At 60.4% G+C, this 115,343-nt stretch carries 98 protein-coding genes, 2 tRNA genes and 1 riboswitch (2 of these 101 only partly in view); of the genes, 32 read left to right on the top strand and 68 right to left on the bottom strand.

Going from position 1 to position 115,343, the window contains the following annotated elements; genetic code table 11:
- A protein-coding gene (locus FFH90_RS03895; protein WP_111455290.1) for a LysR substrate-binding domain-containing protein crosses the window boundary here: on the top strand, positions 1-410 show its final stretch. The gene continues 520 nt to the left of window position 1, outside the view; only the last 410 of its 930 coding nucleotides appear in the window; the start codon falls outside the window, past its left edge; it ends in the stop codon at positions 408-410.
- A 40-nt stretch (positions 411-450) separates the two neighbouring features.
- Here the strand turns inward: FFH90_RS03895 and FFH90_RS03890 are convergent, their stop codons facing one another.
- Positions 451-2,526, bottom strand: coding sequence for an AsmA family protein (locus FFH90_RS03890; RefSeq protein WP_111455291.1), 2,076 nt, complete (start codon positions 2,524-2,526; stop codon positions 451-453).
- 379 nt (positions 2,527-2,905) lie between these two features.
- Between FFH90_RS03890 and FFH90_RS03885 the strand changes: the two genes are divergently transcribed.
- The 7 genes from FFH90_RS03885 (at position 2,906) to FFH90_RS03855 (ending at position 8,055) form a co-directional block, all read left to right on the top strand.
- The gene (locus FFH90_RS03885; RefSeq protein ID WP_111455292.1) at positions 2,906-3,382 is read left to right on the top strand and encodes a hypothetical protein; all 477 of its coding nucleotides are present in this window, start codon (positions 2,906-2,908) and stop codon (positions 3,380-3,382) included.
- A gap of 160 nt (positions 3,383-3,542) precedes the next feature.
- Positions 3,543-4,175 carry a TetR family transcriptional regulator gene (locus tag FFH90_RS03880; protein ID WP_018928469.1) on the top strand — a complete coding sequence of 211 codons (633 nt, stop codon included), beginning with the start codon at positions 3,543-3,545 and terminating at the stop codon, positions 4,173-4,175.
- 216 nt (positions 4,176-4,391) lie between these two features.
- Entirely contained in the window at positions 4,392-4,892 is a 501-nt protein-coding gene (ureE, locus tag FFH90_RS03875) for an urease accessory protein UreE (RefSeq protein ID WP_018928470.1), read from the top strand.
- Complete coding sequence (locus FFH90_RS03870) at positions 4,889-5,563, top strand: urease accessory protein UreF (protein WP_018928471.1); 675 nt, start codon at positions 4,889-4,891, stop codon at positions 5,561-5,563. The genes ureE and FFH90_RS03870 overlap by 4 nt, the downstream gene beginning before the upstream one ends.
- A gap of 23 nt (positions 5,564-5,586) precedes the next feature.
- The gene (ureG, locus tag FFH90_RS03865) at positions 5,587-6,201 is read left to right on the top strand and encodes an urease accessory protein UreG (protein WP_018928472.1); all 615 of its coding nucleotides are present in this window, start codon (positions 5,587-5,589) and stop codon (positions 6,199-6,201) included.
- Positions 6,202-6,229: 28 nt separating this feature from the next.
- On the top strand, positions 6,230-6,802 hold the full coding sequence (locus FFH90_RS03860; RefSeq protein WP_111455415.1) for a HupE/UreJ family protein: 573 nt from the start codon (positions 6,230-6,232) through the stop codon (positions 6,800-6,802).
- Positions 6,803-6,927: 125 nt separating this feature from the next.
- Complete coding sequence (locus FFH90_RS03855; protein WP_111455416.1) at positions 6,928-8,055, top strand: AGE family epimerase/isomerase; 1,128 nt, start codon at positions 6,928-6,930, stop codon at positions 8,053-8,055.
- A gap of 39 nt (positions 8,056-8,094) precedes the next feature.
- Here FFH90_RS03855 and FFH90_RS03850 read toward each other — a convergent pair whose 3' ends face one another.
- The 8 genes from FFH90_RS03850 to FFH90_RS03810 form a co-directional block, all read right to left on the bottom strand.
- Complete coding sequence (locus tag FFH90_RS03850) at positions 8,095-8,865, bottom strand: SDR family oxidoreductase (RefSeq protein ID WP_086944072.1); 771 nt, start codon at positions 8,863-8,865, stop codon at positions 8,095-8,097.
- A 745-nt stretch (positions 8,866-9,610) separates the two neighbouring features.
- Complete coding sequence (locus FFH90_RS03840) at positions 9,611-10,327, bottom strand: ABC transporter ATP-binding protein (RefSeq protein WP_086944073.1); 717 nt, start codon at positions 10,325-10,327, stop codon at positions 9,611-9,613.
- On the bottom strand, positions 10,324-11,196 hold the full coding sequence (locus tag FFH90_RS03835; protein WP_018928477.1) for an ABC transporter ATP-binding protein: 873 nt from the start codon (positions 11,194-11,196) through the stop codon (positions 10,324-10,326). Before FFH90_RS03835 ends, FFH90_RS03840 begins: the two co-directional genes overlap by 4 nt.
- Complete coding sequence (gene livM / locus FFH90_RS03830; protein ID WP_019582221.1) at positions 11,193-12,473, bottom strand: high-affinity branched-chain amino acid ABC transporter permease LivM; 1,281 nt, start codon at positions 12,471-12,473, stop codon at positions 11,193-11,195. Before livM ends, FFH90_RS03835 begins: the two co-directional genes overlap by 4 nt.
- 3 nt (positions 12,474-12,476) lie before the next feature.
- The gene (locus FFH90_RS03825; RefSeq protein ID WP_007939055.1) at positions 12,477-13,391 is read right to left on the bottom strand and encodes a branched-chain amino acid ABC transporter permease; all 915 of its coding nucleotides are present in this window, start codon (positions 13,389-13,391) and stop codon (positions 12,477-12,479) included.
- A gap of 171 nt (positions 13,392-13,562) precedes the next feature.
- Positions 13,563-14,696, bottom strand: coding sequence for a branched-chain amino acid ABC transporter substrate-binding protein (locus tag FFH90_RS03820; protein WP_018928479.1), 1,134 nt, complete (start codon positions 14,694-14,696; stop codon positions 13,563-13,565).
- Between the two features lie 363 nt (positions 14,697-15,059).
- Positions 15,060-16,343, bottom strand: coding sequence for an FAD-binding oxidoreductase (locus tag FFH90_RS03815; protein WP_111455417.1), 1,284 nt, complete (start codon positions 16,341-16,343; stop codon positions 15,060-15,062).
- Between the two features lie 94 nt (positions 16,344-16,437).
- Positions 16,438-17,928 carry an aldehyde dehydrogenase family protein gene (locus tag FFH90_RS03810; RefSeq protein WP_018928481.1) on the bottom strand — a complete coding sequence of 497 codons (1,491 nt, stop codon included), beginning with the start codon at positions 17,926-17,928 and terminating at the stop codon, positions 16,438-16,440.
- Positions 17,929-18,115: 187 nt separating this feature from the next.
- Here FFH90_RS03810 and FFH90_RS03805 point away from each other — a divergent pair, with 187 nt between their 5' ends.
- From FFH90_RS03805 to nadE, 3 genes are all read left to right on the top strand, one after another.
- Positions 18,116-19,027 (top strand): LysR family transcriptional regulator, encoded by a 912-nt coding sequence (locus FFH90_RS03805; RefSeq protein ID WP_111455418.1) that lies wholly within the window; start codon positions 18,116-18,118, stop codon positions 19,025-19,027.
- A gap of 287 nt (positions 19,028-19,314) precedes the next feature.
- On the top strand, positions 19,315-20,541 hold the full coding sequence (gene pncB, locus FFH90_RS03800) for a nicotinate phosphoribosyltransferase (protein WP_019650677.1): 1,227 nt from the start codon (positions 19,315-19,317) through the stop codon (positions 20,539-20,541).
- A gap of 4 nt (positions 20,542-20,545) precedes the next feature.
- Positions 20,546-21,373, top strand: a complete 828-nt coding sequence (gene nadE / locus FFH90_RS03795) for an ammonia-dependent NAD(+) synthetase (RefSeq protein WP_018928484.1) — start codon at positions 20,546-20,548, stop codon at positions 21,371-21,373.
- A 71-nt stretch (positions 21,374-21,444) separates the two neighbouring features.
- Here the strand turns inward: nadE and azu are convergent, their stop codons facing one another.
- Complete coding sequence (gene azu / locus FFH90_RS03790; RefSeq protein ID WP_064616027.1) at positions 21,445-21,891, bottom strand: azurin; 447 nt, start codon at positions 21,889-21,891, stop codon at positions 21,445-21,447.
- 345 nt (positions 21,892-22,236) lie between these two features.
- On the opposite strand from azu, the gene FFH90_RS03785 reads away from it, so the two are divergent.
- Positions 22,237-22,824 carry a TIGR00730 family Rossman fold protein gene (locus tag FFH90_RS03785; protein WP_018928486.1) on the top strand — a complete coding sequence of 196 codons (588 nt, stop codon included), beginning with the start codon at positions 22,237-22,239 and terminating at the stop codon, positions 22,822-22,824.
- 68 nt (positions 22,825-22,892) lie between these two features.
- On the top strand, positions 22,893-23,084 hold the full coding sequence (locus tag FFH90_RS03780) for a hypothetical protein (protein WP_018928487.1): 192 nt from the start codon (positions 22,893-22,895) through the stop codon (positions 23,082-23,084).
- 129 nt (positions 23,085-23,213) lie between these two features.
- Here the strand turns inward: FFH90_RS03780 and FFH90_RS03775 are convergent, their stop codons facing one another.
- The 11 genes from FFH90_RS03775 to rnr form a co-directional block, all read right to left on the bottom strand.
- Positions 23,214-24,104 carry a transglutaminase family protein gene (locus FFH90_RS03775; RefSeq protein WP_019582213.1) on the bottom strand — a complete coding sequence of 297 codons (891 nt, stop codon included), beginning with the start codon at positions 24,102-24,104 and terminating at the stop codon, positions 23,214-23,216.
- Positions 24,104-26,590: a circularly permuted type 2 ATP-grasp protein gene (locus FFH90_RS03770; protein WP_138866701.1), complete on the bottom strand. Its 2,487-nt coding sequence runs from the start codon at positions 26,588-26,590 to the stop codon at positions 24,104-24,106. Before FFH90_RS03770 ends, FFH90_RS03775 begins: the two co-directional genes overlap by 1 nt.
- Positions 26,591-26,678: 88 nt before the next feature.
- Entirely contained in the window at positions 26,679-29,954 is a 3,276-nt protein-coding gene (locus tag FFH90_RS03765) for a DUF2126 domain-containing protein (protein ID WP_138866700.1), read from the bottom strand.
- A 344-nt stretch (positions 29,955-30,298) separates the two neighbouring features.
- A complete protein-coding gene (locus tag FFH90_RS03760) occupies positions 30,299-32,602 on the bottom strand; it encodes a YgiQ family radical SAM protein (protein ID WP_026286605.1) in 2,304 nt (767 codons plus the stop codon).
- A 271-nt stretch (positions 32,603-32,873) separates the two neighbouring features.
- Positions 32,874-34,271: a replicative DNA helicase gene (gene dnaB, locus FFH90_RS03755; RefSeq protein ID WP_019650685.1), complete on the bottom strand. Its 1,398-nt coding sequence runs from the start codon at positions 34,269-34,271 to the stop codon at positions 32,874-32,876.
- A 136-nt stretch (positions 34,272-34,407) separates the two neighbouring features.
- Positions 34,408-34,854 (bottom strand): 50S ribosomal protein L9, encoded by a 447-nt coding sequence (rplI, locus tag FFH90_RS03750; protein WP_007939577.1) that lies wholly within the window; start codon positions 34,852-34,854, stop codon positions 34,408-34,410.
- Positions 34,855-34,873: 19 nt separating this feature from the next.
- Complete coding sequence (locus tag FFH90_RS03745) at positions 34,874-35,767, bottom strand: hypothetical protein (protein WP_111455423.1); 894 nt, start codon at positions 35,765-35,767, stop codon at positions 34,874-34,876.
- Positions 35,768-35,803: 36 nt separating this feature from the next.
- Positions 35,804-36,034 (bottom strand): 30S ribosomal protein S18, encoded by a 231-nt coding sequence (rpsR, locus tag FFH90_RS03740; protein WP_002551829.1) that lies wholly within the window; start codon positions 36,032-36,034, stop codon positions 35,804-35,806.
- A 28-nt stretch (positions 36,035-36,062) separates the two neighbouring features.
- A complete protein-coding gene (rpsF, locus tag FFH90_RS03735) occupies positions 36,063-36,485 on the bottom strand; it encodes a 30S ribosomal protein S6 (RefSeq protein WP_007939579.1) in 423 nt (140 codons plus the stop codon).
- A gap of 234 nt (positions 36,486-36,719) precedes the next feature.
- On the bottom strand, positions 36,720-37,487 hold the full coding sequence (gene rlmB, locus FFH90_RS03730) for a 23S rRNA (guanosine(2251)-2'-O)-methyltransferase RlmB (protein WP_018928494.1): 768 nt from the start codon (positions 37,485-37,487) through the stop codon (positions 36,720-36,722).
- On the bottom strand, positions 37,484-40,114 hold the full coding sequence (gene rnr, locus FFH90_RS03725; protein ID WP_018928495.1) for a ribonuclease R: 2,631 nt from the start codon (positions 40,112-40,114) through the stop codon (positions 37,484-37,486). The genes rlmB and rnr overlap by 4 nt, the downstream gene beginning before the upstream one ends.
- Before the next feature lie 226 nt (positions 40,115-40,340).
- On the opposite strand from rnr, the gene FFH90_RS03720 reads away from it, so the two are divergent.
- The 4 genes from FFH90_RS03720 to FFH90_RS03705 all read left to right on the top strand — a co-directional run bounded on the left by FFH90_RS03720 (position 40,341) and on the right by FFH90_RS03705 (position 43,583).
- Positions 40,341-40,427: transfer RNA gene (locus tag FFH90_RS03720), tRNA-Leu, on the top strand.
- 165 nt (positions 40,428-40,592) lie between these two features.
- Positions 40,593-40,679 (top strand) — tRNA-Leu (locus FFH90_RS03715).
- Between the two features lie 328 nt (positions 40,680-41,007).
- On the top strand, positions 41,008-42,018 hold the full coding sequence (locus FFH90_RS03710) for an extracellular solute-binding protein (protein ID WP_018928496.1): 1,011 nt from the start codon (positions 41,008-41,010) through the stop codon (positions 42,016-42,018).
- Complete coding sequence (locus FFH90_RS03705; protein WP_138866699.1) at positions 42,018-43,583, top strand: iron ABC transporter permease; 1,566 nt, start codon at positions 42,018-42,020, stop codon at positions 43,581-43,583. Before FFH90_RS03710 ends, FFH90_RS03705 begins: the two co-directional genes overlap by 1 nt.
- A gap of 96 nt (positions 43,584-43,679) precedes the next feature.
- Here the strand turns inward: FFH90_RS03705 and FFH90_RS03700 are convergent, their stop codons facing one another.
- The 12 genes from FFH90_RS03700 to FFH90_RS03645 form a co-directional block, all read right to left on the bottom strand.
- Positions 43,680-45,614, bottom strand: coding sequence for a methyl-accepting chemotaxis protein (locus FFH90_RS03700; protein ID WP_138866698.1), 1,935 nt, complete (start codon positions 45,612-45,614; stop codon positions 43,680-43,682).
- Between the two features lie 138 nt (positions 45,615-45,752).
- Positions 45,753-47,045, bottom strand: coding sequence for an adenylosuccinate synthase (locus FFH90_RS03695; RefSeq protein ID WP_018928499.1), 1,293 nt, complete (start codon positions 47,043-47,045; stop codon positions 45,753-45,755).
- Positions 47,046-47,099: 54 nt separating this feature from the next.
- A complete protein-coding gene (locus FFH90_RS03690) occupies positions 47,100-48,287 on the bottom strand; it encodes an ATP phosphoribosyltransferase regulatory subunit (protein WP_007939588.1) in 1,188 nt (395 codons plus the stop codon).
- A 318-nt stretch (positions 48,288-48,605) separates the two neighbouring features.
- A complete protein-coding gene (hflC, locus tag FFH90_RS03685) occupies positions 48,606-49,475 on the bottom strand; it encodes a protease modulator HflC (RefSeq protein WP_086944078.1) in 870 nt (289 codons plus the stop codon).
- Positions 49,475-50,647: an FtsH protease activity modulator HflK gene (hflK, locus tag FFH90_RS03680; protein ID WP_018928501.1), complete on the bottom strand. Its 1,173-nt coding sequence runs from the start codon at positions 50,645-50,647 to the stop codon at positions 49,475-49,477. Before hflK ends, hflC begins: the two co-directional genes overlap by 1 nt.
- A 96-nt stretch (positions 50,648-50,743) precedes the next feature.
- Entirely contained in the window at positions 50,744-52,045 is a 1,302-nt protein-coding gene (gene hflX, locus FFH90_RS03675) for a ribosome rescue GTPase HflX (protein WP_007939591.1), read from the bottom strand.
- Positions 52,046-52,057: 12 nt separating this feature from the next.
- On the bottom strand, positions 52,058-52,318 hold the full coding sequence (gene hfq, locus FFH90_RS03670; protein WP_007902656.1) for an RNA chaperone Hfq: 261 nt from the start codon (positions 52,316-52,318) through the stop codon (positions 52,058-52,060).
- A 94-nt stretch (positions 52,319-52,412) separates the two neighbouring features.
- Complete coding sequence (gene miaA / locus FFH90_RS03665) at positions 52,413-53,384, bottom strand: tRNA (adenosine(37)-N6)-dimethylallyltransferase MiaA (RefSeq protein ID WP_086944079.1); 972 nt, start codon at positions 53,382-53,384, stop codon at positions 52,413-52,415.
- Positions 53,384-55,294: a DNA mismatch repair endonuclease MutL gene (gene mutL, locus FFH90_RS03660; protein ID WP_138866697.1), complete on the bottom strand. Its 1,911-nt coding sequence runs from the start codon at positions 55,292-55,294 to the stop codon at positions 53,384-53,386. The genes miaA and mutL overlap by 1 nt, the downstream gene beginning before the upstream one ends.
- On the bottom strand, positions 55,291-56,721 hold the full coding sequence (locus FFH90_RS03655) for an N-acetylmuramoyl-L-alanine amidase (protein ID WP_019582199.1): 1,431 nt from the start codon (positions 56,719-56,721) through the stop codon (positions 55,291-55,293). Before FFH90_RS03655 ends, mutL begins: the two co-directional genes overlap by 4 nt.
- Positions 56,722-57,198, bottom strand: coding sequence for a tRNA (adenosine(37)-N6)-threonylcarbamoyltransferase complex ATPase subunit type 1 TsaE (gene tsaE, locus FFH90_RS03650; protein ID WP_138866696.1), 477 nt, complete (start codon positions 57,196-57,198; stop codon positions 56,722-56,724). It abuts the gene before it with no gap.
- Entirely contained in the window at positions 57,186-58,685 is a 1,500-nt protein-coding gene (locus tag FFH90_RS03645) for a bifunctional ADP-dependent NAD(P)H-hydrate dehydratase/NAD(P)H-hydrate epimerase (RefSeq protein WP_064616018.1), read from the bottom strand. The genes tsaE and FFH90_RS03645 overlap by 13 nt, the downstream gene beginning before the upstream one ends.
- Before the next feature lie 63 nt (positions 58,686-58,748).
- Here FFH90_RS03645 and queG point away from each other — a divergent pair, with 63 nt between their 5' ends.
- A complete protein-coding gene (gene queG / locus FFH90_RS03640) occupies positions 58,749-59,813 on the top strand; it encodes a tRNA epoxyqueuosine(34) reductase QueG (protein WP_064616017.1) in 1,065 nt (354 codons plus the stop codon).
- 93 nt (positions 59,814-59,906) lie between these two features.
- Here the strand turns inward: queG and FFH90_RS03635 are convergent, their stop codons facing one another.
- Both FFH90_RS03635 and orn read right to left on the bottom strand, forming a co-directional pair.
- A complete protein-coding gene (locus tag FFH90_RS03635; protein WP_018928508.1) occupies positions 59,907-60,518 on the bottom strand; it encodes a trimeric intracellular cation channel family protein in 612 nt (203 codons plus the stop codon).
- A 242-nt stretch (positions 60,519-60,760) separates the two neighbouring features.
- Positions 60,761-61,303: an oligoribonuclease gene (gene orn / locus FFH90_RS03625; protein ID WP_018928509.1), complete on the bottom strand. Its 543-nt coding sequence runs from the start codon at positions 61,301-61,303 to the stop codon at positions 60,761-60,763.
- Between the two features lie 107 nt (positions 61,304-61,410).
- On the opposite strand from orn, the gene rsgA reads away from it, so the two are divergent.
- The gene (gene rsgA, locus FFH90_RS03620) at positions 61,411-62,442 is read left to right on the top strand and encodes a small ribosomal subunit biogenesis GTPase RsgA (protein WP_018928510.1); all 1,032 of its coding nucleotides are present in this window, start codon (positions 61,411-61,413) and stop codon (positions 62,440-62,442) included.
- 300 nt (positions 62,443-62,742) lie between these two features.
- Positions 62,743-63,228: a toll/interleukin-1 receptor domain-containing protein gene (locus FFH90_RS03615; RefSeq protein WP_138866694.1), complete on the top strand. Its 486-nt coding sequence runs from the start codon at positions 62,743-62,745 to the stop codon at positions 63,226-63,228.
- Between the two features lie 86 nt (positions 63,229-63,314).
- Here the strand turns inward: FFH90_RS03615 and FFH90_RS03610 are convergent, their stop codons facing one another.
- The 4 genes from FFH90_RS03610 to motA form a co-directional block, all read right to left on the bottom strand.
- Entirely contained in the window at positions 63,315-63,770 is a 456-nt protein-coding gene (locus tag FFH90_RS03610; RefSeq protein WP_138866693.1) for a type VI secretion system amidase immunity protein Tai4, read from the bottom strand.
- A 93-nt stretch (positions 63,771-63,863) separates the two neighbouring features.
- The gene (locus FFH90_RS03600) at positions 63,864-65,030 is read right to left on the bottom strand and encodes a sterol desaturase family protein (protein ID WP_064616010.1); all 1,167 of its coding nucleotides are present in this window, start codon (positions 65,028-65,030) and stop codon (positions 63,864-63,866) included.
- Between the two features lie 110 nt (positions 65,031-65,140).
- Positions 65,141-66,187, bottom strand: a complete 1,047-nt coding sequence (gene motB / locus FFH90_RS03595) for a flagellar motor protein MotB (RefSeq protein ID WP_018928514.1) — start codon at positions 66,185-66,187, stop codon at positions 65,141-65,143.
- 3 nt (positions 66,188-66,190) lie between these two features.
- On the bottom strand, positions 66,191-67,042 hold the full coding sequence (gene motA, locus FFH90_RS03590; protein ID WP_018928515.1) for a flagellar motor stator protein MotA: 852 nt from the start codon (positions 67,040-67,042) through the stop codon (positions 66,191-66,193).
- Positions 67,043-67,208: 166 nt separating this feature from the next.
- On the opposite strand from motA, the gene FFH90_RS03585 reads away from it, so the two are divergent.
- The 4 genes from FFH90_RS03585 to FFH90_RS03570 all read left to right on the top strand — a co-directional run bounded on the left by FFH90_RS03585 (position 67,209) and on the right by FFH90_RS03570 (position 72,455).
- Positions 67,209-68,741, top strand: a complete 1,533-nt coding sequence (locus tag FFH90_RS03585) for an HDOD domain-containing protein (protein ID WP_138866692.1) — start codon at positions 67,209-67,211, stop codon at positions 68,739-68,741.
- Between the two features lie 96 nt (positions 68,742-68,837).
- Positions 68,838-69,653: a thiosulfate sulfurtransferase gene (gene rhdA, locus FFH90_RS03580; protein WP_007939613.1), complete on the top strand. Its 816-nt coding sequence runs from the start codon at positions 68,838-68,840 to the stop codon at positions 69,651-69,653.
- Between the two features lie 18 nt (positions 69,654-69,671).
- Positions 69,672-70,532: an archaetidylserine decarboxylase gene (asd, locus tag FFH90_RS03575; RefSeq protein WP_007939614.1), complete on the top strand. Its 861-nt coding sequence runs from the start codon at positions 69,672-69,674 to the stop codon at positions 70,530-70,532.
- Positions 70,533-70,667: 135 nt separating this feature from the next.
- Positions 70,668-72,455: a molecular chaperone gene (locus FFH90_RS03570; RefSeq protein WP_138866691.1), complete on the top strand. Its 1,788-nt coding sequence runs from the start codon at positions 70,668-70,670 to the stop codon at positions 72,453-72,455.
- A 69-nt stretch (positions 72,456-72,524) separates the two neighbouring features.
- Here the strand turns inward: FFH90_RS03570 and serB are convergent, their stop codons facing one another.
- A complete protein-coding gene (serB, locus tag FFH90_RS03565) occupies positions 72,525-73,739 on the bottom strand; it encodes a phosphoserine phosphatase SerB (protein ID WP_007939616.1) in 1,215 nt (404 codons plus the stop codon).
- Positions 73,740-73,873: 134 nt separating this feature from the next.
- Here serB and FFH90_RS03560 point away from each other — a divergent pair, with 134 nt between their 5' ends.
- Positions 73,874-75,403 carry an AhpA/YtjB family protein gene (locus FFH90_RS03560; protein ID WP_138866690.1) on the top strand — a complete coding sequence of 510 codons (1,530 nt, stop codon included), beginning with the start codon at positions 73,874-73,876 and terminating at the stop codon, positions 75,401-75,403.
- 163 nt (positions 75,404-75,566) lie between these two features.
- Here FFH90_RS03560 and FFH90_RS03555 read toward each other — a convergent pair whose 3' ends face one another.
- From FFH90_RS03555 to FFH90_RS03515, 9 genes are all read right to left on the bottom strand, one after another.
- Positions 75,567-76,280, bottom strand: a complete 714-nt coding sequence (locus FFH90_RS03555) for a membrane integrity-associated transporter subunit PqiC (RefSeq protein ID WP_018928520.1) — start codon at positions 76,278-76,280, stop codon at positions 75,567-75,569.
- Positions 76,281-76,456: 176 nt separating this feature from the next.
- Positions 76,457-78,721: a DNA topoisomerase IV subunit A gene (gene parC, locus FFH90_RS03550; protein ID WP_018928521.1), complete on the bottom strand. Its 2,265-nt coding sequence runs from the start codon at positions 78,719-78,721 to the stop codon at positions 76,457-76,459.
- 10 nt (positions 78,722-78,731) lie between these two features.
- The gene (locus FFH90_RS03545) at positions 78,732-79,253 is read right to left on the bottom strand and encodes a TIGR02281 family clan AA aspartic protease (protein WP_018928522.1); all 522 of its coding nucleotides are present in this window, start codon (positions 79,251-79,253) and stop codon (positions 78,732-78,734) included.
- On the bottom strand, positions 79,250-80,239 hold the full coding sequence (locus FFH90_RS03540) for an esterase-like activity of phytase family protein (protein WP_064616003.1): 990 nt from the start codon (positions 80,237-80,239) through the stop codon (positions 79,250-79,252). The genes FFH90_RS03545 and FFH90_RS03540 overlap by 4 nt, the downstream gene beginning before the upstream one ends.
- The gene (parE, locus tag FFH90_RS03535) at positions 80,239-82,146 is read right to left on the bottom strand and encodes a DNA topoisomerase IV subunit B (protein WP_018928524.1); all 1,908 of its coding nucleotides are present in this window, start codon (positions 82,144-82,146) and stop codon (positions 80,239-80,241) included. Before parE ends, FFH90_RS03540 begins: the two co-directional genes overlap by 1 nt.
- 42 nt (positions 82,147-82,188) lie before the next feature.
- Positions 82,189-82,797, bottom strand: coding sequence for a YqiA/YcfP family alpha/beta fold hydrolase (locus FFH90_RS03530; protein ID WP_018928525.1), 609 nt, complete (start codon positions 82,795-82,797; stop codon positions 82,189-82,191).
- Positions 82,798-82,958: 161 nt separating this feature from the next.
- Complete coding sequence (gene cpdA / locus FFH90_RS03525; RefSeq protein WP_026286607.1) at positions 82,959-83,774, bottom strand: 3',5'-cyclic-AMP phosphodiesterase; 816 nt, start codon at positions 83,772-83,774, stop codon at positions 82,959-82,961.
- Positions 83,775-83,885: 111 nt separating this feature from the next.
- Complete coding sequence (locus FFH90_RS03520) at positions 83,886-84,338, bottom strand: DUF1249 domain-containing protein (protein WP_007939629.1); 453 nt, start codon at positions 84,336-84,338, stop codon at positions 83,886-83,888.
- Positions 84,329-84,946, bottom strand: a complete 618-nt coding sequence (locus FFH90_RS03515) for an NUDIX domain-containing protein (protein ID WP_018928528.1) — start codon at positions 84,944-84,946, stop codon at positions 84,329-84,331. Before FFH90_RS03515 ends, FFH90_RS03520 begins: the two co-directional genes overlap by 10 nt.
- 229 nt (positions 84,947-85,175) lie before the next feature.
- Here FFH90_RS03515 and FFH90_RS03510 point away from each other — a divergent pair, with 229 nt between their 5' ends.
- On the top strand, positions 85,176-85,922 hold the full coding sequence (locus FFH90_RS03510; protein ID WP_019582183.1) for an RsiV family protein: 747 nt from the start codon (positions 85,176-85,178) through the stop codon (positions 85,920-85,922).
- On the opposite strand, the gene cytX is transcribed toward FFH90_RS03510, so the two are convergent.
- Both cytX and thiC read right to left on the bottom strand, forming a co-directional pair.
- Entirely contained in the window at positions 85,891-87,183 is a 1,293-nt protein-coding gene (gene cytX / locus FFH90_RS03505) for a putative hydroxymethylpyrimidine transporter CytX (protein ID WP_064616000.1), read from the bottom strand. The genes FFH90_RS03510 and cytX overlap by 32 nt on opposite strands.
- A gap of 213 nt (positions 87,184-87,396) precedes the next feature.
- Complete coding sequence (gene thiC, locus FFH90_RS03495; protein ID WP_064615999.1) at positions 87,397-89,286, bottom strand: phosphomethylpyrimidine synthase ThiC; 1,890 nt, start codon at positions 89,284-89,286, stop codon at positions 87,397-87,399.
- 166 nt (positions 89,287-89,452) lie between these two features.
- Positions 89,453-89,558, bottom strand: a riboswitch (TPP riboswitch).
- Positions 89,559-89,764: 206 nt separating this feature from the next.
- Here thiC and FFH90_RS03490 point away from each other — a divergent pair.
- Positions 89,765-91,198, top strand: a complete 1,434-nt coding sequence (locus tag FFH90_RS03490) for a TolC family outer membrane protein (protein WP_064615998.1) — start codon at positions 89,765-89,767, stop codon at positions 91,196-91,198.
- Positions 91,199-91,264: 66 nt separating this feature from the next.
- Here FFH90_RS03490 and waaA read toward each other — a convergent pair whose 3' ends face one another.
- Both waaA and FFH90_RS03480 read right to left on the bottom strand, forming a co-directional pair.
- On the bottom strand, positions 91,265-92,542 hold the full coding sequence (gene waaA, locus FFH90_RS03485; protein WP_138866689.1) for a lipid IV(A) 3-deoxy-D-manno-octulosonic acid transferase: 1,278 nt from the start codon (positions 92,540-92,542) through the stop codon (positions 91,265-91,267).
- Positions 92,543-92,564: 22 nt separating this feature from the next.
- Positions 92,565-93,455, bottom strand: a complete 891-nt coding sequence (locus FFH90_RS03480) for a LysR family transcriptional regulator (protein ID WP_018928534.1) — start codon at positions 93,453-93,455, stop codon at positions 92,565-92,567.
- Positions 93,456-93,558: 103 nt separating this feature from the next.
- On the opposite strand from FFH90_RS03480, the gene FFH90_RS03475 reads away from it, so the two are divergent.
- The 4 genes from FFH90_RS03475 (at position 93,559) to FFH90_RS03460 (ending at position 97,016) form a co-directional block, all read left to right on the top strand.
- Positions 93,559-93,891 (top strand): multidrug efflux SMR transporter, encoded by a 333-nt coding sequence (locus FFH90_RS03475; RefSeq protein ID WP_007939639.1) that lies wholly within the window; start codon positions 93,559-93,561, stop codon positions 93,889-93,891.
- A gap of 139 nt (positions 93,892-94,030) precedes the next feature.
- The gene (locus tag FFH90_RS03470) at positions 94,031-95,206 is read left to right on the top strand and encodes an FAD-binding oxidoreductase (RefSeq protein WP_138866688.1); all 1,176 of its coding nucleotides are present in this window, start codon (positions 94,031-94,033) and stop codon (positions 95,204-95,206) included.
- On the top strand, positions 95,203-96,015 hold the full coding sequence (locus tag FFH90_RS03465; RefSeq protein WP_086944090.1) for an aldo/keto reductase: 813 nt from the start codon (positions 95,203-95,205) through the stop codon (positions 96,013-96,015). The genes FFH90_RS03470 and FFH90_RS03465 overlap by 4 nt, the downstream gene beginning before the upstream one ends.
- Positions 96,016-96,047: 32 nt before the next feature.
- Positions 96,048-97,016, top strand: a complete 969-nt coding sequence (locus FFH90_RS03460) for a metal ABC transporter ATPase (RefSeq protein WP_086944091.1) — start codon at positions 96,048-96,050, stop codon at positions 97,014-97,016.
- 98 nt (positions 97,017-97,114) lie between these two features.
- On the opposite strand, the gene hldE is transcribed toward FFH90_RS03460, so the two are convergent.
- The 4 genes from hldE to msbA form a co-directional block, all read right to left on the bottom strand.
- The gene (hldE, locus tag FFH90_RS03455) at positions 97,115-98,545 is read right to left on the bottom strand and encodes a bifunctional D-glycero-beta-D-manno-heptose-7-phosphate kinase/D-glycero-beta-D-manno-heptose 1-phosphate adenylyltransferase HldE (RefSeq protein ID WP_086944092.1); all 1,431 of its coding nucleotides are present in this window, start codon (positions 98,543-98,545) and stop codon (positions 97,115-97,117) included.
- A 102-nt stretch (positions 98,546-98,647) separates the two neighbouring features.
- Positions 98,648-99,253 (bottom strand): adenylyl-sulfate kinase, encoded by a 606-nt coding sequence (gene cysC, locus FFH90_RS03445; protein ID WP_138866686.1) that lies wholly within the window; start codon positions 99,251-99,253, stop codon positions 98,648-98,650.
- A complete protein-coding gene (locus tag FFH90_RS03440) occupies positions 99,246-99,950 on the bottom strand; it encodes a sulfotransferase family 2 domain-containing protein (protein WP_138866685.1) in 705 nt (234 codons plus the stop codon). Before FFH90_RS03440 ends, cysC begins: the two co-directional genes overlap by 8 nt.
- 185 nt (positions 99,951-100,135) lie before the next feature.
- Complete coding sequence (msbA, locus tag FFH90_RS03435; protein WP_019020918.1) at positions 100,136-101,938, bottom strand: lipid A export permease/ATP-binding protein MsbA; 1,803 nt, start codon at positions 101,936-101,938, stop codon at positions 100,136-100,138.
- A 156-nt stretch (positions 101,939-102,094) separates the two neighbouring features.
- Here msbA and FFH90_RS03430 point away from each other — a divergent pair, with 156 nt between their 5' ends.
- Complete coding sequence (locus FFH90_RS03430; RefSeq protein ID WP_138866684.1) at positions 102,095-103,960, top strand: O-antigen ligase family protein; 1,866 nt, start codon at positions 102,095-102,097, stop codon at positions 103,958-103,960.
- A 136-nt stretch (positions 103,961-104,096) separates the two neighbouring features.
- Here the strand turns inward: FFH90_RS03430 and FFH90_RS03425 are convergent, their stop codons facing one another.
- From FFH90_RS03425 to FFH90_RS03375, 11 genes are all read right to left on the bottom strand, one after another.
- Positions 104,097-104,981, bottom strand: a complete 885-nt coding sequence (locus tag FFH90_RS03425; protein ID WP_064615991.1) for a glycosyltransferase — start codon at positions 104,979-104,981, stop codon at positions 104,097-104,099.
- Positions 104,978-106,132 (bottom strand): glycosyltransferase family 4 protein, encoded by a 1,155-nt coding sequence (locus tag FFH90_RS03420; RefSeq protein ID WP_064615990.1) that lies wholly within the window; start codon positions 106,130-106,132, stop codon positions 104,978-104,980. Before FFH90_RS03420 ends, FFH90_RS03425 begins: the two co-directional genes overlap by 4 nt.
- Entirely contained in the window at positions 106,129-107,013 is an 885-nt protein-coding gene (locus tag FFH90_RS03415) for a DUF6625 family protein (protein ID WP_064615989.1), read from the bottom strand. The genes FFH90_RS03420 and FFH90_RS03415 overlap by 4 nt, the downstream gene beginning before the upstream one ends.
- Positions 107,014-107,065: 52 nt before the next feature.
- Positions 107,066-108,499, bottom strand: a complete 1,434-nt coding sequence (locus FFH90_RS03410) for a PIG-L deacetylase family protein (RefSeq protein WP_138866683.1) — start codon at positions 108,497-108,499, stop codon at positions 107,066-107,068.
- Positions 108,500-108,507: 8 nt separating this feature from the next.
- On the bottom strand, positions 108,508-109,404 hold the full coding sequence (locus tag FFH90_RS03405) for an antimicrobial resistance protein Mig-14 (RefSeq protein WP_086944096.1): 897 nt from the start codon (positions 109,402-109,404) through the stop codon (positions 108,508-108,510).
- Positions 109,404-110,534: a glycosyltransferase gene (locus tag FFH90_RS03400; RefSeq protein WP_018928551.1), complete on the bottom strand. Its 1,131-nt coding sequence runs from the start codon at positions 110,532-110,534 to the stop codon at positions 109,404-109,406. The genes FFH90_RS03405 and FFH90_RS03400 overlap by 1 nt, the downstream gene beginning before the upstream one ends.
- Complete coding sequence (locus FFH90_RS03395; RefSeq protein WP_018928552.1) at positions 110,518-112,275, bottom strand: carbamoyltransferase; 1,758 nt, start codon at positions 112,273-112,275, stop codon at positions 110,518-110,520. The genes FFH90_RS03400 and FFH90_RS03395 overlap by 17 nt, the downstream gene beginning before the upstream one ends.
- Before the next feature lie 174 nt (positions 112,276-112,449).
- On the bottom strand, positions 112,450-112,785 hold the full coding sequence (locus FFH90_RS03390; protein WP_081626544.1) for a YceK/YidQ family lipoprotein: 336 nt from the start codon (positions 112,783-112,785) through the stop codon (positions 112,450-112,452).
- A 168-nt stretch (positions 112,786-112,953) separates the two neighbouring features.
- The gene (locus FFH90_RS03385) at positions 112,954-114,405 is read right to left on the bottom strand and encodes a lipopolysaccharide kinase InaA family protein (protein ID WP_138866682.1); all 1,452 of its coding nucleotides are present in this window, start codon (positions 114,403-114,405) and stop codon (positions 112,954-112,956) included.
- Positions 114,405-115,157 carry a lipopolysaccharide kinase InaA family protein gene (locus tag FFH90_RS03380; protein ID WP_064615984.1) on the bottom strand — a complete coding sequence of 251 codons (753 nt, stop codon included), beginning with the start codon at positions 115,155-115,157 and terminating at the stop codon, positions 114,405-114,407. The genes FFH90_RS03385 and FFH90_RS03380 overlap by 1 nt, the downstream gene beginning before the upstream one ends.
- Positions 115,154-115,343, bottom strand: partial view of a lipopolysaccharide kinase InaA family protein gene (locus FFH90_RS03375; RefSeq protein ID WP_018928556.1) — the 3' end only. 545 nt of this gene lie beyond the right edge of the window; 190 of the gene's 735 nt are visible here — the last part of the coding sequence; its start codon lies off the right edge, out of view; it ends in the stop codon at positions 115,154-115,156. Before FFH90_RS03375 ends, FFH90_RS03380 begins: the two co-directional genes overlap by 4 nt.

Below are 115,343 nucleotides of genomic sequence, written 5' to 3'. Positions count from 1 at the left end.
TGGCCCTGGCGACCCGTCGGGTACCCACCCTGATCAGCGTGCAGTGGCATAACTCCAAACTGTATGCCCACGGCTGGGAAGCCTGGTGCGCGCAATCCGGCGAAACCTGGCTGGCCGGACAGCCAGCGGTGCGTGAATACGACGAAGAACATTACGCCCTGCAAGCCGCCATCGCCGGGCAAGGTTTGGTGCTGGCGAGCAATATTCTGGTGTCGGAGAGTGTGGCCAGCGGCTTATTGCTGCCTTACCGGGGTGAGATTCAGGTCGACGGGGCCGGATACAGCGCACTGTGCGTTCCAGGGCGCGAACGGCATCCGCCGGTGCGGGCGTTTTTTGCGTGGTTGCAGGAGGAAGCTCGATTGTCTGGTCTATTGCCAAGATCGAAGCCTGCGGCAGCTCCTGCAGGGTAACGCGTTCCAATGTAGCGGCCGCAGGCTGAGATCTTTTGATCTACCGGGTGGGCTTGACCGTCACCGGCGCCTTGCCCGCCTTCATCTGCTCCAGCAACGGCGCACATTGATTCGGCTCGCCAGCACTCGGCGCGATCAGCGCCAGCAAACCCGCCGCCGGCGCGGCAATCACACCCAACGCCACCATCCCGGCCCCGCGCAGCATCAGCGGCACCGCTTTCACCCCCGCATCCGGCTTGATGAACTTACCCCGCACATACAGTGGCGAACGCAACGAAATCAAGCGCCAGCCCTTGGATTCCGGGCTGATGGTCAGGTCCAGTTGCTCGGTCGCCATGTTCGCCGTGCCATCGATGTAGACAATCGCGTTCTCGGTATCGAAGACGAACAACTGCGTGGTCGCCAGACCGCTCTTGATGTCGAAATTGGCCGCCGCGCAGTTGATCTTCACTTCCTTGTCGCCAAAGATTTTCCCGACCACATAGTTGCCGACATTGAGCCCGGCCAGCTCCATCAACTCACGACTGATGGCGCCATCATTGATCAGCATCTTCAAATTGCCGTCGGCGGTGCCCAGCAGCTTGGCCACCGAGTTGCCACGACCGACAAGGTCGGCATCGCCATTGAGCTCACCGAAACTGGTTTTCATCCGTTCAATGGAGGGGAACAGCTGTTTGAGCTTGAACTTGCGCGCGGTCAGTTTGGCCCGGCCTTCCAATGGCTCAGCGCGCCCGTTCAGACGAACCTGCGCATCCAGATTGCCGCCAGCCACGCCGAAACGCAGGGGCTCGAGACTGAGCACACCATCCGTCAGCACCAAATGGGTGTAGAGGTCGTTGAACGGCAGTTTTTCGCTGTGGACGATGCGCTTGCCAGTGAACTCGACGTCAGCGTCCATATCGCGCCAGCGCTCGGTCTTGAATTCCTCGACCGGCAGTATCTTGTCCGCCGGCTGCTTGCTTTCACCGCCGCGGGCCTTTTGCTTGGCATTGGAGTCGGCGCCGATCAGTGGGGCCAGGTCGGCAAACAACAGTTGATTGGACTCCACCGCCCCGCTGAGCTTGGGCCGCGGTTGACTCGCGACATAAGCCAGGTTGCCATGGATGTCGCTCTCGCCAATCTTGCCGTTGAAGTCCTCATAGCGGTACACCGCCCCGCCCGACTCATGCAACTTGGCGGTCAAATGCCCATCCGTGGCGTACGGCGGGGTATCCGGCAGGGTCACGCCGATCAGCGGATAGAGATTGCCCAGGCTGGCACCGGCCAGTTTCAGGCGCAGATCCAGGGCGCCGAGGTTCAATGGATCGGTGAGCGTGCCGGCCAGTTCGACGCTGGTGTCGGCAATCTGCATTTGCGCATGAAGCGGGAACGGCTTGGCGGCATCCTGTAGGGCCAGCAAACCACCGATTTTGCCTTGGCCAGCCAGATTCTGGCCGTGGTATTGGCCTTTGACCTTCAACGCGAACGCGTAATCCTGCGGCGAACCGCCCTTCTCAAGCGCGGTTTTCGCCGCTTTGTCGCCGACGATGTCACTGAACGGAATCGGCTTGCCCAGCGGATCGATCAGCAAGTCGAGGCGGGTTTTCAGGCTCTGGTCGTCGAGCGTGACATGGCCCTTGTCGAAGCCGATGGCACCGATGTCCAGCACCCAGTTAGAAGGCTCGGCATTCGGGTCCTTGGGGTCGAACTTGAATGTCCAGTTGGCGCGGCCGTCGGCCAGACGCTGCAGGTCGGCATTGGGCTCGGTCAGGTCGATGCGCGGGATCGTCACCCGCTGTGTCAGCAAGGCCAGCGGTGAAATACGCAGCTCGACGCGTTTGAGGGTGGCCATCTGCGGTTGCTTCGACCAGTCCGGGTTGCCCAGGCTCAGGTCTTCGGCCACCACATGCGGCCACGGTACCCAGGCCCGCCAGCCGCCTTCGTCGGGCTCGCGCTGCCAGACCACCGCGAGGTTGCCATTGATGGCGAACGGACGATGCAGCTCTTCGGAGACTTTGGCGTTAAGGGGCGGTTTGATCCGGTTCCAATCGAAGAACGCGATGATCAGCACCAGGACGGCCAGCAGCACAACGAGGCTGGCGGAGGTCCAGGCAAGCATTTTACGAGTGCGCGTCATTGCACAGAGCTCCTGAATACGACTGAGCGCCCTGACAGCGACGCACTGATGAAACGTTAGGCCAGAACCGGCCTGCCATGAAATGTACGACTGGAAAACGGCCCGCAGGTTTAACCCGAAGGCCGATTCGAACGCAAATAGCCGTCTCGCCCCTCCCTTTTTAGCGTTACCGACCCCGCACTTTTGCGAGGCGAAAATGAGTCGAAAATACCCACCTCAGTGCAAAAACGTTCGCCGGAAACGCCCGTTCTAGAGCTGCTCGGCCAAACAATCAATTCCGTTGATTATTACCATTGCGTTTATGAACTTTTATATCGACTTATCGAGAGTAGCATTGACTTCGTACCCACTTTATCGCCCTCCCAAGGAGCAACCCATCATGAAACGCGAATTACTGCTTAGCCTGACCCTCTCAATGTTAGCCAGCACCGCTTTTGCTCTGCCGGCTGCCGATCAGGCCACTCCACAAGTCAAAGACAGCCACTCGGTGTTCAGCCAGACCGTTGCCGATGGTGCCAACGGTAACGAGCGCCTGAAAGAAAAAGGCCTGATCACCCAGGATGGCTCGGATCGCACTCCACAGGGCCAAACCCTGGCGGCTGACGGTACCGACCGTACCCCACAGGGCCAAACCCTGGCTGCTGACGGTACCGACCGTACCCCACAAGGCCAAACTCTGGCGGCTGACGGTACCGATCGCACTCCACAAGGCCAAACCCTGGCCGCTGACGGTACCGATCGCACTCCACAAGGCCAAACCCTGGCCGCTGACGGTACCGATCGCACTCCACAAGGCCAAACCCTTGCTGAAGGTGGTGGTGACCGTGTGATCGAACGCAACAGCGCTGTGAGCTAAGCCCATGGTGGCCTGGAAAAAAAGCCCAATCCCCGGATTGGGCTTTTGACTTTATAGAAGCTGCGTTTTCCCCGCGTGATCCCCCCGACAGTCCGTTCGACGCCAGCGAAGCCGATTTGCTAGAGTGCGCCGCTGTCCCTGTCCAGAAAACACCCTTGCGATGCTGCCCCGCGCCGAACAGAAACAACAGACCCGCAACGCCCTGATGGACGCTGCCCGCCACCTGATGGAAAGCGGCCGAGGATTCGGCAGCTTGAGCCTGCGCGAAGTGACGCGAACCGCCGGGATCGTGCCCACTGGTTTCTACCGGCACTTCGCCGACATGGACGAATTGGGCCTGGCGCTGGTGTGCGAAGTCGGCCAGACCTTCCGCGAAACCATCCGCCTGGTGCGCCATAACGAATTCGTCATGGGCGGTATCATCGATGCCTCGGTGCGGATCTTTCTCGACGTGGTCACGGCCAATCGCTCGCAGTTCCTGTTTCTTGCCCGAGAGCAGTACGGCGGCTCGCTGCCGGTGCGCCAGGCCATCGGCCGCCTGCGCGAGGACATCAGCTCGGACCTGGCGGCCGATTTGTCGCTGATGCCCAAACTGCAGCATCTGGACATCGCCGGCCTGAGCGTCATGGCCGATCTGATCGTCAAAAGCGTGTTCGCGACCCTGCCGGACATCATCGATCCGCCGGCCGAGGCATTGCCCGAGCACCTGACACCCCAGGCGAAAATCACCCAGCAGTTGCGGTTTATCTTTATCGGGCTGAAGCATTGGCAGGGACTCGGCAGTACCGAGTAACCCGTTAGAAAAAGATCGCAGCCTTCGGCAGAAGGCTGCGATCTTTTTTTGTGCGCTGCAAATTGGTGCGCAAACACCCGCCACGCACCAACTTCAATCAAAGTCCTGCAACATTGTGAGTCCCCCCCGTCGCTCTGACAGGCATTTCCTACCTCTCACCCGATTGGCAAGCCCCTTGCTCTAGCCTGAACATTGTTCATTGCTGGAAGCCTTCCGATGCTGGTGATTCATCGCAGAATCGACCCTCAACCCGTCTGGGCCGCCGAGTTGCACCTGACCTTCGAAGCCAGGAGCAAAAGCCGCTTGCGCTGTTTCAGTGCCGAGGGTGAAGACGTCGGCTTGTTTCTGGAGCGCGGCCAGCCGCCGCTGCATGACGGCGAGTGCCTGCAAGCCGAAGACGGGCGCGTCGTTCGCGTCTGTGCTCGCCCCGAACAACTGCTGCACGTCACCTGCGCCAATGCGTTCGAACTGACCCGCGCCGCCTATCATCTGGGCAATCGCCACGTGGCCCTGCAAGTCGGCGACGGCTGGTTGCGCCTGCTCGATGATTACGTGCTCAAGGCCATGCTCGAACAGCTTGGCGCCAAGGCCGAGAACATCGAAGCGCCGTTCCAGCCGGAACACGGTGCCTACGGTGGTGGCCATCACCACTCGCGCCACGGTGACGAGGACTTCAACTACCCGCCGAAACTGCACCAGTTCGGCGTGCGCTTATGAACCCCGCCTGGGCGCTGCTGCGCCTGGCCAGCCCGCAGCTGCCGATTGGCGGCTACAGCTATTCCCAGGGCCTGGAAATGGCGGTGGATAACGGCCGGGTCAATGATCCCGACAGCGCGCGACGCTGGATCAGCGATCAATTGCTGCTGAACCTGGCGCGTTTCGAAGCACCGCTACTGCTCGCCCATTGCACCGCCGCAGCCGAAGAAAACTGGGCCGAGTTGCTGCAACGCTGCGAAGAGCATCGCGCCAGCCGCGAAACACGTGAGCTGCATCAGGAGAGCCGGCAGATGGGCTATTCGCTGCAGCAGCTGCTCAACGGCTTGCCGGAGCTGGATGAGCCTGCTCGCGCCTTTCTCGAGCAACGCCCTGAACCGCACTTGGCTCTCGGCTGGGCGCTGGCGGCTCGCGCCTGGAACATCAACCCGCAAGATGCGCTGGCCGCCTGGCTCTGGAGCTGGCTGGAAAACCAACTGGCGGTGTTGATGAAAACCCTGCCGTTGGGCCAGCAAGCCGCACAACGCCTGACCAGCGAACTGCTGCCGTTGCTGCAACAGGCGCAGCAAGACGCCAGCCGAATCAATCTCGAACACGTTGGCAGCGCCGCTTTCGGTCTGTCCCTGGCGTGCATGGCCCATGAGCGCCAGTACAGCCGTCTGTTCCGTTCCTAGGGCCTTTTAGTTTGGAGAATCACATGAACACACAACCCCTGCGCGTCGGCATCGGCGGCCCGGTCGGCTCCGGCAAAACCGCCTTGACCCTGGCCCTGTGCCTGGCCCTGCGCGAACGCTACAACCTGGCCGTCGTGACCAACGACATCTATACCCGCGAAGACGCTGACTTTCTGGTGCGCAACGAAGCCTTGGCGCCGGAGCGGATCATCGGCGTGGAAACCGGCGGCTGCCCGCACACGGCGATCCGCGAAGACGCCTCGATCAACCTCGAAGCCGTGGACCAACTGAACCGGCGCTTTCCGGGGCTGGATCTGATCCTGGTGGAATCCGGCGGCGACAACCTCTCGGCGACCTTCAGCCCGGAACTGTCCGACCTGACCATTTACGTGATCGATGTCTCCGCCGGCGACAAGCTGCCGCGCAAGGGTGGCCCCGGCATCTGCAAATCCGACCTGCTGGTGATCAACAAGATCGACCTGGCGCCGCTGGTAGGCGCGTCGCTGGAGATGATGGACAGCGACACCCAACGCATGCGCAACGGCAAGCCGTTTGTCTTCAGCAACCAGAAAACCGGCCAGGGCCTTGAAGAAATCATCGCCTTTATCGAACGCCAGGGCCTGCTGACTGCGGCCTGATCACACTTATCAACAAGGAAGCTTATCCATGACACTGAAACGCATTCTGGGCGCCATGGCCCTGCTGCTGACCCCAGCCATTGCCTTCGCCCACCCGGGCCATGACGACAACGGCTTGATCGCCGGTATCAGCCATCCAATCGGCGGTCTCGATCACTTGCTGGCGATGGTTGCCGTGGGGTTGTGGGCGGCGCAGCAGAAAGGCGCTGCGCGCTGGGCCCTGCCGTGCACATTCGTGGGCACCATGTTGATCGGCGGCTTGCTGGGTTTTGAAGGACTGAACCTGCCGGCGCTGGAAAGCGGGATTGCGGCATCGGTATTGGCGCTGGGCCTGGCGGTGGCGTTGGCAGTGCGTCCGCCGCTGAGCCTGGCGGTTGCGGCGACCGCGTTGTTCGCGCTGTTTCATGGTGTGGCGCATGGCCTGGAATTGCCGGACATGTCCAGCCCTTGGGCGTATGCCGCAGGGTTTGTGGCAGCGACAGCGGCATTGCATGCCGCGGGTTATGCGGTGGTTCGCGTCTTGCCTCAGGCCGCCGCACCGTTGGTTCGGCTGGCGGGTGCGGCGTCGGCGGCAACCGGAGCCTGGTTGCTGGCGGGTTGATTCCCTAGCGTCTGAACTGGCCCCTTCGCGATCCGGTTTGCCCGCGAAGGCGGCCTGACAGACACCGCATCTCTAAGGCCTGCTAACATGTCGCGCAATTAACCCTGCCGTGACGACGCCAGCCAATGCCGCATGTTTCCCGCTCTGCCTCCCAGCCTGAATTGACCGCCCTGTTCGCCTCAGTGCATCAGCACTTCCAGGACGTGATCGTGCCGCTCTGGCAGGGCCCCGGCTGGAACGCCGACATGGCGTTGCCTTATGAGGCGCTGGATGCCGAGCATAAACCGCTACCCCCTCAGCGCTACCGGGCCATGGCCTGCGCGCGGCAGCTGTATTTGTTCTCCAGCCTGATCGGCCAGGTGCCCAAGGCTGAAGAGCGCGCGGCGGCGCTGTTTCGTTCCTTGCAACGGCATTTCCACGATGCCGAGCATGGCGGCTGGTTCTACAGCATCGACCCGCAAGGTACGCCGCTGGACCAGCGCAAAGACCTCTACACCCACGCCTTCATCCTGTTCGCCTGCGCCCATTATTGGGACAAGGTTCGCGAACCGCTGGTGGAGTCGGTACTCAACGCCGCGCTGGAAGTGGTAGCGCAGCGTTTCGCCACGGGCGACGGCCTGTACGAAGCCAGCCTGGACCGTGATTGGTCCTCGCTCGACTCCGGGCCATTGCAGAACCCTCTGATGCATTTGGCCGAAGCCTTCCTCGCCACCCTTTCGGTACGCGAAGACGCGGCTGTGCAGAACGCACTCATCGAGTTATGCACAGCCATGCAAAAGCGTTTCATCGACCCGCGACATGCGGTGTTGATGGAGAAGCCGCTGGGAGCTGTGGATAACTGGTTCGAGCCGGGCCATCAGTTCGAATGGTATTTCCTGCTGCAATCCTCGCCATTGCTACGCGGCTCGACACTGCATGCCTCGCTGGAGCGCGCGTTTGCGTTCACCGAGCAACAGGGTGTCGATCAGCAGACCGGTGCCGTGCGAGCGATGCTGGAACTGGATGATCACCCTCGCGACGCAACCCAACGCATCTGGGCTCAAGCCGAATACCTGCGCGCCCTGACCTTGCGCCCGGGCAGCGAATCATCGGTGCAACGCCAATTGCAGGCGTTGCAGCAGCGCTTTCTGCACGCGGGCGGTTGGTATGAGTGTCGCGATGAGCAGGGCGAAGTAAGCCGCAAGGACATGCCGTCGACCACGCCTTATCACTTGGCAACCTGCTATCGCGGATTGGCCGAGTATCTCGGCTGAGTTTTTTTGTGGCAAGGGGGGCTTGCCCCCTCACCACAATTACGCCTTGCCGCCATTACGCTCAATGGCAAACCCGCTCCAGGTCTGGCTCACCGGCATCAGCTCAAGGCTGTTGATGTTGATGTGGGCCGGTGCGTTGAGCACCCAGAAAATGGTCTCGGCGATGTCTTGCGGCTGGATCGGGTCGGCACCGGCGTAAGTGGCGTTGTAACGCTCCTGGTCACCGGCGAAACGCACCAGCGAGAACTCGCTCTCGCACAGGCCCGGCTCGATGTTGCTGACCCGCACGCCCGTACCTTGCAGGTCGCAACGCAGGTTCAGGGAGAACTGTTTGACGAACGCCTTGCTCGCGCCATACACGTGGCTGCCCGGGTACGGGTAGTTGCCGGCGATGGAGCCGAGGTTGACGATGCTGGCGCCACGACCATGAGCGATCAAACGTGGCAGCAACAGGCGGGTGCTGTACATCAGGCCTTTGATGTTGGTGTCGACCATGGTGTCCCAATCATCGAGATTGCACTTGGGCGCCGGGTCCACACCCAGGGCCAGGCCGGCGTTGTTGATCAGCCCGCGCAGCTTGGCGAAGGATGGCGGCAGGTTGGCAATCGCCTCCTCCATGGCCTTGCGGTCCCGTACGTCGAGCACCAGGCCATGGACCTCGGTCTGCTTCGACAACTCGGCGCACAGGGCATTGAGGCGCTCTTCACGACGACCTGTCAGCACCAGTTTCCAGCCGGCCTCGGCAAAACGACGGGCACAGGCTTCACCAAAACCGGAGGTCGCGCCGGTAATAAACAGGGTGTTGGACATCGTGTTCTCCTTGCGTCGGCTGACAGTCAGCCCTTGGAATAGAAAATCAACCGGCAGCATGCCCGGCCTTTTCCACAGCGGCAACCATGGCAAAAACCGTACAAAAAATGATCAATGCTGGCAACACCCCATGCCCCGTGGCTTGCAGCCATGTACGCGCACCTTATCCACAGGCCGGTCCACAGTTTCCGGGGGCAAGTGGAAAAGCTGCAAGCCGCTATCCACAAGGCTTTGCGGGCATATTTGAAAGTTTTTTGCTTGACCCTGAGGCATCCGCTGTGTAGTCCAGGGCAATTTGCACGACCGAGTGGTCATAGCGACGATGGCGCCAAGCCAGCAACCACGGCCCTCAGCCGAGTCTTTCCAGAGTTTAACCACAGACTTATCCACAGGCTTGTCCACCTCGATTCATACCGTGTCCGCTCATAACAAAAAGGTTGACAAAGCCGGCTTGAGGCTCGCCAAAAACACCTGATCAAAAAACAATCACCACTCTGCAGGCCACGGATTCAAAGGCTTACAGCCAGCTACTCCCACGTTATTCACAGCCAGCTCCACAGCAAACGGGGACAAGTCAAAACCGTGACAAAACAGCAATTTGCAGCGGCTTTATGTCGCGCTTTCAGAGGTCATGAATATTGTTTTCCACAATTTCCCTTTACCTCAAACCACAGCCTCGTGTAGGGATTGTGCGGGCATAAAAAAACGCCCTGAGTTCGTCAGGGCGTTTTCCAGGCTCTTCGGTTTAGTGCCCGCCGAGATAGGCGTTACGCACCTCCTCGTTCACCAGCAGCTCCTTGCCGGTGCCGGTGAGGCGGATCTGCCCGTTGACCATCACGTACGCCCGGTCCGACAGCTTGAGGGCGTGGTTGGCGTTCTGCTCCACCAGAAAGATGGTCATGCCCGTCTTGGCCAGTTCCCGCAGGGTCGCGAATATCTGTTTCACCACAATCGGCGCCAGCCCCAGGCTCGGCTCATCGAGCAGCAACAGCTTGGGTCGGCTCATCAACGCCCGGGCAATGGCGAGCATTTGCTGCTCGCCACCGGACATGGTCATGGCCCGCTGGTTACGCCGTTCCTTGAGCCGCGGAAACAGCTCGAACATGCGCTCCATGTCCTCGGCGGCGTACTTGTCACCGATCGGGATGGTGCCCATCAGCAGGTTTTCCTCGACGGTCATGTCGGGGAACACCCGGCGGCCTTCCGGCGACTGAGCGATACCGTTGGAGGCGATGTAGTGGGACGACTTGTGAGTGATATCCACACCCTGATAGACGATTTGCCCGTCAGTCGCCCGTGGCTGACCGAAAATCGACATCAGCAGGGTCGACTTGCCGGCACCGTTGGAGCCGATCAGGCTGACGGTCTCCCCTTCATTGATGTGCAACGAGACTTTCTTCAGGGCCTGGATCGGTCCGTAGAACACGTCGATCTCTTTCAGTTCGAGGATCGGTTGACTCATACCAGTTCCTCTTCGTCGGCGCCCAGATAGGCGGCAATCACTTTCGGATCGTGTCGGATCGCATCAGGCCCGCCCTCGGCGATGACAACGCCGTGGTCCAGCACCACGATGTGGTCGGAAATGCTCATGACCATGCCCATGTCGTGCTCGATCAACACCACGGTCAGATCATGCTCGTCACGCAGCAGCCGGATCATCGCGCTCAGCGCTTCGGTTTCCTGAGGGTTGAGGCCGGCAGCCGGTTCGTCGAGGCAGATGATCTGCGGCCGGGTACACATGGCCCGGGCGATCTCCAGGCGGCGTTGCTGACCATAGGACAGTTCACCGGCCAGGCGATTGGCGCAGTCCACCAGGTCCACCACTTCCAGCCAGTAGAAGGCGTGGTCCAGTGCATCGCTTTCGGCCTTGCGATAACCCTTGGTGTTGAGGATGCCGGCCAGCATGCCGCGGTTGACCCACATGTGCTGGGCCACCAGCAGGTTTTCCAGTACCGACATCTCCTTGAACAGGCGAATGTTCTGGAAAGTCCGCGCCAGACCGGCACGGTTGATCAGGTGCGTGCCACCGAACATCTTGTAGTGGAGCCGGCTGATGAAGCTTTTCGGCGAAACGAAATCGGTTGCCTTGAACGGCTCTCCGAGCATTTTGATGACGTTGGTCTTCACCCCACGGGTGTTGAGCTCGATATGCCCGCCGGACGCTTTATAGAACCCGGTCAAGCAGTTGAACACAGTGGTCTTGCCCGCGCCGTTGGGGCCGATCAACGCGAAGATCGAGTTGCGCTTGACCTTCAGGCTGACGTCACTCAACGCCTTGATGCCACCGAAGTGCATCATCAGGTTCTCGACCGAGAGTACGACTTCACTCATGGCGCTACTCCTTTACGCGGGGTCACACCGGTACGGCTGATCCGGATCAGGCCGCGCGGTCGCCAAATCATCATCAACACCATCAGGATGCCGAACAGCAGCACGCGATATTCAGCGAAGCCGCGCAGCAGTTCCGGGGCGACGGTCAACACGAATGCTGCCATCACCACGCCGATGGTCGAACCCATGCCGCCAAGTACCACGATGGCGAGGATCAATGCCGATTCGAAGAAGGTGAACGAGGTCGGGTTCACAAAGCCCTGATAGGTCGCGAAGAACACGCCGGCCAGGCCCGCCGTCGATGCGCCGATGGTGAACGCCGACAGTTTGACCAGTACGTGATTCAGACCCATGGAGCGACAGGCGATTTCGTCTTCACGCAAGGCTTCCCATGCGCGACCGACCGGCATGCGGGTCAAGCGATGCTTGATGTACAGCACGGCCAGCACCACCAGGAACAACACCGCATAAATGAAGTAGTACTTCACGTCCGGGTTGTAGGCGATGCCGAAGAACTCATGAAAAGGTACCCCGCCGTCCTTCGCCCGCTTTCCGAATTCGAGACCGAAGAAAGTTGGCAACGGCGCCGCCATGCCATTCGGGCCACCGGTCAGGGACAACCAGTTGTTGAGGATCAACCGGATGATTTCACCAAAGCCCAGGGTCACGATTGCCAGATAGTCGCCGTGCAGACGCAGCACCGGGAAACCCAGGATGCACCCCGCCAGCCCGGCAGTGATCGCCGCCAAAGGCAGCACCGTCCAGAAGCCCAGCCCCAGATATTGGTAACCGAGCGCCAGGCCGTAAGCGCCGATGGCATAGAACGCCACATAACCCAGGTCGAGCAGGCCAGCCAGACCGACCACGATGTTCAGGCCCAGGCCCAGCAGCACGTAGATCAACCCAAGGATGACTACGCCCAACAGGTAAGAGTTGGAGAAGAACGGGAATACCACGGCGACAACGATCACCAGCGGGACGACCCAGCGCAACCGGGATTTGTAATCAGGCGCCAGAACATGAACCCCGGAACCGGTGCTCTCGAAGCCTTCGAGAATTCTCAGGCCTTTGGAGGTTTGCAAGAATAGGCTCAGGGCAAAGCGGCCAGCCATGACGATGGCGACTATCCATGCCACGCGCGTCGGCTGCAGGTTGAAGCCGTAGCCGTCGAGGACCACACCAACAATCGGGCCGAACACAATCAGGGCGATGAGGCCGGCAAGAATCGCGTCAACCAGGCTTTTTTTGACATCAATGGTTTTAGTGGTTGAAGACATCGCTTACACCTTCGACACAAGAGGACGGCCAAGCAGGCCTTGAGGCCGAAAGACCAGAACAAGAACGAGCAGCGAGAAGCTGAAAACGTCTTTGTAATCCGAGTTGACCAACCCCGAGAACAGCGACTCGGAGATCCCGAGAATGATCCCTCCCAGCATGGCGCCGGGCAGTGAGCCGATCCCGCCGAGCACTGCCGCAGTGAACGCCTTGATCCCGATGACGAAGCCTGCGTAGAAGTCGAACGTGCCGTAGTTCATGGTGATCAGCACACCGGCCAGGGCCGCCATCGCCGCACCGATGATGAACACGTAGGAAATCACCCGATCGGTGTTGATCCCCAGGATCGAAGCCATCTTGCGGTCTTGCTGGGTGGCGCGGCACATGCGGCCGAGTTTGGTGTACTTGATGACATAGGTCAGCAAGCCCATGCCGACGAATGCGGCAACCAGAATGAAGATTTTGGTGTAGGTGAGTTGAACGAAGCCGCTCCCGACTTCAACTCGCCATGCACCGGTCAGCAGTGTTGGTACACCCTGTTGACGGGCACCCTGACTGATCTGTGCATAGTTTTGCAGGATCAGGGAAATACCGATGGCGCTGATCAGCGGTGCCAGTCGGGTGGAGTTGCGCAGCGGTTTGTAAGCGACACGCTCAATGACCCAGCCATACACCGCGGTGACGATGATGGTGAAAACCAGGGTGCCGAGCATCAGCAGCGGGAAGGATTCAATACCGAAGTAAGCCAGCAGAGCCAGACTGATCGCCGCGAGGTACGCAGAGATCATATAAACCTCGCCATGGGCGAAGTTGATCATGCCGATGATGCCATAGACCATTGTGTAGCCGATGGCGATCAGGCCATAGACCGACCCGAGGGTCAGGCCGTTGACCAGTTGCTGCAGGAAAATACCATCCATAACGCAATCTCACGCACTTGAGAGACTGCACAGAAGCCGGGTGCGACGGACCGGGGTTCAGCCGCCGGCGCAACTCGGTTGTGTGCAGCTCTACGAGAAAAGACAGGTACTGCACGGACATGTTTCAGGACTGCCCGGCGCGCAAGGCGCCGGGCAGATCAACCGCTCATATCACTTCTGTTTTTCCAGCTGGTGGTATTTGCCGTCCTTGTCCCACTTGTAAACCACGTAGTCGGAGACTTTCAGGTCGCCCTTGCTGTCCCAGGTCTTCTCGCCCATGACGGTCTTGACCGGGTTGGCTTTCAGCCATTTGGCAGCGTCCTCGCCCTTGTTGGATTTGGCGCCATTGAACGCTGCGGCCAGGGTCTGGACCGAAGCGTAAGCGTACAGGGTGTAGCCTTCAGGTTCGGTGCCGGCCTTGCGGAAGGCGTCTACCACGGTCTTGCTGTCTGGCAGCAGACGTGGGTCGGCGCCGAAGGTCATCAGTACGCCATCAACGTTCTGTGGGCCACCGGCGGTGGTCACCAGTTCGTCAGTCACGATGCCGTCATCGGACATGAACTTGACGTCTTTGAGGCCCTGTTCACGCAGTTGCCGAACCAGTGGACCGGCTTCCGGGTGCAAGCCGCCGAAGTAGACGACGTCGGCACCGGCCGCACGGATCTTGGTGACGACGGCGCTGAAGTCTTTCTCGCCGCGAGTCAGGCCTTCATACAGCACTGGCGTTACGCCACGCTTGATCAGTTGAGCCTTGGTGGCATCTGCCAAGCCTTGGCCATAGGTGTCCTTGTCGTGCAGCACGGCGACTTTCTTGCCCTTGAGCACGTCGACGATATAGTCGCCAGCCACGATACCTTGCTGGTCGTCACGCCCGCACATGCGGAACATGGCACTCAGGCCGCGCTCGGTCACCTTGGGGTTGGTGGAACCTGGGGTGATCGTGATGATGCCGGCTTCATCGTAGATCTCGGAGGCAGGGATGGTCGACGAGGAGCAGAAGTGACCTACCACACCAACGACTTTCTTTTCAGTCAGGTCTTTGGCGACCGTCACAGCCTGCTTCGGCTCGCAGGCGTCATCGCCTTTGACCAGTACGATTTTTTCCCCGTTGACACCGCCGGCGGCGTTGACCGCATCAGCGGCTGCCTGTGCACCCTTCATGTACTGCTCGCCAAATGCCGCGTTGGCGCCTGTCATAGGGCCGGCCACACCGATTTTCACATCAGCCTGTGCAAACGCAGAAACACCCAACGCAGCTGCCACTGCGAGGGCCAGAAAGCCTTTCTTGTAAAACGTCTGGGACATGAGGTGGTGCTCCAAGGTTTTTTTTAGTTGGCACTGCGACTTCACTGAATGCTCAGAGCAAGGGCCGTGCCATCGGTTTTTTATTCTGAAAAAAGTCGCTGCTTTCTTGTTATTTCGACTGTTTCGATCCCATTTTCATTGGGCGTGCAACCGTCTAAACCGCGGGAGGTGAAACCATTTATTTCAAAAGGCGCAACCCGCATGCGCCATCATTGCAACCGCAGCGCCAAACGATGTGCAACCTGCCTGTAACAGCCCGCGTCACCGAACTGCACACTGCTGGTGCGCAACTGCTACAACCCGCACCATTACAGGCTAGCCGCTTCGCTGAAAAGCGCTGCTTCCAGCAACATATTTCAACAATCAGATCACGATCCGCAGGCACTGGCCCGCGTGATACAGCGAAAAACCGGCCTCATACAGGCAGCTTCGCAGCCCCACGCCCGCCAATGGCTGCATGGGTGCGAAGGGAATCGGCAGGGCTTGAGGATTTCCGTTACACAAGTAGTCGGCGAAGGCTTTGCCGACCACTGTGCCGGTGGTCACGCCTCGACCGTTGTAACCAGTAACGGCCACCAGACCCGGTGCCGGCTCGAACAGGCGCATCAAATGATCGGGGGTGAAGGCGATGCAACCGGTCCAGGTGCATTCCCATTCCACCGGTTTCAGGTAGGGGAAGTAATGCTGCTGAACCCGATCGGCCCAGGCTTTGAGGAACCAGGTCGGTTTCTGGTTGCCATTGCCGAGACTGCCGAGCAACAACCGCCCCTCGGCATCACGACGGATGCTGCTGAGCACTTGCCGGGTGTCCCAGGAACCCTGACCACCGGGCAGAATTTGCTGCGCGGCGTCTTCGGTCAGCGGCACCGAAGCCACTTGATAGTAATAACCGGGGAAGAAGTTGCGACGCAGCTCCGTCCAGTCGCCTTCGGTATAGGCATTGGAGGCGATCACCACCTGTTCGGCCAGCACCGAACCCCGGGCGGTCTGCACCGACCAGCGCTGGCCCTGACGTTCGAGTCGGGTCACCGGGGAATGATCGAACAACTGACCGCCAAGGCCGATAGCCGCGTTGGCCAGCCCCGTGGTGTAGGCCATCGGGTTGATCGTGCCGGCACGCCGGTCGAGCAGCGCGGCGGCGATCTTCCGGGTGCCCGTGGCTTGTTCGCAGGCAGCTCCGGTCAACAATTCCACCGGTGCCCCACGACGTTTCCATTGTTCTTCGCGACTGCGCAGGTCCGCCTCGCCACGCGCGTTGTGCGCCATGTGCAGCGTGCCTTCGCGGCGCAACTGGCAATCGATGTTGTATTTGTCGACCAGGCTGAACACCAGCGACGGCGCGGCTCCGAGCATACGGTTGAGCTGACTGCCGACCGCCTTGCCAAAACCGGCTTCGATTTCGTCCGGAGGAATCCACATCCCCGCGTTGACCAGCCCGACGTTACGCCCCGACCCGCCATGGCCGGCGCGATGCGCTTCCAGCACACAGACACTTTTGCCTTGCTCCAGCAGATGCACCGCCGCCGACAGCCCGGTGAAACCGGCACCGATGACGCAGACATCCACCGTCACCTCACCCTTGAGCGCCGCATTGTCGGGCCTTTGCGGCGTCAGTTTTTCCCACAGACACTCTTCGCGTAACGGCATTGCCAGACTCCGAAAATGAAACCTAACCAACACACCATCGATCGTTCCCGCGCAGAGCGTGGGAACGATCGATCAACAGCTTGTCGCTTGCTGCTTAATCGAACGTAATCCCCTGAGCCAACGGCAATTCCAGCGAATAGTTCACGGTGTTGGTCTGGCGGCGCATGTACCCGCGCCATGCATCGGAGCCCGACTCACGACCGCCGCCCGTTTCCTTCTCGCCGCCGAACGCGCCGCCGATTTCCGCGCCGCTCGGGCCGATGTTGACGTTGGCAATGCCGCAATCGCTGCCCACCGCCGACATGAACCGCTCGGCTTCACGCACGTCGGTGGTGAAGATGCACGACGACAGGCCTTGTGGCACGGCGTTGTTCAGGCGCAATGCCTCTTCGAAATCGGTGTAACCGATCACGTACAGAATTGGCGCGAAGGTTTCGTCGCGCACCACATCGCTTTGTTCCGGCATTTCGACGATGGCTGGTGAAACGTAGTAAGCGTTGGGGAATTTGTCTTCCAGCTGACGCTGGCCGCCAAACACCCGGCCGCCTTCGCTCAAGGCTTGCTCCAGCGCGTCCTGCATGTTGTCGAAGCTGTGTTTGTCGATCAGCGGCCCGATCAGGTTGCCTTCCAGTGGATGGCCGATGCGCACCTTGGAGTAAGCGGCTTTCAGGCGGGTGACGATTTCTTCTTTCACCGATTCGTGGGCAATCAGGCGACGCAAGGTGGTGCAACGCTGACCGGCAGTGCCGACGGCGCTAAACAGAATCGCCCGTACGGCCATGTCCAGATCGGCGCTTGGGCCGAGGATCATCGCGTTATTACCGCCCAGTTCCAGAATGCTACGCGCGAAACGTGCGGCGATTTTCGGCGCCACTTCGCGGCCCATGCGGGTGCTGCCGGTAGCGCTGATCAGCGCGACACGCGGGTCATCGACCAGGGCTTCGCCTGCATCGCGACCACCGATGATCACTTGGCTCAGGTGCGGCGGGGCGTCGCTGAAGTTCTTCAGGACACGGTCGAACAGCGCCTGACAGGCCAGCGCGGTCAGCGGGGTTTTCTCCGACGGCTTCCAGATCACCGGGTTGCCGCAGACCAGCGCCAGCGTCGCGTTCCAGGCCCAGACGGCGACCGGGAAGTTGAACGCGCTGATCACGCCGACGATGCCCAGCGGGTGCCAGGTTTCGCGCATGTGGTGGCCAGGGCGCTCGGAGGCGATGGTCAAACCGTACAACTGACGGGACAGACCGACCGCGAAGTCGCAGATGTCGATCATTTCCTGAACTTCACCCAGGCCTTCCTGAGTGATCTTGCCGGCTTCCCAGGAAACCAGCTCACCGAGATCGGCCTTGTACTCGCGCAGGATGTCGCCCAATTGACGAACCAGTTCGCCACGGCGCGGCGCCGGCACCTTGCGCCACAATTCGAACGCATGATCTGCGCGACTGATGTGCTGCTCGACTTCAGCGGCGCCTTCCCAGTTCACGGCGGCAATCCGACTACCGTCGATGGGCGAATGCACCGGCACTTTGCCGTTCTGGTACAGGGCCGGGTTCACACCAAGACGATCAAGCAATGCGGCAACCATGGGTCACTCCTCGAGCAGAAACAGAAAACGTGCAGCCGGATTAATTCGACTGATCTGACCTGTAGTTTTAGCGCTCCCGAGGTTCTCCAACAAACGACGATTAAGCGAGATATCATTCCGTTTATTCATGCTGCGAATCTGCCGGTAACACGCGTGCCGCGTAGAGAGACAAGAACAAGGAGAACCGATGCTGAATAAACGCTACTTGCCGTCGATCACTGCGCTGCAGTGTTTCGAGGCCGTGACCCGGCATTTGAGCTTCACCCGCGCCGCCGAAGAGCTGAACCTGACCCAGAGCGCCGTGAGCAAACAGGTCGCGCAACTCGAAGAGTTGTTGCAGCATCTGTTGTTCCGCCGGGTGCGCCGACGCCTGCAAATGACCCCCGCTGGCGATTTGTATTTGGTGGAGGTGCGAAAAATCCTCACCCAAGTCGAAATGTCGACCCATTACCTGCGTTCCTACGGCGGAGACACCGAAGTCTTGCGCGTCTCCACGCCTCCGACCTTCGGCGCGCGCTGGCTGGTGCCACGCTTGAAAGGCTGGCGCCTGCGTCATCCGTCAATCCATCTGGACCTGTGCAGCGAACAGGAAGCCGACGACCTGCTGCAAGGTCGCAGCGACCTGGCGTTCTACTTCGGCCAGGGCTCACGGCCCGGCACCGAATGCCTGAAGCTGTTCGGCGAAGAGCTTGTTCCTGTGTGCGCCCCGGGCAGTCTGCCGGACACGCCGTTCACCGATCCGACCCAACTCACCGACCTGGTCCTGCTGCAAAACGCTTCCCGCCCCCAGGCCTGGCACGATTGGTTCGACAGCCAGGGCTACCACACCGAACACAGCTACCACGGCCCGCGTTTCGAAACGTTCTATATGTGCATCCGCGCCGCCCAGGTCGGCTGCGGCGTGGCGCTGTTGCCGAAGTTTCTGGTGGAAGAGGAATTGGCCGACGGCAAACTGGTCATTCCCTGGCAGCATGCAATGCCCAGCACCGACGCCTATTACCTGGCGTATCCGGAGCACTCGGCGGAAGTGCCCAAGGTGCGGGATTTTGTGAAGTGGATGCTGGAGCGGATAAACAATCCGGATGCCTCACAGATTTGAAGACTCACAAAAATCTGTGGTCAAGAACAATATCTGTGGCGAGGGAGCTTGCTCCCGCTCGGCTGCGAAGCGGTCGCAAAACGGTAAATGCATTCCTCCAGATCGAATGCATCGGCTGTAGTCAGGGGCGCTTCGCCCCCCAGCGGGAGCAAGCTCCCTCGCCACGGAAATCTCTAGCGTCTAAAAAATTGCTGGCAATCCTCACCGCTGATATGCGCCACTAGCCCCATTCATTGAAACAGCTGCAACGTCGCTGCCACGGGCCGCGACCCGCCTGGAGACCCGTTATGAGCGAGAGTGTGTTTGCCGATCGCATCGTGCAGAACCTGCTCGACACCGACTTCTACAAACTGACGATGATGCAGGCGGTGCTGCACAACTACCCTAACGTGGAAGTCGAATGGGAGTTTCGTTGCCGTAACAGCGAGGATCTGCGCCCGTACCTGGCGGAGATCCGTTTCCAGATCGAGCGTCTGGCCGAGTTGAGCCTGAGCGCCGATCAGCTGAGCTTCCTGGAGCGCATCAGCTTCCTGAAACCGGACTTCCTGCGCTTTCTCGGGCTGTTCCGTTTCAATCTGCGCTATATCCACACCGGCATTGAAAACGGCGAGTTGTTCATCCGCCTGCGCGGGCCGTGGCTGCACGTGATTCTGTTCGAAGTGCCGTTGCTGGCCATGGTCAGCGAAGTGCGCAACCGCTATCGCTACCGGGAAATCGTCCTGGAACAGGCCCGTGAGCAGCTCTATCGCAAGTTCGACTGGTTGACCGCCAACGCCAGCACCGATGAATTGTCCGAGTTGCAGGTAGCCGATTTCGGCACTCGCCGGCGCTTCTCGTATCGCGTGCAGGAAGAAGTGGTAAACGTGCTCAAGCACGACTTCCCTGGTCGTTTCGTCGGCACCAGCAACGTGCACCTGTCCCGCGAGCTGGATATGAAGCCGCTGGGCACCATGGCCCACGAATGGATCATGGCCCACCAGCAACTCGGTCCGCGGTTGATCGACAGCCAGATCGCCGCCCTCGACTGCTGGGTCCGCGAGTACCGTGGCCTGCTGGGGATCGCCCTGACCGACTGCATCACTTCCGATGCGTTTCTCGGCGATTTCGACCTGTTCTTTGCCAAGCTCTTCGACGGCTTGCGTCACGACTCCGGTGACCCGGTGCTCTGGGCGGAAAAGGCCATCGCCCACTATCACAAGCTGGGCATCGACCCGATGAGCAAGACCCTGGTGTTTTCCGACAGCCTGACGTTGCCCAAGTCTCTGGAGATTTTTCGGGCGTTACGTGGTCGGATCAATGTCAGTTTCGGCATCGGCACTAACCTGACCTGCGATATTCCGGGTGTCGAACCGATGAGCATCGTGCTTAAAATGACTGCATGCAACGGCCAACCGGTGGCCAAGATTTCTGATGAGCCTGGCAAGACTCACTGCAAAGACCCGAATTTCGTCGCCTATTTGCGACACGTTTTCCAAGTACCTGCCACCCTTTCCAGTACATCAAGCAAGGAGTGAATTCATGCAAGCCGTACAGCGTGAGATTGCTGAACAGCTCAAGGTCCAACCGCCGTTCGTGGATCAACTCGCCCTTGAGGCTGAAGTCGCCCGGCGAATCACCTTCATTCAGGATTGCCTGGTCAATTCCGGGCTCAAGACCCTGGTGCTCGGTATCAGCGGCGGCGTCGATTCCCTGACCGCCGGCCTACTGGCCCAACGCGCCATCCGTGAACTGCGTGAGCGTACCGGTGATAACAGCTACAAGTTCATCGCCGTGCGCCTGCCGTACCAGACGCAGTTCGATGAACACGATGCCCAGGCCTCGGTGGACTTCATCGCCCCGGACGAACGCCACACGGTGAACATCGGCCCCGCAGTCAAATCCCTGGCCGGCGAAGTGGCAGCCTTCGAAGGCAAAGAGGCCGTCTGGGTGGATTTCGTATTGGGCAATACCAAGGCGCGGATGCGCATGGTCGCGCAATACACCATCGCCGGTGCGGCTCATGGCCTGGTGATCGGCACCGACCACGCGGCAGAAGCCGTGATGGGTTTCTTCACCAAGTTCGGTGACGGCGCCTGCGACCTCGCACCGCTGAGCGGCCTGGTGAAAAACCAGGTCCGGGCGATTGCCCGCAGCTTCGGCGCGCCAGAGTCGCTGGTGGAGAAAATCCCGACCGCCGACCTCGAAGACCTGTCGCCGGGCAAACCGGACGAAGCGTCCCACGGCGTGACCTACGCCGAGATCGACGCCTTCCTGCACGGCGAACCGGTGCGCGAGGAAGCGTTCAAGATCATTTGTGATACGTACAAGAAAACACATCACAAGCGTGTGATGCCGTTCGCGCCTTGATTCTGTCCCCTGTAGAAATGAGCACAAAAAAAGCGTCCCGGGTGGACGCTTTTTTTATGCGTTTGAATCGATTACTTCAGTGTAACCGTGCCTTTCATCATCGAGATGTGGCCCGGGAACGAGCAGAAGAAGCCGTATTTTTCGGCTGCATTGAGCTTCGACACATCGATGGTCAGAGAGTCCTTTTCGCCAGCGCCGATGACTTTGGTGTGAGCGATGACACGGGTATCACCTTCTTTCAGGTAATTCTTGTCGATGCCAGCCGACAGGCCGTCGGTGGCGATCGGCTGCATGTCAGCCTCTTTGCTGATCACCAGGTTATGGCCCATGACGTTTTTCGGCAGGCTGCCGGAGTGGGTCAGTTCAACGGTGAAGGTCTTGCAGCTTTTGTCGATTTCAATGGCCTTGGTGTTGAAGGACATCTGATCGGTGGAGTCGATGGTCGTTTTGCACTCGGCAGCCATCAATTGGCTGCTGGCCAGTGTCAGCAGGGATACCGCAACAAGTTTGGCAAACATGGTGAATCTCCAAGGCAGGGTTAACGAAAGTGCGAATGGACAGAAGACTGCCTGAAATCTTCGCAAGTTCCTATGACCTGAATCAAAAATTGTATACAACTTTCGGGCTATGACCCCCATCGAAACAATCTACCAGCCAGACGTCTGGGACGGCCCTATCATCAGGGCCATCATTACTCACCTGGAGCGCCTGTCATGTCTTTCAGCAGCTTGTTGAGCAGTTTGTTGGCCGCCTACGCCTGTGGCGCCAGTGGCACTTACGAAACACCTGAACGCGCGGTTTAACCCTTGGAACGATGCGAGCCTGCCTTTACTCTGTGGTCCTGATTGACCATGGAGCAAGGCATGTCTTTAACGTCCGTTTGTGTATTTTGCGGTGCCAGCACCGGCACCAATCCGGCTTATCGTGAGGCGGCTGTCGCCCTGGGGCGAGCATTGGCCGAGCGCAAGCTGACCCTGGTCTATGGCGGGGGCGCCGTCGGGCTGATGGGAATTGTGGCAGATGCCGCACTGGCGGCCGGTGGCGAAGTGATCGGGATCATTCCGCAGAGCCTCAAGGACAAGGAAATCGGCCACAGCGGCCTGACCCGCCTGGAAGTGGTCGACGGCATGCATGCGCGCAAGGCGCGAATGGCCGAGCTCAGCGATGCCTTCATTGCCCTGCCCGGCGGTCTGGGCACGCTGGAAGAGCTGTTCGAAGTCTGGACCTGGGGCCAGCTCGGTTATCACGGCAAACCGCTGGGTTTGCTGGAAGTGAACGGTTTCTACAGCAAGTTGACGTCTTTTCTCGATCATATCGTCGGCGAAGGCTTCGTTCGCGGGCAGCACCGTGACATGCTGCAAATGAGCGAATCACCGCAAACCCTGCTCGATGCACTGGACGCCTGGCAACCCTCGGTACCGCCAAAATGGACCGAGCAAAAACCCAGCTAACGGCTCGGTGCCGATACAAGGCAGAATATGCGCCGCTCAACCTCACCTTCGACCCCAGAGGATCGCCCATGGCTAAACCTAATTATTCCTTCGCCAAACGTCAGAGAGACTTGGCCAAGGAGCAGAAGAAAGAGGAAAAGCTTCAGCGCAAGAAAGCTACAGCTGAAGAAGAAGCAGCAGCACTGAACCCGGATGCAGAAGGTGAAGTGGCGGCAGAAGATGATGTTGAAGCACCGAAAGATCAGGCGCCCGACGCCTGAGACCCTCAGGGCCCGATGATCTGATCAGGCCCACCGGATCTGTGTCCAGGGTCAGCAACGATGTTGCTGGCCCTCACAGGCCAATTTGAAACCCTCCTCCAAAAAACACATTCCCGCATGGGGTCTGCGCTATTCCAATGGCATCACTGTCACCCGAACTTCGGGATCATGGCTGCCACCGCCCAGAATCACCCCGCGCAACGGCGACACATCGGAAAAGTCTCGGCCCCAGGCCAGGGTGATGTGCTCCAGCGCCGGTTGCACATTGTTGGTCGGGTCAAAATCCACCCAACCCAGCACCGGGCAAAACACCGACACCCACGCATGCGACGCATCGGCGCCGATCAGCCGCGGCTGGCCCGGTGGGGGCTGTGTCAGCAGATAGCCGCTGATATACCGCGCCGCCAACCCACGGGAGCGCAGGCACGCGAGCATCAAATGCGCGAAGTCCTGGCAAACCCCACGACGCCTCTCCAGCACTTCCACCAACGGCGTCGCCACTTGGGTCGCCTCGGCGTCGAAGGTGAACTCGCTGAAGATCTTCTCCATCAACGCTTGAACACCCAGCAGCAATGGCCGGCCAGCAGGAAAGCAACTTTCGGAGAACTCGACGAAACTGCGTTTCAAATGCACGTAGGGCGATTCGAAGCGGTAACGGCAGGCTTCCAGCAACGCAGGCGAGAGTGGCTGACCGCTGTAGGTCAGCGCGTTGCAGGTCGCTTCCCAGGCCGGCGATTGATTGAAGTCCAGCGACGGCCGTTCCAGCACTTCGACGGTGAGCCGAGCGTTGACCAGCAATTCATCGTGGGGGCGCTCGAACGCCAACCGGGTCAGCGGATTGCCGAACACATCCAGCTCATCCCGGCGTGAAGTCGGCTGGGGACTGATCTGCAACTGCTGTTCGGTGCAGCGCTGCCAGGCACAGGCGCGCGGCCACAGATGCGCCAGTTGCTGGGCCAGGGACACCGGGCTGTCGTAGTGATAATGGGTGTCGTGGAAAATCTGGTAATGGGCACTCATCAGACGGACACCGTGCGCTGGCTGACATCATCGACATGGGCGAAATGGCGCAAGGCCAGGCGATCCGACACCTGTCCGCTGGCATCGGCGATCTCTTGCAGCAGATCCGCCAACCCCTCTATGGCGGCGTGAACACTGGCCTCGCCGAACAGCGAGTTCTCCAGGCAGCCCAGATCGAAGTGCGCCAACCGCTCCACCAACTGCAGCAGACCTGTTTCGCGCGGCGCGCCGAAGTCGTCGTTCAAGCGCTTCAACGTACGGGTCACCAGTTTCAACTGGAACAGCACCGCGTGCGGGTTTTGTTCATCGAGCAGCAACAGGTCAAGCACCGGGATCAATTGCGCCACCGCCAGGTACCGCGAGCGGTAGGTGATGCTGCTGTTACCCAGTTCCAGCAGCCATTCCAGCCCGGCCTGATCGAAAGCCCCGGCACCGCGCAAAAACGCCGCCAGACTGCCGCTGAGAAATTGCAGCCGTTCGATCCGCCGACCGATCATCAGGAAACGCCAGCCTTCGTCCCGGGTCATGTCGTCGAGGGCAAAGCCGGACAGCGCCGCCAGCGACATTACCAACCGGTTGAGGAAGTCCAGCAACTCGCCGAAATCCGGCTCTTCGGTTTCCAGCTCCATGGCCTCGCGCTGCAACTCCACCAGCGCTTGCCAGTTCTCTCGCGAGAGCTTGCCGCGTACTTGCGACGCCGCCCACTGCAAACGCTGCAGATTGGAGCGCAGGCTGAACGGCCAATCATCGCCGAGCAGCGCCGCCAGCAATCGTTCCGGCAACTCACCCTCCTCCGGCAACAGATTCAGGCGTTCACCGAGATCGACCGCCGCCTCCAGGGCTTGCGGGTCATCGCCATCGACATAGCGCGCGAGCATGACCCGCAGCAGCCGCGCGCTGTCATCGCAGCGCTCGCAATAACGGCCGAACCAGAACAGGTTCTCGACCACCCGCGATGGCAGATACGGATCACGACGTACCAGATCGTGAACGCCAATGTTGCGCTGGGCTTTCCATTGTTCGCCGCTGGGTGGGCGATCGCCCAACACCCAGGTGTCTTTGCTCGCGCCGCCGCGTTGCATCGACACCGCTTCGGCATCGGCCTCGGCGGCAACCCGGGTCAGGCCACCGGGCAGCACTCGATAACCCTCCCGACTGGCCACCGCATACACACGCATGCCGATGGCTCGCGGTTGCAACTGTCCGCCTTCGGCCTGCCAGATCGGCGCCTGGGACAGTTGCGCCAATTCTTGCGCAACATAGGCATAAGGCCGTGCCTGCATGCGCTCAGCCAGAGCCTGGCGCTGTTTTTCACTCAAATCACGCCCAAACACCGGTGCAAAGCTCTGCGACGGAAACGCCGGCTTGATCAACAGTTCCGGCAGTTTTTCCAGGGCCTGGGCCAGCACCGGCGCTTCGCCGCACCACCAAGTTGCGATGGACGGCAGGATCAACTCTTCGCCGAACAGGAATTGATTGATTTTCGGCAGGAAGCCCAGCAAACCCGGCGACTCCAGCACACCGCTGCCGAGGGCGTTGGCCACCAGCACCCGGCCCTGACGCACCGCTTCGAGCAGCCCTGGCACGCCAAGGGCCGAGTCGGTGCGCAGCTCCAGCGGGTCGCAGAAATCATCGTCGAGCCGACGCATGATCGCGTGAACCCGGCGCAACCCGCTCAAGGTTTTCAGATAGACCGTGGCATCGCGCACGGTCAGATCACCGCCCTCCACCAGTGGATAACCGAGCTGACGAGCCAGGTACAAGTGCTCGAAATAGCTTTCGTTGAAACGCCCCGGTGTCAGCAGGACCACCAGCGGCGCTTCATCGTCGCTCGGCGCCTGCCGGGCGAGTGTTTCCTGAAGTGTGCGGAAGAACCCGGCCAGGTGCCGCACCTTCAAGTCGCGATACAACTCGGGGAAGGCCCGGGACACGATGGTGCGGTTTTCCAGGGCGTAACCGGCACCGGAGGGTGCTTGAGTCCGGTCGGCGGTCACCCACCAGCGACCGTCAGGCGTGCGCGCCAAATCCACGGCATACAGATGCAGAAAGGCCCCGTCGGGCGGTGCGATGCCCTGGCAAGGCCAGAGGAAGTTGTTATGACCGAACACCAGTTCAGCCGGCAGCAGGCCTTCGGCGATCAAGCGTTGAGGACCGTACAGGTCCGCCAGCACAGCATTGAGCAAACGCGCCCGTTGAGCGATCCCGGCCGAAAGCTGCTGCCACTCATCGGCTGCAATCACATGAGGCAACAAATCCAGCTCCCATGGCCGATCAGCGCCCTTGGGGTCGGCGTAGACGTTGTAGGTCACGCCGTTTTCCTGAATCTGTCGGGTCAGCAGCGCCTGACGCTGCACCAGTTGCGCTGGCGTGCTGCGTTGCAATTGATCGAACAGCCGCCGCCAGTGCGGGCGCACGGCGCCGCTGTTGTCGAGCAGTTCGTGATAGGTGCCCGCAGTCAACGGGTAGCGGTCAAGCAGGTCAGGCATGGAAAGCTCGGCAGACAGCAAAGAACGGTCAGACTAACGCAGGCTCATGACGCCCGGATAGACGAAAAATCCGAGCGTCGCGTACGGTTTAAAAGCGTCGCAAATCGAGTGTCATCGGCAGCTCGTCGTTGATTTCCAGTTTCGGTACAGGAAGTTTCCCAGGCGTGTGTCCGATGCGGAAGAAACGCGCCATCCGCCGGCTCTCGGCTTCATTGGCGTTCACCGGCAGGCTGTCGTAGTTGCGCCCGCCCGGATGGGCGACGTGGTACTGACAACCACCCAGCGAACGCCCCATCCAGGTGTCGAGCAAGTCGAACACCAGCGGTGCGTGGACCGGGATAGTCGGTTGCAGACAGTTGTACGGTTGCCAGGCACGGAAACGTACACCGGCGACGAACTCGCCGACCCGACCGGTAGGTTGCAACGGCACCGGGATGCCATTGCAGGTCAGCAGATAACGTTGCGGCGGCAACCCCGTCAGCTTGACCTGCAAACGTTCCAGGGACGAATCCACATAACGCACCGTACCGCCCGCGCTGCCCTCTTCGCCCAACACATGCCAGGGCTCCAGCGCCTGACGCAATTCCAGTTCGATACCGCTGACGGCGTAGTCGCCGACCTTGGGAAAACGGAACTCCAGATGCGCCGCGAACCACTCTGCCTGCACCGGATAACCGGCGGCATTCAGGTCGACGATTACATCGGCGAAATCCTGCTCGATAAAGTGCGGCAGCAAGAACCGGTCGTGCAGTTCGGTGCCCCAGCGCGCCAGTTTCGGCGGTGCATAAGGCTCGCGCCAGAACCGCGCCACCAGCGCCCGCAACAACAACTGCTGAGCCAGGCTCATGCGCGCATGGGGCGGCATTTCAAAGGCTCGCAGTTCCAGCAAGCCAAGGCGTCCGGTGGCGCCGTCCGGTGAATAGAGTTTGTCGATGCAGAACTCGGCGCGGTGGGTGTTGCCGGTCACGTCGATCAGCAAATTGCGCAACAAGCGATCCACCAGCCATGGTGGGCATTCTTCGCCCGGCTCCGGCATCTGGGCGAAGGCGATTTCCAGTTCATACAGCGAATCGTTGCGCGCTTCGTCCACCCGCGGTGCCTGGGATGTCGGGCCGATGAACAGCCCGGAAAACAGGTAGGACAAGGACGGGTGGTTATGCCAGTAGCTGATCAGGCTGCGCAGCAGGTCGGGACGGCGCAGAAACGGTGAGTCAGCCGGGGTCGCCCCCCCCAGGACGAAATGGTTACCGCCGCCGGTGCCGGTGTGCCGGCCGTCGATCATGAATTTCTCGGTGGTCAGCCGGGTCTGGCGCGCCTCTTCGTAAAGAAACTCGGTACGTTCCACCAACTCGTCCCAGGTAGCGGACGGCTGGACGTTGACCTCGATCACGCCCGGATCCGGGGTAATGCGAAAGTTGCTCAGACGCGGATCGCTCGGCGGTTCATAGCCTTCCAGCAATACCGGGCAATGCAGTTCCTCGGCGGTGGCTTCGATGGCGGCGACCAGTTCCAGGTAGTCCTCGACCCGCTCCAGTGGCGGCATGAACAGGTACAACCGACCTTCACGTGCTTCGGCGCAGAACGCGGTGCGGGTCAGCCAGTCGGCGGACTGGTCGATCTCGGGCACACGTTCGTCGGCCGTTTTCGGTTGAGCGTGATTCCGTAGCTGATCGGTGTCCGGTAGCGCCGGGAAATCCTGATTCGGGTCCGTGGGATGAATGAATGGGTACTCCGCAGCTTTCACCCAAGGCTGCGAACCGAGCGGCAAGCGATAACCCAGTGGCGAATCCCCCGGCACCAACCGGCAGTGTTCCTCGCGCAGGTACCAGCGACCGCTCTGCCATTGATCGCCCTTGGCGGTGCGCGCCAGCGGCAGGACCTGACCGATGACCTTGTCCAGGCCTTGGCTGAAGACTTTGCGCAGGCGCGCACGCTCCAGAGGTTCTTCCAGGCGTGAGTCTTCGGCGCTGACGTTCTGCGGCAACGTTCCTTCGCGCCAGAGGTAATAGAAATTGTCTTCGTAGGCCGGGAACACAAAGCGTGTCGGAATTTTCAAGCGTTCGGCGACACTCGCCAGGAAACGCCCGGCCAGTTCGCCATCGGCGCCGTAATCTTCCCGCTCGTCGGCAATCAGCGCGCTGTTGTGCCAGATCGGCACGCCATCGCGGCGCCAATAGCAGTTCAGCGACCAGCGCGGCAGTTGCTCGCCGGGGTACCACTTGCCCTGACCGAAATGCACCAGGCCCTTGGGCGCGTAATGCTTGCGCATGCGCTGGAACAGTTCGGCTGACAGCCGACGCTTGTCTGGCCCGAGCGCGGCGGTGTTCCACTCGGCGCCGTCCGGGTCATCAATGGAAACGAACGTCGGCTCGCCGCCCATGGTCAGGCGCACGTCACCCTCGAGCAAATCAGCATCGATCTGCCGGCCCAATGCCTGAATCGCCAGCCATTGGTCTTCGGTGTAGGGTTTGGTAACCCTTGGCGCTTCCCAAATCCGCTCGACCGACATTTCGTGGGTGAATTCGCACTCGCACGGTTCCACCAAACCACTGATTGGTGCCGCAGAGGATGGGTCGGGGCTGCACGCCAACGGAATGTGTCCTTCACCGGCAAACAACCCTGAGGTTGCGTCCAGGCCGATCCAGCCGGCACCGGGCAAATAGACTTCGCACCAGGCATGCAGGTCAGTGAAATCCACTTCGGTGCCCGAGGGACCGTCGAGGCTTTTGACGTCGGCGGTCAGCTGGATCAGGTAACCGGAGACGAATCGCGCCGCCAGGCCGAGGTTGCGCAGCAATTGCACCAGCAACCACGCCGAGTCGCGGCAGGAGCCGGAGGCCTGTTCGAGGGTGTATTCCGGAGTCTGTACGCCCGGCTCCATACGAATCAGGTAACCGATGTCTTCGCTCAGGCGCTGGTTGATCGCGACGAGGAAATCCACGCTGGGCAGCGGCGTGCGGTCGATGCCGTCCAGATAGGCCTTGAATGTCGGCGTCAGCGGCAAGGTTTCCAGGTACGGCGCCAGCTCTTTGCGCTCATCCGCTGCATAGGCGAAAGGGATCTTCTCGGCGTAGGGCTCGAGGAAGAAGTCGAAGGGATTGAAGACTGCCATCTCGGCCAGCAGGTCGACCTCGATCCTCAGTTCATCGGTTTTCTCCGGGAACACCAACCGCGCCAGGTAATTGCCCTGAGGGTCTTGTTGCCAGTTGATGAAATGCTGCTCGGGCGAGACTTTCAGCGCATAGGACAGTATCCGCGTGCGGCTGTGGGCAGCCGGGCGCAGGCGAACGATCTGCGGACCGAGCTCGACGGCGCGGTCGTAGCGGTAATGCGTGACGTGATGCAATGCGACATGAATCGACACGGCGTGCCTCCTGCGAGCCTTAAACTTATAGGAAAGCGCGCAAGACTTATGCCAGCCAGCGGCGTTGGCGCTTTCTCCAATTGCTTGAGGCAGTACAGCACCAAAATCGGGCGACGCGGAAAATTGGTTTGGCTCAGTTGCACGCAAATGTGGCGAGGACGTGAATGTACGCGGTCTCTGTGGTGAGGGAGCTTGCTCCCGCTGGGGCGTGCAGCGGCCCTAAAAAGCTGACGACTGCTTCGCAGCCGAACGGGAGCAAGCTCCCTCGCCACAATGAGATTCGTTGTTCCTGAAACGCAGAACGCCAACCCGGAGGTTGGCGTTCTGTTCAGCTCAAGCGACGTTTAGCGCGGCACGACCGGCTTGCGCGCAGGCTTCGGCCCCTTGCCTTTAGCCGCGTCCTTGCGCTCCTTGGCTGCCTGCTGGTTGCGGGCGAATGCCGCCGCCTTGGCCTGTTCACGCTTGTCCCACGGGTTACCGCCATCGCTGGCACGCGGTGGCAGGCCGGTGTGCTGGGTCAGGATCTTGGTGGTCGTTTCCTTGGCCACTTTGTGGCTGCCGGCCGGCGTCGAGTTCTTGCGACGGGCGCTCTGGTAGCTGTCGGTCGCTGGCTGATGCAACGGGATCAACTGGTTCTTGCCCGGCCCGATCAGATCGGCGCGGCCCATGCGGGTCAGCGCTTCACGCAGCATCGGCCAGCCTTTCGGGTCGTGATAACGCAAGAACGCTTTGTGCAGGCGACGCTGCTCTTCGCTCTTGACGATAGTCACGCCGTCGCTTTTGTAAGTGACCTTGCGCAGCGGGTTCTTGCCCGAGTGGTACATCGCGGTGGCGGTGGCCATCGGCGACGGGTAGAACGCCTGCACCTGGTCGGCACGGAAACCGTTGCCCTTGAGCCACAGGGCCAGGTTCATCATGTCTTCGTCGGTGGTGCCCGGGTGGGCGGCGATGAAGTACGGAATCAGGTACTGCTCTTTCCCGGCTTCCTTGGTGTACTTCTCGAACATGCGCTTGAACTTGTCATAGCTGCCGATGCCCGGTTTCATCATCTGGTTGAGCGGACCTTCCTCGGTGTGTTCCGGGGCGATCTTCAGGTAACCACCGACGTGGTGGGTCACCAGCTCCTTGACGTACTCCGGCGACTCGACCGCGAGGTCGTAGCGCAGGCCGGAGGCGATCAGGATCTTCTTCACGCCCGGCAAGGCCCGGGCGCTGCGATAGAGCTGGATCAGCGACGAGTGATCGGTGTTGAGGTTCGGGCAAATGCCTGGGAACACGCATGAAGGCTTGCGGCACGCGGATTCGATTTCCGGGGTCTTGCAGGCGATGCGGTACATGTTCGCGGTCGGGCCGCCGAGGTCGGAAATGACGCCGGTGAAACCCGGAACCTTGTCGCGGATCTCTTCGATTTCGCGAATGATCGACTCTTCGGAACGGTTCTGGATGATCCGGCCTTCGTGCTCGGTGATCGAGCAGAAGGTGCAGCCGCCGAAGCAGCCACGCATGATGTTCACCGAGAAACGGATCATCTCGTAGGCCGGGATCTTTTCCTTGCCGTACGCCGGGTGCGGAACGCGCGCGTAAGGCATGCCGAACACGTAGTCCATTTCTTCGGTGGTCATCGGAATCGGCGGCGGGTTGAACCAGACGTCTACCTCGCCGTGCTTTTGCACCAGAGCGCGGGCGTTGCCCGGATTGGTTTCCAGGTGCAGCACGCGGTTGGCGTGAGCGTAAAGCACCGCATCGCCACGGACTTTTTCAACCGACGGCAGACGAATGACGGTCTTGTCGCGAGTCATTTTCGGGCTGGCCAGGATCTGTACGACCTTAGCCTCGCCAGGGTCTTCAACCGGCCCCTTTTCCTGCTCGATGGCGCAGGCGGCGGTGTCCTGGGTGTTGACGTACGGGTTGATGATCTTGTCGATCTTGCCCGGACGGTCGATGCGCGTGGAATCGACTTCGTACCAGCCTTGCGGCGTATCACGGCGGATGAACGCGGTGCCGCGCACATCGGTGATGTCTTCGATCTTGTGGCCGTAGGACAGGCGCTGGGCGACTTCGACGATTGCACGCTCGGCGTTGCCGTAGAGCAGGATGTCGGCGCAGGCGTCGATCAGGATCGAGTTACGCACCCGATCCTGCCAGTAATCGTAGTGGGCGATGCGGCGCAGGGAGGCTTCGATGCCGCCGAGCACAATCGGCACGTGCTTATAGGCTTCCTTGCAGCGCTGGCTGTAAACCAGGCTCGCGCGGTCCGGACGTTTGCCTGCCAGGCCACCGGGGGTGTAGGCGTCGTCGGAACGGATTTTCTTGTCGGCGGTGTAGCGGTTGATCATCGAGTCCATGTTGCCGGCCGCGACACCGAAAAACAGGTTCGGCTCGCCGAGCTTCATGAAGTCGTCTTTGGACTGCCAGTTCGGCTGCGCGATGATCCCGACGCGGAAGCCCTGGGCCTCCAGCAGCCGGCCGATGATCGCCATGCCGAACGACGGATGGTCGACGTAGGCATCACCGGTGACGATGATGATGTCGCAGGAATCCCAGCCGAGCTGATCCATCTCCTCCCTGCTCATGGGCAGGAATGGCGCTGGCCCGAAACATTCGGCCCAGTACTTGGGATAGTCAAATAACGGCTTGGCTGCTTGCATGTCGATAACCGGTGTTGGCTTTCATTGAATTTCGCGGGCGCGGAATATAGCACAAATTTTGACCAATTCCGACGGCTATGGTCGGAAATCGGTGGAGCTGTTTTCGCAAAAATCCCGGGGCTACATATAACCCTTGTGGCGAGGGGGCTTGCCCCCGTTGGGCTGCGAAGCGGCCCCCATAGTTTATCTGTGATACCGCAAATTCAGGATCTACGACTGCTTCGCAGCCGAACGGGGCGGTGCGGCGTTCCGACAGGCCCCCTCGCCACAGTTATTCATCGTCGTCGAAGTTGTAGCTACCCGGCGCCAGGTTTTCAAATCGGGTGTATTTGCCGATGAAGGCCAGGCGGATAAAGCCGATCGGGCCGTTCCGCTGCTTGCCGATGATGATTTCGGCAATGCCTTTGTGTTCGGTTTCCGGGTGATACACCTCGTCCCGGTAAACGAACATGATCACGTCGGCGTCCTGCTCGATCGCTCCCGATTCCCGCAAGTCGGAGTTCACCGGGCGCTTGTTCGGGCGTTGTTCCAGGGAACGGTTTAGCTGGGACAGTGCCACCACCGGGCAGTTGAATTCCTTGGCCAGGGCTTTCAGGGACCGGGAGATCTCGGAAATCTCGTTGGTCCGGTTGTCACCACTGGACCCCGGGATCTGCATCAGTTGCAGGTAGTCGATCATGATCAGACCGATCTCACCGTGCTCACGCACCAGACGACGGGTCCGGGCGCGCATTTCCGAGGGGCTGATACCCGCCGTGTCGTCGATGAACAACTTGCGATCATTGAGCAGGTTGACCGCCGACGTCAGGCGTGGCCAGTCGTCGTCTTCCAGGCGACCGGCCCGGACCTTGGTCTGGTCGATACGACCGAGGGACGACAGCATACGCATGATCAGCGATTCGCCTGGCATCTCGAGGGAGTAAACCAGGACAGCCTTCTCGCTGCGCAGCACGGCGTTTTCCACCAGGTTCATCGCAAAGGTGGTTTTACCCATGGACGGACGGCCGGCGACGATGATCAGGTCGGCCGGTTGCAGGCCACTGGTCTTCTCGTCGAGGTCGGTGTAACCGGTGGACAGGCCGGTGATCGAGTTGTCGGTGTTGAACAAGGTGTCGATGCGGTCGATGGCCTTGGTCAGCAGGTCGTTGACGCTGACCGGGCCGCCGGTTTTCGGACGAGCCTCGGCAATCTGGAAGATCTGCCGTTCGGCCTCGTCGAGAATCTCGGCGGCGGTGCGGCCTTCAGGGTTGAAAGCGCTGTCGGCGATTTCGGTACTGATGCCGATCAACTGGCGCAGGGTTGCCCGCTCGCGAACGATCTGGGCATAGGCCTTGATGTTGGCGACGGACGGCGTGTTTTTTGCCAGTTCGCCAAGGTAACCGAGACCGCCGACCTGAGACGTCTGACCTTCCTTGTCCAATTGCTCGGCCAGGGTCACGACGTCGATTGGCTGGTTCTGGTCCGCCAGTTTGGCGATGGCCCGGAAGATCAGGCGGTGGTCATGCCGATAGAAATCGCCGTCGGAGACTTGATCGAGCACGCGTTCCCAGGCGTTGTTGTCCAGCATCAACCCACCGAGCACGGCCTGTTCGGCCTCGATGGAATGCGGCGGCACCTTCAGGGCAGCGGTTTGCAGATCGTATTGCTCGGGAGCGGAGATATCGTTCATGGCCACTTGGTTTATTCAGGAGAAGCAGAGGTTGTGAAAATCAGGAACTGCAGAAAGACAAAGGGCACGACCTGTAAACAGGATCGTGCCCGATGTTACCGGCAAGCACCCGAGGGTGCCAGCCGACAAGTGCTGCTTAAGCTGCTACCACGACAACGCGTACGGTGGCTTCAACTTCGGCGTGCAGGTGCACGGCTACGTCGAATTCGCCTACGTTGCGGATAGTGCCGTTCGGCAGACGAACTTCGCTTTTTGCAACTTCAACGCCAGAGGCGGTCAGTGCATCAGCGATGTCGTGGGTGCCGATCGAACCGAACAGCTTGCCTTCGTCACCGGCGGTGGCAGTGATAGTCACTTCCAGCTCAGCCAGTTGGGCGGCGCGGCTTTCAGCCGATGCTTTACGGTCTGCTGCGGCTTTTTCCAGCTCAGCGCGACGCTCTTCGAACGCAGCCAGGTTGGCTGGGGTCGCAGCGGTAGCTTTGCCGTATGGCAGCAGGTAGTTACGACCGTAACCAGCCTTAACGTTCACTTTGTCACCCAGGTTGCCCAGGTTGGTGACTTTTTCCAGAAGGATCAGTTGCATGTGAAAATCCTCTTAACTTTTAACCTTCACCGTTCGCGCTATCGGCATCTTTCGGTGCCGAACGACCGCGAAAATCAATCAGGCTGTCGACGATGGCCAGAACCACCAGCAACGGATAGATCAGCTGCATGAACAGCAACAGCGTGACGTACAACCCCACCAGCCAGAACTTGGCCAGTCGCTTTTGCGCCACCAGCCCGTGAATCAGGGCCAGCCCGGCGAACACCAGCGGTACGCTGCACAACGGCGTCAACATGGCCATCTGCGGGCCAAGATTTGGCCCCAGAAGCATTAACGCCAGCAGCAACATCGCCGGTCCCAGCGGGATTCGGATGGCGCGAAACTCGCGACCAAAACCACCCGGGTTGTACAACAACGCCTGCCAGTAGCGCCCGACAATCAGGCTCAGCACACTGACGATTTGCAACAAGGCCGCAATCAGGCCGGTCAGGACCGGTGCAATCAGGGACGCAAAGCGCGCTTGCTCGTCTACCGACAATTGCTGGTAGACCTCACCGAGTAGCGACGGCATGACTTTTATCAAAGCCTGCGCCAGCATCTCGATCTGGGGCGCAAAAGCCGCCCCCAGCACCACTGAAAACACCAACCCCATCGCTATGCTGACCAGCAGCACGCGGCTCCAGGACTCGCTTGCGCGCAAAACCAACGCAAGGCTCGAAGACCCCAGCAGCACCAGAAGTGCCCGTGGATCATCGAAGAAAAGCCACCAGATCAACGCCGGCAGCAGTCCCAGAGCAAGTACGCCAACGGCGTCCTTCAATCCGCGCCGCAGGAGCACAAGGCATCCAGCGGCAGCCCCCAACCAATACAACAACGGCAATGTTGCGCATCCGGCCACTACCAGAGTGGCCTGCATACGGCCGCGCATGATGAACTCAGCTAAGGCGCGCATGCATTCAATCCTTTGCTACGTGTCGACTGCCCGGTCTCAGCGGCCGTGGCTGTCGGTGTAGGCCAGCAGGGCCAGGAAGCGGGCGCGCTTGATAGCGGTGGCCAGCTGACGCTGATAACGTGCTTTGGTACCGGTGATGCGGCTTGGAACGATTTTGCCGGTCTCGGATACGTAAGCTTTCAGAGTGTTGAGATCTTTGTAATCGATCTCTTTCACGTCTTCAGCGGTGAAGCGGCAGAATTTACGACGACGGAAGAAACGTGCCATGTAATAGGCTCCTCAAAAGGTCCGTGGATTACTCGTCAGCGTTATCGCTGTTGTCGCTGTCATCACTGTCAACGCCTTCAGCGTCGGAGTGCTCAGGACGGTCGCGACGCTCACGGCGCTCACTGCGGTTTTCTTCAGCCTTGAGCATCTCGGATTGGCCGGTAACGGCTTCTTCGCGACGGATGACCAGGTTACGGATCACTGCATCGTTGTAGCGGAAGTTGTCTTCCAGCTCGGCCAGGGCCTTGCCAGTGCACTCAACGTTCAGCATCACGTAGTGAGCCTTGTGAACATTGTTGATTGCGTAGGCCAGTTGACGACGGCCCCAATCTTCCAGACGGTGGATTTTGCCGCCGTCTTCTTCGATCAGCTTGGTGTAACGCTCAACCATGCCGCCGACTTGCTCGCTTTGATCCGGGTGGACCAAAAAGATGATTTCGTAATGACGCATGAATGCTCCTTACGGGTTGTAGCCTGCCGCTCAAAAGCGGTCAGACAAGGAGTGAATGACACTTATGGACTTGCTTGCGATAGACACATGCGTGCCTGCCGTCACAGCAAGGGGCGCAATTGTAGAGAAGGGTCGAGGGAGGTGCAAGGCAATTGGTGATTATTTGAACAATCACTTCGACTGGAAAGCCGAACACTTGCAGGAGCCGCCTGCGGCGACTCCTGCAGAGGAGTCTCAGGACTTTTTGGCGGTCCCGGCGGCTTTGACGCCACGCTGGCGCAGCGCTTCGAACAGGCAGACGCCGGTGGCGACGGACACGTTGAGGCTGCTGACGCTGCCAGCCATCGGCAGGCGCACCAAATAGTCGCAAAGGTCGCGAGTCAGGCGGCGCATGCCGCTACCTTCGGCACCCATGATCAGGATGGTCGGGCCCGTCAGGTCCTGCTGATACAGATCCTGTTCAGCCTCGCCCGCCGTACCGACGACCCACAAGCCGCGCTGCTTGAGTTTTTCCAGGGTGCGCGCCAGGTTGGTCACGGCGACCAACGGAATCACTTCCGCCGCGCCACAAGCAACTTTTCGAACCGTCGGGGTCAGCGTGGCTGATTTGTCCTTCGGCACGATCACCGCCAGCGCGCCGGCCGCATCGGCCGAACGCAGGCAAGCGCCGAGGTTGTGCGGATCGGTCACGCCGTCGAGCACCAGCAGCAAAGGCGCGCCTTCGGTGCGATCGAGCAGCTCGTCGAGCATGGCCTCGCCCCAGACCTGGCTCGGACTCACGTCCGCCACCACGCCCTGGTGCACGCCTTCAACCCAGGCGTCCAGCTCGCGACGCTCAGCCTGACCGACAGCCACGCGATTTTCGGCAGCGAGTTCGATCAGCGTCTGAACGCGCGGATCGCTGCGGCCTTCAGCCAGCCAGATCTGCTTGACACGTTTTGGGTGGTGACGCAGCAACGCTTCTACCGCGTGCACGCCGTAGATCTTTTCCAACTGACTCATGACTTGGCCTTAGGTTTACGCGCCCCGCCGCTTCTGGCGGCTGGAGCGGAACCCGCTTTTGGCGGGCCTTTACGGTGTTTGCTCGGTTTGGCTGGCTTGCCGCCGGAGGCCTTGTCAGGCGCCGACCGTCCGGTCTTTCCCCCAGACGCCGCTTTACCGCCGCTTTTCGCTTCAGACAGCAATGCCTGTTTCATTTCACGACTTTTGCGCAACTCGGCATTTTTTGCCGCCGCATCGCTCGGACGATAGGCCTCGACGGCCTTTTCCTTGGCCGGACGACGCCCGGCCTTGGCCAGTACTGGCTCGGCAGCTGTTTTGATAGCAGGTGCTGCGGTTTCAGTGCCGCGCTTTTTGCGACCGATCGGTGCGCTGATGGTTTTTTCGGCCATCTCGAAGTCGATCTTGCGCTCGTCGAGGTCGACGCGCATGACGCGCACTTCAACGGTGTCGCCCAAGCGGAAGCTACGACCGGTACGCTCACCGGCGAGGCGATGGTGCACAGGATCGAAGTGGTAGTAGTCACCCGGCAGCGCGGTGACGTGCACCAGGCCTTCGACGTAAATATCGGTCAGTTCGACGAACAGGCCGAAACCGGTCACGGCAGTGATCACCCCCGGGAACGATTCGCCCACGCGGTCTTTCATGAACTCGCACTTGAGCCAGTTCACTACGTCGCGAGTGGCTTCGTCGGCACGGCGCTCGCTCATCGAGCACTGCTCGCCGAGCTGCTCCAGGGTCGCTTCGTCGTACGGATAGATCCGCGCTTTCGGAATGGTCATCGCACCGGCACGGCGAACGTGCGGGGTGTCCATTTTCGAATGGATGACGCTGCGAATCGCCCGGTGCGTGAGCAAGTCCGGGTAGCGGCGAATAGGCGAAGTGAAGTGGGTATAGGCTTCGTAATTCAGGCCGAAGTGACCCTGGTTATCGGCGCTGTACACCGCTTGGCTCAACGAACGCAGCATGACGGTCTGGATCAGGTGGAAATCCGGACGATCCTTGATGCCCGCGAGCAAAGCCTGGTAATCCTTCGGCGACGGACCGTCCTTGCCTTTGTGCAGGGACAGGCCGAGCTCGCCGAGGAAGGCGCGCAGTTTTTCCAGACGCTCCGGCGGCGGGCCGTCGTGGACGCGATACAACGCAGGGATTTCGTGCTTTTTCAGGAATTCGGCGGTGGCCACGTTGGCCGCCAGCATGCATTCCTCAATCAGCTTGTGAGCATCGTTGCGAACGGTCGGACGGATTTCGGCAATCTTGCGCTCGGAACCGAAGATGATCCGGGTTTCCTGGGTTTCGAAATCGATCGCGCCGCGCACGTGACGAGCCGCCAGCAGAACCTTGTACAGCGCATACAGCTGCTTGAGGTGCGGCAGGACGTCGGTGTATTCACCACGAAGCTGACGCGCTTCGGTGGCTTTCGGCGTTTCCAGCATGGCGCTGACCTTGTTGTAGGTCAGGCGGGCATGGGAGTGAATCACCGCTTCGTAGAAGCAGTAGTCGGTCATTTCGCCGGATTTGGAGATGGTCATCTCGCAAACCATGGCCAGGCGATCGACGTGCGGGTTCAGCGAGCACAGGCCGTTGGACAACTGCTCAGGCAGCATCGGCACCACGCGCTCGGGGAAGTACACCGAGTTGCCGCGAACCTGGGATTCGTTATCCAGCGCCGAACCGATTTTCACGTAGCTGGAAACGTCGGCAATCGCCACGTACAACTTCCAGCCACCGGAGAACAGGCGCAGCTTGCCCGGTTTGGCTTCGCAGTAGACCGCGTCATCGAAGTCGCGCGCATCTTCGCCGTCGATGGTCACGAACGGCAGATGACGCAGGTCGATGCGCTTCTCTTTGTCTTTCTCTTCGACTTCAGGCTTGAGCTTGGCGGCTTCTTTCAAGACCGCTTCAGGCCAGACGTGCGGAATATCGTAGGTGCGCAGGGCGACATCGATTTCCATGCCCGGCGCCATGTAGTTGCCCACCACCTCGACCACGTCGCCTTGCGGCTGGAAGCGTGGCGTCGGCCAGTGGGTAATCTTCACCTCAACGAACTGGCCGATCTGCGCGTTGGCGTTGCGACCTGGCGTCACCAGCACTTCTTGCTGGATCTTCGGATTGTCTGCGACGACGAAACCGATACCGCCCTCCTCGAAGTAACGACCGACGATGCTCTCGTGGGCACGGGACACCACTTCGACAATCATGCCTTCGCGGCGACCGCGACGGTCGAGGCCGGAAACACGTGCCAGGGCACGGTCGCCATCGAACACCAGGCGCATTTGCGCCGGGCTCATGAACAGGTCGTCACTGCCGTCGTCCGGGACCAGGAAGCCGAAACCGTCACGGTGACCGCTGATGCGGCCCAGGATCAGGTCGAGCTTGTCCACCGGCGCATAAGTGCCGCGACGGGTGTAGATGAGTTGAGCGTCGCGCTCCATGGCGCGCAGGCGGCGGCGCAGGGCTTCGATCTGGTCTTCTGTGGTCAGACCAAACTCTTCGACCAGCTGCTCGCGGTTAGCAGGCGAACCTCGATCAGCAAGGTGCTGAAGGATCAGTTCGCGGCTAGGAATAGGGTTTTCATATTTTTCCGCTTCACGAGCGGCCTCGGGATCGAGGGACTGCCAATCGGCCATTAGAGAGTTTTCACCTTGTCTATATGCGGGTTAGTTTGGCATAGGCGTAATGAAACGGGAAATTTCAGGCTATGACAGCCCATCTAAAGCCCTTTATCGACACCGCGAAGCTGATTTGAATGCCGCCGGTAAAATTTTCCAGGTTTTTTTGATGACGGGGGTTTACAGTTAAAAAGACGCTCCGTATAGTGCGCGCCATCGACGACGCACTAGCGCTGCCGATACTGCCCAGATGGTGAAATTGGTAGACACGCCAGCTTCAGGTGCTGGTGACCGCAAGGTCGTGGAAGTTCGAGTCTTCTTCTGGGCACCAATTTCGAGCTTGAGATTAGATCAATTTCAAGGCTCACACAAAAACCCGCGAAAGCGGGTTTTTGCATTTCAGGCTTCTGAATTATTAAAATTAAATCAGGGGTTTACAGATCAAAATGCTCTCCGTATAGTGCGCCACATCAACAGCGGCAACGCTGAAGATCATGCCCAGATGGTGAAATTGGTAGACACGCCAGCTTCAGGTGCTGGTGACCGCAAGGTCGTGGAAGTTCGAGTCTTCTTCTGGGCACCAATTCAAATTCAAGGTCACGATCTTGAATTTCACAAAAACCCGCGAAAGCGGGTTTTTGCGTTTCTGGCCTTTGAAGCCATAGCCGCCCCTTGTGGCGAGGGAGCTTGCTCCCGCTGGGCTGCGAAACAGCCCCCTCATTCTTTCAGTCAAACCTTATTGCCCGGTTTTGCGACTGCTCCGCAGCCGAACGGGAGCAAACTCCCTCGCCACAAAGATCTGCACCAGCCCCTCTAGCAAACCCTCACCCGCCCTGCAAGGCGCACTTGAGAAGCAATATCGTTTATCATTGTTTCAAGTTTTTGCAATGCGACAGTGAGGAACCCTGCGAATGATGCTTCGAAATACCCTGCGCCGCGGCCTGACCATCACCCTCCTCGGCCTGACACTCGCCACGCCCCTCACCCAAGCCGCCGATCCGGTTTCCCTGACACTCTATAACGGTCAACACAAGGAAGTCGGCGACGCCGTCGCCAAAGCCTTCGAAGCCAAGACCGGGATTCACGTCAATGTGCGCAAGGGCAGCAGCAACCAACTCGCCAGCCAGATCGTCGAAGAAGGCGATCGCTCCCCTGCCGATGTGATCTACACCGAAGAATCGCCACCGTTGAACAAGCTCGGCGAACAAGGCCTGCTGGCGAAAGCCGATGCCGCCACACTTGAAGTCCTGCCCAAGGACTACGTTGCCGGCAATGGCACCTGGATCGGCATCACCGCGCGGGTCCGGGTCGTCGCCTTCAACCCTAAACTGATCGACGAAAAAGACCTGCCCAAGTCGGTCATGGAATTCTCCGATCCAAAATGGCAAGGCAAGGTCGGCTTCGTGCCCAGCAGCGGCGCCTTCCAGGAACAGGCGGTGGCGATTATCAAGGTCCACGGGATGGACGCCGCCGAAGAATGGCTGACCGGCCTGCGTGCGTTCGGCAAAACCTACAGCAACAACATGGTTGCACTGAAAGCCGTGGAAAATGGCGAAGTCGCCACCGTGCTGGTGAACAACTACTACTGGTTCGCCTTACAGCGTGAAAAAGGCCAACTCGACTCGAAGCTGCATTACTTCACCGGTGGCGACGTCGGCGGACTGATCACCGTTTCCAGCGCTGGCGTACTGAAATCCAGCAAACATCCAAAAGAAGCCCAGCAATTGCTCGCCTACATGGCCAGCGAAGAAGGTCAGCGTGTGATCACCCAGACCACCGCTGAATACCCGCTGCACAAGGGCATGGAATCGGATCGCGGTCTCAAGCCGTTCAGCGAACTGCAAGCGCCGAACGTCACGCCAGCCGATCTCGGCAACGCCGAAGAAGCCCTGGACCTGGAACGTGACGTTGGCTTGAACTGATGAGCGCCTCGTTATCCGCCCCCGCTTCGCATGGGGGTTACATGCCAAGGCGCAAGCGGCCGTCGATCTGGCTACTGCTACCGGTTCTGCTGCTGGTGGTACTCAGCCTGTTGCCGCTGGCCTATATCGGCCTCAAAACCTGGCAAGCCGGCTGGGCCGAGGCACTGCATCTGCTGTGGCGGCCCTACGTGTTTGGCCTGCTGCGCAATACCCTGGCGCTGATGCTGGGCGTCACATTGGCCTGCGGTGTGATTGGCTTGTCACTCGCCTGGCTGCTGGAGCGCAGCAATCTGCCGGGACGGCGATTATGGGGCGTGATCCTGTGCCTGCCGTTCGCGGTGCCGGCATTTGTCAGCAGCTTCACCTGGGTATCCCTGAGTGCTCACTTCGAAGGGCTGGGCGGGGCGATTCTGGTGATGACGCTGTCCAAGTACCCGCTGATCTTTCTGCCGGTCGCGGCAACGCTGCGCAATCTCGACCCCTCTCTTGAAGAGTCTGCCCGCACCCTGGGGCAGAATCGTTGGGGTGTATTCTTCAAAATCACCCTGCCCCTGCTCTGGCCGTCACTGCTGGCCGGTTCACTGTTGATTGCGCTGCACATGCTGGTGGAGTTCGGCGCGCTGTCGATCATCGGCCTGCAAACCTTTACCACGGCGATCTATCAGCAGTTCGAACTGGAATTCAGCAACGCCAATGCAGCGATGCTTTCTGCGGTGTTGCTGGCGCTGTGCCTGGTGCTGCTATGGCTTGAGTTACGCGTGCGCGGCAAAGGCCGTCACGTACGCACCGGCCAGGGCGCTGCGCGGCATGCGGAGCAGGTTCGCCTCGGGCCGTGGACGGCTGTGGGACAACTTTACTGCTTGCTGCTGGCGATCATCGGCAGCGGCATTCCACTGGGAATGCTGGCGTACTGGTTGATGGTGGGTTCGTCGGCAGCGTTCCCGGTGGCCGCGATCAGCGAGGCATTGCTCTCGTCGCTGGCGCTGTCGCTCGGCGGCGCTGCGCTGTGCCTGGTGCTGGCGGTGCCGGTGGGGTTGCTGGTGGTGCGCCATAAAGGCCGACTGGCAATCTGGGCCGAGCGCTTGCCGTATCTGCTGCATGCACTGCCGGGATTGGTGATTGCGCTGACCCTGGTGTATTTCGCCCTGCATTATGTGCCAGTGCTGTACCAGACCTCGGCGTTGCTGCTGATTGCCTATGCGCTGTTGTTTCTGCCACTGGCGCAGGCACCGATTCGTACAGCCCTGAACAAGGCTGCGCCGCAACTGGAAGAGGCCGCACGCACGCTGGGGGCGTCGTCTTTCAGCGCGTTTTGTCGGGTGACCCTGCCCATCATCTTTCCCGCCCTGGGCGCAGCGTTTGCGCTGGTGTTTCTGGATGCGATGAAGGAACTGACGGCGACGCTGCTGCTGAGCCCGACCGGGCTCAATACGCTGGCGACGGAAGTCTGGGCGCATACCGCGAATGTGGAGTTCGCGGCGGCGGCGCCTTATGCGGCGTTGTTGATTGTGGTGTCGGGGTTGCCTGTGTATCTGCTGACGACGCGGATGTATTTGAGTCGTTGAAAAGCTTCGCGGGCAAGCCTCGCTCCTACAAGGATTACGTAGCCCTTGTAGGAGCGAGGCTTGCCCGCGAAGGCACCAGACCTGCGAACGAGAAACCTAAGCCCTGAACTGCCCCAGGCTCGCCTTCAGCTGCGCCGCCAACCCATCCAGCACCTTGCCGCTGGCCGTGGTCTCCACCACCGCCTGAGCTGCTTTCTCAGCTTGAGCATGGATGGTCTCAACCCGCCCACGCACGGCCTGCGCACCTTGCGCCTGATGCGCCGCGGCCTGGGTCGCCAGGCCGATCGCCGCATGCACCTGCTCGACCGACGCCTGCACCGACTGTTGCAACCGCGCGCTATCGCGCAACACCAGCAGACCTTCGCTGGCCTGACGCCCAGCCTGCCCGATTGCCGCGACGGCCTCACGCGCGCCCTGCTGCAGTGCAACGATGTGCGCCTGAATGTCACCGGTGGAGCTCTGCGTCTTGCTCGCCAGCGCCCGCACCTCGTCCGCCACCACAGCAAACCCGCGACCGGTCTCGCCGGCACGCGCCGCTTCAATCGCCGCATTCAGTGCCAGCAAGTTGGTTTGTTCGGCGATCCCGTGAATCACCGTCAGCACCACTTCAATCTGCTCACTCTGTTGCGCCAGGCGCTCGATGACTTTCGCGCCGGTGTCGACCTGTCCGGCCAATGCCTCGATGAGACTACCGACCTTCGCCGAAGTCCGGGTGTTCTCATCCGTGGCCTGACGAATGCCCACCACCTGCTGCAAAGCGGCCTGCATGGCGTGGCTTTCAGACTGGGCCTCGTCAGCCATTTGCGACAACGCGCGCAGGCTTTCGGCCACTTCATCGCGCTGCATGCCAGCCGCCGCATCGGCACCAGCATTACGCAAAGTCATGGCGCCGATTTCCACACCGGTACGCTGGGCCACATCACCCGCCTCACGCACGATCGGCTGTAATTTATCCACAAAGCGATTGACCGCCGAGGCCATGTCGCCGATCTCGTCCTGGCTGTTGATCTGCACGCGCTTGGTCAGGTCGCCCTCGCCTGCCACCAAGTCATCCATCGCGACAATGAGCATTTTCAGGCGATTGACCACTCGACGCCCCAGCACCACCGCCAGTAACAGCAGCACACCGAAACCCACCACCGCCAGGCCCATGCCGATGCGCCAGCGCAAAGCCCCTGCGGCTTCCTGTACGGCGCCCGTGGTGTTGACTTTCATTTCAGAAGCAGTGGACTGCGCCGATTGCAGACGTCCGCGCATCGCCGTTGCGCTGTCGGCCGCCGCACCTTTGAGGCTGTCACCCACCAATTGATCGCTGCTGGCGATCAGCGCCGAGAAGCGCTTGTCCAGCGCCGCCAGATCGGTTTCCACAGAGGCAGTTGAGACCCCCATCAAGACTTTGCCGATTTCCACGCCATTGGGACTGATCGAGGCTTCGAGGTAGTAGACCGACGGATCGCTCTTCGCTGCGTCCAGCACCTTGTCCAACGCCCGCTCGCCCTGGCCTTTCTCCAGAAGCGCCTTGTTGATCGCGTTCTCCCGGTTGAGATAGCGCGTCAGGTGCTGGCCCGTGGCGTCGTCATAGACCACGAACAACACGTTGGGATTGCGCTGGGCGCGGCGAGCGAATTCGGACAGGGTGGGAATGTCGCTGTCCCACATGGCGCGGGGTGCGACCGACGCCAGAAGTTGCGCCATGTCATTGGCCGAGTCCTTCAGGTCCTTCTCCAGCGTCGTACGCAGTTGAGCCTGCTCGTCTTTCAAACGTGAAGACAGCCCAGCGGTCAGGCGCTGACGGGTATTGCTGGACAGGTTATCCAGGCTCGACGTGACTTCACGCCCCGCCTGCTCCAGCTCACCGGAGAGCTTTTGGCTATCGGAGCCCAAGCGCACGCCCAGATCGGTTTCCAGCGCAGTCACCGTGCTCCGGGTCAGAGCGACAGCCACCAGCACCTGCACCAAAAGGGCGATACCAAGGGTAACGAACACGGGCCGCAACAAACGGCTTTGTAACAGTGAGAGAACGGCCGACACAGGAAATCCCTCTACTCTAACGCCATTAAATTGATGGCATTCTGAAGGCAATATTCACAGCAAAGGTCATGCCGTCCAACAGGCATAAACGACAAAGGCCCCGATTAAGGGGCCTTTGTGTTTTACATCAACGACTTATTAAGCGAACGGGTGACGCAGAACGATAGTTTCGTTGCGGTCCGGGCCCGTCGAAATAATGTCGATCGGCGCGCCGACCAACTCTTCGATGCGCTTGATGTAGTTGCGCGCAGCCTGAGGCAGCTCCTCCAGGGTCTTGGCACCCAGGGTCGACTCGCTCCAGCCCGGCATCTGCTCGTACACCGGCTCCAGGCCGATGTAGCTGTCGGCGTCGGTCGGTGCGTCGATCACTGCACCATCTTCGTTCTTGTAGCCTACGCAGATGTTGATGGTTTCCAGGCCGTCCAGCACGTCCAGCTTGGTCAGGCACAGGCCCGAGATGCTGTTCACATCGATAGCGCGACGCAGGATCACGGCATCGAACCAGCCGCAACGACGGGCACGGCCAGTGGTGGCGCCGAACTCGTGGCCACGCTTGGCCAGGAACGCACCAACGTCGTCGAACAGCTCAGTCGGGAACGGACCGGAGCCGACGCGCGTGGTGTAAGCCTTGGTGATGCCGAGGATGTAGTCCAGGAACATCGGACCAACACCCGAACCAGTGGCGATGCCGCCAGCGGTGGTGTTGGAGCTGGTGACGTACGGATAGGTGCCGTGGTCGATGTCCAGCAGGGAGCCCTGGGCGCCTTCGAACATGATGTCCTTGCCGGCACGACGCAGGTTGTGCAGCTCTGCGGTGACGTCGAGCATCATCGGCTTGAGCAGCTCGGCGTATTCCATGCACTCGTCGAGTGTCTTCTGGAAGTCGATCGCTGGCTCTTTGTAGTAATTGACCAGTACGAAGTTGTGGTAATCCAGCAACTCGCCCAGCTTGGCGGCGAAACGCTCACGATGGAACAGATCACCGATGCGCAGACCGCGACGGGCAACCTTGTCTTCGTAAGCCGGGCCGATGCCGCGACCGGTGGTGCCGATCTTCAGCTCGCCACGGGCCTTTTCACGGGCCTGGTCCAGCGCTACGTGGTAGGACAGGATCAGCGGGCAGGACGGGCTGATACGCAGGCGCTCGCGCACCGGTACGCCTTTCTCTTCCAGCTTGTTGATTTCCCGCAGCAGGGCGTCGGGTGCAACCACCACGCCGTTACCGATCAGGCACTGCACGCCTTCGCGCAGCACGCCAGACGGGATCAGGTGCAAGACGGTTTTTTCGCCGTCGATCACCAGAGTGTGACCAGCGTTGTGGCCACCTTGGTAGCGCACTACGGCGGCAGCATGTTCGGTCAGCAGATCAACGATCTTGCCTTTGCCCTCATCACCCCATTGGGTGCCCAGGACTACGACATTCTTACCCATAACACTTGTCCTCATTCGCGCAAACTTGGTGCCGGCGGCGGCCGGCAGGAAAACTCAAGAAGCCAGTGGCGATACTTGCCAAAGCCCGTTCTGCTGAATCAATTGCCGGTCGCAGTCCGCTTCACGGGCGGCGGCCAAAGGTTGCCCAGGCAATGCCTGAACGACACGCTGACCCTCACTGCGCAACTGGCAAACCTGCTGCCAGAGTGCTGCATCCGTACTGTCAGGCATCCAGATACCGCCAGACGGTAGCTCGATCTCAGCACGCCCCAGGGTCACCAGGGTTTTCAAATCGGTGGAGAAGCCTGTCGCCGGACGGGCGCGACCGAAGTCGGCACCGATATCGTCGTAACGACCGCCCTGAGCGATGGACTGGCCAACACCCGGCACGAACACGGCGAACACCACACCGGTGTGGTAGTGGTAGCCGCGCAATTCGCCCAGGTCGAAGTACAGCGGTAACTCCGGGAAACGCGTGGACAGACGCTCGGCAATCGCCAGCAAATCGTCCAGGGCCGCCAGAACAGGCGCCGGCGCATTGGCCAGACGCTCGCGGGCAGCGCTCAACACTTCACGACCGCCACACAGGTCGACCAGCGCTCGCAGCATGCCCGACAGATCGGCAGGCAGGCCTTCGGTCAAGGTAATGACCTCGTCGATGGCTTTACGTTGCAATGCATCGAACAACTGTTGCTCGACTTCGCCGGACAAACCGGCGGCGCGGGCCAGGCCGCGGTAGATGCCGACATGCCCGAGGTCCATGTGCACATCCGGCACATCGGCCAGTTGCAGCATGGCCAGCATCAGGCTGATGACTTCCACGTCGCTGCTCGGGCTGGCATCGCCGTACAACTCGGCGCCCAGTTGAATCGGGCTGCGCGAGGACGACAACGCACGTGGCTGAGCATGCAGCACGCTACCGGCATAGCACAGACGGCTCGGGCCTTCGCGACGCAGGGTGTGCGCATCGATGCGCGCCACTTGCGGCGTGATGTCGGCACGGAAACCCATTTGCCGGCCCGACTGCGGGTCGATGACCTTGAAGGTGCGCAGATCGAGGTCCTGGCCTGCGCCGGTCAGCAGGGATTCCAGGTACTCGATATGGGGAGTCACGACAAACTCGTAACCCCAGCTCTGGAACAGATCCAACACCTGGCGACGCGCAACTTCGATGCGCGCAGCCTCCGGTGGCAGTACTTCTTCGATGCCATCTGGCAGCAGCCAGCGGTCTACCGTTGCCATTACGCCATTCCCCTATGATCCGGGCAGCAAGCCTTTGGGCGAGCCTTGAGTGAAGCAGAAAATGATCGGCTCATGTGCATAAACCCCGCGCATGAACAACGTGGCGAAAAGCCTGGAACCGGCTTCGCCAACCACTTTCCTCGAAAAACCTGTCGAGTCATTCAACTCGGGCGCCTACATAAAAACAGCAATCAAACGTGCAGACGCAAAAAAGCCGGGAATTTCCCGGCTGCCGCATCATACACACGTTTTCCCAAAGGATCACCCCGCCCGAGGCTTTAGCCGCCAGGCGGGGGGATGATTCAGGTCAACGTCGTATCAAGGCTTGGCTTTTTCCAGGTAACGGAAGAAGTCACTGCTCGGGTCCAGGACCATGACGTCGGATTTGTTCGCGAAGCTTTCACGGTAGGCACGCAGGCTACGGTAGAACGCGTAGAACTCCTGATCCTGGCCGTATGCCTTGGAGTAGATCGCAGCAGCCTGGGCATCACCATCACCGCGAACCTCTTCGGATTCACGATAGGCTTCAGCCAGCAGAACGCGGCGTTGACGGTCGGCGTCGGCGCGGATGCCTTCGGCCAGCTCGTTACCCTTGGCGCGGTGCTCGCGAGCTTCACGCTCACGCTCGGTGCTCATACGCTCGAACACGCTGCGGTTCACTTCCTTCGGCAGGTCGATGGCCTTGACCCGGACATCGACAACTTCAATGCCCAGCTCTTTTTCCGCCATCTTGTTCAGCGAAGCGGTGATGTCTGCCATCAGCGCATCACGTTCACCGGATACCACTTCGTGCAGGGTGCGTTTACCGAACTGGTCACGCAGACCCGACTCCAGACGACGGGACAGACGCTCGTCGGCAATCTGCTTGAGGCCGGAAGTCGCGGTGTAGAAGCGCTCGGCATCTTTCACGCGCCACTTGGCGTAGGCATCGACCATCACGGCTTTCTTTTCCAGCGTCAGGAAGCGCTGTGTCGGTGCATCCAGCGTCATCAGGCGCGCATCGAATATGCGCACCTTGTTGACGTAAGGCACTTTCACATGCAGGCCCGGCTGAACATCGGCCTGGACCACGCGACCGAACTGCAGCAACACCGCACGCTCGGTCTGAGCCACGATGTAGAAGCAGTTCCAGGCAACGATCGCCACGACGACGCCGATAATAAGGGCGATCAGCGATTTATTGCTCATCAGCGACTCTCCCTGGTACGTGCCTGCTGTTGCTGCAGATCTGCTGCCGCACGCACATTCACTTCATTGCTGCTGGCTGCTGCGCCGGTCACCGGAGTGCTGGTGCGGCGACCATCCTCGACCATCTTGTCCAGCGGCAGATACAGCAGATTGCTCTGGCCATTCTTGTTGCCGGTCACGAGAACCTTGCTGGTGTTGCTGAAGATTTCCTGCATGGTGTCCAGGTACAGACGCTGACGGGTAACTTCAGGCGCCTTGCGGTACTCGGCCACCAGCTTGGTGAAGCGGTCAGCTTCACCCTTGGCGCGGGAGACGGTCTCGTCGCGGTAACCGTTGGCATCCTCGAGGATGCGCTGGGCCTGACCACGGGCTTCCGGCACGACGCCGTTGGCGTAGGTTTCAGCCTGGTTACGCGAACGCTGCTCGTCTTCACGGGCGCGGATCACGTCATCGAAGGCTTCCTGGACTTCACGCGGTGCAGCAGCGCTCTGTACGTTGACCTGAGTGACGGTGATACCGGTGCGATAGGTATCGAGGAAACGTTGCAGACGCTCCTTGATTTCGCTGGCCATCAATTCACGACCTTCGGTCAGCACCTGGTCCATGGCGGTAGAACCCACCACGTGGCGCAAGGCACTGTCGGTCGCATGCTGCAGGCTGGTTTCCGGCTGATCGACGTTCAGCACGAAGTCCTGCAGGTTGCTGATCTTGTACTGCACGGTCAGCGGCACTTCGACGATGTTTTCGTCTTCAGTCAGCATTTGACCCTGCTTGGTATAGGCACGCTCACGCGTGACGTTTTCCAGGTACTTGCGATCGATCGGCGGGAAATAGATGTTCAGGCCCGGGCCGACGGTTTCATAGTATTTGCCGAAGCGCAGCACCACGGCCTGCTCCTGCTCGTCGACCACGTAGACAGCGCTGTACAGCCACACGGCTGCGAGCACGGTCAGACCGATGCCGAGCAGGCCACCAAAGCCGCCACTCTTGCCCGGACCACCACCCTCATCACCGCGTTTCTTGCCACCACCGAACAACCCGTTCAGGCTTTCCTGCAGCTTTCGGAAGGCCTCGTCGAGATCCGGTGGTCCCTTGCGGTCGCCGTTATTGCGGCGCTTGCCACCCCAAGGATCCTGATTATTCGAGTTGCCACCCGGCTCATTCCAAGCCATAGCGCTCTCCATCTGATAAAGCAAAGACGCACCCACGGCGCGCCGACCAATGCTACAGAATGCCTGTCACCGCGGCACAACCGCTTTCTCAGGCTTTTATTGCAAAGTGTGTTGCTCGATGAATTCCATCGGTTGCAGACCTTCGCGGCTCACGAGTCGATTCAATTCGATCCGTGGCAAGCGAACGGCCAGCAGGCTGATGCCTTCTTCGTCGTGTTCTTCTTTTTGCACCGCACCGAGTTCGAAAAACTGCGCACGCAGTCGAGCAAAACGTTGCGGCAAGCGCAAGGTGCCAACAAACAAATCGCTGCCCAACAGTTCCGCCACTGCCTGCTTGAGCAAGTCCAGGCCGGTACCGTCCTTGGCCGACAACCAGACCCGCTGCGGTTTGCCATCGGCATCGCGCTGGATCTGCGGCTCAACCCCCTCGAGCAAATCGAGTTTGTTGTATACCTCAAGGATCGGCAAGTCTTGTGCCCCGATCTCCCCGAGCACCACCATGACCTGTTCGATCTGGGCCATACGATCAGGCTCGTGCGCATCGATCACGTGCAGCAGCAGGTCGGAGTTGCTCGACTCTTCGAGCGTAGCTCGAAATGCCTCGACCAGTTTGTGCGGCAGGTGACGAATGAAGCCCACGGTGTCGGCCAGCACGATCGGCCCGAGGTCCTCGAGCTCGAGTCGGCGCAAGGTCGGGTCGAGGGTCGCGAATAGCTGGTTGGCGGCAAAGACGTCGGAATCGGTGACCGAGTTGAACAGCGTCGATTTGCCGGCGTTGGTATAACCCACCAGTGAAACCGTCGGAATGTCAGCACGCTTGCGCCCGCGACGAGACTGCTCGCGCTGGCTGCGGACCTTTTCCAGGCGCCCCTTGATCTGACGCAGACGAATCCGCAACAGGCGCCGGTCGGTTTCCAGCTGGGTTTCACCCGGCCCGCGCAGGCCGATACCGCCCTTCTGCCGCTCAAGGTGAGTCCAGCCGCGAACCAGACGCGTACTCATGTACTCAAGCTGGGCCAGTTCGACCTGGAGCTTGCCTTCATGGGTGCGGGCGCGTTGGGCGAAGATATCGAGAATCAGACCCGTGCGATCGATCACGCGACACTCGAAAATACGTTCGAGGTTACGTTCCTGACTGGGCGTGAGGATGTGATTGAAAATCACCAGATCGACCTGTTCGGCTTTGACCAGGTCGCGTAACTCTTCGACCTTGCCGCTGCTGATCAGGGTTTTGGCGGTTGGCCGATGACGCGGCACGTTAAAAAACGCGACGGTCTCGGCACCAGCCGAAATTGCCAACTCCTGAAACTCCTGCGGATCTTCGCGCGCCTCAGGGTCCTGACCATCCAAGTGAACGAGAATTGCCCGCTCACCACCACCGTGGCGCTCAAAGAACAAAGGAGACTCCTATCAGGCGTTACCTGGCTCAGCGTCGCCTGCTTCGGATTCGGTTGCGCTAGGCAGACGAATTGGACGAACTGGCACCACTGTAGAGATAGCGTGTTTGTAAACCATCTGGCTGACGGTGTTTTTCAGCAGGATAACGAACTGGTCGAAAGACTCGATCGTGCCTTGCAGTTTGATCCCGTTGACCAGGTAGATGGAAACCCCCACTTTCTCTTTACGTAAAGTATTCAAGTAAGGGTCTTGTAGCGAATGCCCTTTTGACATGTGCCGCACTCCTTTAAGGATTCAATATAAAAAATAGGTAAACAGATGGCTTGGGGCCGTCACACCCCCAAGGATAGACGGCAATTGCAAGGACTCAGCTCAATATGGAGATGGTCCCGAGGTATTTCAAGGCGCGCGGCAGATTGTCGCAATCGAGGCTGTCCAACCAGTGTAAATCAGCCCAACTGCGCAGCCAGGTGAACTGGCGCTTCGCCAATTGGCGCGTGGCAATGATTCCACGCTCCTGCATCTCGGCTTGCGTCAGCTTGCCATCCAGGTAATCCCAGACTTGTCGATAACCTACTGCACGTATAGACGGCAACCCGGAATGCAAGTCACCTCTATCTCGCAGGGCTACGACCTCGTCGACGAATCCCTGTTCCAACATATTTGTGAATCTTTGTTTAATGCGCTCGTGCAGTACCTGGCGATTTGCCGGAGCGATGGCCAAGTTCGCGACAGTATAGGGCAATTGTTGCAGTCCCGAAGCGGCTGCTTCAGTACTTTGCGCAGATTGTCGCAAGCGTAGCTCAGTCATGCTCTGGCCGCTGACGCGATAAACTTCCAGTGCACGACTAAGGCGCTGCGGATCGTTCGGGTGAATTCGCGCCGCGGATTGCGGATCAATCACCGCCAATTGATCGTGCAGGGCTTGCCAGCCAAGGCGTGCAGCCTCTTCTTCGATTTGCGCACGAACGTCCGCATCGGCCGCCGGCATGTCGGCCAGACCTTCGAGCAAAGCCTTGTAATAGAGCATTGTGCCGCCCACCAGCAGCGGAATATTGCCCCGCGCGGTGATCTCGCCCATGGCTTGCAACGCATCGCGACGGAAATCCGCGGCGGAATAACTCTCGGCCGGGTCGAGAATGTCGATCAGACGATGCGGGAATTCGGCCAGGATCTCTTTGGAGGGTTTGGCGGTGCCGATGTCCATGCCGCGATAAACCAGCGCCGAATCGACACTGATCAGCTCGCAGGGCAGGACCTTGGTGAGTTCGATGGCCAGGTCGGTCTTGCCGGCGGCCGTCGGCCCCATCAGGAAAATCGCGGGAGGGAACTGGCTCATCAACGACCGCGCAAGAACAGTTTGTCCAGATCGTCCAGGCCCAGTTGGGTCCAGGTCGGTCGGCCATGGTTACATTGACCGCTGCGCTCGGTGTTTTCCATGTCCCGCAGCAGGCCGTTCATTTCCGGCAAGGCCAGGCGCCGATTCGCGCGAATCGCGCCGTGGCAGGCCATGGTGCCGAGCAGTTCGTTCAGGTGCGCCTGAATCCGGTCGCTGGTGCCGTATTCCATCAAATCCGCCAGCACATCGCTAACCAGTCGGTTGGCCTCGGCCTGTTTCAGCAACGCAGGGATTTGCCGGATGGCCAGGGTTTCCGGGCCAAGGCGCTGCAATTCAAAACCCAGACGCTGGAACCAGGCGACGTTTTCTTCGGCGCAGTCGGCTTCGCGCTGGCTGACCGCCAGGGATTCCGGCACCAGCAATGGCTGACCGCTCAACCCCTCGCTGGCCATGGCGACTTTCAGCCGTTCGTACATGATCCGCTCATGGGCGGCATGCATGTCTACCAGCACCAGGCCTTGGGCGTTTTCCGAAAGAATGTAGATGCCCTTGAGCTGAGCCAGTGCATAGCCCAGCGGCGGAATGTCATCTTGCCCGGCCGGCAGCGCGACCGCATTGGCCTCGGGCAACGGCGCGAAAAACTCGCGATAGGCCGCCTGGGCTTCGGCGACGGGCACGCCGGACTGAGGCCGCGGCGTGTATTGATACTGATAACCGGCACCGGCGCCAGAGCCCGCCGAAGTATTGAAGGACGGCTGGGTCTGAGGCTGCTCCAGCAGCGCATTGGCCGCCAGACGCATCTCGCCCTGCGGGCCGAACTCGCCGGCTTCGATACCGGTTGGCCGGACCATGGCTGTCGCGACAGGCGCGGCCAACTGGTCTTCCGGCCGCACATCACCCAAGGCGCGATGCAAAGTGCCGTAAAGGAAGTCGTGAACCATGCGCCCGTCACGGAAGCGTACTTCGTGCTTGGTCGGGTGCACGTTGACGTCGACGCCCGCCGGATCGACTTCGAAAAACAGCACGAATGTCGGGTGCCGACCGTTGAACAATACGTCGCGATAAGCCTGGCGCACTGCGTGGGCCACCAGTTTGTCGCGCACGGCACGGCCATTCACAAAGAAATACTGCAAATCCGCCTGGCTGCGGTTGAAGGTCGGCAACCCGACCCAACCCCACAAATGCAGGCCATTGCGTTCGATTTCGATCGGCAGCGCCTGCTCCAGAAAGCCCGCCCCGCAGATCGCCGCCACACGCCGGGCGCGGGCCGCGTCATCATGGGCTTCGTGCAGGCTGAGGATGGTTTTGCCGTTATGGCGCAGATGGAACGCCACATCGAACCGCGCCAGCGCCAGACGCTTGATCACTTCTTGCAGGTGATCGAATTCGGTTTTTTCGGTCTTCAGAAACTTGCGGCGCGCCGGGGTATTGAAGAACAAATCGCGCACTTCCACCGAAGTGCCCACCGGATGAGCCGCTGGTTGCACGCGAGCCGCCATGTCCCGGCCTTCGGTTTCCACCTGCCAGGCTTGATCGGCGTCGCGAGTGCGGGAAGTCAGGGTCAGACGCGCCACGGAACTGATGGAGGCCAGCGCCTCACCACGAAACCCCAGGCTCATGACCTGTTCGAGGTCTTCCAGGTTACGAATCTTGCTGGTGGCGTGACGGGCCAGGGCCAAAGGCAGGTCATCGGCGGAAATGCCGCTGCCATCGTCGCGCACCCGCAGCAGCTTGACACCGCCCTGCTCCACATCGACATCGATGCGTTTGGCGCCGGAGTCGAGGCTGTTTTCCAGCAACTCCTTGATCACCGAGGCCGGGCGCTCAACCACCTCACCGGCGGCAATCTGGTTCGCCAGCCGTGGACTGAGTAGCTCGATACGCGCCGTGTTGGTCAGCACCTGGTTCATTCTTTGGCCGCCAGTTCAGTGCCTGGAATGGTCAACGTCTGACCAATCTTCAGCTCGTCACTTTGCAAGTTGTTGGCACTGCGCAAGGTGGCCGCAGACACCTGATAACGCACGGCGATCATCGCCAGGGTTTCACCGGGGCTCACGCGATGGTCACGTGGGCCTTGGGCGATCTTGCCGGAATCGCGCAGCCAGGCAATGTAGGTGCCCGGCGGCGGGTTCTGCTGGAAGAATTGCCGCACGCCGCTGCTGATGGAGCGCGCCAGCGCCTGCTGGTGGCTCGATGCCGCGAGTTTCGAGGCTTCGTTGGCGTTGGAGATGAACCCGGTTTCCACCAGGATCGACGGGATGTCCGGCGACTTCAGCACCATGAACCCGGCTTGCTCGACACGTTGTTTGTGCAGCGGCGTGACGCGACCGATGTTGCTCAAGACTTTCTGGCCAACGTTCAGACTGGAAGTCAGGGAAGCGGTCATCGACAGGTCGAGCAGCACGCCGGCGAGCATCCGGTCCTTGTCGTCGAGGCTGACGTTGCCGGCACCGCCGATCAAGTCGGAACGGTTTTCGCTGTCGGCCAGCCAACGGGCGGTCTCCGACGTAGCGCCGCGGTCAGACAGGGCAAACACCGACGCACCGAACGCTGCGGCTGACGGCGCGGCGTCGGCGTGGATCGAAACGAACAGGTCGGCGCCCTTCTTGCGGGCGATTTCGGTACGGCCGCGCAATGGAATGAAGTAGTCGCCGGTACGGGTCAGTTCGGCGCGGAAACCTTTCATGCCATTGACCTGACGCTGCAGTTCACGGGCGATGGCCAGCACCACGTCTTTCTCACGCTGACCGCGAGAGCCCGAGGCGCCCGGGTCTTCGCCGCCGTGACCGGCATCGATCACCACGATAATGTCGCGCTTGCCAGCCGGTGCGGGTGGCAGCTTGATCGAAGGCTCGGACGGCGTGACGGGTACGGCGGGTACCGTGGCCACAGACGGTGTTGGCGCAGGCGGTGGCGCGGCATCGGCCGCGTTGTCGAACAGGTCGACTACCAGGCGATTGCCGTACTGGGCGTTCGGCGCCAAGGTGAAGCTTTTCGGCGTGACGGCTTTTTTCAGGTCGATGACCACCCGCAAATCGGTCGGCGTACGCTGAGCCGAACGCATTGCCGTGATCGGCGTGTTGGCCGTGGAGACGTTCAGCGGCGAGCCGAGCGTCGCGCCATTGATGTCGATTACCAGCCGATCCGGTGCGGTCAGGGTAAAGACGCTGTGCTGGACAGGCCCCGTCAGGTCGAACACCAGTCGAGTGTTATCCGGCGCCCGCCAAAGGCGAACACTGTTGACCTTCGTCTCGGCCACAGCGTCGACGGTCACCGCCAAAAACAACACCCCTACGGCAGCAACCAACGCGCGAAAGCGCATACCTAACCCCATCATTTATTTGGATTCCAATGCCAAAACGGCACACCACGACTCGCCACGCGAGCCCTGGGGCAAAATTCTCAGCGAACGCCCGCTGTCTTGCGGGCTAATGGTAATGGTAATGGTCAGGTCGGGCTTTGGCAAAAAGCCTGCACCCTTCTGGGGCCATTCAATAAGACATAATGCGTCGTCATCGAAATAGTCGCGGATGCCGAGGTACTCCAGCTCCTCGGGGTCGACCAATCGATATAAGTCGAAATGGAAGGCGCGGACGGCGCCGATCTCGTAAGGCTCGACCAGGGTAAAGGTCGGACTTTTTACCGCGCCGGTATGCCCCAGGCCACGGATGATGCCCCGGGACAGTGTGGTTTTCCCCGCGCCCAGATCCCCTTCAAGAAAGATCAGACCGTGCCCTCCGGTGGTTTTGGCGATACGTGCGCCAAAATCGCTCATGGCCTGCTCATCAGCCAGGTACAGGGTTACTTCAGACACGGTGCTTGCTCCTCCAACAACTGACGAATGGCTGGAATCAGATCACTGGCCGCCAGCCCGCGGCCTAATTTACCTTGTTGCGCACCGGCATTGGCGTGCAGCCAGACCGCCAGGCAGGCCGCGTCGTACGCGTCCAGGCCCTGAGCGAGCAAGGCGCCCACCAGACCGGCCAGCACATCACCCAACCCGGCCGACGCCATGGCCGGATGGCCCTGATGACACAGCGCCAGACGCCCATCGGGAGTGGCAATCAGACTGCCAGCGCCCTTGAGCACTACCACCGCTGTATATTTTTTGCTCAACGCATGGGCCGCGGCCGGGCGGTCAGTCTGTACGGCGGCTGTCGATATCCCCAGCAATCGTGCCGCTTCGCCCGGATGCGGCGTGATGACACTACCTGCGGGCAAGCTCACGCCACCTTCGGCCAACAGGTTCAATGCATCGGCATCCCAGACTTGTGGCTGCGACGCGTTGGCCGCAGCCGACAACAGGCTGCGCCCCCAGGCGGCCTGCCCCAGCCCCGGGCCGACGACCAGCACCGTGGCCTTCTCCAGCAAGCCCATCAATTGATTGGCCGACGACGTACCGAGCACCATGGCTTCCGGCAAACGCGCCAGGGCGGCCGGAACATGCTCGCTGCGGGTGGCCACGGACACCATGCCGGCACCGCTGCGCAGGGCACTTTGTGCACTAAGCAGGATGGCGCCGCCAAAACCGCGATCACCGCCAACGAGCAATACGTGACCGAATTTGCCTTTGTGGGCAGTTGGAGCGCGGCCGGTCAGACGCGGCACATTACCGGCCGTCAGGCGACGCGCACTGATCTCGGCCCCAATAAATGTCTCGGGGGCGACGTGCAGATCGTTGAATACCAAATCGCCCACCACATCCGCCGCGTCACCGGTGAACAGCCCCACCTTCAAACCGATGAACGTCACCGTCAGATCTGCTCGAACCGCAATGCCGAGCTGGCGACCCGTATCGGCGCACAGCCCCGAGGGGATATCCACCGCCGCAACCGGGAGCCCACTGGCATTGATCGCGGCGATGGCGCTGGCGAACGGCTCGCGCACTTCACCGGTCAGGCCGGTGCCGAGCAAGGCATCCAGCACAATGCCGCGCAACTCGGAGTGCGGGGTCCAGCCTTGAATGGCCACGCCTTCGGCCACCGCCTCGGCATGCGCCGACGCGGCATCGCCCTGCAAACGCCCGGGGTCACCGGCGGCCAGCACCCGCACATGCCAGCCGGCACGTCGGGCCAGCACGGCCACCAGATAACCGTCGCCCGCGTTATTGCCATGGCCGGCCACCACACTCAATTCGTGCCCGGTCGGCCAATGGCGGACCAGCGCACGCCAGGTCGCCCGTGCCGCACGCTGCATCAATTCGAAGCCCGGTGTACCGGCCGCGATCACGCTCGCATCGAGCCCTCGGACTTGCGCGGCGCTATACAGCGCGTCGGGTAATTCATCTTTAGTGTGCGGCATGCGTCTTCAGGCTCCGATGTCTGGCAGAATTATACGCATCTCAGCTCCGGTTTCTCTCGCCTCATGCCCGCTATTACCACAGACCTGCCCGCCCTCGCCCAATCCATCAAGGACTGGGGCCGCGAGCTGGGCTTTCAGCAAGTCGGCATCAGCGGCCTCGACCTGGCCGAGCATGAGCAGCACCTGGAGCGCTGGCTCGCCGCTGGCTACCACGGCGAAATGGACTACATGGGCGCCCATGGCAGCAAACGCTCGCACCCGGAAGAACTGGTGCCGGGCACCCTGCGCGTGGTTTCCCTGCGCATGGACTACCTGCCGGGCGACACGCACATGGCGCAACGGCTGGCCCAACCGGAAAAAGCCTACGTTTCGCGTTATGCCTTGGGCCGCGATTACCACAAATTAATTCGTAAACGCGTGCAACAACTGGCGGAAAAAATCCAGGCAGTGATCGGCCCGTTCGGCTACCGCGCCTTCGTCGACAGCGCCCCGGTGCTGGAAAAGGCCATCGCCGAACAGGCTGGCCTGGGCTGGATCGGCAAAAACACGCTGGTCTTGAATCGCAAGGCCGGCAGTTACTTCTTCCTCAGCGAATTGTTCATCGACCTGCCGCTGCCGGTGGACCCACCCCACGCCACCGAGCACTGCGGTCGCTGCACGGCCTGCCTGGACATTTGCCCGACCAACGCCTTCGTCGGCCCCTACGTGCTGGACGCCCGTCGCTGCATTTCGTACCTGACCATCGAACTGAAAAGCGCGATTCCTGAAGATTTACGACCGCTGATCGGCAATCGGGTGTTCGGTTGCGATGACTGCCAGATTGTCTGCCCATGGAACCGCTTCGCCCGGCCTTCCGGGGAAAGCGACTTCAAACCCCGGCACAACCTGGACAACGCCGAACTGGCCGAACTGTTCATGTGGGACGAAGAAAAATTCCTCAGCAGCACCGAAGGTTCACCGTTGCGTCGGGCCGGTTACGAGCGTTGGTTGCGCAATCTGGCGGTCGGCCTGGGCAATGCGCCGTCGAGCATTCCGGTGCTGGAAGCGTTGAAGGCACGGCGGGACTATCCGTCGGAACTGGTGCGCGAGCATGTCGAATGGGCGCTAAAACAACACGGGCTTATGTAGTAGCTGCCGAAGACTGCGTTCGACGCGACTGCGAAGCGAGCCCTTCGGCCTCGAACGCAGCCTTCGGCAGCTGCTACAGGGACTGCGTGTAAATCAGGCTTCGTCGTTATAAACGAACTTGGGCATTTCCCAGTGGAAACGGATCGCCAGCAAACGCAGCAGGAAGCCGCCGAATAGCGTGATCAGGATCGCCTGTTCACCCGGCAATTGCAGATAGACACAGAATAAATAGCACCACGCCGCGGCAAACGAGACGCTGGCGTAGAGTTCGCGGCGGAAGATCAGCGGGATGTCGTTGCAGAAGATGTCCCGCAGAATGCCACCGAATACCCCGGTGATCACGCCGCTGACCGAGGCCACCAGCATGCCGTGGCCCATTTCCAGGGCGGTCATGCAGCCGATCAGGGTGAACGCGACCAGGCCCGCGGCGTCGAGCACCAGAAACAGCGAGCGCAGATGGCGCATCCAGCGCGCAGCGAAGACGGTGAACATCGCAGCGATCGACGTCAGCACCAGGTATTCCGGGTGTTTGACCCAGGTCAGCGGGTAATGGCCAAGCAACACGTCGCGCACCGAACCGCCGCCCAACGCCGTGACGCATGCAATCAATACCACGCCAAACCAGTCCATGCCGCGACGGCCCGCAGACAGGGCGCCAGTCATGGCTTCGGCAGTAATGGCGATCAGGTAGAGCATCAGCAACATGGTGGCGGTCCTTACGAGAAGGCGCGCAGTCTACTCACTTCACCGAAGCACCAAAAGAGGGCGAAGCATTCACACCTGTGGCGAGGGGGCTTCCCCCCGTTGGGTCGCGTAGCGGCCCCAAAACCAGACACCCTGTTCTTCCAGGCGTACCGCGCCGACCGGTTTGCGACTGCTACGCAGCCGAGCGGGACGGTGCGGCGTTCCGACAAGCTCCCTCGCCACAAAAACCTCCCTATGCCCAATCAGAACTTGATGAAATTCTTGCGGTAGTGCTGCAGCTCGGCGATCGATTCGCGGATGTCGTCCAGGGCCAGGTGGGTGCTGCCCTTTTTGAAGCTGTCGCGCACATCCGGTGCCCAACGCGCGGCCAACTCCTTGAGGGTCGACACGTCGAGGTTGCGGTAGTGGAAATAGCTTTCCAGCGACTTCATGTGGGTATAAAGGAAGCGACGGTCCTGGCAGATGCTGTTGCCACAGATCGGCGACTTGCCCTTCGGCACCCATTTCTCCAGGAAGGCGATGGTCTGGGCTTCCGCTTCGGCCATGCTGATGCGGCTGTCGCGAACCCGTTGGGTCAGTCCGGAGCCGCCGTGTTGACGGGTATTCCACTCGTCCATGCCGGCGAGGATCTCGTCGCTGTGATGAATGGCGATCACCGGACCTTCAGCCAAGGTGTTCAAATTACTGTCGGTGACGATGGTGGCCATCTCGATGATGACGTCGGTATCAGGGTTCAGCCCGGTCATTTCCAGGTCGATCCAGATCAGGTTCTGCGGGTTCTGCATATGTCGGCTCCTCGGCGTAGGTTCGCAGTTTAGCCTAGGGAGACGGCCGGGCGTGCTAAACTCGCGACCGTTTTACCTAATCGCTGCATTCTCGATACGGAACACCCATGGCCAAACGCCAACTCAATCGTCGTCAAAACTGGCGCATCGAAAAGATTCAGGGCGAGCGCGCTGCCCGCGCCGCCAAACGCGAGTCCTCGGCTGTCGAGGCACTTGAGGGTGGCGACCTGGGTCCGGAACAGACGGGCCTGGTGATCGCGCACTTCGGTGTACAGGTTGAAGTCGAAGCCCTCGATGGCGAGCTGGCCGGCCAGGTATTCCGCTGCCACTTGCGCGCCAACCTGCCGGCGCTGGTGACCGGTGATCAGGTCGTATGGCGTGCCGGCAATCAGGGCATCGGCGTGATCGTGGCGCAACTGCCGCGCAAAACCGAGCTCTGCCGCCCGGACAGTCGTGGACAGCTCAAGCCGGTGGCGGCCAACGTCGACATGATCGTCATCGTCTTCGCACCGCTGCCAGAGCCTCATGCCAACCTGATCGACCGCTACCTGGTTGCCGCGGAACATGCGGGTATCCGCCCGTTGTTGCTGCTGAACAAATTCGACCTGATCGACGAGCAGAACGCCCCGGCGCTGAATGCCTTGCTGGCGGTTTACCGCACGCTGGGCTACCCGGTGCTGGAAGTGTCGGCGCACCACGGCAACGGCATGGAACAACTTCAAAAACTGTTGGACGGGCACATCAGTGTGTTCGTCGGCCAGTCCGGTGTCGGTAAATCATCTTTGGTCAACAGCCTGTTGCCGGAAGTCGAAACCCGCGTCGGCCCGCTGTCCGAGCTGTCGGGCCAGGGCACCCACACCACCACCACCGCGCGGTTGTTCCACTTCCCCGGTGGCGGTGAGTTGATTGACTCCCCGGGTATCCGCGAGTTCGGCCTGGGTCACGTCAGCCGTGCCGACGTCGAAGCCGGCTTCATCGAGTTCAACGACCTGCTCGGCACGTGCCGCTTCCGCGACTGCAAACACGACCGCGAACCGGGCTGCGCCCTGCTCAAGGCCCTGGAAGATGGCCGCGTGCAGCAGCAACGGATGAACAGCTACCGGTCGATCATCGCCAGCTTGCCTGAAAACAGCTATTAAACAGACGCGCCAGCCGCCCCGACATCAATGGGACGGCTGGCTGCTCGCAGCAGCCTACAAAAACCACCCATCGACTTAAACATCAGATATTTCTGTAGGGCATCCGCACGCCTGTTTGAAGGGTACTTCTCTTTAACCGTAAAGGCCTTGTTCCAGCCCTTCAACTGCATACATTCAAGCCCTCTTCGCATATTAGCGATACTGAGGGACAGCCATGCCAACCTATCACTTGTTCATCGTTCACTCGTGGAACCGTTCAGGCGCCCATTACCGCGAACTCGCCCTCAAGGGACACTTCTGATGCCTGTATTCATCAGCTATCGTCACGCGGATCGCCCCTACGCGATCGCCATCAGCAGCCGTCTGATACACGCCAACATCAAGACCTACTTCGACGTGCTGGATCCGGAATCCCAGACCACTGACGACATCACCGGGGTCATCACCCGCTACATCAGCGCGAGCACGCACCTGATAGCCGTTGTCTCGGGCAAGACCGTGCCGCCATGGTGGGTACCGTTCGAAATCGGCGAAGCGACCATCAGCAACCGGCGGATTTGCTCATTCCAGACCGAACCGGCGGAACTGCCGCTGTACTTCGATAAATGGCCGAAGCTCAGCACTGACAAGGACCTGGATTTTTTCATTGAGGCCTACCGTGAAGAAGTGGCGACCAAGCGTTCAATGACACTGGATTCAATCAGCGAATCCCTTTGCGGCAGCTACAGACGCAATGCGGAACTGTTCCACGACCAGCTCAAGAGTCGCATCCGACGGGGTTTCTGAGAGGTGCAAAAAAGCCGCGATGATCGCGGCTTTCTTGTATTTCAATGCTGACCAATCAACGGCCGAACGGTTACTCGCGGCGCAGGTCAATCCTTTTTGGGTCGTGGCGGGTTGTCCTGACGATAGGTGTGCTGGGGATTGATGACCAATTGCCTGACCTGGCTGTCCAACTCTTTGCTGTGATACAGGTCCAGGCATTTCAGCAGCTCAAAACGAACACCTTTTCGCTCTGATTCGACCAGTGGATTGTGATAATCACGAACCAGAAACTGGTCAACCAGAGATTTACCGGCTTGAGGTGCTTGCTCCAGATCGAAATAGGTCCAGTCCATAAGCGCACTGGCACTGCTTCCGGCATCCTGGGCGGCTTCAGGTTCGCTCTTGTAGGCTGTCGCGATGCAGTCTGCCAGCACCATATCCTTGTAATTCTGCGCGCAGGTGCGCCCGCCTGCCTGTGGGGAGCGGGTCTGATCATCCTTGGACCAACTGTTGGAAGGTACGACTGCCCAAGCCAGGACCAAAACCGCAGTCAAATATTTCATCACGACAAACTCCAGAAGTTCGCGCGATCGGTTTGATAATTCACACCTGGCTCATTGAAATAGCAGTGGCCATAACACATTCAGGTCTAGACCTCAGGAAACCGCTGCCGGCGGTTTCGGCTCGACGCTCTTCAGGCCAGGCTTCTGGAACGGGTACAAGTGCTGGCGCAGGATACCGCCCGGCAAGTCCTTGCCAAAAACCCCGTAGCGCGTCGGCCACTCCTTGGGTGGCAACTTGAAGGTGCCAAACAGCATATCCACCAGCGGCGTATGGATCGCATAGTTCTTGTAGATGTAATCCTTGTGCCGGGCATGATGCCAATGGTGATAGCGCGGCAGGACCAGCACATAATTCAGCCAGCCGCCGTTGATCCGTACATTGGCGTGGGCCAGCACTGCCTGCACCCCGACCAGAATCACGTAGGCGTTCAACGCCTGGGGCGCAAAACCCAGCAGCATCAAAGGCACCAGCACGCCGGTACGGGTGAGCAGAATCTCGATGAAGTGGACACGCGAACCGGCGAGCCAATCCATGTGCGTGCTTGAGTGATGTACGGCATGCATGCGCCATAACCATGGCACGACGTGATACAGCCGATGCAGCCAGTACTGACCGAGGTCAGCCACCAGTACCGCCAGCAAGAACTGCACAACGATCGGCAGGCTTTGTACGCTGGCCTGCAAATCCGCCGACACGGCCCAGCCAGCCATAAAGCTCGACGAGGCAGTGATGAAAATCAGGATGAACTGCACCAGCATATGACTGACAAAAAAGTAGGTCAGGTCAGTTCGCCAGTGCGGACGGAGAATGTTTTGCTCAGGGTCCTTGGAATAGAGTTTTTCCAGGGGGATAAAGACGATGGCCGACACCAGCAGAGCCAGGACGAACCAGTCCAGCCCCAGCGAGTACGGTGTCTGCCCAATCGAGCTGATCTGCACATTGGTGCCGCCGAGAAACACCGCCAGCCCCGAGGCGACAAGTCCGGTAATCCCCAAGCGCTTTCGCTTGTTGAGCAGGATATTCAGGGTGCCCAGGCTGAAAGACAGTACCAGCCCAAGCAATAGCGTGGTGCGCGCAAACTGTTCGTCGTACACCTTGCGCAGTTCGGCGGTGGTCAGCCATTCGGGAAAGAGAAAGCACAATACCGCCAGCAGGCTCAATAGCCCGAGCGTGGCTGAGATGTAGCCACTGACCCGCCCTTCACCAAACTTGAAGGGTGCATTGCCATGCTGCTGAAAATAGGACTTGAGTCTTTCCATTACTGATCTTCCATGATTCCGAAAACAAACTTGCAGTGAGTCGAGTCAGTGCGACGCTGCAGTGACGCAGCCAGAAACAGAAAAGCCACTCATGGTGGCTTTTCTGCAGGTTATTGCTTGGGCGGTACAGCGGGTTTGGGCGGTTCGCCCGGCTTCGGCGCCGGATTATCAAACAGATTCAAACGCTCACGAAGTTCGTGTGCCGGCAGCGGTTCCTTATCCGCCGGCAATGCGTTCGGATCGGCTGGCGGCGCATGCACTTCGCCCGGGCCACCCTGCCCTTGCGTCGGCGCTGGCGCCGGTTCGGCACCTTGTTCACCTTCGATGGCGCGCTGGGCTTTCTTGGTCAGCACCACGATGTCGATCCGGCGGTTGACCGGATTGAACGGGTTCTCCCTGTCGAACAGCGCCGACGAGGCATAACCGACGACTCGCGCGACCTGGGCATCCGGATAACTGCCGGCGACCAATGCACGACGAGCCGCGTTGGCGCGATTGGCCGAGAGTTCCCAGTTACCGAAATCGCCGGTGCCCGAGTACGGCTTGGCATCGGTGTGGCCGCTGATGCTGATCTTGTTCGGCACCGCTTTGATGGTGTCGGCCATGGCCAGCAGAATGTCTTCGAAGTACGGCTTCAGACGCGCACTGCCAGAGTCGAACATCGGGCGGTTTTCGGCGTCCATGATCTGGATGCGCAAACCGTCCTGGGTGATCTCGAAGAGGATCTGGTCCTTGAATTTCTGCAATTGCGGGTTTTCATTGACCTTGTTCTGCAACTCTTGCAGCAACAACTCCAGGCGTTCCTTCTCGACCTGCTCGGCCATGCCTTCAACCTGCTCGGCGTCGATGGTCACCTTGTCTGGCTGCGGCTGAGATTTCACCTCCGGGTTGAGGGTGTTCTCCGGCGCCAGGGTCGGCGTGCCGCCCAGGTCGATGATGTACGGTGTACCGCTTTCGGAAAACCCGACCGGGTCCTTGAAGTAACCGGCGATGGCGATCTTCTGTTCAGGCGTCGCGGTGGACAGCAGCCACAACACCAGGAAGAACGCCATCATCGCCGTCGCGAAGTCCGCGAAGGCGATTTTCCAGGCGCCCCCGTGATGCCCTCCGGCGATGCGCTTGACGCGCTTGATGATTATCGGCTGGTTATTTTCCATGACTTAACGACCGCGAACCGCTTGTTCCAGCTCAGCGAAGCTAGGACGGTGCGCCGGGTACAGAACCTTGCGACCGAACTCCACCGCCAGCGACGGCGGCATCCCGGAAGCCGAAGCCACCAGCGAAGCCTTGATGGCTTCGTAGGTGTTCAGTTCTTCCTTGGCATCGTGAGCCAGGGAGTGGGCCAGCGGACCAAAGAAACCGTAGGCCGCGAGAATACCGAAGAAGGTACCGACCAGTGCCGCACCCACGTGCAGACCGATGGACTTCTGGTCGCCTTCGCCCAGGGATGCCATGGTCACCACGATCCCCAATACCGCCGCGACGATACCGAAACCGGGCATGGCGTCGGCAATGCCGTTCACCGCGTGGGACGGGTGCTCGAGGTCTTCCTTGAGGCTGTAGAGTTCCATGTCGAACAGGCCTTCCAGCTCATGGGGAGCCATGTTGCCGGAGGACATGATGCGCAGGTAATCGCAGATGAACGCGGTCATGCGTTCGTCTTTGAGCACCGCCGGGTACTTGGCGAAGATCGGGCTCGCGGCGGCATCTTCGATGTCGCCTTCGATCGCCATCATGCCTTCGCGACGGCTCTTGTTGAGGATCTCGTAAATCAGCCCCAGCACTTCCAGGTAGAAGGTGTGGTTGAAACGCGAACTGAACATGCCCAAGGACTTCTTGAGCACGTGCATTGTCATGTGGCCGGGGTTGGCCTGCAGGAAGGCGCCAAGGGCCGCGCCGCCGATAATCATCACCTCGAAAGGCTGGATGAGAGCGGCAATCTTGCCGTGGGAAAGCACGTATCCGCCGAGCACGCTCGCGAATACGACGATGATGCCGATAATTTTAGCCATAGGTAGGAGAGCACTTACTGAGTCGGGTTCAAGGTCATATTCGGAAGTTAAAAAATCTCTTCTTCTACTTATCGGCAAAACTGCGCCAGACTATAGCCAGTTAAGGCGAAAAGCTAATTTGACCCGTTCAGGGCATAGGTAAAGCAGACGATGATCGCGTCCAGACATGGCTAACGAAACGAACGTCCCAACGCCCAAACCAACCACGCTTGAAGGCTGGGTCAAGCTTCTCGATGGCGTACGCCTGCCGGTTCCGCAAGCCAGCCACGACCGGGTCTGCAAAGCGATCCGCGATAACCGCAGCTCGCTGCGCGACATCGCCGACCTGATGCAGGAAAGCCCGGCCCTGGCCTTGAGCGTGATTCGCGAAGCCAACCGTCACACCCATGGCAGCATGACCGAGCCTGCTGAAAACCTTGAGGTGGCGATCAATCGCCTCGGTTTGAAACGCACCGAAGAACTGCTCGACCGCCTGCCCGCCGAACCCCAATTGCAAATCCCCGTCGCCCTGCGCCAGCTTCAACTGATCAGCCAGCACGCCACTCAACAGGCCAACGGCTTTTTCGCCAGTCGCCTGGCGCGACTGTGGCAGGACATCCACTGGGGCAGCCTGCTGTTTCTTTCGCCACTCTGGCCCATGGCGCTGACCCATCCGCAGTTGCTTGAAGAGTGGGAGTTGCGGGTCATCCATAAAGGCGAGTCGGCACGCAAAGTCGAAAAGCAATTGTTCGGCGTGCGCCTGCTGGACATCTGTCTGGCACTGGTGGACGTCTGGCGCCTGCCGATCTGGATACAGCAAGGTTATCGGCTGCTGCGCAGCGAACAACGTGAGCTGGTGAAAGTCCTGCGCATCGCGCGCGACAGCGACCACCCATTGCGCCAACAGAACCACCTTGATGACGACCCGACGTTGCGCCGCTGGCTCAATCAGCCTGCCAATACCGTGCTGCTGGCAAACGGTCTGGCGCTGGCGGCACAACAGGCCTGGGACAGCCCCCATTGCGAGCGCTGGCAGTACCTAACCAGCCTTTACCTGCAAATGCCGATGGATGAGGTGCAACAACAATTGCACCAGCAGGCCGCCAACAGCGCTCGCCAACACGCCATGCCAGACCTCTGGCACCCGGCCGAATCGCTGATCTGGCCACCGGGTGCGCACCGCGTTCATGCCGGTTTGTTGCCCGCACCGGCACCGACCACCGAAGACCTGGCGAAGTGGCGCAAGCAATGCGCCGAATTGCTGGTGGAGCCGAGCCGCTTTACCAATGCCATGCACTTGACCACATCGGCCCGGGACGCCCTGGTGGCGTGTGGCATGCGCCGGGTGATGATTCTGATGGCCGATCGCACGCACGCCAATTTGCGTGTGCACCAGACCGCCGGGCTGCCCAAGGAAGTGGCCGGCCTGAACCTGGTGGTCAGTCAGAGCACCGTGCTGCAACGCCTGCTCGCGCAACAGGCCCAGGTGCGCCTGACGCCGGCCAACAACGCACAATTCTCGGCCCTGCTGCCAGCCAGCCTGCGCTCACAGTTCAGCGGCGAACACCTGCTGCTGCGCTCACTGGTCAACAACGGCCGGGTGATCATGATCGTGGTAGCGGATCAGGGCGGCGGACCGTTCTCGGAAATCACCGTGCAAGCGTTCGGCAAAACCGCTCAATGCATCGAAAAGGCCCTGCACAGCTTTAGCCACCGCTAGGGCCTATTATCAGTTATTTCCTGCCCCAAAATAACTGATAACAGGCCCTCATGACGCTGCGCTACAATCCTCCCCTTTGTGCTCTGGAGACCTCACATGTCTGACTTCTCTGGCTTGGCGCTGGTGATCGAACCGAGCGACCTGCTCCCGCGTCTCGACTCCCGCGAACTGATTCTGGTGGACCTGACCAGCAGCGCCCGCTATGCCGAAGGGCATATCCCCGGTGCACGCTTTGTCGATCCAAAACGCACTCAGCTGGGGCAGGCACCTGCGCCTGGCCTGTTGCCGACCCACGCCGCGCTTGAAGCATTGTTCGGCGAACTGGGGCACAACCCCGATGCAGTCTATGTCGTCTATGACGACGAAGGCGGCGGTTGGGCCGGGCGCTTTATCTGGCTGCTGGATGTCATCGGCCACAGCAAATATCACTATGTCGACGGCGGCCTGCCGGCCTGGCTGGCGGAAGGCTTGCCCATGTCGATCCAGATCCCGCCGGCAGTCGGCGGCCCGGTCGCCCTGACCCTGCACGACGAACCTGTCGCCACCCGCGAATACCTGCAAAGCCGCCTCGGCGCTGCTGACCTGGCGATCTGGGACGCACGCGGCCCGCTGGAATACTCCGGCGAGAAAGTGCTGGCGGCCAAGGGCGGGCACATCCCCGGCGCGGTCAATTTCGAATGGACCGCCGGCATGGATCAGGCGCGCAACCTGCGCATCCGCACCGACATGCCGAAAATCCTGGAACAACTCGGCATTACCAAAGACAAAGAAGTCATTACCCACTGCCAGACACACCATCGTTCTGGCTTCACCTATCTGGTGGCCAAGGCGCTCGGTTATCCGCGGGTCAAAGGCTACGCCGGCTCCTGGGGCGAATGGGGCAACCACCCTGACACGCCCGTAGAGATTTAAGTTTTTCAAGGACAGTTAATGAATAAGCGTTTGTTTATCCTCAGCCAATACCTGCTGCCCCATCACTTGCTCTCGCGACTGGCCGGCTGCATTGCCGAATGCCGTGTGCGCTGGTTCAAGAACGCCTTTACCGCCTGGTTCGCCAAGCGTTATCAAGTGGACATGTCCCAGGCGCTGGTCGAAGACCTGACCGCTTACGAGCACTTCAATGCGTTCTTCACCCGCGCCTTGAAAGACGGCGCTCGCCCGCTGGATCAAACCCCGGGCGCGATCCTCAGCCCGGCCGACGGTGCCGTCAGCCAGCTCGGCCCGATCGAACACGGTCGCGTTTTCCAGGCCAAGGGCCACAGCTTCAGCGTGCTGGAACTGCTGGGTGGCGACGCAGCCAACGCAGCGCCCTTCATGGGCGGCGATTTCGCCACCATTTACCTGTCGCCGAAAGACTACCACCGTGTGCACATGCCGCTGGCCGGCACCCTGCGCGAGATGGTCTACATCCCCGGCCGCATATTCTCGGTCAACCAGACCACCGCTGAAAACGTTCCGGAACTGTTCGCCCGCAATGAGCGTGTAGCGTGCATTTTCGACACTGAACGCGGCCCGATGGCCGTGGTACTGGTGGGCGCGATGATTGTCGCGTCGATCGAAACCGTCTGGGCTGGCTTGGTCACACCGCCAAAACGCGAGCTGAAAACCTTCCGCTACGACGAAGCGGCCCGTGCGCCGATTCACTTGGAAAAAGGTGCGGAACTGGGTCGTTTCAAGCTCGGTTCTACGGCGGTCGTGCTGTTCGGGCCGGATCAAGTGAAATGGGCTGAAGGGCTGGGCGCCCTTTCGCCAGTGCAGATGGGCCAGGGCATCGGCCTGCCAACCGCCTGATCCCTCGATCCGATCCCACGAACGCCTTTCGTGGGATCGGACATTTCCTCCCGCTGCGCCCCCTCCTCCAGCGTTCATAGCTGCTACAGTCAAAGTCATTCGTTGCCCATTTCACGGTCGGAGTTTGTCCACGGCATGAATGAGACCAATCCTGCCCTGCTGCTACGCGCACCGATCCCGACGCAGTCGCGCCTGTCTTTCTGCGAAGCCACGCCACGCGACCTCAAGCGCTGGATCGCCAACCTGCCCAAAGCCAACATCGGCGAAACCGCTCGCCAGTTGTATCAAGGCCTGAGCGAACTCAACCAGTTGCTCACACCCAGCGACAATCGCCTGCAATTGCTCGAATTGCTGCGGCCCGAGGTGTATTACGTCTGCAAGCACCTGGAGCGGCATTTTCTGCACCAGGCCATTGTGCTCGACGAGCGCTCGCGCAAAATCGCCAACCTTTGCCAGGCGCTGCAGAGCCACTTGGCGATCGGCTACAAGCAGATCGTCGTCCGCATCGCACCGCGCTTCAGTAAAGACCGTGCGCCGCTGCTGACCCAGTCATTGCAACGTGCCGTCCATTGCTTGAACGGTACTTTGATCCGCGCAACTGAGCTCTATTGCCCGGCGCCCGAAGGGCTGTGGCTGGAACTGCATCAGCTGTACCGGATCGGCTGCGAACATCAGCTGCAACATCAGAGCGTGCGCGATGAACTGGCCAGCCAGACGCAAAGCCTGAGTATCGAGCAGACCTACGTCGTCGCCCTCCTGCTGGGCGCTTCACGCTGCAATCAACTGCGCCAGAACCAGATCGCCCGGCTCGCCGAGGTGCTGGAACCCTGGAGCCAATGGATCAAACTGCAACCAGCCAAACCGGACAGCGGGCTGTTTGCCGTCGCCTCGGACCTCGACAGCGGCCCGCGTTATCGCACCAAGTTCCCGGCCGAACACCAGGAGCGCTTGTTGGGGATCGACCCGCAGCCCCTGGTCGCCGCCATCGAAACCCATCTGCAACAATCGGCCGACAAGGCATCGCCGCTGCCGGTTCCGATGGGCCTCAATCTGGATACGCTGCAACACCTGCATGCCGCCTGGGGGCAGGCCTCCGAGCGCGGCTTCCAGCGCACCGTCGGCCACGGCACGTTGACCCTGTGCGTGGGCATGAGCGCCCTGCACTTTTATCTCGGTGGCAAACGCCCGTTCAACGACATCCTGAAAAAACCCGGCGCCCGTCCCGCGCAGTTCTCGGCAACCGAGCCGACAGGACGCGCCAAGGACCAATGGAAACAGGCCTTCGACGCCGCCCCCCATGGCACGGCAGACACGCTGCTGCCCTACGAAGAGATCGAATATCCACACCTTCAGAAACATGACAACCACGAGGCGTCCGGCCAACAGCATTTCCCGACCTACGCGCTACCGGTGATCAATCACAGCCCTGGCGGTTATTGCCTGGCCTGGCCCGGCGCAGTGCCTGCCGAACTGCAGGCTGGCGAAATGGTCGGTATCGAGGATACGGCCGGTCAAGGCTGGAGCGTTGCCGTGGTGCGCTGGATCCGCCAGGTACGGGGCGGTGGCACGCAGATGGGTATCGAGCAGGTTGCGCCTTACGCCGAGCCCTGCGGCCTGCAACTGATTCGCTCCGACGACGAACACAGCCAGTACTTGCGCGGGCTGTTACTGCCCGCCATCAGCGCCATCGACCTGCCGGCCACCCTGCTCACCCCGCGCCTGCCGTTCCAGGAAGGGAATAAGGTGCTGATCAACACCAATGGCCAGGAACGCCCGGCCGAGCTGGAGCGACGGATGACGAGCACCAACAGCTTCAATCAGTTTGCCTACCGCTCCCTGGAGGTAGCCAGAAACGAAAACGCCGCGGAAGGCGGCGTGGTCGGGGTCGCGCAAGAATTTGATTCGTTGTGGAAGTCGCTATAACGGCGAGTCCCAGAGGGTGCCCCTATCGCGAGCAGGCTCGCGATAGGGCTCGCCCGGACGGTCGAAAACTCAGAGCTGCCCGTCGCGATCCCGGAAACCCAGCAGATACAGCACGCCATCCAGCCCAAGGGTGGAAATCGCCTGCTTCGCCGATTGTTTGACCAATGGTTTGGCGCGGAACGCTACGCCCAGCCCGGCAATCGCCAGCATCGGCAGGTCGTTGGCACCGTCACCGACGGCAATAGTCTGCTCCAGACGCAAACCTTCTTTATGCGCCAGCTCACGCAGCAAATCCGCCTTGCGCTGTGCATCGACAATCGGCTCGACCGCCACGCCGGTGACCTTGCCATCGACCACTTCCAGTTCGTTGGCGAACACATAGTCGATGCCCAGCTTGGCCTGCAGTTGCTTGGCGAAGTAAGTGAAGCCGCCCGACAGAATCGCGGTCTTGTAGCCCAGGCGCTTGAGTTCGGCGAACAGGGTTTCGGCGCCCTCGGTCAGGCGCAGGGAAGCACCGATGGAGTCCAGCACGCTGACGTCCAGCCCTTGCAGCAAGGCCAGGCGCTCCTTGAAGCTGGCGCGGAAGTCCAGCTCGCCGGCCATCGCCCGCTCAGTAATCGCGGACACCTGGTCGCCAACGCCGGCGGCCTTGGCCAGTTCGTCGATGACCTCGGCTTCAATCAGCGTCGAGTCCATGTCGAACACCGCCAGACGACGGTTACGGCGGAACAGCGAATCTTCCTGGAAGGCGATGTCGACGTTCAGCTCTTGCGCAACGCTGAGGAATTCAGCCCGCAGCGCTTGCGGGTCAGCCGCTTCGCCACGCACGGAAAACTCGATGCAACCCTTGCCCTTGTCGGCCGGGGTGTCCAGCGGCATGCGGCCGGACAGACGGTCGATATGGTCGATGTTCAGACCGTATTTGGCGGTGATCGAACTCACACGCTGCAATTGCTCGGCGGTCACTTTGCGGGTCAACAGGGTGACGATGTGGCGTTTCTTGCCCTGGTTGCCGACCCACTGCTGGTAATCCTCTTCGGACACCGGCGTGAAACGCACTTGTTGCTCAAGCTCATAGCCTTTGAACAGGATGTCTTTGAGCACCGAGTTGCCTTGCTCGGTGTCAGGAATTTCAACCAGGATGCCGAACGACAGGGTGTCGTGGATCACCGCCTGACCGATGTCGAGAATGTTCACACCACCCTGGGCCAGAACGCCGGTTATGGCCGCAGTCAGACCCGGACGGTCGACTCCCGTGATGTTTATCAGGACGATTTCGCGCAAGGCGCACCCCCGCAGGTGGAAAAAAACCGCATTCTACCCATTTTCAGTGACCATCGGGCACCGCGAGCGCTTTGACGGCCTAGGGCCTGTCGCTATACTGCGCGTCAACTTCACGGACAAAGAGCCGAGCTCAAGTGAACCGGCCCACGCCAGTAAAAACCGACAACTTCTTTCTGCTGATCTTCCGGGCACTGCGTCATCGCCGTGTACCGATCGCATTACGCATTGCCAGCCATAACGTGATCCTGGTCGCTCTGGCCCTGGTGATCTATGCCTGTGTGATGGGTTTGCAGTTCAAGCAGGCCATGCACGAGCAGGCGGATGCCCTGGGCGAAAGCCTGACTACCCAGACGGCTACGTCGGCCACGGAGCTGTTGGTGTCCAACGACATCCTCAGCCTGAATGTGCTGCTCAACAACCTGACCAAGAACAAGCTGGTGGCCCACGCTGCCATCTACAGCGTGGATAACCGCATCCTCGCCGAAGCCGGTCAGCGTCCCAAGCACGGCCTGCTGGGCGAAGCCGAAGGCATGTACCAGAGCAAGATCACCTTCCAGGACGTGACCGCCGGGCAACTGCGCATCAGCCTGGACATGGATCAGTTCCAGCAGCCGATGACCATCAGCCTGCAAAGCATGGGCATTCTGAGCGCGATTCTGCTGGCGCTGTCCCTGGCCTTGAGCCTGCGCCTGGGCCGCAATATCTCCACGCCGCTGCTGCAGCTGAGGGTATGGCTGCGCAATATCGACGAATACACCCCGGCCACCGAGCGTCAGGATGAAGTCGGCGATCTGGCTCGTCAGCTGCACGCCAATTTCGCGCCGGAGCCGGCCGAACCCGAGCCCGTTCCAGAGCCCGAGTTCGACGACAGCGATGACGACGAAGAGACCGATCCGGCCTTCGAAGTACGCAACTTGCGTGATCCGAGCTTCGATGAAAGCCGACCGGTGGCAGGTCTCAAGCCTGCGCCGCGGCGCATTGTCAGCACGGTCGAAGACGACGAGGATGACGAAGACCCGTTTGCCGATCTGCGTGACGACTCGACAGACAATGCGCCGAAATCCATCGCAAAGCCGCAGGTATCGAACGTACCTCAACACAGCGCGGTACTGGCGGTACAACTGGGCGCGCAGGATCAACTGCGTCGCCTGCCCCGCGCACGTCTGGAAGAGCTGCTCAAACGCTACCGCGATTGCCTCGATCAGGCGGCGTCGCTCTACCAGAGCGAACTGCACACCCTGAACGATGGCAGCACACTGATGCTGTTCCACACCGAAGACAGCGGCGATGACTACCTGACCAACGCCATCTGCTGCGGTGAGCTGCTGCGCGCCCTGGGCCATCAATTGCAGATCGAAGTCGCCGACAGCGGCATCACCCTGCAATTGCAGTTGGGCCTGACACTGGGCGACGAACTGTTCAGCTTGAGCCAGATCGACCTGCTGCTGACCGAAACCGCTCAGGATGCGCTGGCCCTGTCGCAACATAGCCGCAACCTGCTGCTGGTGGAGCGCAAGATCAGCGATGACGCGCTGATTCGCCAGCGTGCGCGGATCCGCCCGATTGCAAGCCCTGAGGGTGCGTGCTGCGTAGAACGCCTGATGGAGCCTTATCCATCGATGCTGGAGCGGCAACTGGCGCGGATGCACGAACGCCGGGCATAACCCGTAACCTTGTGCCCGCTATAGAGAAGCCCGCAGATGAGTGATCGTCTGCGGGCTTTTTGTTGTCCCTTAACTCTTGTAGCAGCTGCCGAGCTGCTACAACCAACCCGCAAAAACAACAAAGCCCGCACAAGGCGGGCTTTGTTCTGGACTCAATCCAGGCTCAGAACCTGAACACTTCCATATCCGTACGAATCGGCGAGGCCATCGGGATCTTTGGCTGTTTCTCCGGCTCTGCTGCCGGTGCTGCCGGTTTGGCAGCCGGTTTACGCGGTGCTTCAGCGATCGGTGGCTGGTTGGCCAGTGGCTTGAGCGCTGTGGACAGTTGCTCGGCCAGACGCTGCAGCAACACACCCTGGGCCTGAACCTGAGACGCCGTGCCGCCGGAGTGCTGCTCCTGCAGATGAACGATACGGTTATCACGCACCTGACCACGACGATCGATCAGGCGCCATTGCGCGTCCAGGATCGCCGGTTGCGACACACCCGAGTCCAGACGGGTGATGGTCAGCAGAACCTGAACATCCGGCGTGAAGCCCACTGTCGCAGGTGCCAGGACAACGCGTTGGCTGTCCAGATGACCAGCGACCTGACGCAGCAACAGCTGATCGATGTCCGACGACAGGCTGCCGGCCCAACGACCGTCGGCCGACGCTTGAAGGCTGCCATCCGGCTGACGTTGCAACAAGGTTTCGCGTTGCAGGTAATCAGCAACCGTTACCGGGCCCAACAATACCGCCATGCCCGCGCTTTGCGCAGGCTGAGCCGGACTTCCGCTGTCCAGCTGATACAGCGACACCGGCTGGTGCACGCTGCAACCCGCCAGGCCAAGAACGCCAGCGAGCATCAAAATAAAAGGAAGGCGCAGAGCAGTCATCGTCCCATCCAGGTGGCTGCCACAAGGCTCACCACAGTGAAAATACTCAAAAAATATGAAGAACACTCGGCTACGCCGGCGCTTGAAAGGCCATATCATCCGTGAATATGCGTTCCGACTCCAGCGCCAAAGCGTCGATCTACGCGTTAAATCGTAGATCGAGCGCTCTAGGACGCTTAATTGAGGTTTTCGACGAACAGCGCATCCACTCTCTGAAAACCGCGTGGCAGCTTATTACCGCGACGCCCACGCTCACCTTTGTAGTGTTCAAGGTCGTCCGCCTTCAGCGACAAGGTACGTTTGCCGGCCTGCAGCACCAAAGTGGCGCCCTCCGGCAAAACAGCGATGTCCGTGACATATTCTTCGCGACTGGCAACACGCTCACCGGGAATCCCGATGATCTTATTCCCTTTACCTTTACCTAATTGTGGCAGATCGCTGATTTTGAAGATCAGCAGGCGACCCTCGGTGGTCACCGAGGCCAGCCAGTTGTGCTCACGGTCGGCCACCGGGCGCGGCAGGATGACCTTGGCGTTGTTCGGCAGGCTCAACAGGGCCTTGCCCGCCTTGTTCTTGGCTTGCAGGTCTTCGCCCTTGACCACAAAACCGTAACCGGCGTCGGATGCGATCACGTACAGCGCATCGTCTTCAGGCATCAGCACGCATTCGAAGCTCGCCCCTGGTGGCGGCGTCAGGCGCCCGGTCAGCGGTTCGCCCTGGCCACGGGCCGACGGCAAGGTGTGGGTCGCGACCGAATAACTGCGACCGGTGGAGTCGATAAACACCGCAAACTGGTTGGAACGCCCGGCCGCTGAGGTCTTGAAGCCATCCCCTGCCTTATAGGACAACCCGGTGGCGTCGATGTCGTGACCTTTGGCGGAGCGAACCCAGCCTTTTTCCGACAACACGACCGTCACTTTCTCGTTCGGCAGCAGATCGTGCTCGGTCATCGCTTTGGCTTCGGCGCGCTCGACGATTGGCGAACGACGGTCGTCGCCATAGGTTTCGGCGTCTTTGATCAGCTCGCTGCGTACCAGTTTCTTCAGCTTGGCTTCGCTGCCCAGCAGGGCTTGCAGCTTGGCCTGCTCCTTGAGCAGTTCGTCCTGCTCGGCACGCAGCTTCATTTCTTCCAGTCGCGCCAACTGACGCAAACGGGTGTCGAGAATGTAATCGGCCTGGATCTCGCTCAGGGCGAAACGCTCGATCAGACTGGCCTTCGGATGCTCCTCGGTACGGATGATGTGGATCACTTCATCCAGGTTGAGGTAGGCAATCAGCAAGCCGTCCAACAGGTGCAGGCGACGCTCGACCTTGTCCAGACGGAATTGCAGGCGTCGACGCACGGTCCGCACGCGGAATTCCAGCCATTCCACCAGCAATGCACGCAGGTTCTTGAGCTGCGGCTTGCCGTCGAGGCCAATGATATTGATGTTGACCCGGTAGCTGGATTCCAGCTCGGTGGTCGCGAACAGGTGCTGCATCAGCGCTTCGTGATCGACCCGGCTGTTGACCGGAATAATCACGATGCGACAAGGGTTCTCGTGGTCCGACTCGTCGCGCAAGTCCGCGATCTGCGGGGCTTTCGACGGTTTGGCCTGCATCATCGCGGCAATCTGCTCCAGCACTTTGGCACCAGAGACCTGGTGCGGCAGCGCCGTCACGACGATGTCGCCGTCTTCGACGTGGTAAACAGCGCGCATGCGCACCGAACCGCGACCGGTTTCGTAGATTTTCAGCAGGTCGGCGCGCGGCGTGATGATTTCCGCTTCGGTCGGATAATCCGGGCCCTGAATGTGTTCGCAGAGCTGCTCGACCGTGGCTTTCGGTTCATCCAGCAAGCGCACGCAAGCGGTCGCGACTTCGCGCAGGTTATGCGGCGGGACGTCGGTGGCCATGCCCACGGCGATACCGGTGGTGCCGTTGAGCAGGATGTTCGGCAAACGGGCCGGCAACACCAGAGGTTCTTCCAGGGTGCCGTCGAAGTTCGGGCCCCAGTCCGCCGTGCCCTGGCCCAGTTCGCTGAGCAGCACTTCGGAATAACGCGACAGCCGCGCTTCGGTGTAACGCATGGCCGCGAAGGACTTGGGATCATCCGGCGCACCCCAGTTACCCTGGCCGTCGACCAGCGTGTAGCGGTAGCTGAACGGCTGGGCCATCAGCACCATGGCTTCGTAGCACGCCGAGTCGCCGTGGGGGTGGAATTTACCGAGCACGTCACCGACGGTACGCGCCGACTTCTTGTGCTTGGAATCGGCGTCCAGCCCCAACTCGCTCATCGCATAGACGATGCGTCGCTGTACCGGTTTCAGGCCGTCGCCGATATGCGGCAAGGCACGGTCCATGATCACGTACATGGAGTAGTTGAGGTAGGCATTTTCGGTGAAGTCAGCCAGTGACCGGCGTTCTACACCGTCCAGGCTGAGATCAAGGGAGTCGCTCATGCGGGCCTCATTATTTCGTGGTCTGGCGCAGCAGCATGGTGCCACCGCGCTGGGTAAATTCAAGTTTGTTCAGTGCGCTCATGCCGAGCAGCACTTGATTGCCGTGCAAACCGGGCGCCACCAGCGCGCGAACGTCACGCAGCACGATGGCGCCCAGTTGCAGCCGGTCGAGGCGGGTCCGATAACCCTCACTCAAGCCATTGGCCGTGCTCAGGGTCACCCCGAAGCCTTTTTCCAGTTTCAATCGTTCAGCCATTTCGGCCGGGATCGACACATCGGTTGCGCCGGTATCGAGCATGAACTCCACGGGCTGGCCGTTGATCTGGCCGGTGGCGACAAAATGCCCCTGGCTGTTACCGATCAGCTTCACCTCGATAAAACCCTGGCCCTGCTCAGAGCTGACGACGGTGTTGGGATTCTGTTGACGCTCCTCCCATTGACCGAAGAACCGCGTTGCCAGAAACAGCGCGGCGCCCCAGGCCAGCACCATCAACACCCGACCGGCGCGTTTGCCCGGCGGTTGCTGACTCATGGCTTGGCACTCCAGCCACCTTCAGGCGCGGCAAAGCGCCACACAATCGGCCGTACTTCACCGTCGGCGCGCGCACCGTAGTTGTTGTCGATACCGATCCAGGCACCGTCGACGTCCACGATCAACGCTTCCGCCAGCCCAAAGGGCTGTGAATAACGACGGTTTTCCTGCAAGGCCTCGGCAGCAAACGACCAGCAGCGCTCGACCTTGGTCGTCACCGCATCACGGCGACAGATCTGAAAGGCGTTGCGCTCAAGGGTAAACAGCTTGCCGTCGAACAATGACAGATCAGAAAAATCCCGAGGGCGCGCTCTGGCGTGGGGAAATTGCGCTGGCTGCATTTCCACCCCGCCTTCACTCAGCAGCACACAGCTACCGTCGCAGTCCCACACTGTTTGCTGGCGCTTGATCAGCAACAAACCGCGGCGCTCACGTTCGGCGGCCAGCCACAGCGTGTCACCGGCCGGATTGATCGCCAGGCCTTCGAACAACGCATTGAAGTGCAACAACATGCCGCTCGCCCGCGCTTCGCGCACCAGCATCGGCGAGATTTTCAGCCAGGACGCAGGCCCGGTTGGCGGTACTTGCAACACCGCGGCGTGGCCTTCGCTGACGATATAACGATTGCCCGCGCTGTCACAGGTGATGCCTTCGAAATCCAGATCCCCGCCCCGCACGAACGATGCCGCCCAAGTCCGCGCACGCAAGCCCCAAGGCAAACCGGTGTCGGGCACCAGGGGTACGTCAATGTGCACGGTTTCGGCTTGCCAGGTGGGGTTGCGGGTGTCGAGGCGATAGATTTGATCATCGTCGCGATCCGAAACGGTCCACAGCTCCTTGCCACACTGGGCCAGCCCCGACAGATTGCCGCCGCGCATGCCGTCGACGGCATGTTCGGACAACAGGCGCAGCTCTGGCGCGGGTTCCGCGCAAATCGTTACCGAAGTCAGCAGCAACGCGCACGCCAGGGCCCAGCCAAAGCGCATCAGCCCAGAACCTCGGCCAGGTTGCCTTTGGATTCCAGCCAGGTCTTGCGATCGCCCGCGCGTTTTTTCGCCAGCAGCATGTCCATCATTTCCGAGGTCTCGGCGAAATCTTCACCCAGCGTCAATTGCACCAGACGCCGCGTGTTCGGGTCCATGGTGGTTTCGCGCAACTGTGGCGGGTTCATTTCACCCAGGCCCTTGAATCGGGTGACCTGCGGCTTGCCGCGTTTCTTCTCGGCCACCAGGCGATCGAGGATGCCGTCGCGCTCGGCCTCGTCGAGGGCGTAGTAGATCTCTTTGCCCAGGTCGATACGGTACAGCGGCGGCATCGCGACGTAGACGTGACCAGCCTCCACCAGTGGGCGGAAATGCTGGACGAACAAGGCGCAGAGCAAGGTGGCGATGTGCAGACCGTCGGAGTCGGCGTCGGCGAGGATGCAGATCTTGCCGTAACGCAACTGGCTCATGTCCGCCGCGCCCGGGTCGACACCAATCGCCACGGCGATGTTGTGCACTTCCTGGCTGGCCAGTACTTCGCTGCCGTCGACTTCCCAGGTGTTCAGGATCTTGCCGCGCAACGGCAGGATCGCCTGAAATTCTTTGTCCCGCGCTTGCTTGGCCGAACCGCCTGCGGAATCACCTTCCACCAGGAACAGCTCGGAACGCATCGGGTCCTGCCCGGCGCAGTCGGCGAGCTTGCCCGGCAATGCCGGCCCTTGGGTAATGCGTTTGCGCTCGACCTTCTTGCTGGCCTTCAGACGACGGCCGGCGTTGTTGATCGCCAGCTCGGCCAGCAACATGCCGGTTTCCGGGTTGGCGTTGAGCCACAGGCTGAAAGCATCCTTGACCACGCCGGAAACGAAGGCGGCCGCTTCACGGGATGACAGGCGCTCCTTGGTCTGGCCGGAGAATTGCGGTTCCTGCATCTTCATCGACAGCACGAACGCGATACGCTCCCAGACGTCTTCCGGCGCCAGCTTCACACCACGCGGCAACAGGCTGCGGAACTCGCAGAACTCGCGCATGGCGTCGAGCAAGCCCTGACGCAGACCGTTGACGTGAGTACCGCCCTGGGCTGTCGGGATCAGGTTGACGTAGCTTTCCTGAACGCTGTCGCCACCCTCGGGCAACCACAGCAACGCCCAATCGACGGCTTCCTTGTTACCGGCCAGGCTGCCGCAGAACGGCTCGTCCGGCAGGCGTTCGAATTCGCTGACGGCGTCTACCAGGTAGGAGCGCAGGCCGTCTTCGTAATGCCATTCGACTTTCTCGCCGGTGGCCTTGTCTTCAAAACTGACCAGCAGCCCCGGGCACAGAACGGCCTTGGCCTTGAGCACGTGCTTGAGGCGGCTGATGGAGAATTTCGGTGAATCGAAATACTTCGGGTCCGGTGCGAAGAACACGCTGGTGCCGGTATTGCGCTTGCCGACGGTGCCGACTACTTCCAGCTCGGTTTTCTTGTAACCGTCGGCGAAGGTCATCTGGTATTCGTTGCCGTCGCGTTTGACACGCACCCGGACTTCGGTCGACAAGGCATTGACCACGGAAATACCCACCCCGTGCAAACCGCCGGAGAACTGGTAGTTCTTGTTGGAAAACTTGCCGCCCGCATGGAGTTTGGTGAGGATCAGCTCGACGCCCGAAACACCCTCTTCCGGGTGGATGTCCACCGGCATGCCACGGCCGTCATCGCTGACTTCCAGGGAGTGATCGGCGTGCAGGATGACCTGCACCGACGTCGCGTGCCCGGCCAAGGCTTCGTCGACGCTGTTGTCGATGACTTCCTGGGCGAGGTGGTTCGGCCGACTGGTGTCGGTGTACATGCCGGGGCGTTTGCGCACCGGGTCGAGGCCCGAGAGGACTTCGATGGCGTCTGCGTTATAAGAGCTAGCGCTGGGAGTGGCCATGGGGTCTCGTCGTCAGTGTTCAATGAAAATAGGGGGCAATGATCACAGTGCTGTGAAATCGATCGCCTGATACAAATCTGCGCCGATGCCGGCAAAACTCAATATTGCCGGCAGTTGCGCGGCAAAACCCTGAAAACTATGGTCGCCGCCGGCCTGAATGCGCAAGGCACAGGCCCGGTAATATTGCTGGGCGAGGCGATAGTCCAGTGTTTCATCGCCAGTTTGCAACCATACCTGAAACCGCTGCGGATCCTGGGGCGCCGGCACTTCCAGCTCGGCCAGGGCCGTCACGTGGTCGTGGGTCATTTCCCAGGTCTCATCGGTATACAGGTTTTTCTGCGTCCCCAGAAACCCGTCGAACATCCGGTGTGGGCTGACGGCAGGGTTGATCAACAGGGCTTTCAAGCCATGGCGCTCGGCCAAGTGAGTCGCATAGTAGCCGCCGAGTGAGCTGCCGACCAGCAGTGGCCGCCCCAGCTCCACAATCGCCTGTTCCAGCTGAGCGATGGCCTCACGGGGATGGTGATGCAGGGCCGGTACACGCAACTGATCGCTCAAGCCCAGCCGCTCCATCACATTCATCAACTGACAGGCCTTTTTCGACGCCGGCGCGCTGTTAAAACCATGGATATAAAGGATCGAACCAGACATTTGAGCTCCCTGTGCGTCGGGTAAAGAAGGCGGAGTTTACAGGGACTCGGGGGGAATCGGGGGGAATCGGGGACATGCGTGGGATTCATGTCGCCTGAGCGAATGCCATCGCGGGCAAGCTCGCGATGGCCACGCCTCGGCCTTTGAAAATGACAAAGAAATCAGTAGCCGTTGGAGCCATAATCAATCTGGAAATCGAACCCGGTCACGCGCTCAACGCCAGTTTCAAGCTGACCATCGGGCAACAGCCGCAACCACCGATACCCCGGCGCCTGCTCACTCACCTTGAAATCGTCGCTGCCCGGCTCGAACTGGATGCAGGTCGAGGGCGATGCGATCAGGCGAACACCGTTGCGCACTTGATCAATCTCCTGATGAACATGCCCCCAAAGCACCGCACGCACCTGCGCAAACCGATCCAGCACCGCGAACAACGCCTCTGGATTGCGCAATCCAATGGGCTCCATCCACGCACACCCGATCGACACCGGATGATGATGGAAACACACCAGATGATGCCGCTGCGGCGCCTCGCTCAACGAGCGCACGAGCAATTGCAACTGCTCATCCTGTAAATACCCCGGCACCGAACCCGGCACCGCCGAATCGAGCAACGTCACCCGCCAGTTGCCGATGTCCACCACCGACTCCAGCAATGCACTGTGCACCGCCGCCTCGGCCATGATCCGCGGCTCGTCGTGATTACCGGGGATCCAGCGCGCCGGGGCATCGATCTGCCGGGTCAGGTCGCGAAACAGCTGGTACGACTCCAGCGTCCCGTCCTGGGACAGATCGCCAGTGGCAATCATCAGATCGATCTGCGGTTGCTGCTTCAATACCAACTCAATCACCTGTTGCAGGCTGTCGCGGGTATTCATGCCCAGCAACGTCGCGTCCGCCTCGGCAAACAGATGACTGTCGGAGAGTTGCACCAGCAACGCCGGATCGGCGGTGGTCAAAGTGGATACGCTCGGCAAGGCGTTCTCCCAGGGCGTGATCACGGGATTGGAAAGTGCCGCAATTATGCTGGGGGACGATCAAAAGAGGAAACCTGTGAACCGGAAGCAGTTCACAACTACACAGCACTCTTAGCGCACAACGGCGTACTCGTGTCCGCAAGCCAGGCAATGACTCAGCCATTCCCCCAGGAACAGATTGAGTTGAGCCTTTTCGTCCGGCTGATGCATCGCGGCGTTCGGGTAAGGATAGATGCCGCGAAAGCGTCGTGCATGTTCGGCACTGATAACTTCAGCCATGCGCGCGTCGTGATACACCTGCACTTCCAGTTGCGGCACCGGCAACCAGGGCAGGCTGTGTTCCTGACGCACTTGCAGGGTGGTGGTGTATGGACAGGCTTGCAGCACTTCCAGGGCCAGCACGCCCAGCATCTGGTCACCCTGGGTCACGGCAATGCGCCGGGCCGCCGGATCGTTGCGCATGTCCGGCAACAGTCGCATCAGGCGCGCGTAGTTGGCCTCGCAGGAAGCTTGCAGCCCCACGAGATCAACCCGATAGCGATCGCGCAGCTTGTTTACGACCATAACCCCCTCACTTCCACGCGGTTCAAAGCCAACCACTGCAAGGCAATGATGCTCGCTGCGTTGGCAATACGTCCGTCACGCACGGCTTGCAGGGCATCTTCGAAAGCCCAGACCGTGACGCGAATATCTTCAGCCTCTTCCTCCAGCCCATGCAGGCCGCCAACCCCGGCACTGTCACAACGCCCCAGGTACAAGTGCACAAACTCGTTACTGCCACCCGGCGATGGAAAATATTTGGTCATCGGCCAGAGCGCCCCGAATACAAGTCCAGCTTCCTCCTGCGCTTCGCGGTGAGCAACTTCTTCCGGTATTTCATCCTTGTCGATCAGACCGGCGACCAGTTCGATCAGCCACGGATTGTCAGTCTTGCCCATGGCGCCGACGCGAAACTGCTCGATCAGCACCACTTCGTCGCGCAGTGGATCATAAGGCAGCACACACACCGCATCGTGGCGCAAGAACACTTCACGATTGATCTCGCGACTCATGCCGCCGTCGAACAATTCGTGGCGCAAGTGCACGCGGTCGAGCTTGTAGAAGCCCTCGTAGCACTTTTCACGCCGAACGATATCAACGGCGGTCGGAATGGCGTTGGCAAAATCAGTCATGACAATCCTCGTTTACTGCAAATCCGTTACGAGGCTCCTTTTGGTTACTTGCAACCTCGACTTCGCGCCATCCTAACGCGCCCGCGATGTTTGATGCAGCCCCTTTACAGTCAGCGGGATAGACGGTGAGGGCGAAACCAACTCTAATTAGCTTAGTGGCGAACTGACTGCCTCGTTGAGAGTCGAAGCGGGTAACTTTTCGCCTTCCCCTGTTTCATTAAGGACGCCCATGTCGCTTTTCAAGATCGCCTCCGTGGCCGCCATCGCCCTGACCCTGGGTGCGTGCCAGAGTCTTTTCCAGCCCAATTACCGGGCGCCGCTGGAAACCACCCGCGACGCTTCCGAACAGCTGAAACCGGGTTGCGCCAACCCTGACTGCCCGCTGGTGAACATCGATACGCTGCACTTCCCGGCTGAGCCTGCGCTTGACGGCATCATCGAAAAACGTTTGCTGCAAATGACCCGCACCTCACCCGACGCCCCTGTAGCGCCGACACTGGCGGCCTATCGCGAGCAATTTCTGAACAGCGCCGAGCCGCGCTACAGCAGCTACTTGCAAGCCAAGGTACGTGAGCAGCATGACGGCTTGGTGATCATTGAATTGTCCAGCTATCTGGACAGCGGCGGTGCGCATGGCACGCCGGGCCGCGGTTTCATCAACTACTCGCGTCAGCAGCATAAAGTGCTGACGCTGTCGGATATGGTGATTCCGGGGCAGGAAGAAGCGTTCTGGAAAGCGGCCCAGGTGGCGCACAACAGCTGGCTGATCAGCACCAAACTCGATCAGGAGCCAGAGTTCGTCAAGAGCTGGCCCTTCGTGAAAACCCAGAACGTAGCGTTGACGTACGGCGGGGTGATCCTCAAGTACGAAGTGAGCACCCTTGCGCCTTACGCATTGGGCCACGTCGAACTGAAGATCCCCTACCCACGCCTGAACGGCATTCTCAAGCCTGAGCTGTTTCCCGGCCGTAGCTGAAGGCTCGACCAAGCACCAGTTGCAGCAGCCCTGCCAGTACCAGCGACGGCAGGGTTGCGCCGATGTCCGGATAGAGATTGGCCAGCAAGTGATAAGTGCTCACCCCGCCTAGCCAGGCGAGCAACGCCGGCCAGCGCAAGGCAGCCGATGCCACACGGGCACTGCGCTTGCGCAGGATGAAGTGATCCACCAGCACCACGCCGAACAGCGGCGCAAACACCGAACCGATCAACAGCAGGAAATTCTGGTACTGGGCCAATGGCGCCAGGCAAGCGATCAGTGTGCAGATCACGCCGATGGCCAAGGCCAGATGCTCGACTTTCAAGCGCAGCAGAATCCCGCTGGACACCGCCGCCGAATGAATATCGGCAAAGGCATTTTCTGATTCATCCAACAGAATCAGCAGCAACGGAATCCCCAGGCCCGCACCGGCCAGCGCCAGCAGCAAGGCATTCACTTCACCACTCGGCGCGAACGCCAGGGTGTACGCCACGCCCAGGCTCATCAGCCAGAAGTTACCGATAAAGAAACCCAACGCCGTACCGCCGAAGACATTCTTCGCACGTTTGCCGAAGCGTGAGTAGTCGGCAATCAGCGGCAACCAGGACAGCGGCATCGCGATCGCAATGTCAAAGCCCACGGCGAACGGCATCGAACCATCACCGGCCTGCGCCCACAACGCCGCCAGGTCGGCCTTGGCGAACAGGTTCCAGGTCAGCCAGATGCACGCGGCCAGCAACAGCCAGATGCCCCACTTGCGCAGGATCTTGCGCACGAAGGTCAGCGGACCGCTGACCGCCAGCAAAGTCGCCAGTGCACCGAAGAACAGCGTCCATAGCAGCGGGTTCGACCACAGGCTGCCTTCGCTGAATGCACGGGCGCCGAGCAGGCTGGCGGCGTCGCGCATCACGATGATTTCGAACGAACCCCAACCGATCAGTTGCAGCAGGTTCAGCACCGCCGGAAGGCTCGCGCCTTTTGCACCGAGGCTGAGTTTGAGCGCGGCCATCGATGACAGGCCGGTGTCACTGCCGATCACGCCGACAGCGGCCAGCAACAGCACGCCGACCAGCGTGCCGAGAAAAATCGCCAGCAATGAACCGGACAGGCCCAGACCCGGTGCGAGCAGCGCGCCGGTCTGCAATACCATCAGGCCGATGCCGAGGGAGAACCACAGGGAAAACAGATCCCGACCGCCGAAGACGCGCTTGTCGGTCGGCACGGCGGTATCCGGGGAGTAAGTGCTGGGTTGAATGCTCAAAGGGTGTTATCTCAGAGGAACATGTGTTGTGGTGTTGACCACCCTTTGTGGCGAGGGAGCTTGCTCCCGCTGGTCTGCGAAGCAGACCCAAAACAAGTCACCGCGGTCTGACAGTCAGGTTGCGATTACCGATTTTACGACTGCTTCACAGCCGAGCGGGAGCAAGCTCCCTCGCCACAAGGGTAAGCGGCGCACCCGAGTGCGCCGGTCAGATCAAACCTTCTTGTACAGCTGACTGCCTTCCTGCTTGAACCGCTCAGCCTGTTCCGCCAGTCCCTTGGCGACTTCGGCATCGACGGTTTCGATCCGCTGGTTGGCCGCATATTCACGGACTTCCTGGGTGATCTTCATCGAGCAGAATTTCGGCCCGCACATGGAGCAGAAATGCGCGACCTTGGCCGAATCCTTCGGCAGGGTTTCATCGTGGTACGAGCGCGCGGTGTCTGGATCAAGGCCCAGGTTGAACTGGTCTTCCCAGCGGAATTCGAAACGCGCCTTGCTCAAGGCGTTGTCGCGAATCTGTGCCCCCGGATGCCCTTTGGCCAGGTCGGCGGCGTGAGCGGCGATCTTGTAGGTGATGATCCCGGTCTTCACGTCATCCTTGTTCGGCAGGCCCAAGTGCTCCTTCGGCGTCACGTAGCAGAGCATGGCGCAACCGAACCAGCCGATCATCGCCGCACCGATACCGGAAGTGATGTGGTCGTAGCCTGGGGCGATGTCGGTGGTCAGTGGGCCAAGGGTGTAGAACGGCGCCTCGTCGCAGCACTCCAGCTGCTTGTCCATGTTCTCTTTGATCAACTGCATCGGCACGTGGCCCGGGCCTTCGATCATGCACTGCACGTCATGCTTCCAGGCGATTTTGGTCAGCTCGCCGAGGGTTTCCAGTTCACCGAATTGCGCTTCGTCGTTGGCGTCGGCAATCGAGCCCGGACGCAGGCCATCGCCCAGCGAGAAGCTGACGTCGTAGGCCTTCATGATTTCGCAGATGTCTTCGAAATGGGTGTAGAGGAAGTTTTCCTTGTGGTGCGCCAGGCACCACTTGGCCATGATCGAACCGCCACGGGAGACGATGCCGGTCACGCGCTTGGCAGTCAGCGGCACGTAGCGCAGCAACACGCCGGCGTGGATGGTGAAGTAGTCGACGCCCTGCTCGGCCTGTTCGATCAGTGTGTCGCGGAACAACTCCCAGGTCAGGTCTTCGGCGACGCCATTGACCTTCTCCAGTGCCTGATAGATCGGCACGGTACCGATCGGCACCGGCGAGTTACGGATGATCCATTCGCGGGTTTCGTGGATGTGCTTGCCGGTGGACAGGTCCATGACCGTGTCCGAACCCCAGCGAATGCCCCAGGTCAGTTTCGCCACTTCTTCTTCGATGGACGAACCCAAGGCACTGTTGCCGATGTTGCCGTTGATCTTCACCAGGAAGTTGCGGCCGATGATCATCGGTTCCAGTTCGGTGTGGTTGATGTTGGCCGGAATGATCGCGCGACCGCGGGCGATCTCTTCACGGACGAATTCCGGGGTGATGATTTTCGGCACGCTGGCGCCAAAGCTGTGGCCGGCGTGTTGCTGGTCCAGCAGGCCGGCGGCGCGGGCCACTTCGAGCTTCATGTTTTCGCGGATGGCGACGTATTCCATCTCGGCGGTGATGATGCCTTTACGGGCGTAGTGCATCTGGCTGACGTTGGCACCCGGCTTGGCGCGACGCGGGTTGTTGACGTGGGCGAAACGCAGCTTGGTCAGCTCCGGGTCAGCGAGGCGTTCCTGACCGAAGTTGGAGCTCAGGCCGGACAGACGCTCGGTGTCGCCACGGGACTCGATCCACGGCGACCGCACATCGCCCAGGCCTTTGCGCACGTCAATGGTGACGTTGGGGTCGGTGTACGGGCCCGAGGTGTCATATACCACCACCGGCGCGTTGATTTCGCCGCCGAAGTCGGTCGGGGTCACATCCAGGCTGATTTCGCGCATCGGCACGAGGATGTCGGGGCGTGTGCCCTGAACATAGATTTTTTGCGAGCGGGTAAACGGCTGAACCGATTGCTGATCGACCTTGGCCGAGTCACTCAGGTTGGTTGCGATTTTTGATTTTGTAGTCATCACGGGCTCTCCAGACACACATCCAGGCGGTGGATTTTTGTCGGAGCGAACCTGTAAACGAATGGACGCACGGGCGCTGGAAATTCCAGCAGGTGCTGTGCTCGATGCTCGAGGGGTGTTCGATTGTCGAACAACATCCCGGACGAAGCACAAGAGGACTCGCCGGGTGACGAGAAATCTTGTTCCCTACGCAGGCGCTAACCTGATCAGGTTCAACGGGATCCGAAATTATTCGATCTCAGCCTCATAGCAAGGCACCCCGACAAGAACCCGGCCAGTCTAGACATAACCGGCAAAGAACGCCAACACCACGGTAAACACCATGATGAATGGCGCAATCAGCGGATTGTTGCCGTGCCTGCGTGCAACTACACTCGCTACGCCGTGCCGCGCCTTGACGCTCTGCCTTGACGCTGCAGGGCGCCGCGCCGTAGCCTTGGCGTTCAAATTATCAGCGTAATTTTTTAGGGATGGCCTCATGCTGCGCAAACTCTCACTGGCCCTTGCCGTGTCTTGTGCGTCCAATGGAATGGCCTGGGCAGCAGAAGCGCCCTTATCGACCAAGACCGACCTGGTCAGCGTCTATCAGGAAGCGGTGGATAACAACGCCGATATCGCCGCCGCCCGCGCCCAGTACGGCGCCCAGAAGGAAGTCGTGCCCCAGGCCCGCGCCGGGTTGCTGCCCAACCTGTCGGCCGGTGCCAACATGAACGACACCCGCACCGCGCTCGATCAACCATCGGTGACCTCGAACCGCAGCGGCACGGTGTATCAGGCGACCTTGTCGCAACCGATTTTCCGCGCCGACCGCTGGTTCCAGTTCCAGGCCGCCAAGGACGTCAACGAACAGGCCGCCTTGCAACTCTCGGCCACTGAACAAAACTTGATCCTGCAAAGCGCCGAAAGCTACTTCAACGTACTGCGCAGCCAGGACAACCTGGCCTCGACCAAGGCCGAAGAAGCAGCCTTCAAACGCCAGCTCGACCAGTCCAACGAGCGCTTCGACGTCGGCCTGTCGGACAAGACCGATGTGCTGCAATCCCAGGCCAGTTACGACACCGCGCGGGCCAACCGAATTGTCGCCCAGCGTCAGGTGGATGACGCGTTCGAAGCGCTGATCACCCTGACCAACCGCCAGTACAACTCGATCCAGGGCATCGTCCACACCTTGCCGATCCTGCCGCCGGCACCGAACGACGCCAAGGCTTGGGTCGACACCGCCGCCAAGCAGAACCTCAATCTGCTGGCCAGCAACTACGCGGTGAGCGCCGCCGAAGAAACCCTCAAGCAGCGCAAGGCCGGGCATGCCCCCACCCTGGATGCGGTCGCGCAATACAGGAAAGGTGACAACGACGCCCTCGGTTTTACCAACCCGAGCGCGACCGGCGTGCATTACGGCGGCGATGTCGAGCAGCGCACTGTCGGCCTGCAATTGAGCATTCCGATCTACAGCGGCGGGCTCACCAGTTCCCAGGTGCGTGAGTCTTACTCACGGCTGGATCAGACCGAGCAACAACGCGAAGCGCTGCGTCGCCAGGTCGTGGAAAACACCCGTAACCTGCACCGCGCCGTCAACACCGACGTCGAGCAGGTGCAGGCACGTCGACAGTCGATCATTTCCAACCAGAGCGCGGTGGAAGCGACCGAAATCGGTTATCAGGTGGGGACGCGCAACATCGTCGACGTGCTCGATGCCCAGCGTCAGCTGTACACCTCGGTGCGCAACTACAACAACACGCGCTACGACTACATCCTCGACAACCTGCGCCTGAAGCAGGCCGCCGGCACCTTGAACCCGGGGGATTTGCAGGACCTGACGCGTTATCTCAAAGCCGACTACAACCCGGACAAGGACTTCTTGCCACCAGATCTGGCGAAGGCTGCGGCGGAGCAGTTGAAAGCGAGGCCTTAAACAGCAAAAGATCGTCCGAAGGCTCGGGCCGCGTTCGGACGATCTTTTTTGTTCGCGCGACTCGGTCTACCGCTCGATCAACCTGCCCAACCCATCCAGCAACCGCTGCAACGCCCCCTGATTGGTGCGCATTACCTTCAGCCCCGCCTCCGCCATCCGCTGTGCATCGCGTGGCAGTTCGAACAGCCGCTGCACCGCCAGTGCCAGGCCTTCAGCATCGTCGACCTCGGCCAGCGCCCCGGCGCTGCGCAACTGCGCGGCGATTTCAAGGAAGTTGAACAGGTGCGGCCCACTGAGCACCGGTTTGGCCAAGGCCGCCGGTTCCAGCAGGTTATGGCCACCATTGGGCACCAGGCTGCCGCCGACGAAAGCGCTGTCGGCCAAGGCGTAGAGAAACAGCAACTCGCCCATGGTGTCGCCCAGCAACACCGAAGTATCTGCGGTCACCGGCTCGCCCGTCGAACGCCGCACCGTGGTGAAACCTTTTTGCCGGCACAACTCAAACACCGGGTTGAAGCGCTCCGGATGACGCGGTACCAGAATCAACAAGGCATCGGGATGATTGGCCAACAGCCGACGATGGGCATCGAGCACCACTTCGTCTTCACCTTCATGGGTGCTCGCAGCGATCCACACCGGGCGATCCTGCGCCTGCCATTGCCCGCGCAGCTCGGCAGCACGCTGCAGCAGTTGCGGATCGATAGTCAGGTCGAACTTGATCGAACCGGTCACTTCAACCGTTTCCGGGCGCGCGCCCAAATCGCGGAAACGCTGCGCCTCGGCTTCGGTCTGCACTGCGAACAGGCTCATCTCGACGAGCATCGGCCGGGTCAGTTTATGGAAGCGGCCATAACCTTTGGCCGAGCGCTCAGACAGTCGCGCATTAGCCAGGGCCACGGGAATTCCACGCTTGGCGCACTGATGGATATGGTTGGGCCAGAGTTCGGTTTCCATGATCACTGCCAGTTTCGGCCGGACCCGATCAAGGAATCGCGCCGCAGCGCAAGGCAAGTCATAAGGCAAATAGCAGTGCTGGATGCGCGGCTCGTTGGCAAACAGCGCCTGGATGCGCTCAGACCCGGTCGGGGTCATGCAGGTGACGGTGATCGGCAGCGTCGGATATCGCTGCAGCAAGGCACGGATCATCGGCGCCGCGGCGATGCTTTCGCCTACCGACACCGCGTGCACCCAAAGGCCGTCCGGCTTCATCGCCGGTAGCGCGAGGGAGAAACGCTCGCCAATGCGTTTGGCGTACGCCGGCGCCTTGCGCGCCCGCAGCCAAAGCCGAATCGCTACCAATGGCAGCCCCAGGTAAAACAGCGCGGTGTAGAGGGTTCTATTCATGGCGGCGGAGTTTATCGGTTTTTTAGCCAATCGCCTGCAAGTGCACGGCAAAACGTTCCGCCAGCCAACGGGCTGCCGGGCCGAGGGGCTCGTCGCGGCGCCAGACCAGCTCCACAATCAATGCCGGCGGCGTCCATTCGCTGGTCAGTTCGACCATCAGATTCTGATACGCCGGGTACTGCACCACGTGGCGCGGCAACCAGGCCCAGCCGAGGCCGCGCATCACCCATTCGGCCATCACATAGAAACTGTCGGCCCGCCAGACCTGCGGGCTGGCCGGCTCACTGCCGGGATAGACGCTGGATTGCGTGGACATCAGCAGCTGTCGATGCTGCGCCAGTTGCTGGCAATTGACCTGCGTCTGCTGCGCCAATGGATGCCCCACGCCGCACACCGTGACCATTTCAACGCTGCCCAGCACTCGGCGCTCAAGGGCTTCGGGAATCTGCTCGTGATAAAACAGCAAGCCCAGGTCGGCCCGACGCTCCACCAGTTTGCGCGCGACATCACCCTGGGCAGCGCTGGTCAGTTGCACTTCGAGGCTGGGAAATTGTTCGGCCAGGGCTTCGAAGCTTTCAACCACTGCCTGATAAGGCATTGCCTCGTCCTGAGCCACCCGCAAACTCGCTTCCTGACCGCGCATCATCGCCAGTGCCCGGCCATTGAGGCGCTCACATTGGCGCAGCACTTCCCGCGCCTCTTCAAGCAGCGCGGTGCCGGCTTCGGTGAGTTTCGGCTGGCGACCACTGCTGCGATCGAACAGGCTGACGCCCAGGTCTTCTTCCAGCAGCGCAATCGAACTGCTGACCGCCGACTGCGCCTTGCGCTGATCCCGCGCCACCGCGGAAAAGGAACGTTGTTCCGCGACACTGACAAACAAGTGCAGCTGTTCCAGACTCCATTGCATATTCATGGCTCAACCCATCTCAAGAACAGATAGGTAATGACTTTACCGCATCTGGCGGATCTCTAGAATGCCGACCTCAGAAAGCAACACTTCATACGAGGATTGACCCATGACCGCTTACTACTACCTCGCCATTGCCATCTGCGCCGAAGTGATCGCCACCGTTTCGATGAAAGCGGTCAAGGGTATCAGCACGCCACTGCCGCTGCTGCTGGTCATCGTCGGTTACGGCATTGCTTTCGGGATGCTGACCCTGGTGGTGCGCAGCGTTCCGGTCGGCGTGGCCTACGCGGTGTGGGCCGGCATGGGCATCGTGATGGTCAGCGTCGCGGCGCTGTTTATCTACGGGCAGAAACTGGATGTGCCGGCAATGCTGGGGATGGCGCTGATTGTGCTGGGCGTCGTGGTTATTCAGCTGTTCTCCAAGACTGCGGGACATTAAAACCCGAAGCACTATCTTACTGTGGGAGCACCGCACCGCCGCTCCCACAGGTTTTGCATCCGCTCTATTGATCACCAACAAATCTCCTGCGCATCGAGTCTGTATACTGCGCCCTCGTCTTGAACACTGAGGTCGCTGCATGCCATCCGTTATTTCCACCGACGTTCTGATTGTCGGCGCTGGTGTCGCCGGCCTCTGGCTGAATGCACGCCTGCGCCGCCAGGGTTTCTCGACCGTGCTGGTGGAAAGTGCCAGCCTCGGTGGCGGGCAAAGCCTGAAGTCCCAGGGCATCATCCACGGCGGTGCCAAATACGCGTTGCACGGCGCCCTGACCGGAGCCTCGGAAGCCATTGCCGACATGCCGCGTCGCTGGCGTGAGGCGCTGGCCGGCGACGGTGAACTGGACCTGTCCGGCGTGCGCGTATTGTCCGATGCCCATTACCTCTGGTCCCCCGGCACCCTCGCTGGCAACCTCACCAGCTTTTTCGCCAGCAAAGCCGTGCGCGGGCGGGTCGATCAGGTCAAAGGTGATCAATTACCGCCGGCGCTGCAAGACAAGCGCTTCAAGGGCAAGGTCTATCGCCTGACGGAACTGGTGGTCGACGTGCCGAGCCTGATCCAGCGCCTGGCCGACCTGGCTGGCGACGGCCTGCTGGCCGGTCAGCACATCGAACCGCTGCTGGAGAATGGTGAACTGGTCGGTTTGAAAGTCGACGAACGCGAAATCCGCGCCCAGCGCATCGTTCTCAGTGCCGGTGCCGGCACCGCTGACCTGCTGACCGCGCTGGGCCTGAGCCAACCGGCCATGCAGCGCCGTCCCCTGCACATGATCATCGTCAAAGGCCCGAGCCTCAAACCGCTGTACGCCCACTGCCTGGGCGGCGGGCCGAAGCCGCGCGTCACCGTGACCACTCACCCGGCCGCCGATGGCCAGTGGGTCTGGTACGTGGGCGGCGACATCGCCGAAGCCGAAGGCGTGGCCCGCGAGCCAGCCGCGCAAATTGCCGCCGCCCAGAAAGAACTGGGCCAACTTCTGCCGTGGATCGACCTGAGCACCGCACAGTGGGCGACCTTGCGGGTCGAACGCGCCGAGCCGCTGCAATCGGGCTTGACCCGCCCGGACAACGCCTTCCTCGCCGAGCAGAATCGTCTGCTGGTGGGCTGGCCGACCAAACTGGCCCTGGCACCGGACTTCGCCGACCGCGTCTTCGCCACACTGCAACGCGACGGTATTCAGCCGAGCCATCCGGCCCCGCTGCCGGAACTGCCGAAACCGCCGATAGGCACCCCTGCCTGGGAGCAACTGCTGCCATGAGCCAACCGACCCTGCATGACCTGCATCGTCCGCTGGGCAGCACCGGCCTGCTGGTATCGCCCCTGGGCCTGGGCACAGTGAAACTTGGCCGCGATCAAGGGGTGAAATACCCCAACGGCTTTCAGATCCCCGGCGACGACGAAGCCCGCATGCTGCTCAAACTCGCGCGCGACCTGGGCATCAACCTGATCGACACCGCCCCGGCCTATGGCCGCAGCGAAGAGCGTCTCGGCCCGTTGCTGCGTGGTCAGCGTCAGGACTGGGTAATCGTCAGCAAGGTCGGTGAAGAGTTCGCCGACGGTCAGTCCCGCCATGATTTCAGCGCCGCGCATACCCGGCTCTCAGTGGAGCGCAGCCTGCAACGCCTGGAAACGGACTTTATCGATCTGGTGCTGGTGCATTCCGACGGCAACGACCTGGCGATCCTCAACGACAGTGAGGTCTATGCGACCCTTGCCGAGCTCAAGCGCGAAGGCAAGATTCGCGGTTTCGGTTTTTCCGGTAAAACCGTCGAAGGCGGCTTGAAGGCTCTGGAACAAGGTGATTGCGCAATGGTCACCTACAATCTGAACGAACAGAACGAGAAGCCAGTCATTGACTATGCTGCTGCTCACGGCAAAGCGATCCTGGTCAAAAAGGCCCTGGCCAGCGGCCATGTGTGCCTGAGCCCGGGCGTTGATCCGGTGCGTGCCAGCTTCGAATTGTTGTTTGAACACCCGGGGGTGGCCAGTGCTATTGTCGGGACCATCAATCCGCTGCACCTCGCCCATAACGTCGCGACCGTTGCCCAGGTCCTTCGTAGCCATTGATGCCGCCCACGCGGCCTTAAGCAGGAGCCGACATGCCGCGTACGCTGATCAGAAAGAACCCGAGCAACTTCAAGACCCTGCCGCTGTTCGTCGAAGCCACACCCGAAGGTTTGAGTTATCAGAGCGTCGGGATGCCGTTGAATTTTTCCCAGACCCTGCAACGCCGCCGTCCGGTGACGGTGGCCGACAGCGAGCGGTTTGCCCTGGAGCTGGCGAACCTTGGGGTCTCGGTGCGCCTGACCCTGCATTGGCAGAATCGCGATTACTGGGTGTTGGTGCGTCAGCGTCGGCAGGATCGCGGCGACGTGGTGCTCAAGCTGATCTCCGGCTACGTGCCGGCCCATGAGCTGAACCTGCCGCTGCACACGGCGACCCAGGAAATTGCCGAAGAGTGCCTGCTGGAAACCCCGGAGGGCTGGCTCAGCGGGCGCTTCAACGAAACCTGGCTGCCAGCGCCCTACTCGGCAGCCCTGCATTACCGCGAAGCCCTGCCGTTTCGCCTGACACCACTCTCCGGCTCGGCGCGACCGGTGCGCTGCGCGAACATGCCGCTGATCGAACGTCCCCGGGCCTACGTGCACTTGCCGACAGCCTCGCTGCAATTGATCTACGATTTGCGCCTGGACGTGCCCAAGGAAGCCAAATCCCTGAGCCTGTTCCATGTCGACGAGCGGCTGGAGGGCGATCAACTGGTGGCCCGGCTCGATCGCAAACGTCCCGATTTGTACCTGATGCCACTGCAGGACGGTCAGCCGATGGCCGAGCTCTATACCCTGAAAAAGGATCACCTGTACCCGGCAAGTACCCGCGGGTTGTATCTGGCGGAGAGTTTTGCCCGGCAGGAAGGCTGGCTGGTGAGGGATGAGCGGATTCGCTGGAAGGATTGGGTGCGGCAGCAGGGTTTGACCCCACCGGGGAAGGATTCGGGCCTGGCCCGGTTACGCGGGAAGGCGAAGCAACTGCTGAAAAGAATCGTGCCGCGCAAGAAAGTCAGCTCCTGAAGCATCACAAAAGCAAAAGATCGCAGCCTTCGGCGGCCCCTACAGGGTCATGTGTATACCTGTAGGGGCCACCGATGGCTGCGATCTTTTTTATGGCTTTACTCCGGCTCTGATTGGCGAATCTTCTCGACAATCGCCGTGGTCGAGCTGTTTTCCACCAGCCCCAGCACTTTCACGGTCCCGCCGTAAGCGCTGACGATGTCCGCGCCAACCACTTGGTCGATCCCGTAATCACCGCCCTTGACCAGTACATCCGGCTTGACCGCACGCAGCAGGTTTTCCGGGGTGCCTTCAGAGAAGCTGATCACCCAATCCACGGCGCCTAAACCTGCCAGTACCGCCATGCGACGGTCGACGCTGTTGATCGGCCGACCCGGCCCTTTCAAGCGACTCACCGACGCATCGTCATTGACCGCCACGATAAGGCGATCACCTTGGGCGCGCGCCTGTTCGAGGTAAGTCACGTGGCCGGCATGCAGGATGTCGAAGCAACCGTTGGTGAACACGATCTTCTCTTTGTGCGCTCGCGCGTCATCGACCGCCAGCAGCAACTGCTCGAGACCCAGCACACCGCGCTCGGAGCCTTCCTCGCGCTGAATCGCACGACGCAGTTCCGGTGCGCTGATGGCCGCGGTACCGAGCTTGCCGACCACGATGCCCGCCGCCAGGTTGGCCAGGGCCACCGCGTGGGGCAGCTCTTCGCCAGCGGCGATCGCCGCCGCCAGGGTAGAAATCACCGTGTCGCCGGCGCCGGTCACGTCGAACACTTCACGGGCACGGGCCGGCAGGTGCAGCGCCGGATGATCCGGGCGCAGCAAGGTCATGCCGTGCTCGCCACGGGTTACCAGCAATGCACCGAGGTCGAGGTCGTGCATCAGCTGCGCGCCCTTGCTCACCAGTTCGTGCTCATCGGCGCAACCGCCGACGATGGTTTCGAACTCGCTGAGGTTCGGGGTGATCAGGCTCGCGCCACGGTAGATCGAGAAATCCTTGCCCTTGGGATCGGCCAGCACCGGAATGCCACGGGCACGGGCGGCCTGGATCAGCACCTGATGGTTTTTCAGCGCGCCTTTGCCATAGTCGGACAGCACCAACACCTTGATGCCTTCGAGCAATTCGTCGACTTGCTCGCCCAGCGCCAGGGCGTCAGTTGCGAAAGGCTCTTCGAAGTCGATACGCAGCAATTGCTGGTGACGGCTCATGACCCGCAGCTTGACGATGGTCGGCTGGTGCGCAATGCGCTGGAACAATGCCCGCACGCCGGCACCCTTGAGGCTATTGACCAGGCTGTCGGCGGCTTCGTCGTCGCCGGTCACACCGACCAGCGAGGCCGGCGCACCGAGCGCGGCAATGTTCAAGGCAACGTTGGCGGCACCGCCCGGGCGGTCCTCGATGTGCTCGACCTTGACGACCGGTACCGGCGCCTCAGGGGAGATCCGTGAGGTACCACCATGCCAGTAACGGTCGAGCATGACATCGCCGACCACCAAGACAGGGGCTTGATTGAATCGCGGCATGGACAACTTCATGGAGCAACCCACATACAAAATGAACAGGGGCGCGATATTAACACAGGGTTGGCGCTGGCTTGCGGGGCGGCTGCAACCGGATGAATCGGCAGGGAATTCTGTTCATTTATTGAGCAGAAATTGCGATAAACGATGGCAAGCGTCCTCACGTTGCAGCACCTGGGTGTCGATCTCGCACTCCGCCGTCAGCGGTGCCTCATAAGGGCTGTCGATGCCAGTGAAGTTCTTGATCCGCCCTTGGCGGGCCGCTTGATACAAACCTTTGGGGTCCCGTTGCGCGCACACCGCGAAGGGCGTGCTCACATATACCTCGATGAAATCGCCCTCAGCGAACAACCGACGAGCGGCATCACGCTCTGCGCGAAACGGCGAGATCGCCGCAACAATCACAATCAAACCGGCGTCGACCATCAGCCGTGCCACCTCGGCCATGCGCCGGATGTTTTCCCGGCGACACTCAGCACTCATTCCCAAGTCACGACACAGGCCATTGCGCAGGTTGTCGCCATCGAGCAGGAACGTGTGCAGCCCGTGCCGATTGAGTTGCAACTCCAGTGCATTGGCCAGGGTCGACTTGCCCGCGCCTGACAGGCCCGTCAACCACAGGCAACGCGGGTGCTGGAATTTGATTGCGGCGCGGTCGCGGTTCGACAGTGATAGATCGTAAGGCCTGATCTCTGGAACAGGTATCGACAGGGTCTCATTCATAACCGAGCATTTCGTAATCGCGCTGGTACACCCGTCGCACCAGCCGACGGGTACGCACCGAGCAGAAATCGCGGGCAAGCATCGGACGCCGCTGTTGCGAGCCGTTGACGTGAGGCAACACCGCCCAGTGGCCCACCTGTTCGCAGACCAGGCGAAAATCCCGCTCCAGATGTTCCTGGTAGCCGATGAAGTCCAGGGCCAGATGCCCCAGGGAATCGGTCAGAAAATCCGTTTGCGCGGCAAAATGTATTTGTCGGCTGATGGTCTCCGAATGCAGCCAGCGAGCGACGAAATCATCGAAGTCGCGGTAGTGGCAGACCAGCCTCTGCGCCGCCTGGTCGCGCCGCCCCAACTCGTTGCCGCGCAAAAAAGCATAAGCCGAATAGGCCCTTTCCAGCGGATCACGAACGAAGGCGAACTTGAAACTGGCGGCGAACTGCTCGGGAAATTGCTGCTCGTACCAGTACAACGGCAAGTGCCCGGGGCTCCACCCATCGAACATCGCCGCACATACGCTGCTCCCGGCACACTTGGGAACATGAATGAATAGACAGGAACGCTGCTCGAAGGCCCGTGGGAAGCTCAGGCTGGCCGACATCGACTTGTTGATCACCTGACGGTCCACGACCGACAGGCGTCCCAGCAGGAAAGCCCGCTGCGGCTTGGGCAAGAGCTTCCAGAGATAACGTTGCAGCATGGCAGTACCCGCGCGAAAGGGTTGCCCCCCTCGATTGAAGTCAAAGTTCGTTCAGGAACCTTAACAAGCGCGTTGCCGAGATTTATTCCGGTTTGGTCAAGAAGCGTAAAGGTCTGGATACAATCCACCGGACGCGTTGCACGCCGGTGAATGCAAGGGTGAGCAGGGCTCACCCTTGCATCGAATCAGGCGATGTCTTCAGCCGGGGCGTCGAGGCCCATGGCGTTCAGGCGGGCGTAGTAGCCATTCTGCGCCAGAAGCTCGGCATGGGTGCCGCGCTCGACGATCCGGCCCTGATCCATGACCAGAATCAGGTCAGCCTTCTCGATGGTCGACAACCGGTGAGCGATGACCAGCGTCGTTCGACCTTTCATGACCTGATCCAGCGCAGCCTGAATATGCCGCTCGGATTCGGTATCGAGGGCCGAAGTGGCTTCGTCGAGAATCAGCAACGGTGCATTCTTCAGCAAGGCCCGGGCAATTGCCAGACGCTGACGTTGACCGCCGGACAGCAACACGCCGTTCTCGCCGACCTGGGTGTCCAGGCCTTCGGGCAACTGCGCAATGAAGTCCATCGCGTAGGCGTCTCTTGCCGCCTTCTCGATGTCTTCGCGGGGAGCCCCAGCCAGATCGCCATACGCAATGTTGTTGGCCACGGTGTCGCTGAACAGCGTCACATGCTGGGTCACCTGTGCGATGTGCCTGCGCAGGTTCAGCAGCTTGTACTGTTCCACTTCAACGCCATCGATCAGGATCTCGCCCTTGTCGTGGTGATAGAAGCGCGGAATCAGGTTGGCCAATGTCGACTTGCCGCTGCCCGAACGCCCCACCAATGCCACCATTTGCCCCGGCTCGACCGAGAAACTGATGTCATCGAGTACCTGGCGATCGGTGCCCGGGTAAGTGAAGCTCAAGTGACGCACATCCAGACGACCGCTGACGGCATCGCGCTCGATGGTGCCGTTATCGACTTCGGGTTCGACGTCCAGTTGCTCGAAGATACTCTCGGCGCCGGCCACACCTTTCTGGATGGTCGAGCTGACTTCAGACAATTGGCGGATCGGCTTCGGCAGCAGGCCTGCCAGAGTGATGTAGGCCACCATGTCACCGGCGGACGCATCTCCGCGCAGGAACAACACCAGGAACATCAGCACCGCCATGGCGGTGTAGATCACCAGCTGCAACAGCGGCGTATAGATAGCGCCGGTGCGAGTCATGCGCAATTGCTTGTCGGTGTTGCCCTGGCTGGCATTGAAGAAGCGCCTTTCTTCATAGACTTCGCCGCCGAAGCTGCGCACCACGCGATAGCCCTGGATCGTTTCCGAGGCCACGTGGGTCACGTCCCCCATGGCAGCCTGGATCTTCTTGCTCTGTTTACGGAATTTCTTGCTGGCGGTGCGCACCATCAAGGCGATCAACGGCAGGATCGCAACCATGACCAGCGTCAGGCGCCAGTTCATGAACAGCAGCGAGGCGAACAGGAACGCCACCGTCATGCCTTCACGGATTACGACCTTGATCGCATCTGTAGCCGCCCCCGTGACCATGGTTACGTTGAAGGTGATGCGCGAAATCAGATGACCCGAGTTATGCTTGTCGAAATAACGGTTGGGCAAGACCAGCAGATTGTTGAACAACTGCACACGCAAGTCGTGGACAAGTCCGAGGGAAACCTTGGCCAGAAAGTAGTTGCCCAGATAAGATCCGAGCCCCTGCCACGCTGCAATCAGGATGATCAGCAAAGGCACGGCCTGCAGCAGTTGCAGATCACGCAGGTACGGTACGGTTGGAAACAGCGCCGCTTCGGGATTGGACAGGCCGTCGACGAAATACTTGAGGATGTACCCGAGCATTGGCTGAGTCGAAGCGAAAATCAGAAAACCGACAATGCTGATCAGGAACAGGCTGATGTACGGCCGGACATAGCTGAGCAGGCGGAAGTAAATTTTCAAGCTCGATGGGCTTGCGGAGAGACTGGAGTCGGTCATATCACGCGAATGTCGATAAAAAGGACGCTGACTTTAGCACAGCTTCTTCAGGGTTCTGGCAATCGCATAAAGGCTGTTATTGTTAAGCGTCAGAATTCAACATCAAATAGCCATCACCCCAAATGGCCGATCAACTTCAGGATTGAATCTCTCAGCATGCAACTCAGTGGCTTCAACAACACATCCAATCGAGTCTTCGATTTCATTTGCCTCTGGATTCTTCCACTCGGCTACTTCCTGCTGCTGTGCGCGATGTTCTTTCTGCCTGGTCGCAGCCTGCATCACAAGATGTTTTATGGCCTGTTCAGCATCCCATCGTTTATTGTCCTGTGCCTGCGCCCCCGCGAACTCAAAGAGTTGCTGCGCGAACCGATCTTCGTCGCGGTGCTGTTGTTCGCCGCCTGGGCCTTGCTCAGCCTGAGCTGGGGGCCGCCGATGGATCAAAGCGTCACCGGTCAGTTCAAACCCGCTTTGCACACCCTGCTGTTGTTCGCTGGCTGCTACCTGCTGGTGCGCTACCGAAGCGAGATCATCCAGCCCCTGCTGTTCAGTGCCGCAATGGTCGGGCTGATCGCGTCGGCCTACAACCTGTTCATGTTTACCCGCCACTACGAGCCGGGCATGCGCCTGATCGGGAGCGGCGCATTCGACAACCCACTGCTCAGCTCCCACGTATTCGGCTTTTTTTGTACCTACTGGCTGAGCGTGAGCATGACCTGCAAGCGTCGCCAGATGCTCTGGCTGAGCATCCCGGCGATGGCGATCATGTTCGCCACGGTGATCGCCACCGGCTCCAGAACCCCGCTGGTTGCTTTGACACTGGCTGCGTTATGGCTGAGTTTCATCAGCTGGAACCGTCGTTCTTTCATATTGCTGGGTACCCTGTTGATCGGTGGCGCAGCGGTTGCCGTACTGTTTTCGCAGATGATCGTCGAGCGCGGCGACTCCTATCGCTTTGAAATCTGGCAGCTGGCCCTGCAAAAAATTGCCGAGCACCCGTGGATCGGTCATGGCTACAACGCCACCCTGACTCTCGACCCCGGTATCGGCTACACCTTGCAGGAGCCTCATAGCTTCGCCTTGGGGGTGCTCTATTACGTTGGTATTTTCGGCTTGCTGCCGTGGCTGTTCTTCCAGGTCCGGTGCTTGCTGAATAGCTGGCGGTATCGCCTGCAGCCGTTGTTCATCATCGCCTCGACCTGGCTGGTATTCGGCATCGGCGCCGGCCTGACCGAAGGCGGCGGTATCATTTCCCGGCCCAAGGAGCACTGGTTTTTGCTGTGGATTCCGCTGGCGCTGATCGCCGCATTAAGCATCAACCAACGGGCCAGACGCCTATTGGCAATGCCGATCAGGACCTTGACGCCGGCCGCCCTGCAACAGTTGACCGCCAGTGCCCAGGTGATCGAGGAAGACGGGCTGGGGCCAAAAGTCCTGCGCCTGGTCGATGGCAGCTTCCTCAAGTTGTTCCGCCGCCGTCGCTGGTACACCTCGGGTAGCTTCAACCCCTATTCCGAACGGTTTGCCGCCAACAGCGAGCAATTGCGCAACCTGGGTATCCCAACCCCGCAAATTCTGGACCTGTATCGACTCAAGGACGGTAGCAGTGCCGTACACTATTCGCCGCTGCCGGGCAGCACTTTGCGTCAGGTTCTTCAAGGCATCACCGCGCCCGCGGTGCGTCAGGCGCTGGTTGAGCGTTTCGGCAAGTTCATGGCACAACTGCATGAACAAGGTGTCTATTTCCGGTCACTGCACCTGGGCAATGTACTGGTACTGGATGACGGTGAGTTCGGCCTGATCGATCTGGCGGACATGCGCATCTATCCGTCATCGCTGAGCCTGTCCCTGCGCAAGCGCAATCTGCGCCATATGCAGCGTTACGCCGTGGATCGACGCTGGCTGTTCGAAGACCACTTTGGCGCGCTACTTCAGGGCTACGCCGTGATGGCGTCGAAATCTGCAGTGGATAACCTACACAGGCAAGTACTGACCGGGAGTCATCCCGCCCGGGCTCATTAATAGTCGAAAGCAACCCGTTCATTGCGCTGGCGGCCTACCTGCTGGCCATCGTGACCGCCGCCCTGCTCCCGACACCTCAGGCATGCCGGTGAGGGCCGCTATACCGGCATCGATGGCCGCGCGTCTCAGGGTGGGCTCAGTCTTTTTCCAGCGGTGAGAAATACAGCCGCCCCAGGCCGCGCCAGGTCTTCTTGTTCCAGGCCTTGAACGGTATCTGCGCCAGCAGTTCGCGCGCCAGCTTGCGGTCGCGATTGGAGGTTTTCAGGAACATCGAGCTGAGGAATTTGTAGCGCACCTCGTCGTACAACGGATGATCGCTGAACAGCGCGTAGGAACGCAGGATGTTGTCGATCATGAAGCGGTTATTCTTGTAGGAGTTGGTGGCGTGCTTGCGATAGCGCGCCATCAGCACATTCAGGCCATCGATGAAGTAGCCGGCGCGGGTCACCTTCAACTCGATCAGCAAGTCCTCCAGGCGAATGTTCGGATCGAAGCCGCCTACCTTGTCCAGCGCTTCACGGCGGATCATCAGGGTCGGCGCCGGCGGATAAGGCTTGCGCTCCAGGAACATGTCATCGAAGTCCAGGCGACGGAACGGCACATCGCGACGCTGACGATTCTCCGGATAGAGATTGCCGTCGGCGTCGATCAGTTCGATGTTGCCGGCGCAGATCCCGACCTCGGGCTTGCCATCCATATACGCCACCTGGGTGGCGATGCGCTCCGGCAACATGATGTCATCGGACCCGAACGGCACGATCAAACTGCCCTTTGAGCGCGCAATGGCGCCGTTGAGGGTGTTGGTCAGCCCCTGGTTCTGCTGGACCCGGAAATCGAAATCGTGCTGCGCCTGCAAGGCATTGATGCGCTCGACGCTGTCATCGCTGGAGCCGTCATCGATGACCAGCAACTCGATATTCTTGTAGGTCTGGGTGAGGACGCTGAGGATGCTTTCCTCGATATAGCGACCGTGGTTGTACGACGCGATGATGACCGTGACGAGAGGTTGCACGTCGTTCATGGTTGCTCCCTGCGGGCTTGACTCAAGCCGGAGTCGATCAGGTTCAGGTACTCCTGGCGGAATACCTCGATGTCGTGTTGCTCCTGGAGATAGCGGTAGGCCTGTTCACCCTTGGCCTTGAGCTCGTCATCCGACAGCCCCAGGTAGTTCTCCAGCGCTGCGACCAGCGTCGGCACGTCCGCCGGGGTAATTGCCAGACCGCCCGCGCCCTGAATCAGCGGCAACATGGCCGGTACGTTCGAGGCGATTACCGGCAGGTGCCCGCTCATGCCCTCGAGCAATGCCAGCCCCAGGCCTTCAGCCAAGGACGGCATGGTCCAGATGTCGAACGCCCGAACATACTGCAAGGCGTTTTCCTTGAAACCCAGCAAATGCGCACGACCGGTCAGCCCAAGGCGCTCGATCTCGGCGGCCAGGCGCGACTCTTCACGCCCCGCACCAATGATTGCCAGTTGGGTGTTCGGGTATTTGTCCTTGAGGGTGGCAAAGGCCTGCAGCAGGTAGGTGTGGCCCTTGACCGGCACCAGCCGGCCCAATGCACCGATCAAGCGCACCGACGGTTCGATGCCCAATAACTCGCGAGCACGCTCGCGGCTGTGCTGCAAACCTTCAGCCTGCTCGATGTCGATGGCGTTGGTGATCGCGTAGGTATTCTGGTCGGTAAAGCCGCAGTCGCAATCGAGCAGGTACTGTTTGACCGCTGGCGACACGCCGACAAAGCGCCAATGGCGATCGATCAGGCGTTGGGTCTGGCGGCGCCGGTAAAACCGGTCGTACTCGCCAAAACCGTGGGAGATGCCGATGCACAGCGGTACTTTCAACCAACGGTTGAGCGCCAGCATCATGTTTACCGGTTTGAAGCGATTGCAAATCACCACGTCGAATTTTTCTGCGCGGCAAAACTTGTACAACTGCCACATGGCGCGCAGGCGCATGCCCTTGAGGGACTTGTCGGAAAACTCGAAATACACCGAACGGTCGGCGCGACTTACGGCCTCGCCAGGCCCGGGCTTGCCACGCAGGAACGCCGCGGTCACTTCATAGCGATCGCTCGGCAGGGCCTTGACGATCTGCTCCGCGAGGTCGGCAAAATCATGGGCTTTGACGTTGTAGTCAGGCTGCAACTGCAGAACCTTTGACCGTTGACTCATAACTCTCCCCGGTGAAAACCAGTCGCATCGATGACCCATGCCGGCTCGGCGGCGAGGCGCCTGATCTCGGCTGGATCGGGTGGGGGCAACCGTGACCATTCGTTGCGTTTCCAGCAGACGAAGTGGAAATACGGATACCGGCGGTCGCCATCGCGATCGTTACTCAAACAGCCATTGCGCCAATACCAGTGCTGCGGAAAATCATCCGTGCCGTCGTGCCACTTGATGCAACCGCCCGGCGTACTGAACGCCTCGATGAATTCGCTGCGGCGGCGCCACGAATTGAGCTTGCCCAACAGAGAGAACAGTGGCTCGGGAAAATTCTTGCGCCAGAGGAAGATCCGACTGAATGCGCCTTCATCCAGCGCGTGATGCGCCTGATCGGTAAAGCGTGTTTGCCAGTCCTTGATCTGCATGAACAACTCACGTTTGCGGGCAGTGTTGCGCATCAGACAGAGATGGCCTGCCACCCGCCGCTCGTGGGTAGAGAACAGGTCATAACTGGCCAACCGATCAGCGGTGAAATAACTTCGCAGGTCACCAAATACCAGATCAATATCGCCGAACGCCCAGAAATCATAGCCTTGCAGGCGGTCGACATGAATATGCCCCAGGGCAGGCTTGATGTCGCAGAGCTTATAAGGCGCGTCCGGCACAAAGTCGATATTCAGCCGCTGTGATACCAGCGCGCAATACTCGCTGAAACTCATGGCTTCAACAGTCACGTTGGGCGGCAGGTTCTCAGGAGTACCGCAATCACTGAACAGCAACCAGTCGATATCAGCGTTGCGTCGGCAACTCTCGAGGAAAAACGGCATCCAGAACGGCCAATGACCGAAATACGGAATCAGGAACAGGATGCGCGGGCATGGATTGATCACAGAAATACTCACTGCTGCGTGGATACGCCGCCATGCTAGGCCGCGCGATACTTCATTTCTGCCTAACAGATGTTTCACCATGCTTCAGAACCCAGAACAACTCATGCTGCCTGACCGCCTTGCGAAAGAACTCGTTCTCGCCATAGACGGGCGGCACTCTACTGGCCAGAAGCCACTGTACCAACCGTCGTAAACGTCGCTTGAACGGCATGGGCGGTTGCAGGTCGTGCATCATGCCCAACGCCATTGCTTTATCACGCTGACGCGCCAAAGGCATTCGCAGACAGCAGGGCTGCATCGGCGTTGTCGAATCGAACGCCGGTGGCAGGGCGATGCCATGACCCGCATCACCCATCGGCCAACGATCATTGTCATGCAGATGGTTGGCATAGCCAAGCACGGTGGTCGGCTGCCACTCCAGCCCGCTCAACGCTTCGAGAACCGCTGCCTGGGCACAGATGTGATCCGGGTGCGGGTCGAGGGACGGATGCGGCAATACGATCACTTGCGGACGCGCCCTAAGCAACAGTTCACGCAGATCGGCCAGTAAATTATTCCAGGTCGGCGCACCATCGACATCGCCCGGCAGGGCAAATGGATTCAACTGACGAAATAACCGGGTGTCTCCCAAATCCGCTTCGCGCGAACCTACCGGTGTGGCCGGCGCGGCCTGCATCGCCGCCAGTTGCAGGCAAAAATACCCCAACTGCACGCAATGGGCCTCAGGCACCCCGGCCCAGCGCGGTACGGCGATGCTATCCCAGGCCCGCAAACGGCCTTTGAGACGAGCCGCCTCGACCGTGTTCAGACCCATCTGTTGATAATGTTCGGCTTCAATTTCACCGGCGGTCAGGGTGACGATCCAGGCTTCGTCGGCCTGGCTGTACAAACCGTATGCGGCCAATTCAGCGTCGTCGGCATGGGGTGCAATCACCATCACTCGCTGACGGCGGTAGTCCGGTTGCTCGAACGCCCAGAGCACAGGCTCGCCGAGCAACCGACAGAAACGCCCGCGCAGACGCAACTCGCCTTGCGACAACACGTCTGCCTGACCACTGAGATTGAGGTAACGCAGGCCGTTCACGCCGCGCTCGAAGGTTTGCCGGTCGGGATTATCACCCCCCAGCAACTCGACCACCGGATCGATAAAGCGCCCCAGCCAAGTACTTTTCACCCGCAGCGCCAGTATCAGCGTGGCGTCATCGACCAGCATGACACCCTCATCCAGCCGTAGCCGTTCACCGTCCAGATGAATCTTGGGTTGCGGGGTATACGGCGGGAAGCTGTATTGGTAATCGTCTTGGGGAGAATAAAACAGATGGTCGGCAAACCACGCCTCGTGGGCGATCCAGCCCAGCACCGCAAGCACCAGCGGCAGCCACCAGGCCACCAGCACGCCGATCGCGATCAGCAGCATCAACGCAATCAACAGGCCGATGCGTTTGTTGCGCCGATGGCGCTTGAGCAGTTGCTGTTTGCGGCTCATGGGTTGGTTCATACCGTGAAGACCGGCACAGAATTGCACCAACGGTCCTTGTACTCACGGTCGGTTCGACCAAAGGAAAACCGTAGGGGTTTATCCAACGCGCGTGCATGTTCCCAGGCGCTTTGGGTGTTGAGGAAGCTCAGCACGCTGCCCGGGCTGAATTCGCGGGTCTCGGGATCGACACCGCCGTTGACGTATTCGATGCTGATCCATTCCGGCGCCTCGACGCGGTACACCAGTTGAGTCGCAATCGGTGCGTCGTTGAGGAAAATCACCGAGCCGATCAGCAACTCGCGCAACAACTCGATCACCTCGCCCATGCGCTCGGCACCGGTGGCCGGAAAGCCCCAGCGACGCTGGAACAGGTCGCAATAGATCGCCGCCAGCTCACTGCTGGAAAACTCGGTAACCGGCCGCACCACGCCGCCCGCCTCTTCCAGCAGACGCAACTCGCGGCGCTGGTTGTAGCGAAACTTTTTCGACAGTTCTTCAGGCGTGCGGGCCAGCGCCAGTTGTTCTGTCTGCAGCTTGATACCGGTAAAACGACCTTCGCTCAGCGCCGACAGGTAACGCCCCCGATGGCGCAACGGTGCCTGGGCATCGGCGGCGGCCGGCAGGATCAGTTCGGCATTGCCGAGGTCGAACAGGCCTTTTTTACCCGTGCGCTTGAGCACGTCCTTGGACAGCGCCAGGTCGCGCCCCCAGGTCGGGATGGCGGCTTTCACTTCGCCGTCCTGCTCCCAAGCCAGGTAACGCACCGGGATGTCGGCCAACTGTGCCAGACGTTCGACCACCAGAGGATGAGTCGCGACGCTGCCGCCAAAACGCTGCCAGGTTTGTGCATAAGTCGAGGCGTCGACCTGCACCCAGCCACGCTCGCGCCAGCCTTGAAATCGGTTGAGCATCAGCCCCTCGGTGCCAGTTCGGTAACGTGCGGCAAATGCCAGAAAGCATCGCGTACCGCGCGATCGGAGAAGCGCTCACGCAAGCGGTCGAACATCAGCTCGGCGCACTGGCGGCGTTGCTGCTCGTCCATCGCGGCCAGATGTTGCAGCCCTTGAGCCAGGTGCCCGGCATCGCCCAGCGGAAATAGAATGCCCACACCTTCGACCACTTCCCTGGCGCCACCACACGCGGTGGCGAGCAACGGCACACCGGCGGCCATGGCCTCCAGCAATACCATGCCGAACGGTTCATGATCGGAACTCAAGGCAAACACATCGAAAGCGCGGAAGTAGCGACGCGCCTCGGGCACCTGACCGAGGAACAGCACGCGATCGCCGATACCCAGTTCACGCGCCAGGGCCTTGAGGTCCTGCTCCAGCCGACCGCTGCCCAGAATCACCAGCTGACTGTTGGCCGGCAACCCCGGCAATGCCGTGGCAAAACCATGCAACAACGTAGTCTGATCCTTGTCCGGATGCAGGCGCCCGACGTTGCCGACAATCCAGGCATCCATCGACAGACCGAGGGTTTCCCGGGCCTCGCGAACCGACACCTGACTGGCCTGTAACGCCTGTACATCAATCCGGTTATAGAGCGTCTGAATCCGCGCCTGCGGCCATTTCGGCAAGCAACGGCGCATGTCGTCACGCACCGCATCGGAGACGCCGAGCAGGCTCAGGCGTTTGCGGAAAATATGCGCGAACAGTTTGCGGGTGCGGCGCTGGTAATCACCAAACGCGTGATGCACGCCAATCACCGGCAACGAAGTGCCGAGCAGGGCGATGTAGATCGGTTTGAAACGGTGAGCGATGCAGAAACTGAAGTTGCGCGACGCGGCGATCTTGCGCAGATCGCCGATGGCGCCCAGCTTCAGGCCACGAATGGCCTTGGAGCTGTACTCCATGAACAGCACCTCATCGGACGCACAGTTCGCGGCGACTTGGCTATCTGCTGCCCCGGTCAGGAACACCGTGGTCACGCGATAACCGGTCCCCGCGAACAGGCTGGCGTACTGCCGGGCGCAGTCCAGAAACGGCCCGTCATAGCCGTGACAGAACTGCAGCACATGGCGTTCAGCCGAGCGAGTCATAAGCGTCCGCGCCTTCTTTGACCACCAGAATGTCTTCCATGATCAGGTACTGCAGGTCGGAACCGAAGAACATGTTCAAGGCGTCGGTCGGCGAGCAGATCATCGGCTCGCCACGACGGTTGAGCGAAGTGTTCAGCGACACACCGTTGCCGGTCAGTACTTCCAACGCCTTCATCATGTCGTAATAGCGCGGGTTGTATTCGCGCTTGAGCACCTGGGCCCGGGACGTGCCGTCTTCATGGACGACTTCCGGCACACGGGTTTTCCACTCTTCAGCCACTTCGAAGGTGAAGGTCATGAACGGTGCAGGGTGATCGATCTTGATCATTTGCGGCGCAACGGTGTCGAGCATCGACGGGCAGAAAGGCCTCCAGCGCTCGCGGAACTTGATCTGATGGTTGATACGGTCCGCCACGCCGGCCACGCTCGGACAGCCAATGATCGAACGACCGCCCAAGGCACGCGGACCGAACTCCATGCGACCCTGGAACCAGGCCACCGGGTTGCCATCGACCATGATTTTGGCGATCTGCTCCGGCATATTGTCGAGCTTGCGCCACTTTGGCTTGTCGGCGTGACGGGCGCAGGCCGCGATCACGTCTTCATTGCTGTAGGACGGGCCGAGGTAGACGTGTTCCATCTTCTCGACCGGTACACCACGGGCATGAGACACATAAGCCGCCGCACCCACCGCGGTACCGGCATCGCCGGACGCAGGCTGGACGAACAGTTCTTTGATGTCGTCGCGGGCAATGATCTTCTGGTTCAGCTTGACGTTCAACGCACAACCACCGGCGAAGGCCAGCTTGCCGGTTTCCTTGAGCACATCGCCCAGGTAATGGTCGATCATCTGCAACGCCAGTTTCTCGAACAGCGCTTGCATGCTCGCGGCGTAGTGAATGTAGGGTTCGTCGGCGATGTCGCCTTCACGTTTCGGACCCAGCCACTCGATCAGCTTCGGCGAGAAGTAGAAACCCTTGCCCTTCTCTTTATAACGACGCAGGCCGATGACGTTGGCGTAGTCGGTGTTGATCACCAGTTCGCCGTTTTCGAACGAGGCCAGGCGCGAAAAATCGTATTTGCTGGCGTCGCCGTACGGCGCCATGCCCATGACCTTGAACTCACCGTCGAGCATTTCGAAGCCGAGGAACTCGGTGATCGCGCCGTACAGGCCGCCGAGGGAGTCCGGATCGAAGAATTCCTTGATCTTGTGGATCTTGCCGTTTTCGCCATAACCGAAGAAAGTCGTGGCGTATTCGCCCTTGCCGTCGATCCCCAGGATCGCGGTTTTCTCTTTGAAACCGGAGCAGTGGTAGGCGCTGGAGGCGTGAGCCAAGTGGTGCTCGACCGGCTCGATCTTGATCTTTTTCGGATCGAAACCCAATTGCTCGAGGCACCAGACAATCTTGTTGCGATAGCGCTTGTAGCGACGGTTACCCATCAGGATCGCGTCGAGGGCGCGGTCCGGGGCGTACCAGTAGCGCTTGGCGTAGTGCCAGCGAGCCTTGCCGAACAGGCTGATTGGCGCGAATGGAATCGCCACCACGTCAACGTCGGATGGCTTGATGCCCGCCTGCTCGAGGCAGAATTTCGCCGATTCGTAAGGCATGCGGTTCTTTGCATGTTTATCGCGCACGAAACGCTCTTCTTCAGCCGCCGCGACCAGCTTGCCGTCGATGTACAAGGCTGCGGAAGGATCATGGCTAAGGGCGCCGGACAGGCCAAGAATCGTCAATGCCACAGGGGTCTAGCCTCTTTAGTCTGCATGCAGGCGCAACGCGCCTCAAAAATTAATGTGCCCTCGCAAGGGGCGAGAGACAGCTAAAGGGCGGGATTATAGCGTAAACGTGGCGGGAATGACCCTGCCCTTATCGGCGCCGTGAAGATGACGTCGAGCCCAAGCGTTCGCCTTTGCTCATCCGCGACCCGGCCGCCAGTAAATCCTGATGTTTCCGTCGGCAGCTTGCCGGTAAATCGTATAGGGCAAGAAAACCGTGTCGAATACACCCGAAAGGGTCAAGTCCAGCAATACGAACGGCACCAGAATACCCGTGGGATCGGGCGGCGCGTGCAGGAGACAAAAGTCGTGAGCCAGACCGCTGTAGATGCGAGGAATGGACTGACAGTAGGTCTTTTGCTTTCTGAGGCCACGAGCGGCGTCTTCGTCATCCTGCAGCACCGTGACAGCGGTCCCGCAGCCAGACAACGCCAGTGAAAAAGAGCTCAACATCACAGCCATTTTTATCGTCAAAATCTGCCCTCCGAGAACGTCAGGCAAACTAGCATCGTGGCTATTCAGGGCACAGTTCATGGGTTCTGCAGATCATGTAGGACGATTCACAAGAACTTGTCCGCCAGTTCTCGGGAGACTGATCTGGCGCCATCGCGGGCAAGCCCGCGATGGCGTCGAAGACCCGCGTCAAGCAGCGCTAGAAATATCTTTGGGCAGACGCTGATCAATCACTTGGTACAGCGCACTGCTCTCGGGCCAGTTGCGCATGAACCGCGCCCTATCCCGCGCATACGCAGGGGCAAAGCTGCTGAGCGAACCATGCTGACACATCGAATCCAGGTCGATCAGCGCCCAGCGATCCTGTTGCCAGAACAGGTTATGGCCCTTGAAATCGCCATGGCTGATCCGCTCGCCAATCAGCTCGGCAAACAGGTAATCCAGAGCCTGCAGCTCAGCCTCTGGCGCATCCCCGCTCTCAACGTACGGCGCGAAGCGCTCGATGATGTCCGGCCCCGGCAAATACTCGGTCACCAGGTACGCCCGGCTGCGCAGCCAGAGAAAACGCTTCTCCAGCAACGCCAATGGTTTTGGCGTGGCAATACCGAGGAACGCCAGGCGATTGCCTTCGCGCCATGAGTGCCAGGCGCGGCTCGGGCGCCAGAAACGCTTGAGCCAGTGGGTAAAGCCTTTGATGTTGTAACGCTTGACCACCAATGTGCGCCCGGCCACCTCGACCTTGCCGACGCTCGCCGCGCCGCCGGTCTTGTACAGATGCCCCTGATCGAGCAAGGCGTCGGCCTGTGCCAGCACCGGCAGCATCGCCGCCTCTTCCTCACGGCGAATCGCCCGCAAGCCGAACGCACCACGCTGGACGCTGAACAGCGTGCATTCGCGGCCGACCTTGATCAGAAAGTCCTTCAAACGCCAGCGACGGACCTTGTCGATCTGTTTTTGCAACGCCTCCATTGGCAACGCGTGTTCGCCATTACTCAGCAGGTAATACACCAGCAACTCTTCGGTGAAGGGTTCCAGCACTTTGGGCAACTGGGCGAAGAACACCCCGAGGTTTTCCAGGACTTTATGTTGCGACAGCGGCTTGCCCGCCGTCTCGACGCAGATCCCGGCGCCATCGATCAAATACAACTGACCGCCATGGCGCAGCAGGTTGTCCAGGTGCAGGTCTTCCTGCCACAGGCCTTTGCTGTGCAGTTGGCCGATGGCGCCCAACGCCTCAGCCAGCACCGCGGATTGTTCATCCGCCAATGCGGGCAAGTGTTCGACCTGCTTCCAGGCATCCCCCAGGCTCTCGGCACCCTCAAGGAAATCGAACAACAGCCAACCGCCCTCGCCGTCCTTGAGGCCATCGGCCAATAACAACGGCGTGGTCAGCCCCTGAGCGGCCAGCAAACGCACACCGTCCAGTTCGCGTTGAAAATGCCGCGCCGCTTTGCCACCGACCAACAACTTGGCCAGCACCGGCCGGCCGCGCCAGACGCCAGCCCCAACATAACGCTGTCCCGGCAACACCCGCAGCAGACTCAGCAACTGCAAATCGGCAGGCCCCGCGGCATCGGCCAGTGGAATACTCAGCGGCAGGCTCGGGCTGCGGCCGGCGTTTTTCAGCTCGGACAAACGCATCAACGCGTCTCCTTGTTACTGCGCCGCGCACTCAGGCGCGATACCCAACGGTCCACCCGCGAACTGTTCAGCGGCTGATCCAGATAAACCGCCAACAATTCGCGCAGCTGGCTGTCGCTCCATTCCGGCGCCCGACGCAGCAGCGGCTCCAGATCCTTGATCCGATCACGCCGGCCGAAAAACAGCGGCCGGGTTTTTTCCAGGTCGATCAATTGCGCCTGATAGCCGTCGCCGGTGGCCTGAAGAAAAATGTGCTTGGGGTAGAAGCAACCGTGGACCTGGCGCCTGCCGTGCAGGCGTCGCGCCAGTTGCCCACAGGCCTTGAGAATGGCCGAGTGCTGTATCGCGCTCAGCTCCGACCAGCGCTGCAACAGCGAATCCAGATCATCCCAACCGTCCAGTGCGTGAGTCAGCAGAATCGCCCGAACTTCGCCATCGACCTTGCGCTCACCAAAAAACGCCGCCTGCAGCGCCGGAATACCCAGCGCCCGATAACGACTGATGTTGCGAAATTCACGGGCAAAACTCGGCTCGCCAAAGGGCGAATGCCGGGAGCGCGTCAGGTAGTTGCTCTGGCGCTTGAGGTAGTAGCCATGACCGTCCAGATCCAGCCGAAACACACTGCTCCAGCCACCCCGACCGGTATTGGGCTCGTCCACCGCGTCGAGCTGTTTGGCCCAAAGCGCGTCGAAGGTGCCGAGACCATGACGCTCAAACAGCGCGCGGTCTTCAGCAGCCAGAAAATCAGTCATTCGCGCCCCTCAAAAAATCTCACCACGTGCCGAATGCGTTTCTTGTCCGCGGCATCGAGCCGGGCGCATTGGCGGTATTGCAGGTAAAAGCGCAGGCGCTGGGTGGCCGACAGGTGATACTTGGCGACCTTGTCGAGGCAGGCCAGGTCTTTGGTGATGCGGTATTTGAGCCAGAAGCCGCGCCAG

The organism is Pseudomonas sp. ATCC 43928, assembly GCF_005938665.2.
Taxonomy (GTDB): domain Bacteria; phylum Pseudomonadota; class Gammaproteobacteria; order Pseudomonadales; family Pseudomonadaceae; genus Aquipseudomonas.
The sequence above is the reverse complement of the archived record's forward strand: the minus strand, read 5'-3'. Positions and strand labels throughout refer to the sequence as shown.

Excerpts from the sequence above, each read along its gene's own strand:
- hfq (WP_007902656.1), bottom strand. The coding sequence starts at position 52,318 with ATGTCAAAAGGGCATTCGCTACAAGACCCTTACTTGAATACTTTACGT.
- parE (WP_018928524.1), bottom strand. The coding sequence starts at position 82,146 with ATGGCCACTCCCAGCGCTAGCTCTTATAACGCAGACGCCATCGAAGTC.
- rlmB (WP_018928494.1), bottom strand. The coding sequence starts at position 37,487 with ATGAGTCAGTTGGAAAAGATCTACGGCGTGCACGCGGTAGAAGCGTTG.
- FFH90_RS03555 (WP_018928520.1), bottom strand. The coding sequence starts at position 76,280 with ATGACTGCTCTGCGCCTTCCTTTTATTTTGATGCTCGCTGGCGTTCTT.
- FFH90_RS03600 (WP_064616010.1), bottom strand. The coding sequence starts at position 65,030 with ATGGAAAGACTCAAGTCCTATTTTCAGCAGCATGGCAATGCACCCTTC.
- FFH90_RS03545 (WP_018928522.1), bottom strand. The coding sequence starts at position 79,253 with ATGAGTCAGCAACCGCCGGGCAAACGCGCCGGTCGGGTGTTGATGGTG.
- nadE (WP_018928484.1), top strand. The coding sequence starts at position 20,546 with ATGCAAGCCGTACAGCGTGAGATTGCTGAACAGCTCAAGGTCCAACCG.
- ureE (WP_018928470.1), top strand. The coding sequence starts at position 4,392 with ATGCTGGTGATTCATCGCAGAATCGACCCTCAACCCGTCTGGGCCGCC.
- FFH90_RS03775 (WP_019582213.1), bottom strand. The coding sequence starts at position 24,104 with ATGAGTGCCCATTACCAGATTTTCCACGACACCCATTATCACTACGAC.
- FFH90_RS03835 (WP_018928477.1), bottom strand. The coding sequence starts at position 11,196 with ATGAGTGAAGTCGTACTCTCGGTCGAGAACCTGATGATGCACTTCGGT.
- FFH90_RS03645 (WP_064616018.1), bottom strand. The coding sequence starts at position 58,685 with ATGCCGCACACTAAAGATGAATTACCCGACGCGCTGTATAGCGCCGCG.
- asd (WP_007939614.1), top strand. The coding sequence starts at position 69,672 with ATGAATAAGCGTTTGTTTATCCTCAGCCAATACCTGCTGCCCCATCAC.
- parC (WP_018928521.1), bottom strand. The coding sequence starts at position 78,721 with ATGAGCGACTCCCTTGATCTCAGCCTGGACGGTGTAGAACGCCGGTCA.
- azu (WP_064616027.1), bottom strand. The coding sequence starts at position 21,891 with ATGTTTGCCAAACTTGTTGCGGTATCCCTGCTGACACTGGCCAGCAGC.
- FFH90_RS03425 (WP_064615991.1), bottom strand. The coding sequence starts at position 104,981 with ATGAACGACGTGCAACCTCTCGTCACGGTCATCATCGCGTCGTACAAC.
- FFH90_RS03820 (WP_018928479.1), bottom strand. The coding sequence starts at position 14,696 with ATGTCCCAGACGTTTTACAAGAAAGGCTTTCTGGCCCTCGCAGTGGCA.
- FFH90_RS03465 (WP_086944090.1), top strand. The coding sequence starts at position 95,203 with ATGAGCCAACCGACCCTGCATGACCTGCATCGTCCGCTGGGCAGCACC.
- FFH90_RS03480 (WP_018928534.1), bottom strand. The coding sequence starts at position 93,455 with ATGAATATGCAATGGAGTCTGGAACAGCTGCACTTGTTTGTCAGTGTC.
- mutL (WP_138866697.1), bottom strand. The coding sequence starts at position 55,294 with ATGAACCAGGTGCTGACCAACACGGCGCGTATCGAGCTACTCAGTCCA.
- FFH90_RS03860 (WP_111455415.1), top strand. The coding sequence starts at position 6,230 with ATGACACTGAAACGCATTCTGGGCGCCATGGCCCTGCTGCTGACCCCA.
- waaA (WP_138866689.1), bottom strand. The coding sequence starts at position 92,542 with ATGAATAGAACCCTCTACACCGCGCTGTTTTACCTGGGGCTGCCATTG.
- rpsF (WP_007939579.1), bottom strand. The coding sequence starts at position 36,485 with ATGCGTCATTACGAAATCATCTTTTTGGTCCACCCGGATCAAAGCGAG.
- FFH90_RS03475 (WP_007939639.1), top strand. The coding sequence starts at position 93,559 with ATGACCGCTTACTACTACCTCGCCATTGCCATCTGCGCCGAAGTGATC.
- FFH90_RS03515 (WP_018928528.1), bottom strand. The coding sequence starts at position 84,946 with ATGACTGATTTTGCCAACGCCATTCCGACCGCCGTTGATATCGTTCGG.
- FFH90_RS03770 (WP_138866701.1), bottom strand. The coding sequence starts at position 26,590 with ATGCCTGACCTGCTTGACCGCTACCCGTTGACTGCGGGCACCTATCAC.
- FFH90_RS03570 (WP_138866691.1), top strand. The coding sequence starts at position 70,668 with ATGAATGAGACCAATCCTGCCCTGCTGCTACGCGCACCGATCCCGACG.
- FFH90_RS03615 (WP_138866694.1), top strand. The coding sequence starts at position 62,743 with ATGCCTGTATTCATCAGCTATCGTCACGCGGATCGCCCCTACGCGATC.
- FFH90_RS03430 (WP_138866684.1), top strand. The coding sequence starts at position 102,095 with ATGCAACTCAGTGGCTTCAACAACACATCCAATCGAGTCTTCGATTTC.
- FFH90_RS03490 (WP_064615998.1), top strand. The coding sequence starts at position 89,765 with ATGCTGCGCAAACTCTCACTGGCCCTTGCCGTGTCTTGTGCGTCCAAT.
- motB (WP_018928514.1), bottom strand. The coding sequence starts at position 66,187 with ATGGAAAATAACCAGCCGATAATCATCAAGCGCGTCAAGCGCATCGCC.
- FFH90_RS03380 (WP_064615984.1), bottom strand. The coding sequence starts at position 115,157 with ATGACTGATTTTCTGGCTGCTGAAGACCGCGCGCTGTTTGAGCGTCAT.
- motA (WP_018928515.1), bottom strand. The coding sequence starts at position 67,042 with ATGGCTAAAATTATCGGCATCATCGTCGTATTCGCGAGCGTGCTCGGC.
- FFH90_RS03610 (WP_138866693.1), bottom strand. The coding sequence starts at position 63,770 with ATGAAATATTTGACTGCGGTTTTGGTCCTGGCTTGGGCAGTCGTACCT.
- FFH90_RS03880 (WP_018928469.1), top strand. The coding sequence starts at position 3,543 with ATGCTGCCCCGCGCCGAACAGAAACAACAGACCCGCAACGCCCTGATG.
- FFH90_RS03710 (WP_018928496.1), top strand. The coding sequence starts at position 41,008 with ATGATGCTTCGAAATACCCTGCGCCGCGGCCTGACCATCACCCTCCTC.
- thiC (WP_064615999.1), bottom strand. The coding sequence starts at position 89,286 with ATGACTACAAAATCAAAAATCGCAACCAACCTGAGTGACTCGGCCAAG.
- FFH90_RS03890 (WP_111455291.1), bottom strand. The coding sequence starts at position 2,526 with ATGACGCGCACTCGTAAAATGCTTGCCTGGACCTCCGCCAGCCTCGTT.
- FFH90_RS03870 (WP_018928471.1), top strand. The coding sequence starts at position 4,889 with ATGAACCCCGCCTGGGCGCTGCTGCGCCTGGCCAGCCCGCAGCTGCCG.
- FFH90_RS03850 (WP_086944072.1), bottom strand. The coding sequence starts at position 8,865 with ATGTCCAACACCCTGTTTATTACCGGCGCGACCTCCGGTTTTGGTGAA.
- orn (WP_018928509.1), bottom strand. The coding sequence starts at position 61,303 with ATGCAGAACCCGCAGAACCTGATCTGGATCGACCTGGAAATGACCGGG.
- FFH90_RS03885 (WP_111455292.1), top strand. The coding sequence starts at position 2,906 with ATGAAACGCGAATTACTGCTTAGCCTGACCCTCTCAATGTTAGCCAGC.
- FFH90_RS03805 (WP_111455418.1), top strand. The coding sequence starts at position 18,116 with ATGCTGAATAAACGCTACTTGCCGTCGATCACTGCGCTGCAGTGTTTC.
- FFH90_RS03840 (WP_086944073.1), bottom strand. The coding sequence starts at position 10,327 with ATGAGTCAACCGATCCTCGAACTGAAAGAGATCGACGTGTTCTACGGA.
- rnr (WP_018928495.1), bottom strand. The coding sequence starts at position 40,114 with ATGGCCGATTGGCAGTCCCTCGATCCCGAGGCCGCTCGTGAAGCGGAA.
- FFH90_RS03690 (WP_007939588.1), bottom strand. The coding sequence starts at position 48,287 with ATGGCAACGGTAGACCGCTGGCTGCTGCCAGATGGCATCGAAGAAGTA.
- FFH90_RS03780 (WP_018928487.1), top strand. The coding sequence starts at position 22,893 with ATGGCTAAACCTAATTATTCCTTCGCCAAACGTCAGAGAGACTTGGCC.
- FFH90_RS03405 (WP_086944096.1), bottom strand. The coding sequence starts at position 109,404 with ATGCTCAACCGATTTCAAGGCTGGCGCGAGCGTGGCTGGGTGCAGGTC.
- dnaB (WP_019650685.1), bottom strand. The coding sequence starts at position 34,271 with ATGAACGATATCTCCGCTCCCGAGCAATACGATCTGCAAACCGCTGCC.
- livM (WP_019582221.1), bottom strand. The coding sequence starts at position 12,473 with ATGTCTTCAACCACTAAAACCATTGATGTCAAAAAAAGCCTGGTTGAC.
- FFH90_RS03695 (WP_018928499.1), bottom strand. The coding sequence starts at position 47,045 with ATGGGTAAGAATGTCGTAGTCCTGGGCACCCAATGGGGTGATGAGGGC.
- msbA (WP_019020918.1), bottom strand. The coding sequence starts at position 101,938 with ATGACCGACTCCAGTCTCTCCGCAAGCCCATCGAGCTTGAAAATTTAC.
- FFH90_RS03540 (WP_064616003.1), bottom strand. The coding sequence starts at position 80,239 with ATGCGCTTTGGCTGGGCCCTGGCGTGCGCGTTGCTGCTGACTTCGGTA.
- FFH90_RS03825 (WP_007939055.1), bottom strand. The coding sequence starts at position 13,391 with ATGGATGGTATTTTCCTGCAGCAACTGGTCAACGGCCTGACCCTCGGG.
- pncB (WP_019650677.1), top strand. The coding sequence starts at position 19,315 with ATGAGCGAGAGTGTGTTTGCCGATCGCATCGTGCAGAACCTGCTCGAC.
- queG (WP_064616017.1), top strand. The coding sequence starts at position 58,749 with ATGCCCGCTATTACCACAGACCTGCCCGCCCTCGCCCAATCCATCAAG.
- FFH90_RS03420 (WP_064615990.1), bottom strand. The coding sequence starts at position 106,132 with ATGAGTCAACGGTCAAAGGTTCTGCAGTTGCAGCCTGACTACAACGTC.
- cysC (WP_138866686.1), bottom strand. The coding sequence starts at position 99,253 with ATGAATGAGACCCTGTCGATACCTGTTCCAGAGATCAGGCCTTACGAT.
- rhdA (WP_007939613.1), top strand. The coding sequence starts at position 68,838 with ATGTCTGACTTCTCTGGCTTGGCGCTGGTGATCGAACCGAGCGACCTG.
- FFH90_RS03855 (WP_111455416.1), top strand. The coding sequence starts at position 6,928 with ATGCCGCATGTTTCCCGCTCTGCCTCCCAGCCTGAATTGACCGCCCTG.
- FFH90_RS03745 (WP_111455423.1), bottom strand. The coding sequence starts at position 35,767 with ATGCGCGCCTTAGCTGAGTTCATCATGCGCGGCCGTATGCAGGCCACT.
- rplI (WP_007939577.1), bottom strand. The coding sequence starts at position 34,854 with ATGCAACTGATCCTTCTGGAAAAAGTCACCAACCTGGGCAACCTGGGT.
- FFH90_RS03530 (WP_018928525.1), bottom strand. The coding sequence starts at position 82,797 with ATGTCTGGTTCGATCCTTTATATCCATGGTTTTAACAGCGCGCCGGCG.
- FFH90_RS03585 (WP_138866692.1), top strand. The coding sequence starts at position 67,209 with ATGGCTAACGAAACGAACGTCCCAACGCCCAAACCAACCACGCTTGAA.
- hldE (WP_086944092.1), bottom strand. The coding sequence starts at position 98,545 with ATGAAGTTGTCCATGCCGCGATTCAATCAAGCCCCTGTCTTGGTGGTC.
- FFH90_RS03440 (WP_138866685.1), bottom strand. The coding sequence starts at position 99,950 with ATGCTGCAACGTTATCTCTGGAAGCTCTTGCCCAAGCCGCAGCGGGCT.
- FFH90_RS03635 (WP_018928508.1), bottom strand. The coding sequence starts at position 60,518 with ATGTTGCTGATGCTCTACCTGATCGCCATTACTGCCGAAGCCATGACT.
- FFH90_RS03460 (WP_086944091.1), top strand. The coding sequence starts at position 96,048 with ATGCCGCGTACGCTGATCAGAAAGAACCCGAGCAACTTCAAGACCCTG.
- FFH90_RS03760 (WP_026286605.1), bottom strand. The coding sequence starts at position 32,602 with ATGCAAGCAGCCAAGCCGTTATTTGACTATCCCAAGTACTGGGCCGAA.
- FFH90_RS03385 (WP_138866682.1), bottom strand. The coding sequence starts at position 114,405 with ATGCGTTTGTCCGAGCTGAAAAACGCCGGCCGCAGCCCGAGCCTGCCG.
- rpsR (WP_002551829.1), bottom strand. The coding sequence starts at position 36,034 with ATGGCACGTTTCTTCCGTCGTCGTAAATTCTGCCGCTTCACCGCTGAA.
- FFH90_RS03510 (WP_019582183.1), top strand. The coding sequence starts at position 85,176 with ATGTCGCTTTTCAAGATCGCCTCCGTGGCCGCCATCGCCCTGACCCTG.
- FFH90_RS03815 (WP_111455417.1), bottom strand. The coding sequence starts at position 16,343 with ATGCCGTTACGCGAAGAGTGTCTGTGGGAAAAACTGACGCCGCAAAGG.
- FFH90_RS03410 (WP_138866683.1), bottom strand. The coding sequence starts at position 108,499 with ATGAGCCGCAAACAGCAACTGCTCAAGCGCCATCGGCGCAACAAACGC.
- FFH90_RS03785 (WP_018928486.1), top strand. The coding sequence starts at position 22,237 with ATGTCTTTAACGTCCGTTTGTGTATTTTGCGGTGCCAGCACCGGCACC.
- hflC (WP_086944078.1), bottom strand. The coding sequence starts at position 49,475 with ATGAGCAATAAATCGCTGATCGCCCTTATTATCGGCGTCGTCGTGGCG.
- ureG (WP_018928472.1), top strand. The coding sequence starts at position 5,587 with ATGAACACACAACCCCTGCGCGTCGGCATCGGCGGCCCGGTCGGCTCC.
- FFH90_RS03470 (WP_138866688.1), top strand. The coding sequence starts at position 94,031 with ATGCCATCCGTTATTTCCACCGACGTTCTGATTGTCGGCGCTGGTGTC.
- FFH90_RS03655 (WP_019582199.1), bottom strand. The coding sequence starts at position 56,721 with ATGATGGGGTTAGGTATGCGCTTTCGCGCGTTGGTTGCTGCCGTAGGG.
- FFH90_RS03400 (WP_018928551.1), bottom strand. The coding sequence starts at position 110,534 with ATGACTCGCTCGGCTGAACGCCATGTGCTGCAGTTCTGTCACGGCTAT.
- FFH90_RS03810 (WP_018928481.1), bottom strand. The coding sequence starts at position 17,928 with ATGGTTGCCGCATTGCTTGATCGTCTTGGTGTGAACCCGGCCCTGTAC.
- hflK (WP_018928501.1), bottom strand. The coding sequence starts at position 50,647 with ATGGCTTGGAATGAGCCGGGTGGCAACTCGAATAATCAGGATCCTTGG.
- FFH90_RS03520 (WP_007939629.1), bottom strand. The coding sequence starts at position 84,338 with ATGGTCGTAAACAAGCTGCGCGATCGCTATCGGGTTGATCTCGTGGGG.
- rsgA (WP_018928510.1), top strand. The coding sequence starts at position 61,411 with ATGGCCAAACGCCAACTCAATCGTCGTCAAAACTGGCGCATCGAAAAG.
- miaA (WP_086944079.1), bottom strand. The coding sequence starts at position 53,384 with ATGAGCCAGTTCCCTCCCGCGATTTTCCTGATGGGGCCGACGGCCGCC.
- FFH90_RS03705 (WP_138866699.1), top strand. The coding sequence starts at position 42,018 with ATGAGCGCCTCGTTATCCGCCCCCGCTTCGCATGGGGGTTACATGCCA.